Below are 115,343 nucleotides of genomic sequence, written 5' to 3' on the forward strand. Positions count from 1 at the left end.
CGCGCTGGTGTTGGCTAAGAGCGACGATCCGGCCTTCCGCCGCGCTTGGCGGAAGCGCATTGTCGATCACGATGGTGACGAGAGCGGATACGGCGGTGTAGAGAAGTGGATTCAGTTGGCGGAGGCTGCCGGCGTTCCGCGTGAAGACACGATTGCCTACAAGGGCGTGCTGCCGGCGGTGATCTTCTCGGTGGATGCTTATCTCTCACTGGTGCGTGACAGTTCACTGCTGGTCGCTGTAGCGTCAAGTCTGACGGAGCTGTTCTCGCGGCAGTTGATCAGCCTGCGGATGGACCGGATGAAGCTTCACTATCCCTACCTGGAGCCGGGGCTGGCTTACTTTGTGGGCCGGTTGACGCAGGCCCCGGAAGACGCGGCGTTTGCTCTGGACTACGTGACGAAGCACGCCCGCAACCGCGAAGAGCAGGAGCAGGTGATCCGCGCGTTGGAGCGCAAGTGCGAGATCCTGTGGGCGCAGCTCGATGCGATCGAGCACGCATATGTTGTTCCCGGGCTACCGCCTCCGGGATGTTTTCTGCCGAAGGGGGAAGCATGAGCTCTGACTCCATGAGCCCCGACTCCATGAGCCCCGACTCCATGACACCCGATTCGATTCCGCAGATGACACCGGGATACCGGCTGCATCCGACGCAGGACGTGGTACTGATCCCCGAGGGCGTGCTGGAGCTGAGCGGTCCGTCGCGCGACATTTTGCTGGAGGTGGATGGCAGACGTACCGTGCGTGAGATCGTCCATAATCTGGCGGCGAAATATGAAGGAGCCGATGAGAACGAGATGCTCGACGATGTAGTAGCGCTGCTCGGCCGCCTGGCCGAACGCGGCGTGCTGCAGGGGTGATGATGTAATGCCTGCAACGACACGGCCACAATCGCTTATCTGTGAGGTGACTCACCGGTGCCCGCTGCACTGTCTCTACTGCTCGAACCCGATTGAGATGCAGCAGGCAGCGGCGGAGCTTCCGGCCGAGGTGTGGCGGCGTGTCTTTCAGGAGGCAGCGGCACTGGGTATCCTGCATCTGCATCTGACGGGCGGGGAGCCGCTCGCGCGCAAGGATTTGGCTGAGCTGATCCAGGCAGGCCACGATGCGGGGCTCTACGTGAATATGGTGACCTCGGGTGTGGGGTTGACCGAGGAACGGCTCGCAGGGCTGGTGCAGGCCGGGCTGGAACATCTGCAACTGAGCTTTCAGGACGCAGATGAGGCACGGGCCAACTACATCGCCGGAACGCGGGCTCACGCCTGGAAGCTGGGGCTGGTTCCGCTGATCAAGCAGCAGCGGCTTGCCTTCACGGTGAACCTGGTGGTGCACCGGCAGAACCTTGATCGGTTGGAAGAGATGATTGCTCTGGCAGAGTCGCTGGAGCCAAACCGCATCGAGATCGCACACGTGCAGTACTACGGCTGGGCGCTGAAGAACCGCAGTCTGCTGATGCCGACAGAGGAGCAGGTGCAGTACGCGCTGCCTGTGGTGGAAGCAGCGAAGACGCGTCTGCGGGGAAAGATCCATCTGGACGCTGTGCTGCCCGACTACTACGCCAATTTCCCCAAGGCATGTGTCGGCGGATGGGGACGGCAGATGATCCTCATCGATCCCGCAGGGCGGGCGCTTCCATGCCACTCGGCGGGTATTCTGCCGGGGTTCGCATTCGACAACGTGCGGGAGAAAAGCCTGTCGTGGATCTGGGGGCAGTCGCCTGCGTTTGAGCGGTTTCGTGGTGACGCGTGGATGTCGGAGACCTGCCGAAGCTGCGAGCGGAAAGAACGCGACTTCGGCGGATGCCGGTGCCAGGCGTTTCTGTTGACGGGCGATATGGAAGCGATCGATCCGGTGTGTACGTATAGCCCGCAGCATGGGTTGATGGAAGAGCTGCGGAAGCCGGCGGGGGATGATCTACTGCCGATTTACCGGAATAGTTGAATAGTTGAATAGTTGAATAGTTGAATGGTGAGCAGTTCCGGGCGCCAATACACTGGGTGCCCCACATACGCGTAGCTTATGTGGGCATTCGCGCTATGCGCGAACCGCTTTCTGGTTGTCATCCTGAGCGAAGCGAAGGACCTGCTTTACCCTCCACAATCGCCTAACCAGCCCCGCAAACCACCATTCAACGGCTCAACCGCGCTTAAAAATAAAACTCGGCGATCCGTTGGACGACCAACTCCTGTTCGTCCATCCGCAGTCCGGGGAAGATGGGTAGAGCCAGAACCTCATGCGCCGCCTGTTCGGAGTGTGGGAACGTACCTGCCATATAGCCAAGATGGGAGAGTGACGGCTGCAGGTGAATCGGCAGCGGGTAGTAGATCTCGGTGCCGATCTGATGGGCGGTGAGGTGTGTCCGCAGGTCGTTGCGGCGTGGGGCGCGAATGACGTACTGGTGCCAGGCGGAGTGGGCGTTGGTCAGCATCTCCGGCAGCGTGATGGCGCCGATCAGACCGGCCTGCTGGAAGAGGTGCAGGTAGTTCTCCGCGATTTGAGCGCGTTCTTCATTGCCGGCGGTGACGTACTTCAGCCGGACGTTCAGCACCGCTGCCTGGAAGCTGTCGAGGCGGGCGTTCCATCCGATCTCATCGTGGAAGTAGCGCTGGCGCATGCCGTGAGTGCGCAGGGCGCGTGCGTGGTCGGCGACGGTGTCGTCGTTCGTGGTGACCATGCCGGCATCGCCCATGGCGGCGAGGTTTTTGGTGGGGTAGAAGCTGAAGGCCGCGGAGGCGCCGAGCGACCCGGCCGGGATCTGCTTCCAGCGTGCTCCCCAGGCCTGGGCGGCGTCTTCGATGAGCAGCAGTTTGTGGCGGTCTGCGATCTGCTGGAAGTGGTCCCAGTCGACGGGCTGGCCGTAGAGGTGGACCGGGAGAATGGCTTTGGTGCGCGGGGTAATTACGGCTTCGGCAGCGGCGGGAGACAGGTTGAAGGTGACCGGGTCGATATCGGCGAAGACCGGGATAGCGCCCGCGCGCAGGATGGCCGAGGTAGAGGCGAAGAAGCTGAACGGGGTGGTGATGACCTCGTCACCCGGACCTACGCCGGCGGCTGCCAGGGCGAGCCAGAGGGCGTCTGTGCCGGAAGCGCAGCCGATGGCGTGCTTGACCTGCAGAGCGGCAGCGGCTGCTGCTTCAAATTGTTCGACTTCGGGCCCAAGGATGAACTTCTGGGAGTCGGCGACCAGTTCCAGGGCGGCGAGAATCTCTTCGCGGCGGAGCTGGTATTCACGAGAAAAATCGAGCAAAGGAACGGCGTTCGGCACGAGGTTGATCTTAAGCTCCCTGAAGAATGAAAGAAAGTGAGGCGCAGATGAAAGAAAGTCAGGGGGAGTGCGAAGAAACAGCAAATTTTGAGCAGCCTAAGGGCATCCCTGTGCGTCTATTAGGGCAGCAAGTGTTGAAAATTCGGCACAATGCTCGTATTGTGAACTCGCTCAGGACTTTTGAGTCTGGACGCCGCTGCAGTTTCCCTCACATAACCCGGGGGAAGCGGTGCAGCTTCACTGTTTCCAGCAACGCATTTTGAACCAGAAAATCTAAAAGGAGATCGGCCTTTATGGATTCGAAGCCGGCGCAGAACATTCAGGACACTTTTCTCAACACTGTCCGCAAAGACAAGAGCCCCATCACGATCTACCTCGTAAGTGGCGTGAAGCTGACGGGCCGTATCCGCTCCTTCGACAAGTATTCCGTGTTGCTCGAGAACAACAGCCAGGAGCAGTTGATCTTCAAGCACGCTATCTCCACCGTGGTCAGTGGGCGGTCCGCTACGGGTCACGGCGAACGGCCGCATGGATCCGCCATGTCGCATGGCGCTCCTTCGTCGGCCGCTGTCGCCGCGCATGAGCCCGCAGGTGCCTAGCATTGGCAGGCATACAGAAGCCGCGGCTTCTCATAGAGAGGCTGCGGCAGGCTGACGAACTTCGCGAACGCAGTCTGAGCACACACGCGGAGCGAGCTGTTCTGGTCGCGGTGGAGTTTACCGGCGAGCGGCGGCAGGTTCCGTACGTGGCTGCGCGGGCGCGCGCCTCTGCAGCTATTGATGCTGCAGCGACCGGCGTTCCCGTAGAACCTGCCGTGCCTGTGGCTGACCTCGACTTTGAGGCCGCGCTCGAGGAGTTCCGTGAGCTGGCGCGTTCGGCCGGAGCGGAGATCGCCTCGGTCATGATCCAGCGGCGGCAGAAGCCCGACCCTGCGTTGCTGGTGGGTCAGGGCAAGGCGGAAGAGATTGTCGCCATGGCCGAGAGCACGGGCGCCGAGCTGGTGCTGTTTGACCACGACCTCTCTCCCTCGCAGCTTCGCAATCTTGAAAAGCTGTTGCCGTGCCGCGTGATCGACCGCACGCAGCTTATCCTCGACATCTTTGCGCGTCATGCGCGGACCCGTGAGGGCCAGTTGCAGGTAGAGCTGGCGCAGCTTGAGTATCAGCTGCCACGGTTGGCCGGACGAGGCAAGGCGATGAGCCAGCTTGGCGGCGGCATCGGAACCCGTGGCCCCGGTGAAACCAAACTCGAAACCGACCGTCGGCGCATCCGTGTCCGCATCGACCATGTAAAAGGACAACTCGAACAGGTGCGGCGCATCCGCCGCCAGCAGCGGCAGCGGCGTGAAGGTGTTCCCGTGCCGGTGGTGGCGCTGGTGGGCTATACGAATGCGGGGAAGAGCACGTTGTTCAATGCGCTGACAGAGGCGGGCGTGCTGGAGTCGAGCCGCATGTTCGCAACGCTCGACCCGAAGCTGCGTCAGCTTGCGCTGCCTTCACGGCGCAAGGTGTTGCTCAGCGATACGGTCGGTTTTATCCGCAATCTGCCGCACACGCTGGTCACCAGCTTCCGCGCCACGCTGGAAGAAGTGGAGCGCGCAGAGATTCTGCTGCACGTGCGCGATGCTTCGTCGCCGATGCTGGATGAGCAGAAGACGCAGGTGGAGAAGGTGCTGGGGGAGCTCGATGCCGGGCGCAAGCCGGTGATTGAGGTGATGAACAAGGCCGATCTGTTAGATGAGGCGCAGCGGAATGACCTCTGGCATCACGCGGGTAAAGGCGATCTGGTCACGGTGAGCGCGAAGACGGGCGAGGGCCTGGAGCGGTTGATCACGCTGATCGATGAACGCATCGGCGGCGAAGGCGCGGCTGATCCTACGGAGACGGCCGAGTTCCGCATCCCCCAGAAGCAGGGCGCGGCGCTGGCGGCGATTGAGGCTGGGGCGTTTATTGAGAAGAAGCGGTTCGAGGGGAATCTGGTTTATCTGAGGGCACGGGGCCCGGCGAGTCTGCTGGGGCGGTATCGGCGGTTTCAGTTGGAGCCGGCGTCGTAGGACGGCAGAAAATGTAGTTTTGTTTGTCATCCTGAGCGAATGCGAAGGACCCGCTTTACGCGACGCCGCCCTCAACCGATGGGTTGAGAAGCAGATTTCTCCGCTTCGCTACGAAATGACAAAGAAGATGTGGCGCGGGATGGAGTGCTTCGGCATGGATAAGATTGCCCTCATAGAAGCCGCTGATGCATTTGTACGGGAAGCACTACGGCTCGAACTTCGCTCAGATACCCATCTTCTCCCAAAAATAGGTGCCATGTTGAGCGTTTAAATGACCAGGCCGCCTCAAAGAGGGGGAGCGGAGAGTGTCCCCGGCGAGGCGGCCTGATTGACCCTGAATTGGGTCCAGGTGGTGACTTAAAGGGTACTCCGGTTCTCTATTGCGTCAAGTACTTTTCGGGGATATTTCAGGGATGTCAAATTGTGCGAATAGCGACTTGCTAGTTCTTTTATCGCACGAATGCACATTGACATGCCCCAAAATGCCTTGTTACAAATAAGATGTCGAAGGGAAGAAAAGAAAGCCTCTTTCGCTGCCCTGAAGATCCGTTCCCGCGGTTACGGCAGCTTTCCAGACAAGCCATTTCATGAATGAGATCCTAGCTACACTTAGCGAACTTGTGCTCGGCTCCGTGCCGACGATTGTGTTGTTTACGCTCGTGGTGATCGCCTATAGCGTACTGGTGCGCCGTCCTCTGGAGAAGACGCTGTCCGAGCGCCGCGCGCGTACTTCCGGCGCCATGGAGCAGGCTAAGTCGGCTGTAGCCTCCGCTGAAAGCAAGACGTCGGAGTATGAAGAGCGGTTGCGCATTGCGCGTGCCGAGATCTTCGAAGCCCGTCAGAAGCGTGTGCAGCAGTTCAACGCCGAGCGTGAGGCCATTCTGGCCGAAGCGCGCGAGCAGGCGCAGACGCGTGTCACCGCAGCCCGCCAACAGGTAGAGCAGAGCCTCACTGAGGCGAAGAAGCAGATTGAGGTGGCCAGCGAGCAGCTTTCGGCTCAGGTCCTGAAGGCCATTTTGCCAGCGGAAGTTCTGGCTGGAGGCGCGCAGTGAAGTTGAAGAAGATTTTGTTTGCGGCGATGCTCGCCGGTGTTCTTGCTGCGCCCTCGCCGCTGACCTTTGCGCAGGAAGCTGCCCCCGCCCCCGCCGCCAAGCAGGATAAGCCGGAGCTGACGGCTCCCGAAGAGCTGAAGTCTGAGAAGAAGGAAGAAGATTCTAACGAAGCCTTCCTGAAGAGCCCGATGGTCGTGAAGATCGGTCATGCCTTGGGCATGCAGCCGGACACCGCCGCCACCGCCTTCCAGGTGCTTAACTTTGCGATCCTCGCGATTGCCGTTCTCTACGGCCTGATGAAGTCGCTACCCAAGGCCTTCCGTAATCGCTCCGCCATTATCGGCAAGCAGATCAACGACGCCCGTTCGGCGACTGAGGCTGCCAACGCCCGTATGTCCGCCGTCGAGGCTCGCCTGGCGAAGCTGGATGGTGAGATCTCCGCGCTGAAGTCACAGGCCGCTGCCGATGCCGCCGCCGAAGAGGCACGTATGAAGGCGCAGCTCGAGGACGAGAAGAACAAGATTGTTACTGCTGCCGAGCAGGAGGTTGCCGCAGCCAGCGCCCATGCGCAGCGCGCCATCAAAGAGTACGCAGCCGAGCTGGCGATCTCGCAGGCAGCACAGAAGCTGCAAGTTTCGGCTGAGACTGACCGCCTGTTGATCCGCAGCTTTGCGGAGCGTCTGGGCGGGAACGGAGGCCAGAACTAATGGCGGATGTCACTCTTCGTTACGCGCAGGCTTTTGCGGATGTGGTGGCTGCAGCGCAGCTCGACCGCGAGCAGGTCCGCCAACAGCTCGATGACTTTGCCGGCACGCTGGCCGGCAGCCGTGAGCTTCGTGAGCTCCTGGAGAATCCGTCGATCGATCAGGCCACCAAGGTGAAGGTGCTGGACGCGGTGGGTGGGAAGATCGGCTTCAGTAAGCAGGTACGGAACTTCCTGGCGGTGTTGACCGCGCACGACCGCATGGAGATGCTGGGCGACGTGTTGGATCAGTACAATGCCATCGCTGACAGACAAGCTGGAATTTCGGAAGCTGAGATCATCAGCGCCCATCCTTTGACCGGCGAGGATAAGGCGTTGCTGGAGCAGAAGGCCGGAGCCCTGGCCGGTGGCAAGGTGCGCGCCAGCTATAAGCAGGACGCCTCGCTGCTGGGTGGAGCGATTATCAGGATTGGATCGACGCTGTATGACGGCTCGGTCAAGGCGCAGTTGGCCCAGTTGAAACAAAAGCTGGTCAACGCGTAAGCCGCGGCGGAAACGCACAAGACACACCGCGACAAACATCAGTATCAAGGGATTGAAGAGGAAACGACGGAATGGCTCAGATCAAAGCAGATGAGATAACCGAACTTCTGCGGCAGCAGATTGAGAACTACGAGCAGCGTGTACAGGTCGACGAGGTCGGCACGGTGATCTCGCTCGGCGACGGTATCGCCCGTATCCATGGCCTGGACAAGGTAATGGCCGGCGAGCTGCTCGAGTTCCCCAAGGGTATTGCGGGTCTGGCCATGAACCTGGACGAGGGCCAGGTCGGCGCCGTGGTTCTGGGCGATTACACCCAGATCAGCGAAGGCGACCAGGTCAAGCGCACGGGCACGATTATGTCGGTGCCGGTAGGTGAGGCGATGGTGGGCCGCGTGGTCAACGCGCTCGGCCAGCCGATCGACGACAAGGGACCGATCAACACGCCGCACTCGCTGCCTATCGAGCGTATCGCTCCGGGTGTCATCGACCGTCAGTCGGTGACCGAGCCGATGGCGACCGGTATCAAGGCCATCGACTCGATGATTCCGATCGGCCGTGGACAGCGTGAGTTGCTCATCGGCGACCGCCAGACCGGTAAGACAGCCGTTGCTCTGGACACCATCATCAACTCGGCGAAGAACGACCTGATCTGCATCTACTGCGCGATCGGTCAGAAGCGTTCGTCGGTAGCCCAGGTCGTACAGACTCTGGAAGAGAAGGGCGCGATGGCCTATACCGTCGTCGTCGCCGCGACGGCCTCCGAGCCGGCGCCTATGTCGTACCTGGCGCCGTACACCGCGACCGCAATCGGTGAGTACTTCCGCGACAACGGCAAGCACGCGCTGGTGATCTATGACGATCTGTCGAAGCACGCCGTGGCCTACCGCGAGATCTCGCTACTGCTGCGCCGTCCTCCGGGCCGTGAAGCTTACCCCGGCGACGTCTTCTATCTGCACTCGCGTCTGCTGGAGCGTTCGGCCAAGATGAGCAAGGAGAAGGGCGGCGGTTCGCTGACGGCTCTTCCGATCATCGAGACCCAGGCCGGCGACGTTGCGGCGTACATTCCGACCAACGTTATCTCGATCACCGACGGCCAGATCTTTCTCGAGACCGATCTGTTCAACTCGGGTATCCGCCCGGCCGTGAACGTAGGTCTGTCGGTAAGCCGTGTAGGATTCGCTGCCGCCATCAAGGCGACCAAGCAGGTGGGTTCGACGCTGAAGCTTGATCTGGCACAGTATCGTGAGCTCGCGGCCTTCGCGCAGTTCGGTTCGGATCTCGATCCGGCCACGCAGCGCCAGCTCGCCCGCGGCCAGCGCCTGACCGAGCTGCTGAAGCAGCCGCAGTTCCAGCCGCTGCCGGTGGAGAACCAGGTTGCGATTCTGTTCGCCGGTACCCAGGGTCTGCTGGACGATGTCGAAGTGAAGCAACTCCGCGCGTTTGAGGACGGTCTGTTCCCCTTCCTCGAGGCCAACGGCAATGGCGTGCTGAACGATATCGCCACCAAGAAGCAGCTCGATGACGAGGTCAAGAAGAAGCTGACCGAAGCCATCACCGAGTACAAGAAGAACTTCCTCGCGGAGCGTAAGCCGAAGGAGGTTGCGGCCGCCAAGGCCTAACCGACTATGCCAAGCGTTCTCGATCTACGACGCCGTATCCGCAGCGTGAAAAACACGCGGCAGATCACCAAGGCGATGAAGATGGTTTCGGCGGCCAAGCTGCGCCGTGCGCAGGAGGCTGCGCTGCAGGCGCGTCCTTACGCGCAGATGATTACGGCTGTGCTGGAGTCGCTGCAGCGCCGCGCCGATATCTTCGATCACACAACCGGCGAAGCGCTTCATCCGCTGCTGGTGCAGCGCGAGGAGAAGAATGTCCTCGTCGTGGTGGTTGCGGGTGACAAAGGCTTTGCCGGAGCGTTCAACTCCAACATAGTGCGCGCCGCGTCGACCTTCGTACGCGAGCGCGAGAGCCGTGGCCAGAATGTGGATGTGGAGCCGGTGGGCCGCAAGGCGAAAGATGCCTTCCGTCGCCTGTTCTCCCAGGCCGTGTATGAGCGCAAGACGGAGAAGTACGACAACGATCTCTCTGAGCACCACGAGATCATTCGGCACCGTGCGCAGCGGGTGGAATTGACCGGTGAGCATGAGCTGATGCTGGCTCGCCTGGACTTCAACAAGGTGCATGCCATGGTGCGCGATATCGTCGCCCGTTTCGAACGGGCCGAGATCGACTCCGTGTATGTGGTCTTCAATGAGTTCAAGAGCGTGATCGCGCAGCGTGTGGTGGTTGAGAAGCTGTTGCCGATCGCCAAGCTGGGAGCTCCGGAGATTACTGCGTCGGAAGAGATGACGACGGAGCAGAAGGAAGCCGCGGGACATGCTGCACGCTCGGCCGGTGTCAGCACGCTGGAGCCCGAGGAGACCGTGATCGAGCGCGAGGCCAAGAAGTTCGGCACCGCCGATGTGGACTACATCTTCGATCAGAGCCCGGCACGCATCTTCAAGCACCTGATGCCGAAGTACATTGAGACCCAGATCCTGCACGCGATGCTGGAGTCGGCGGCTGCCGAGCATGCCGCGCGTATGACAGCGATGGATAACGCCACGAGCAATGCGGGCGACATGATTGACGCGTTGAGCTTGACGATGAACCGCGCACGCCAGGCGGCCATCACGAAGGAACTGATCGAGATTGTGAGCGGCGCGGCCGCTCTGTAAAAGAGAAGGATTTATGGCAGAGAACATTGGACACGTAGTTTCCATCAGCGGCCCGGCCGTTGACGTGCAGTTCGAAGAGTCGAATATGCCGCCTATCTATCAGGCGCTGCGTATCACCAGCGAGGGCTTCACGACGCCCCATCCCATCGACGTTATCGTCGAGGTGCAGCAGCACCTGGGCGAGGGCCGTGTGCGTACCGTCGCCATGACGGCGACCGAAGGTATGGTTCGCGGCATGAAGGCGCAGGACACCGGCGGCCCCATCACCGTTCCCGTGGGACGCGAGACCCTGGGCCGCGTGCTCAACGTTTTGGGTCAGCCCGTGGACGAACTTGGACCGGTTCAGGCGAAGACCTTCAGGTCGATTCACCGCCTGGCCCCGAGCTTCGAGGAGCAGTCGACCTCGGAAGAGATGTTCGAGACCGGCATCAAGGTCGTCGACCTGATCCAGCCCTTCTTGAAGGGCGGTAAGATCGGTCTGTTCGGCGGCGCCGGTGTAGGCAAGACGGTTCTGATTCAGGAGTTGATCAACAACGTCGCCATGAAGCACGGCGGCTTCTCGGTCTTCGCCGGCGTCGGCGAGCGTACCCGTGAAGGCAACGACCTCTGGCACGAGTTCCAGGAGTCGGGCGTTATCGATCCCCACGACTGGACCAAGTCCAAAGCCTCACTCATCTATGGCCAGATGACCGAGCCGCCGGGCGCGCGTCTGCGCGTGGCGCTGACCGGTCTGACCATCGCGGAACACTTCCGTGATGAGGAAGGCGCGGACACGCTGCTATTCATCGACAACATCTTCCGCTTCACGCAGGCTGGTTCCGAGGTATCCACGCTGCTGGGCCGTATGCCTTCGGCCGTAGGCTACCAGCCGAACCTGGCGACCGAGATGGGTCAGCTGCAGGAGCGTATTACCTCGACCAAGAAGGGTTCGGTTACGTCGGTACAGGCTGTGTACGTTCCGGCGGACGATCTTACCGATCCGGCTCCGGCGACGACCTTTGCTCACCTTGACGCCACCACCGTGCTCTCGCGTGCACTGACGGAAATCGGTATCTATCCGGCCGTCGATCCGCTGGCTTCGAACTCGCGCATCCTGATTCCGCGCGTGGTCGGCGACGAGCACTACCGTGTGGCCCAGGCCGTGAAGGGAATTCTGCAGCGCTATAAGGATCTGCAGGACATCATCGCGATTCTCGGCATCGACGAGCTTTCGGAAGAGGACAAGATTACCGTCGCCCGTGCACGTAAGGTGCAGCGCTTCCTGTCGCAGCCCTTCCACGTGGCCGAGATCTTCACCGGCAACCCGGGCAAGTACGTCAAGGTTGCCGACACGGTCCGCTCCTTCAAGGAGATCATTGAAGGCAAGCACGACAGCATTCCGGAGCAGGCCTTCTACATGAAGGGCTCGATCGAGGAAGTGCTCGAAGCCGCGGAGAAGATGAAGAAGTAAGCCATGGCCGAGACAACACACAATACGGGACTTCTCTCGGTGCGGCTGGTCACGCCGCAGCGCGTGGTGGTCGACACCACGGCTGAGGCGGTGGAGCTGCCGTCGATGTCCGGCTACCTGGAGACGCTGTACGGCGCCTCTCCGCTGCTGGCCGAGCTGGGCGCCGGCGAGGTTCGCCTGCACGGCGGCGCTTCGGGCAACGAGAAGTTCTTCGTAGCCTGGGGCTTTGCCGAGGTGCTGCCGGAGCGTGTGACCATCCTGGCCGAACAGGCAATGCGCCCAAGCGAGATCAACGTCGAGCAGGCAAAGGCAGAGCTTCTGCAAGGCGAGAAGGACTGGGCCAATGCCGGCGACGAAGCGCAGGCGTATGACGATGCCAATGCGGAGATCCGCGTAGCCGAGGAGAAGATTGCTTCGGCTGAGGGCAAGGCCGCTCACTAACTTTTATGTAGATACAAAGCAAAGGCGCGGACTTCGGTCCGCGCCTTTAGCTTCGAATCGGTGAGTTTATTGTGTCGCAGATGTGAGCATCGGATTTGGACTTAGAATTCCAGTCAGTGACTATCAAACGATTGATCGGCCTGCTTTGCTTAGTCTGCCTTTTGGTTCTGTTTGTCGCTGTCCACTCTTTCTTTGCTGATCGTGAATCAGTTGTCAAAGAGATCGTTTCTCCGGATGGGAAAAGCATTGCGGTGATTCGTAGGATTCAGCGATCTCAATGGGGGAGTGAGCCGGATGTCGTTGAAGTTGCGATAGGTCGTCGTCACTGGCTCAAGACAGTGGTTGCCCGGCTCCCTTACGAGAGTCACTTAGAAGATTTCAATGTGAGTTGGCTTGATCCGGCGAAGATCGCGGTTCTGTATCCGACGGATGCCACGAGCAGGCGATATAAGACGGTATCGCCTGCCACAGGAGAGGCGGCGGGTATTGCGCCGATCGGCTTTGTACATACCGCTACCTGGATCGATGATGCGGAAAGCGGAGTTTCTGAAGTGCTCTCTTCTCTCGATTCTGTTCACCAAGTCACAGTGAAGGTGGAGCCGGAATCGGGCTCCGGTGACAAGAAAAGGTTGAAGGTGTGGCTGCAAGATAGTCAAAGTCAGGCTCTCAGAGCCGACACGGCTATTGCTGTGTACGACGAAGCGATGTGCAGCGCTTCCTTCCTCTATGGCGTAAGGTGGAGGTCGGCGGTCTTACTCGATCTCTACATTCCTGGTTGCGATTGGGCAGAGTCAGGGAAGAAGGTAGAGTCGACTATGGTCGGAAATATCCTGGTTCGGCGTCGTATGAGTGATGGTTCCTCGGATGAATGATGGGGGATCTCGGCCTCAGCTAGTTTTCTGAAGGAAGCTCGATGTGGTCGATGACGAATGTGTCGATCACCGCCTCGGTGGGCCGCAGTTTCAGTCCGAGCTGATCTCGCAATGCTTCTTCCATAGAGACCTCTCGCGGGTCTCTTTGTGCTTCCGGAGTTGTCTCCGTGGCCTGATCTGCGGAGGGATGCCAGTTCCATACTAGTGCGAAGTCGATCTTCTCCTTCACGCCGGTTTCATCCACGATGGGGCGATCGAAGGGCGTCGGTGGCAGCCCCGGTAAGTCGGCGGCAAGGTATGCCATGGTAGAGTCGCGAATACCCCACTCGGCCAATCTGGGGGAGAGCACTATTGCTGTTTCTCCGCCGCACCAGAACGGGTATTCAGGCGTTCCGTTGATAGGTTTTTCGGATGTAGCATGCGCCGGCGATCCGTCGGGCGCGGCAGGAACGTTGCATGAAGGGCCGGCGGTGTGCAAGCGGAGATAGGGGCCAAACCTGCCTTCTTTAACGAAGCCAAGGGCAAATACGGGAAGGCGCTTCGGTTCGAAATGGACTGCCAGTTTGAATCTTTCAGCCAGCAGCGACTGCATCATCAGGCGATATTGATCCTTTGTAGGATCGCCCTGTGCTCGCGCCTTGATCACGAAGCGTTGATTGGTCACCCATTTCGGCAGGGTGGCCATGAGCGCGTCTTTTTGCGAGGGAGTAAGAAATAGTTTGTAAGCAAAATAGATATATCGCTCAACTGTGGCGTCAGCGGTAAACAGGCCTCCCGTAGGGGTGAAGTTGACTTGAGGGCCGATCGGTACGTTGGAAGGTGATGGTGCATCAGGACTGCTGGGTTTGATCGACGCGACCTCGAAGCTGGCTTTGCCGCCCGCTTCGATCTGCCATGCGGGAGGCCTAGGCGCTGATTGTGCGGACAAGGGAAGGGTGAGTGCTCCACTGAGCAACAGGCAGGCATATCGTAATTGCTTCGCGTAAGACCAGATCAAGTCTGCGTGCCCTTTTGTTACCGAAGATCGAAGCTGGTGCCGTCGTGCGGGTGCACTATGAAGACGGCATGACTGCCGGATGTGTTCGTTTTTTTTATGACGTTCCTGGCTGGGTGATGTCACCAGCGCAGTCCGATGGGGATTCAGACATGGGCCACCTGGGCAGAGAAGCAGATTTCTCGCTCCCTTCGGTCCCTACGAAATGACAAACAAAAAAGAAGTTCGAGCTTTGCTCGAATGCCCATGTCCCAGAATCGGGAAACCACCCCAACGAAGCAAAGTTCGTTCGGGACCCGGGGCACCGGGTGTCTGGGCTGGAATCAGTTCACTCGAATTGGTTGAGATCGGTGTCGGGAGCGGGATAGCCCAGGGTGCGGCACATGGAGACGATCTGGCCTTTGTGATGGAAGGCGTGGGTCAAGACGTGATGAAGGATCAGCGCCGGGGTGCGGATGGCCGTGTCTCCGTCCGGGAAATGCAGCGTTGTATCTGTGTTGAGTTGCTCGTCCGTCAGGCCTGACAGGTAGGCAAGCGTGTTTGCGCCGACGCGGCTCTGCAGGAGTCTGGCATCGGAGATGGTAGGCCAGTTGGCAGCATCCTCATCCTTGAAGCGGGCTGCCTGAAGGGTGTGGATCCAGAAAGCTTCACAGTTAAAGATATGAATGACCTGCGCGCGAAGTGTTGGGAGACCGAAGCCCGGAAGTGCTCTCACGTACTCTTCTTCGGGGATCGTCGAGAGATGATCGAGTACAAGACTGAGGCTGGAATACGTCCAGGTATGTAGCTTGCGGGTTCCTGTGAGCGTGAACAGAAGGAGCCTCCTTGCGGTTCGGATTTATTGTAAGTGGGGTCTTGGGGGACCCGCGACGTAATGGTTGATCATGCAACACGGTTCGTGGAAGCCCGCCGTTTCAAGTCGTTAGTGCAACGAAGGTAGAGACGACGGCAGTAGGTTCGTTTTTGTATGCCCCTCAGGGCGCGACAGTCGAGCATTTAATTCGTGTTGCGCGAGGAGCATCCCGCGTGGCTTTCTGCCATGCCGAACTGCGAGGGCCAAACCACCGCGAGGGTGCAACCAAGACCGGCGGAGGTAATCGTCATCGATCACATTGAGAAACCTTCGGAGAACTAGCGCGCGGAGAGGCTCGGTATCAATCCAGATCTCCTCCGAGACTGGGAAGCTAGTCCCGTATCGTTTGTCCTCCTACGGCAATGACACACTTCCGGGTACTCTTACGGATTCTGGAGGGAATTTCCCTTTTGCTTTTGCACATCTGCACTGCTCAGAAGATTTCTGGCCTTCCTCCGCTGCTTCTCCACAAACGTATTCACCACTTGTGCAGCGAGTTTTGCTGAATTCCACCCCCCATTGCCATTCTCCCAGAGAACCGCAACTACGATATCGGGATTACGACGAGGAGTCATTCCGACAAACCATGAATTGGGGACAGTCCTTTTCCCCCCGCCGGATCTCGCCAACGCCAAGTGGCTCATCACTTGAGCGGTACCGGTTTTACCAATAAAGTCAATCCCCTCTAGATGCGCTGTCGCGGCGGTACCTGTATTGAGTGTTTCGGCCATGGCATCAGTAATGATCTGCCAGTTCTCGGGTTGGAGCGGGACTTGTTTGTCCCCACTTCCCGGGTAGATGTCATAAATCGCTTTTTGATATTGAGCGGGGAGTTGACCGTCGAGAAGCACATGAGGACGTCTCAAACTACCACCAGAAGCTATACCGCTTAGTGCGCGAGCTAATTGGACCGGTGACGCCTGGACGGCTCCTTGCCCAATGCCGACTGATATCACCTCACCGGCGTACCATTTGTCATGAAAGTTCTTGAGCTTCCAGGCTGTCGACGGCATTGTGCCACTCACCTCGTCCGGCAAGTCGATTCCAGTCTTCTGCCCTATTCCAAGGGAAGCCGCATACTTAGCGATTGTGTCAATTTGCAGACGTTCCGCCAGAGTGTAGTAGAAAGTGTCGCAACTTAGAGGAATGGCATTGTGAATGTTCACTGCCCCATGATGCAGGTCACATCCAAAAAAGTGCCCGAAAAACGTTCCGCCGCCAGAACAATTAACGTGCATATCCTGGGCTACCCCTTCTTCGAGACCGGCGTATGACATGATGATTTTGAAAGTCGAACCTGGAGCCAATTGAGCTTGAATGGCCTTGTTCATCATCGGATGATCAGGATCCTTCAGGATTTGGTTCCAATATTCTTTCGACAAGCGAACGGCGAATTGATTTGGATCATAGGTTGGCCGCGAAACCATCGCTAAAACTTCACCTGTGTGCGGATCAATCGCGACCATTGCGCCGCTCTTACCTTCCATCGCTTTCTCTGCAGCGACTTGCAAATCCAGATCAACAGCCAAGCGCAAATCTTGTCCGGGAACTGGATCCTGCTGTCCCAATTGGCCTACCTCATGACCGCGACTGTCTACAATCACATCTCGTGCTCCGTCTGTACCGCGGAGGACCGCATCATAAGTCGCTTCTACTCCGGACTTCCCGACAACGTCGCCAGCCTGATAAAACGCATACTTTTCTCTATTGAGATCGTTTTCACTGATCTCGCCGACATAGCCAATCAGATGGGCTGCAAAGCCTCCTTTGGGATACAAACGACGCTGTTCATCCAGCGTTTCCAATTCTGGCAGCTCGTTACGATGAGCTTCGATGAAGGCAATTTCATCCGGAGAGATGTCTTGCTTGAGTGGAATCGGCTGGTATTTGGGAGCAAATTGATACTTGCGCACGACACTTTCAATCTGCTCGACCGTCATATGCAATCCCTGAGCAATCATTGGGAGTTCTATGCTCCAATCCCTTGCTGGTTCGCGCAGTAGATAGCACGAGACGGAGGCATAATTGTCGACCAATAAGCGCCCTTCGCGATCGAATATTTTGCCACGCGGGGCCATAATCGGGACCTTACGAACACGATTCTGCTCGGCCTGGGTGCGGTACCCTTCGGCGTTAACTACCTGTAGACGCCAGAGTCCCCCCGCCAGAATCACCAATAGCGCCACAACAAAATACTGCGCCATGTTCAATTTCAGCGGAGAAACCTTCTCTTCCTTTGTCGCAACCTTTTCCTCGATCATTCCTTCCCGCCCACGTCGCCCTAAAGTCACTGCTCTTGTTGAGGTAATTGACATCGCTACGCGCGTAGTCGATGGCCGATGGGGTAATCAGTCGGATCGTTCCAGTCGACACACCTATATTGCGAGCGTTCTGGCCTCATGCTTGCTGCAGAGCAAATCGACACCAATCGCTTGGTGCGTGGAAACTGCTCCCTCGCCAGATCGCGATACCGCACGAAAATGCCGATGAATACTATAAGTTCTACCATCGGGTACCACCTGAAGATGATCTAGGGACAGTCATTTTTTGTTCTAGTAATGCTGGAAGCAACAGTTCTCTCTTTGAGTGACTACCCTAGTGGAGTTCTCCCCAGGTCTAACGCCTCATCATCCAGCAAAGCTGGCCGGAGACGCCGAACGCTTCGAAATGACAAACCAAAAGGGGATGCCGTGACAGCGGTCCGTGGTGAACGCGTGAGCCGTCTTTGACAACGCGGGTTTTGCAGTCTGGCTTCAATTTCTCTGCTTGCGGGGCGAACGGGGCTATAGGAAGATGACTGTACTCTGGTTCACTTGCTTTGCTGAGGTTCCGCGCCATGAGACTGCCTTCGCGTTCTGTTCTGCTTGCTTCGGTTCTCTTTGCTTCCGTTCCACTGGTTGCTCAGACAGCGGCTACTTCGCATCGCAAGCCGACACTTCCGTTGCAGTTCGGTCCTGTCGTTAAGGACGCTCCGGTCTCCGCGATCCGGGTATTGGATTTCGAGCCGGCGGATGGGGTCGATGCGCCGAAGGTCCACGGGGAAGAGAAGCTCTTCCGGGACAGCGCGGGAAACACTCCATCGGAGATCAGTTACGACGGCGGCCCGGCAACGATTTACATCCTCGATCATGTAGCCAATCTTGAACTGACCTGGCAGGAAGGCGAGAAGGTTGCTCATCAGTATCCGTTGAAAGAGGCCCGGGTCGCGGAGAAGAAGACAGCCTCCTATGACGCCGACGCTCCGAAGATTGACGGCGTGCCGACGCACTATTCGCGTGGCCTGGACCGGAATAGTGAGATGGTGGATAGCTGGTATTCCGCTGAGCTGCAATTCGCGCTGGCTACGGTGATCAATACACCGGGCTGGGGCAAAACCAGCTTCCGCTTTACCCACATCAACCAGACAGAACCGGATGCGAAGCTGTTCCGTGCTCCGGAGGGGATGACGGTAGAAAAGGCCGGCACGCCGCCTCCTCAGCCGACTCTGCTTGCGGACAAGAAAGCAGAGGATGTATCGCCTGCGTCTGTTGCAGCGGCCGCTCAGCCTGCTTATCGCAGCGATCCTAAGTTTCAGAAGGCGTATACCGAGGCGCGTAAGCCAGGCACCGCTGAAGATCTGGTCGGGCGCTGGAAGAAGACTGTGAAGCTGTCAAACGGTGAGTGCATTGAGTGCCTCGACCATGTGATCGACATGCAGCGCGTCACGGGCGCTTACAAAGATATGCAGAACACCGCCGAGCAACTCGACAAGGTTGCTACGTCGCCTTCGGATAAGTTCCACGCCAAACTCACGATCGGCCAGGCGCTGCTGCAGAGCAACTACGGTGAACCGAAGAGGCGCGAGGCCGAGCAGGCAGAGGCCCAGATTCGCGCCGCCCTCGAGATTGTGCCGAATAACAAGGTCGGCATCTTTGAGCATGGGCGGGTGCTGGCTATGCTGGGCCGTGATGACGAAGCGAAATCTGCCTTCCAGAAATATGTTGACCTGACGAAGGATAGCGATCGTTTTCACCTGCGTGCTGTGCGCTTCGCCGAGACGCCGCACCTGGCTACGTTGCCCTCTGCTCCTCCGTTCAAGCTGGTAACCGCGCAGGGCGAGGAGATTGAGCTTGATGATATGCACGGTAAGGTCGTGTTACTCGACTTCTGGGCAACGTGGTGCGGACCGTGCAAGGCGACTCTGCCCACGCTTCAGCGGATTGCGAAGGATTTCAAAGATGAACCGCTGGTGGTGTTGAGTATCAGCTCCGACAGGGACGCTGCTGTCTGGAAGAAGTTTGTGCAGGAGCACAATATGGACTGGCCGCAGTATCGCGATGCCGACGGCACACTTGGCAACGCTTACAACGTCAAGGCCATTCCACACTACTTCACCATTGATTCGAATGGTGTCCTGCAGACGGAGATGATCGGTTCGGACGCCGATGTTCGCGGTAAGCTGAAGAAGCTGCTCAAGCAGGCGCACGAATCGCAGGAGCATACGCAGTCGGGGCAGGCTGGTGCGGAGTATTGAGATTATTCTCGGAAACCACATCCTGCGAGAAAGCTTTCAGGTACGGGTACTATTTTTCGTGTCCAGGAAATTCAGCAAAATAAAATTTGTTCCAAGAAAACATCCAACTTGAAGCGAAACCTGTCTATGAAGCAGGTCCTGGTGGAGATTCCTGTTTTCAGGGAAAGAGGCGTATGTCGAAAGTCTTCCGGCTTGTATTTTTCGTTCTCGTCGGTTTGTCCGGCCGTATTTCGGCGCAGCCTGTCAATCATGTCTATTACGCGAATCAGTACTGTACATCGCCAAATGTCTATGACCAATCCTGCATTGCCAATGCCATCTCAGCAGCAGGGAACAATTCGCATATTATCCTGGGGCCGTTCACCTATAACCTCTCGTCAGAGATTACGGTATCCAATCTGTCGAATGTGATACTGGAGGGTGCCGGTGCGATTTTGAAGAAGGATGGGGAGGCTTTTCGGTGTAATTCGTGCACTGGCGTGAAGATGTCGGGAATAAATTTTCAGACCGTCACCGTACCTACAGTTGTCACTCCATCGGCGCTTCCTACGGCCTCTCCCAATACGGTCGTTGTGATTGATCGATGGAATACCGGAAATGGCTATATTCCCAATGATGCGAATGACGGGGACCTTATACCTATACCTAGACCGGACCACCCAGATGATATTCCGGGCGGGACATGTGTATCGCACTGTTTATCAAAATTTCAGGCTCAGGTGAGATTTGATACTGGCGTTTTCTTTAATGGCGGTTCAGGGCTGGACATCTCGGGACTATCCGGTAGATGGTTTTATATCGGCCTATATGACATCAGCAACTCCATTGTTCATGACAATCAGGTGATGGGTGGAAAGAACTTTGAGGGTGGAATCTTTTGCTGGAAGTCTGTCAGTAGCGCGGATAAAGGGTGTCGCTACAATCTATTCACAGAAAATATTGTTTCGTACACATCGTTCTCCGGGATAGCTGTCGGAGGTGGCGATCACAATATCATCAGCAACAACAGCGTGCGTCATGGCGGCGAGTCGGGGATAAAGGTTGGCCAAAACGGAAACCAGATAACGACATACTCGACAATCGTCGGAAATTCAGTAAGGCAGATGCACTTCGACTGCTACGATATCAGTGGAACTTATCCACATACTGCTACCATTCAAATGAATACAGCCCTGGTTGGGAACGTCGCCGATGGTTGCGACTCAACTGCCTACTCTCTGGACGGAAAGAATATTTCGGTTAGCGGGAATATAGCTGTCAATGCAGGAGGAACTGGATTCAGTAGCGACTTGGTCGATAGCTCGCTCGTCGGAAACATTGCGTTTAACAATAATTCTCTCCAGAATCCCACCGGTAGTCATCAGATAGCTATTGGGGTCAGTGTGCCTTCCAATAATATGGCGATATCCGGAAACTATGCGGATACAAACGGGAATTCTGGATACCCGGCGTATTTCGCTAGCGGGCCAAACATCATATCGGGAAACTGGGCTAACAACGGGCAATTTTTCGATGCTTACAAACCAACAGCCAGTGCATTGGGGAATGCATTCAAGGGGAATTTTAGTAATGGCAATTTTCTGCGGGACTCATCTCCCGAGACTGGTGCAACTGCCAGTGGAACGCCTGCTTTACGGCCAAGCTTCTCAGGTACAAAAACTGTGGGAGCCTGCGTCTTTACCATCGTTTCCGGAATAATAACAAACATTACGGGCTGCTAAAGCCTGCAACATAAAGACCTTCATACCAGTGATCCAGAAAGTTTCAGGATTCATGAGGCCCACTTCGGGCGTGGAATCATGGAAGGTGTGGAGAAACGCATTTCCGTTCCTTCAGCAATGAGCGCTGTCTGGAGTTTGACAGCGTTCTAGAGCATTTTCCCTGTTGCTGGGTATCCCGGGAGGAGCGTGCAGCGGCGTTTTCATTGAGGAAAACGCCCATAGATGCACGAGCCTGCACTACGCCTACAGGAAAAATACTCTAGTCCCCGCTTGGGTAAGAGGTCCAGACGATGCGGTTTCTGCCTGTTTCTTTTGCGAGATACAGGGCGGTGTCTGCCTGATGCAATAATTCTTTGCTATCGAATGAGTGAAAGGGCCGTAGTGCGGCGGCGCCGAAGCTCATGGTCACATGTACGGCCTTGTCGTCCACCAGAACGACCGAGCTGGTGATCTGGCGATGAAGGTCGTCGAGTCTGCCTTGTGCCATGTCGATGGGGATGCCTGGCATTACTAGCAGGAACTCTTCTCCTCCATAGCGCCCCAGGTGGTCAGAGCTGCGGACGAGGCCGTCGAGTGTCTGCGCAACGGAGCGGAGAACTTCGTCGCCGGCAAGGTGACCGTAGGTGTCGTTGATCTGCTTGAAGTGATCGATGTCGATCAGCACAACAACCAGGTCCTGTTGTTTACTCCTCGCCTGCGAGATCTCAAGATCCAGAATCTCCAGAATGGCGTGGCGGTTGCGGAGTTTCGTCAGGCTGTCAGTGGTCGCCATCTGTTGCAGTGAGAGCTTTGCCTGCGTGAGCAGGCGTTTTTCTTCTTCGAGGGCATATGTTCTTTCGGCCACCATATTTTCCAGCTTTCTGCGCTGTATGAGCAGGCGATGAAGCCACAGGCGGATGATGCCTGCGATGAGGAGAAGGAGGGCAATGATCTCCGCGATCTGGACATCGAGACGTCGCCACCAGGGAGGGCGAACGGTGAAGCTGACGGTGGTAACCGGTGAGGACTTGTTCGTAAATGGGTCCTCTGCTTTGAGCTCAAAACTGTACGACCCGCCGGGAAGAGCGGTGAACTGTACCTTCTCTCCTTCCGCGGTCTGCCAGGTTTCGTCAAAGCCGATCAGGCGATAGAGAAGACGCTGGTGTGCGTGATCTTTGTAGGAGAGTGCGGCGAGATAGAAGGTAAGCGGACTCTTAGACCACGGGAGTGCGATGAGATCGTTGGCGGAGAGAGTCTTTTCACCGCGTTCGATGGCGACCACTTCGGCGGAGAGCATCGCCGGCTGGAAGAGCGATGCGGGGGCTACGACATGCGAGACGCCCTTGCTTGTACCGATCCATACGCTTCCGTCTCTATCTTCATAGAGACCCGCCTGCGATACATCCGGCCATACCAGACCATTGTCCTGACGGAGAAGGCTCCAGTGGCCATGGTCCAGAACGGCTACTCCCATATCGGTTCCCACCCATAACCAGCCGCGACGATCCATGAGGAGAGCAATGATATGCGCGTCGCGGAGATCGTCTGGCATGGAGATGCGGTTGGCCGTCAGGATCGAGTTCGCGGGAGATGCCTGCCACAGCCCTGGTGTCTCGCCGCCCAGCCACAGCGTTCCATCCGGTGAACATGCGATCTGGCTGAAGCGGGGAGGGTTTGAAGCGTTCTTCACCTCAGGTTTATCCCACGCACCATCGTGCATGCGAAGCGGGCCCAGGTCACTGAGGACCCAGATGGTGTGCGAGGGGCCTTCACACGCATTCGGTGTGGGTACATCCCGATCGCCGAGCAGATGGCGGGTCTCGATGACCGGTTCAGGCATGCCGGTAGTGTTGGAGGAGCGCAGAGCGTAAAGGCCCTGCATGGTGGTAAACCAGGTCTGCCCGGTTGTGTCATGCAGGATGTGAAAGACCAGCGCTGTTTTGGTGGCTTGCGTGATTTTGCCTCGAGCCTCGTCAAGACGAAGGATGCCCGTGCCACCCATGGTGCCGACCCAGAGATTGCCGGCATCTCCATCTGCAAGGCCGGCGATCTCTGCTTTGCCGAGCTCGTGTGGATCGACATCGGAGATCGTGTTGTCGTGTAGCCTCTGCAGGCCACTGTCGGTGCCGAGGTACATGCCTGCGTGACGGTCTGACAGGAAGGACCAGACTATTTCATTCTTGAGGCCTTGCGCGAAGGTCCAGTTTTCGAGGTATGGATATCCGAGCCACTGTCCAAGGCCAAGACCTCCGGTACCCATCCATACGTTCCCTTCGCGATCGACGAAGAGCGACGAGAGCGCTTCACCGGGGATGCCGTTGTTTCGGTTGAAGATCTGCCACTGCTGTCCATCCCAGCGGAGCAGGCTGGTGTCGCTCGATTGAAGGATGCGTCCGTTGGCGTCCTCTGCCAGTGAGAGGAAGAGATGCTCGCGCTCTTCGCTTGGAGTGCTGGGGCTTCGATCAACGGCGCCGCCGCCAGCGGCAGAGATCTCGACGGTGCGGTAGGCGGACCTGATCCAGATGCTTCCATGTCTGTCCTGCAGCATGGATTTCCAGGTGTCTTCAGGGACTCCGCGGGAGGCACTCCAGACAGTGATGTTGCCGGCAGACCACTGGCAGACAGCTTTGCCGCAGCCCATCCAGATGTTGCCCTTGCGGTCCGCGAAGAGAGAGTGAAGTCCACCGATGGACGATCGTTCCGCGGCAGCGATGGTTGCGAGCAGCGGCTTGCCGGTCCACTGATCCTTTCCGCTTTTTTGGAAGAGATACGGTTCCCGTTTGACCATGGCGAGTATGCGGCCGCCGGGAAGCTTTCCGAGGTTCTGCCCCTGCCATATGGAAAGGGGCTGGTTCGCATCCTTCAGCTCAACCAGGTACTGGCCCGAGAGGCGGAAGAGGTGCCCTGTTGTTCCTACCCAGATGTTGCCATCGTCATCCGCTTGCAGCGAGCTGACGTAGAACTGGCGGAGACCGTCTTCTGTTCCGAACCGTTGAAAATGAGAGCCGTCGAAGCGATAGACGCCATTTTCTGTGCCGATCCAGAGATAGCCTTTTGGGTCCTGCGTGACCGCGGTGATCGCAAGATTGGCGAGTCCGGTTTCGTTTGCGTAGAAGCGGACAGGGAATTGCTGCGATTGGATGTGGGGGACCAAAAGGAGGAGCCACGTGTATGCGATGAGAACGAGACCCAGAGCATTTCTCCTGTTGCTGGGTATCCCGGGAGATGCGTGCAGCGGCGTTTTCATTGAGGAAAACGCCCATAGATGCACAACCCCCGCACTACACCTACAGGAGAAATGCTCCATCACCCTACGCCGGATGTGCAACTCCGTGGTCATCCTCGATGGCATGAGGCAAGTAGCGTATCAAGAGGTTGGATACGAGCCAACATTAATACCTCTTCGGCTTCTGCAGGATGAGGTTTAGAGATAGAGCTGTCCCGTTTCGGGAGACAGGGGACTCGGTCGGCAGTGTGGTTCAGGCCGCAACGGAGGCGGTTGAGGTTTCGGCCTGTTCAGCCGGAATCAGGATCGAAAAGACAGTTCCGCGATGGTTTGGGGCTGTGGAGCTGCGAACCCGAATCTCCCACCCATTCTTCCTGATCAGTTCCTGCGTGACCCACAGTCCGAGGCCCGTGCCTGTCTCTCCTTTGGTCGTGACAAAGGGTTCGAATACGGATGGCAGCAACTGCGGATCGATGCCTGACCCTGTATCTGCAATGGTCATACTCAGGTATCGGCGGTTCGACAAATTTGGGCTGTGCCACAAACCGATTCGCAGCCTCAGCTTGCCTCCGGTGCGCATGGCATCCAGTGAATTGCCGATAAGATTAGCGATCACCTGGCGCAGCTCGCCTGGATTGGCGCAAATAGAAACTACCGGGGAGCGGGTTTCTTTGCTCACGTCGACACGCGCCGCGATCAAACGCGAATGATACAGCGTCAACATGGAGTCCAGCACGGCGCTGACATCGACCAGTACCGGCTTATTGGGTTCCCGATAATAGCGCAACGTGTGTTTGGCGATTTCGGTTACGCGTGCGAGCTCCTGCTCGGCTTGACCGAGGTAACGCTGCCCCGTCTCCGATGGGGTTTCCGAACGCAAGAGATAGAGCAAGTTGGTCACGGACTCCAACGGATTGTTGATCTCGTGAGCGATACTTGCGGCCAGGCGCCCGGTTACCGCCAGTTTCTCCGCGCGGCGAAGGGCGTCCTGGGCATGCACCATCTGCTCCATCTGGTCTCGCACCTGATACTGACGCTGCCGTCCACGCAGCGCGGCTTCAAGTGTGCTGAGCAGGGTTTCCGGCCGCAGGGGCCGCTCCAGTAGAAGTACATTGCCGAGCGGGGTCCGCAGTTTGCGTAGGCGCTCACTCTCGGTTGTAACGCGGCCTCCGGTCACCAGAAGAATGACCGGAAAGTCCGACCATGCCGGCTGATCCTTCAGCACAGATTCCAGATCATGGATGGAGTTTCCCTTCAGTGCTTCTTCGGCGACGATGGCGGCGCCGGCGCCTTTGCCGATGTTCTCGCGCAATTCGAAGACAGAGTTCACGACATGGCAGAGTCTGCCCAGTCTCTGCAGAAGAGTAGAGATCAACGACGCATCGCGTCCTGTAGGAGCCAGGACGAGGGTGCGTGTTTCGTAGGACGTTGTTTCATTCTCGGGGATCAGAAGAATCCTCCTGTAACTTCGAACCGGTGAACGTTGGGTTCCCGCCAAGAACTCCTTCGAACTCATGCAGCGGCGGGCCGACCCTGATTTCACCGTTGCCGAAGATCAGCTCACGAATGGTGCGTTCATGCGGCCCGCTCCGTTTCTTTACGACCGAGAGCGCCTGACGGATGGATCCGGCGCGCTCGAAATAACGAAACAGCAGAACCGTGTCGGCCAGATAACTTATGTCAATAGGAGTATTGGTGACGCCGATGAAGCCGTGTTGTGCGAGCGTGAGAAGCGTTGCGATACCCTGCTGTCCCAGATAGGCCAATAATTCGTGCAGTTGCATGGCGAGGAACTGTTCATGCGGCATGGCGTTCAGAAATCCGTTCATGCTGTCGATGACCACCATGCGAAGGTTTTGTTCATCCACCAGATTTCTGATTCGGGAGACAAGCTCTCCGGGGGAGAGCTCCACGGGATCGATCTGTTGAATCCCAAGCATGCCGCTCTCCAGCAGATCGGTGGGATCCATACCCAGGCCGTGTGCCCGCTCGATCAATGTCGCGAGCGTCTCATCGAAGGTAAATATAAGTGCTTTCTCGCCTCGCTGGGCGGCGGAGACTGCATATCGAAGCGCGATGGTCGATTTACCGCAGCCAGCCGGGCCGATGAGAAGCGTGCTGGTTCCCGTATCGATGCCTCCGCGAAAGAGGTCATCCAGCTCCTTCAGGCCGCTTGGAACATGCGTCCTCTTAAAGCCGGGTTTGTGTTCCGCGGCAACCAGGCGAGGGTAAATCTCGATCCCGCCGGTCTTGATGGTGTAGTCATGGTAGCCTTCGCGGAAATGGGAGCCGCGAAGCTTGTGGACCTCCATACGGCGTCTTTTGACGCCAAAATCCCGTTCCAGGCTTTGCATCTTGATGACGCCGTGCGCGATGCTCTGGAGCTGCAGATCGTCGACATTTCCTTCGGCGGTTCGATCGTCCAGCAGAAGGACAGTGCAGTTGCGGCCCGCAAAATATCGCTTCAGTGCGAGGATCTGGCGGCGGTATTTCAGTGGGTCGCGGGCGATCATGCGGAACTCTGAAAGCGAGTCAAAGACGACGCGTTGCGGCCTGATCTCCTCCACCTGCTTGAGGATGGCCGTCATGGTATCCGCTAGCTCGACATCCGATGGATAAAAGACGGTGTACTCCGCTTCCGGTCCAAGGTCTTCGTCGGAAGAGATCATCTCGTAGATGGTGATCGACCGCAGGGACCAACCATGGGAGGCCCCGACTTGTTCCAGCTCGCTCCTGGATTCCGACAAAGTGATGTACATCCCTCCTTCACCTCGTTCCACTCCTTCGAGCAGAAACTGTAATGCGAGTGTAGTTTTGCCGGTTCCTGGATCCCCCTCGACAAGATAAAGATGTCCTTTGGGCAGGCCACCGTTCAGAATGTCATCTAAGCCGTCGACACCCGTAGTGAGCCTGATTTCCTTGTTTGCAGAGTCGTTGCTTGAGGAAAGGAACTGCGGCTTCCCTGGCTTGGCGTTCACTGGAAGCGTTGCACTCATACCATCCCTCCTGGGGCGCTTAGATGTCATTTTTGCGGGAAAGTCTGCCAAAGGCATTTTGACTATTCAATTTGCGACTCACCCGGCTGACCATGATTCCGCTGTTCCGCAGGTGGCCGGGACGGGCTGGAGGGGCAGAAACGGAAGGGAGACCGCGCCAGCCGCTGGGTTTCCCACTGCCGCATGGACTCCAGAGACGCGAGCAGGACATCTCCAGCGCGGCGGAGCCGAGATGTGGCTCATGGTTGCGGCAACTGAAGCTGATGCAACGAACGTCTTACTCATGCTGATATTGTTGAGATTCCCGCGGCATTTCTACTGGATGCTCTCGCTGTGCTTGTCTGAGCTGGATGGCGCTCTTGAACTCCAGATGAAGCTGCCAGGTATGGCCAGCCCGGATGCCACTGCGTGACGAGATAGGTATCCGGCAACTGTTCTTGTCTTTTGAAGAGAGAAGAATCCGATGATCTTAAAACGCCTGAGGGGCGCAGTCGTTTTGGTGTTCTTCCTGTTTCCCCTTCTCGAAACGTATGGACAGCCCGGTATAGGAAAGCCAGGCGCGCTCGATACGGATCGGGACGGTTTAAGCGATCGAGAAGAAGGTGACTTACTGGAGAGGTATTCTCCGCTCTTTATGATCAGCCGTGACGACTGCTCCGATCGGCCTGCAAAGTTTCTCGAGGGCGCCCGAAGTCCTACTGTCGTGGAAGACGATGGAACGATCTATGGTCAGGTATTTCCTCGGAAGGGACAGCCTGACGAGGTGGAGCTGCACTACTACCATCTATGGCGTCGAGATTGCGGCGAGATGGGACATCGTCTCGATGCAGAACATGTATCGGTCCTGGTGAGAACTGGAGCGAGCATTGCAGATGCAAAGGCTCTGTACTGGTATGCCGCCGCGCACGAGGACACAATCTGCGACGCAAGCCACCTCGCTCGTGCGGCCACGCTACATGCGGAAGAGCATGGAGGCACGATCTGGATTTCGGAGGGAAAGCACGCTTCCTTTTTGTCGGAGGCCATGTGCACCCATGGGTGTGGCGGCGACCGATGTGCACGGATGAAACCGCTGAAGGCCAAACAGATTATCAACGTGGGCGAGGCGGATACCCCCATGAACGGTATGGTCTGGCTTAACTCCATCGAATGGCCGCTGAGCGGCAAACTAAGTCGAAGCGACTTTCCGGAGATGCGCGTGGCGAGAGTCGAGCGATTGCCGGAGACAGATATCGTCTGGGCGAATCCTGCGAAACGTCCCGCGCAGGCCACCATCCTTGGTGCGAATGCGGGGATTAGCGGAGCGGCGACGGGCATAAGGGCTACAGATACAGCTCTGGATGTTGCGAACAGCAGCACGTCTTCCGCGCTGGATACAACCACTGGCAAGACCGGGAAGGCCCTGAAGGGTTCTTCCAGGAATGTCTGGAAAGCTGTGAAGAAGAGTGTTCAGAAGACGGGCGAAGTTCTCAATGGGAAGCGGGAATGAAGAGCAAGTCGTCAGAGATACAACGCTGACAAACAAAAGTCGCTTTGTCACTCGCGGCGCAGAGCGTCGACGGGGTCAAGGCGGGCGGCGCGGAAGGCAGGCAGGAGGCTGGCGGAGAATGCCACTGCTGCCAGAACTGTGATGGCGAAGGCGGTGGTCGCCGGGCTTGAGAGCGTGGATGGGATCGGCCTTGGCCGGGTGCCCCAGGTACGCGGAGCTTACCTGGGAGTATCGCGCGTGAGCTCGATCCGTATCGCTGTGAGTAACCCGAAATTGAAGAAAAGCGTCTCGTTTGGTTCGCATCCATCCGCTGGGATGGATGGGGCACCCAGTGTGGGTTAGTTGAGTGGCAGGTGCACCCCGGGAACTACTTGTTTCACGGTCGAGATATTTAAGCCGACGAGAGAATCCTTCGCAGCGATTGCGTCTACGTTGACCAGAGGGATAGCCAGCGACAGTTTTGCATTGAGTGCAGCGAGGAACTGGTTGGCGAGAAGGGCATATCCGGTGTTGGTGGGGTGGATGCCGTCCAGACCGAAGAGGCCGCCGAGAAATGCCGTGGTTGCGGTTTTGCCATTGACCGTCACGCCTGCCTGCATGGACGCGAAGTAGGCATGCATGTCGACGACAGTTGCTCCTACGGCCTGCGCCTGCTGTTGAATGACCTGGTTGTAGCTGTTGACGATGGCTTGCACTGCTGTAACTTCAGATGCGGTGAGAACGTAGTTGTCGGCCAGCTTGGTCAGTTTCCCGCCGGTAGCCGAGGCCTGCAGCGCCTGCACTCCGTCGAGGCTCACCAGGTCTCCATTCTGGATACCGAGGATCGCAGCCACAGTGGAGGCAGGGAGGCTGGTGAGCGCAGAGACCTGCGCGATGACAGTATTGGCTGGCACCATGTAGGGAACGGCGGTGACATCGGGAATGTTGGCGACGATCAGGTTGGCGGACGTCTTCGACTTCAAAGTAGTCATCAATTGGGTGAAGTCGGTGGTGAAGCTCGCGAGCGATGTCATGACGGAAGGCGTTCCCTCTTCATCGGCGACGAGAGCGTCGTTATTGCCCGCCCATACAATCACGGTGCTTGGCTTGAGCGTGATAGCTTCATCGAGCTGCGACTTCGTGTTGCCCGCGGGGAAAGCTAGAACGAGATTGGTCATCAACTGCTGGCCTGTTGTGGCGACGGCCGATGGCGTGGTGTTGAGGATGTCATGGAGCAGATGGCCGGGAACGGCGAGATCATTTGGCTGCTCAGTGGGATTATCGCGGCCGGTGGTGGTTCCCGGAGCCGTGACGATGACAGGTGGCGAGCCGGCCTTGACGAGCTGCAGCACCGCAGGCGCTCCAGGAGGCGCGATCAGCGGCAGCGTGAGCGAGAAGTTTGCCTGAGTAGCGAGGAGTGCGGCGTAGCCATTCTTCTGCTGGCTGTCGAGGAGTGAGCCGTTCTGATAGCCGGCGGTGAGGGAGTCACCAAGGAAGACGACACTTGCAAAGGGCTTGCTGGTGGAAGAATCGCTCCCATCCGAACCACAACCATTGATTAGAACCGTCGACAGAAAGAGCAGCGAGGCAGAGATGCCGCGCCAAGAGGTCCTGAGCGGGGACACAGGCGTTCTCCAGAGTTGATGTGTTGTATCTGTTTCAGTGCAAGTATAGCGAAGACACGGTCTTTGACCGTACGCATGGAAGCGGCGTCAGAGGCTTGTTCGAGGAAGTAGTGCTATCGATGGAACAGCCCGCTGAGAGCCTTCCCTAAAGGATTGGACTGCAGGTTCTGTTGCTGTTGCTGTGTGCTTCCGCGAACCAGCTTGCTCATGTCGGGTGTGAAGGTCGGGCTGGCGGTTGTGCCACTGATGGTTACTGGAATTCCGTTTGCCGTGGCCTGACTGACTGTCGATCCGAAGACACCGGGCAGCAGACTGGCGGCTTGCGTTGCAAGTCCGCCGATGCCGGTGGAGTCGAGCTTGATCAGCAGGCGGTAGTTGAGCGCATTATTGGCGCTGATGGAGCCGCTGCCGGAGGCTGAGCCTAATCCAGCGACGATCGCTGCGAGGTTATTCGTCTGGACACCTTCGGTGCTGTAGCGCAGGTTGGTGCTCAGAGCCTGGATGGTGGTGTTCGAGCCGGTCTTTGCTCCGGTGAGGGCCTGAATGCTGGCGAGCTTCTGTCCGAGATCGAAACCCGCGAGCTGCGTATTCGCAATACGAATGGGCCCGCTGATGACGGGAGCCGTTGTCGGTCCGGCGACATCGAGCGAGAGAGTGAGAGTGCCGCCTTGCAGCCGTGAACCGGAGGGTAATTGCACGCCAAGCGAGGGCAGGAAGGCAACCAGATCATCGATAGGCATATTCTTCCCATCGACATTGATCTGTGTCGTAGTGGTGTTGCCGCGGGTTGTATAGGTTCCTGCGAGGGCAAGCGCGGCTTTGCTCACCTGCATGGTAGCGCTGTTGATCTTGCCGGAAAGTGATTGAAGATCCTGATTGACGTTGAACTGCAGATCGACTGGCTGTGAGGAAGGCGTGCCGTTCTTCGCCAGCTTCAGTTGAGCGAGATGAAGCTTGCCATCTGCCTGTGCTGTCTGGCCATTCGAGGTGACCTTGGTATCGAGATCGGCGATGCCGGAGATTCCCTGGCTGGGTTGGACGAGTCCGGCTGAGACCAGGTCGGCATGTTTTAGTCCGACCTGTGCGGTGAGCGGCGTCAGTGAAGCGTCATGCTGATTGATCGGGCCGGCGTTGCCGGTGATCGCGATGCTTCCACCTTCGGGCAGTTTGCCGCTTACGGTGAAGGGGAATGCATTGGTGAACGAGAAGTTCTGCACGCTGACGTTGAGGTCGCTGTAGATGTGCGGCTGGCCCTGTTGCGGCAGCGTTCCCATGGTGACGCTGCCGTCCTTGATATCGATCTTGCCTACGGTCAGGTTAGGAATGAGGTCGTTGGTCTCCGCCGTGGGGGCTTTACGCTTGCCTTCACTGCCGATGCTGGAGTAGTTCCAGGTACCGTTCTCGGCGCGTATCAGGGCAATCTTCGGTTGATCGATGGTGAAGCCGTTGATGTGGATCTGGCGATGCAGTAGCAGCGGAAGTACCTCAACACCGATGTGAACGCTCTTCGCGGTAAGAAAGGGCTGATTGCTGAACGCGGGGTCGTCGGCGATGGCAGGCGACTCAGCATTCAGGCTTCCGGAGAAGAGTGAGAAGTCGAGGTGTCCTAACTGCACGGGACGTCCGAGGGAATCCGAGAGCGCTTTTTCGATGCGTCCGCGGTAAGTGTCTGCATCGAGAAGGTGGCCGACGGCGAAGAATCCGATGAGCACCAGAAGTACGATGCCCGCGATGATGGCCCAACTCCGTTTGATCTGTACCATGCTCTCCCCCGGCGCCTGAAGTTCCTCTTTAGTAGATGCTTGTTTAGGGATTTCTACCAGTGTGGGAGAGTGAATAAAAGAAGCAGATTTCTCCGCTCCCTTCGGTCACTGCGAAATGACAAGAAGCAGGTCCTTCACTCCGTGAAGGATGACAACATAAAAAGCCCCTCCGATGTGGAGGGGCTTTGGTTTGAGGTGTGCTTCACGTGTTTAGTCGTCGTCATCGTCCTTCTTCTGGCCGTGCGGATGCAACACCATCTGCGGGACCGGTTTGTCTCCCATGGAGTCACGCCAGAGGATGATATTCAGCAGACGGGCGTCGGCGCGGTCTTCATGAGTGAAGTCCATTTTGGAGGACTGCTTCGCTCCCGGAGCCTTTGGCGTATTGGCCTGGTAGATAAGTTTGTTGTCGCGATTGGTGTAGTCGGCGGTGAAGGCCGGCTGATCGCCCTTGCCTGCGAAGATGGGCGAGATGAGCGGAGCGAAGGCGTCGTTGTTGTTCATCGGCGGAACGCCGAGAAGGTCTTCCATGGTGTGCAGGACAGAGACCGTGGTGTAGAAGCTGTGGTCGATGAAGGCCTCTGCGTTACGCGGAGAGTACTTGCTGACAACCAGTGAGATCGACCGGTGACCGTCAACGTGGTCGGCGCCGTCCTGCGCGTCGTCTTCAAGGATGAAGAAGGCGGTGTCGTCCCAGTAGGGCGAGTGTGACAAAGCTTCCACGGCACGGCCGACAGCGAGATCGTTATCGGCGACGGAGGAGCGAGGTGTGGGCGAGCCGATGGTAGTGCCGGCGGTGTGATCATTGCCCAGGCGCAGCATCACGAACTGCGGCATGTTGTCCTTCCCTGCCTTGCGCTCGGTGACCCATTTGTCGAAATGGGTAATGAACTCGCTGACGCGGAGCTGGTCTGGGAACTTGAGATTGAAGTCCGGGTAGGCGGTATCGAAGTGGCCTTCGAGCTCAGGCTTGGTGGCAGTGTTCTTGTAGGTGAGCGGGATGTGCCACTGGTACTCGCTCGCGCCGCCGCCGTAGTTGGCAGGAATCTCCTGGCCGGGGAGGATGGAAGCTTTTCCGGCGCAGCGCTGAGGCGCGGGTTCGGGTGTGCCGTTCAGCGGAGAACGGTCTTTCGGCGCCTCGCCGGAGTCGTCACAGAACTTGGTAGCGACGAATTCACCGAAGTGGTAGAGAGACTTGCCGTGTTTGGCGAGGTTCGTCCATAGGTAGCCGCTCTGCGGCTCGTCGATATCGGAGATGCCTTCGAGCAAGGGATAGCCTTCCGCGACGACGCCTTCGTAATCATACGTGCGCTCTTTGCCGCGATAGCTCTGCTGCCAGTTCTTCTCGTTGTAGTCGGAGGTGATGGCGGCGGTGGACCATACGTGTCCATCGCCGGAGACCTCTCCGGAGTCGTAGAAGTTATCCAGGAGACCGAACTGCAGTGCGAGTTTGTGCAGGTTTGGCGTGATGTCTTTGCCATACATCGTCAGAGAGGGATCGCCGTCACCGACGCCGAGATCGCCGAGAATCTGATCGTAGGTGCGGTTCTCTTTGATGATGTAGATCACATGCTTGATCGGATTGTGTCCATCGGCGAATACGTGTTGCTGCTCGGCGTTCATGCGGTTAGAAAGAACGACAGCGCGTGAGAGCTCGTCCAGTTTGGGAAGAGCAGAGGTCAGATCGATGGAGGCTAGTGAGCCATGTAGCAGCGTGGCGATGTAAGCGTGCGCCCGCGTCTTGAACTTTGCGGGCATCTGGCTGGGATCAGCTGCCATGAGCGGCTTGGGAGCATTGGGTCCGGTGCCTTTGCCTTTACCGGTGGCGGCGTAGAGTTTGTTGCCCTGCACGGCGACTGCAGTGGGGAACCATTCCGTGGGGAGAAAGCCTGCAGCGTGGATAGGCGTAGCGGCAGCGAGTTTCTGCGCCGTATCGAAGACCGCTACCGCGTTGGAGCCAGAGTTGGCAACGAAGAGCCGGCTGCCGTCGGTGCTGAGAGCAAGGGCTGTAGGGATAGCGCCAAAATAGCTCTGTCCTGGCAGGCGTGTGTCGAGGGTGCCGTTCAGCTTCGGCTTCCCGCTTGTGAGTGAGACAGCAGCTATCGCATCGCGATTCGCGAGGGCGACGTAGAGAGTCTGTCCATCTTTCGAGAAGACCAGAGCACAGGGATGCGAGCTGGGGCCGGTGGCCGGGTCGGGCGGAAGCAGCGGAAGTGTGGAGACGACCTTGCCGGACTTCAGATCGAGCTGGGCCAGTGCGGAGCCGTTCCAGAGAGCAACATAGGCGAAGCGCTGGGCTGCGTCGACAGCAATCGCAATCGGGTAGTTCGCTGGGACGATCGGCTTGGTGGCGAGGTCGAAGCGGCGAAGGATCTTGCCGCTGGCGGCATCGAGCTGCAGCACGTCGTCGGAGAAGTTATTGGCGACCAGAAGTTGTTCTGCGCCATTGGTTGCTTTCAACAGGGCCAGTCCGGTGGGAACTGGGATGGCTTTGCCCATGGGGATGGGGTTGCCGATCTCGTTCTGCGAGCGGCCTGGAGCAAGCTGTTGCAGCGGGATAGGGATCAAACGATCCGCGGCGATGGAGCCGTCGTGGAAGCTGTAGACGGCGATGGCGTTGCCGGTCTTAACGAGGCCGTCTTTGCCAGGCTCGCCGCCTTCGGGGGCAGAGAGAGAGTCGAGCGAAGCGTAAAGGTGCTGTCCGTCAGCAGAGAAGAGCAGGCCGGAGAAGAGTGTCTGTGCGGACGAGAGTGTCGTGCGCGACTCAGGAAAGTCTTTGACTGTGCCGGTCTGTGTGTCGAGCACGGCGATGGACTGCTGGTAGTTCGACTCGGCAGTTCCGTAGCCGGCGTTCACCACGGCGAGATAGCGATGATCGGGTGACCAGGCCATCGCCAGTGGAAGGCTGTTGATGCGCTGCGGGTCGCCGGGAATGCCGGGGAGCAGCTGTTTGCTGCTGGGCAGATTAATCGGCGACTGGGCAAAGACCGGGGCAGCAGCCAATAGCGCAACGAGGGAGAGACGCGTTACAGAGGTCATAGGGATCGTTAGAAGAGTAACAATCCTGTATTGCAGCGGTCGTGCGATTTATCTGATTTTTATTGATTGGTCAGGGATGATTCGTGAGGACGGTTTTGCCGCCTTCGGATTTGAGCTCGTACACGCCGCCGAAGGGCCGCAGGTCAGTGAGGCGGCGTTGCGGCTCGTAGGTCATCAGAAAGACGCGGTCGTGACTTGCCCAGGCCTGGTGCAGGGAGTCTTCGGTTTCAAAGACTCTGGCGGCGTCAGGCCAGAAGCTGCCGTACCAGGGGCCATTGACGCGTCCGTTGACCAGGTGCAGGGGCTGGCGGGTGTAGAAGGCGATTGAGGACCCGGAGGTCAACTCGCCGTCGAGCATGATCTGATCGCCGGGTTGGAAGACGGAGTTGATCGCGTCGGCCAGGCCCTTCGAGCCGAGGATGGGATAGAAGCGCGCCAGGCCTTCATGCATGCCCCAGAGATTGCCCATCATGGCGATGGCGAGAGTGACGTTGGCCGCATAGCACTTGCCTTTGCGCCGTAGCAGCCATGCTGTCAGGCCGGCGGCGTACATGGATACGGCGACAAGGATCAGCGGAAAGCGGAAGAAGCCCATCGCCTTGCCGGTGAGGTCGTAGAGATGGCCGAGCGCGAGGGTATAGCGCTCGGGATTGGTCGTCAGCAGATCTGAGATATCGACGCCCGCCGGCGGCGTAGGTGCGGTGATCGCAAACCAGGTGCAGACCACTGCCGCGAGTGTGGTGATAGGCAGAAGCAGCCAGCGCGTCCAGAAGTAGCCTGCATGGCGTGACCCCGGGTGCAGTGGATCTTCGGCGCGCTCCAGTTGTCCGCCTGCGAGAATCGCGAGAGCGGGCAATGCGGGAAGGGCGTAGTACTCCTGCCGGCTGCCGAGCGAGAAGAAGCCGATGACGGTGAAAGCCCACAGGAAGAGGGTCAGCGGGGCCTCGGAGGCGCGTGCCTTCATGCCCTGGGTGCGCAACGTGGCGACGCCCCATCGGATCGCGCGCGGAAGAAAGACGGCCCAGGGTAGAAGCCATGCCAGGATCATGCCCCAGAAGAGTAGGAGGGGCACCTGGCCGTAGTCATGCGGGATGCGCTTGCCGAGGAAGCGCATGAAGTGCTCATTGATGACGTAGAACCAGAACCAGCCGCGGGCATTGGCGTCAATCGCTGGGTTCCGTATGGCCGCAAGCACATGCCAGGGAAGCGCGATGAGCAGGAAGAGCGCCGTCGATGCGACGAGATGCAAGCGGAGCATGGCGCGGATCTGGCGGGTCAACAGAAGGAAGATGAGAGCGAAGCCGACCGGAAAGACGAGACCGATAAAGCCCTTGGTAAGGACATTGAGCGCGGTCACGGCGGCGAAGCCAAGCATCGGTTTCAGCGCGGACTCGTGTGTTCGTACGCGATCGAGGGCGATGAGCAGAAGGTGGATGGAGACGGTCATCCACAGCGCCAGCGGCACATCGGGAATGTAAAAGCGGGTGAAGAGATAGGGGCCGATGGAGGTGGCGATGGCCAGGCCGGAGTAGAAGCCTCCACGTTCGCCAAAGAACCGTCTACCGAGCGAGTAAACGGAGAAGATAAGCCCAAGGACGAGCAGAGTAAGCGGAAGCCGGCCTGCCCAGTCGTGCGGCCCGAAGATCTTCATGCTGCCGGCGGCGAGCCAGTACATCAACGGAGGCTTGTCGAAGAAGCGGATGCCGTCGACATAGGGCGTGACGTAGTCGTGGCGGACAAGCATCTCGCGCGCCACCTCGAGATAGACCGAGTCGACATCGTCGAGCAGACCGGGGGTAAAGATGCCACCAAGCTGCAGCACTCCCCAGATGATCAGGAGAATGACGATGGATCTGCGGCGTGCTGGTGCGGGCGAGGCGGTGGGGTCCGTCACGGCGGATGAGGTCGGCAGGCTCACGAGGTTCTTCTATCCATCGTGCTGGTTTTTCTATGGTTACGTCAATTGAGCGGCCGGTCGGTTAGCAGCGTATTGCCGGCGGTCTCTTTCAACAGGACGTAGCGTCCCTTGAGAAGTTGCTCTACGTCGTTGTGGTGTTCTTCAGGAACGAAGAGGAGATGGCGCACCCCCTGTCCCCACGTCTGCAGCAGATCCTGTGAGGAGAGGAAGATATGCGGTGCATCGGGGAAAGTGCTGCCGAAGATCAGCGAGCTGGAGCGGCCTTCGACCAGCAGTGCCTGGCGGTTGGTATAGAAGATGACCGAAGAGCCATAGGACTGGTCGCCGTACAGCATCAACTGATAGTTGCCTTCGATGCGTCGGGAAGCGACGAGATCATTGGCCGTGTCTGCCAGTTGTTTGCAGCTCAGCATGGAGCCGAAGCGCATGAGGGCGATGTGCGCGGCTACCAGGAAGAGCGCCGTGGTGAATCCCATGGTGGAGAAGGCGGCCGTGTTCCGCTTGTGCAGGCGGAGATTCCAGGCCACAGCCGGACCGAAGGCGAAGGCCAGCATGGCCAGGGCGGCGGGTAGCCGCAGGGCGGCAAAGGAGGCCCCGGTCAGGTCGAAGAAGTGCGACATGGAGAGCGTGTAGTCTCCGACGGCGCGATGGGCCAGAAGGTCTCCGATGCTGGGCTCGAAGGGGAGGTTACGTGAGCTCCACAGGCCGTAGAAGAGAGCTCCTGCGATCAGGAAGCCGAGCATGGCAAAGACAACATGTGCTGCGGTGACCAGGTGCCCGCGCAGGGCGTTATCTTCGCGCCGGGCAAGCGAGAAGGCGATAAGCAGAAGGATTGGCAGATAGGCCGGGAAAGTGTAGTACTCCTGGTTGGTGGAGATGGAGAAGAAGACCAGGATGATGGCGGCGTAGATGCCGAGTAGAAGCACTGACCGCTGATGGAAGCTGTACGGACGCAGATATCTGGAACGGTTGGTCCACAGATCGCGCAGGGTGACGGGAAGGAAGAGCGACCAGGGGAAGAGCCAGACCAGGTGCAGCAGCCAGAAGAGGTAGCCGGGCAGCTTGTTGTAGTCCTTCGGGTAGCGCTCGCCGAGGAAACGGAGCACGTGCTCGTTGATGAAGTAGAACCAGAAGAAGCCGTGTCCGTTCATGCCGCCGGTGTTTCGAAGACCGGCGAGGATGTGCCAGGGGGCGGCGATGGCGAGGAAAAGAACGCCGCCGGTAACAAAGCGGAGCTCGCGCCAGCGGCGCCACTCGCCGGTGATCGCCAGATAGATCATCACCGCGCTCATGGGGAAGACCAGGCCGATGAGCCCCTTGGTCATAACGGCGAGTGCGAGACCAATCCACATGCCGTAGAAGTAGCCGACGCGTGCTTTCTCAAGGCCACGTAATAGGCAGTAGAGAGAGGCGCAAAGGAAGAATGAGAGCAGCACCTCTGGGATGAAGATGCGCGTGAAGAGAAAGATGCCGGCCGTAGTGAGCGTCGCCAGAGAGGCGTAAAAGCCCGCTGTCTGCGAGATCGCGTGCTTCCCCCAGCGATAGGCGAGAGCAGCCAGCATCGCTACGCCAAGGGCCAGCGGAAGGTGCGTGGCAAATGCGTTCAGGCCGAAGATGCGATAATCGACCGCGACCAGCCAATAGGGCAGAGCAGCCTTTTCCAGATAGCGGATGCCGTTGACGTATAGGGTGACGTAGTCGCCGGTGCGAGCCATAGCGGCGGCGGCCTGAGCGTGAGTAGCGTCAGCGTCGTCAAGCAACGGTGGAGAGAACAGGCTTGCAAAATATACTGCCACCCAAACGAGCGACAGGATCCAGATCCGGCGCTTGCGGGTGCTGGTAAGGCGCGAGGGTGCCGCGACAGGCTTGGGAGCGTACGTAGTTACCATCCGGCTACAACTCTACTTATTGATTAAAGATGTGTGTTCCTTCTTTTAGACACGAAAAACACCCATAAGATTCGATGCGCGAACCGTGTATTCTGACGCGAGGAAAGATGCCGACCTTTGCAGCTATCGATATCGGGTCCAACTCCTGCCGGCTGAAGATCGCCGCCGTACAGATGCATAAGCTCAAGACGCTGTATGAGGACCGAGAGGTGACGCGTCTGGGCGAAAGTGTCTTCGAGACGGGAGTGATTTCGCCGGAGGCGATGGCCACTACTATCCGGGCCCTGAAGCGTTTTCATAAGGCGGTGCAGGCCCATGTTGTGGATAAAGTGCGGGTCGTGGCCACCTCCGCCACGCGTGATGCCCGCAATGCAGCCGCCTTTTCGGCCTGGGTCAAATCGGCCACAGGATGGAGCCTGGAGGTAATTTCAGGCCTGGAAGAAGGCCGTCTGATCCATCTTGGAGTAGCTACGCTGGAACCAGGGGCGCGGGGCAGGTGCCTGATGATCGATCTTGGCGGCGGAAGCTGCGAGATTACCAACAGCGAGCACGGCCGCATCAAGTCGATGGTGAGCACTCCGCTGGGAGCGGTGCGGTTGCAGCAGGAGTTTCTGCACAGCGATCCGACCAGCAAGGAAGACCTGGCGCAACTGGAACGCTTTATCCATCGTGAGCTGCTCCGCGCTGAAAAGAAGCTCGGCCCAGTGCGTGTGCCTCTCGTGATTGCGACCAGCGGCACGGCAGCGGCACTGGCTGAGGCTTCCGCGGCACTGTTCAAGAAGCGAGCTTCACGCGCGAAGACAAAGGCTCTGGAAGCCGATACGGTAAGCGTCCGTAAGGTGGCGCACATGCTGGCGAAGATGACCAATGCAGAACGGGTGCAGGTGCCCGGCATCGGACCGAAGCGCAGTGAGATCATCATCGGCGGAGCCTATGTGTATGCCCAGTTGCTGGAGCGATTGGGCCTGAAGGGCTTCCGTTACTCGCCGCTGGGGCTTCGTGACGGTGTTCTGGCTCAGATGCTGGCCGAAACGGACATTCGTGCCGACGTGCACCAGCAGATGGAGGTTGAGCGCTGGAACGGCATCCGCGAGCTCTGCCGCCGCTATGGCGTCGATCCAAGGAGAAACGAGCCCGTCCGGGCGCATGTGGCGCAGCTCTTCGACGCGCTGCATGTGGTGCATGAGCTTCCGCCTGAGTACCGGTTATGGCTGGAGGCAGCGGCCATGATGCAGGACGTCGGCAAGTACATGAACCACCAGGGACATCACCGGCACACGCAATATATCCTGGCGAACTCGGAAATCTACGGTTTCTCGCCGGAACAGCGGGCGATTGTCAGTGCCATTGCGCGGTACCTGGGGAAGAGCCGTCCGGACGCGATCGACCGGGTGTTGCGTGCAGTTCCTGTGGAAGAACACAGCGCGGTGGCGCGTGCGGTAAGCCTGCTGCGGCTTGCGGTCGGCCTGAACCAGGACCGCGTTTCGGCCGCCGTAAGGCTCCGTATCAAGGTCTACCCGAAGCGTGTCCTGCTCGACCTGTCGGCAGCGCGCGGAAGTGCGGAGCTGGAGGTATGGTCGCTGCGTAAAGAAGCTGACTACTTCCGCGAGGTCTTTCGCCGCGAGCTGGCTGTCGAGGCCGTATAGAGGGTGCGTACGGTGCGCGGATCGAGCAGCCACTGCAGGGTGCCGGCGCCCCGGTCGTAGCTCACACGAGCGATCGAGCCTTTGCGCAGCCTGATCCGTGCCGGCTTCGGCAGCGCAATAAGAGAGCCGAGAAAGGTTGTGAGATTGGGATTGTGCCCCACGACCAGGAGATTCTCGGCCTCTCCGCACTCGCTGAGCAGCTTCTGAAAGTCGGCAAAGGTGGCTCCGGGAGCCAGAGCATTCGAGAGCAGAACCGAGGCCTCATAACCGGTCTCCATGCCAACGAGCGAAGCAGTCTGCAGGCTGCGCTTCAGCGGGCTGGAGACGATGAGGTCAAAGTGCAGCCGCATGCTGTTGAGCACGTGGCCGAGTTGCAGACACTGCTTCTTGCCCTCTTTGTCGAGAGGGCGGCGAGTATCGAGCAGCGGGTTGACGCGGCGGGTGCCGGCGCTGGCGTGACGGAGGACGTAAAGATTCATCTCTTGTTAAAGATGCCAGAGAGCGGGGTGTTGATGGTATGGGATGTGGGTTATCGGTCGACGCCGGCATGGAGGAAATGTGGGTTCCTAACGAAGAGGGGTCAATGTTGTCGTGGTTTACAGGGTGTCTCCAGAGATCCTTTACAGGTTCATCCCGCTTCGCACCGCAGGTGTGAATGCTTTGCTTAAGGGCACGGCTTCAGCTGTTCAGTTCCATGACATCCTTTACACCTTGTCTCCAGACATCCTTTACAGGTTTATGCCTGTTTAGGGGTGTTTTTGGATGGCATGGAGGAAGGTGGAAGTGGAAGCGCAGCGATTGCGGTTTGTGGAGGCGGCGATGATTGGAGAGCGATCGTTTTCGTCTCTGTGTGTGGAGTACGAGATTAGCCGTCCGACGGGTTATCTGTGGCTGAAGCGATACCGTGAGCATGGAGCGGCCGGCATGCAGGAAGCCAGCCGCAGGCCTCTGCTGAGTCCCCGTCAGAGCCCTGCCGAGTTGGAAGAGCAGATCGTGTCTTTACGGCGCCAGCATCCTGACTGGGGTGCACGTAAGCTTCGCGTTCTGCTCGGCCGATCTGGGGTGAAGGTGCCATCGTCGACCGTACATCGAGTGTTGCGTCGGCACGGTCTGATCCACCGGCTGGACAGCCATCCACAGGCCACTGGCAGCTTCTGTCGCGAGGCGCCTAATCAGCTCTGGCAGATGGATTTCAAAAGCCCTAAGGGATGGAACGCGCATCTTGGCCCCTTATCCGTGTTGGATGACCACAGCCGCTATGCCTTGGTGTTGGAGCAACTGTCCTCGGGTGAAGGTCTCGTCGTCCAACAGAGGCTGGATAAGGCGTTCTCTGACTGTGGGTTGCCCGAGGCCATGCTGATGGATCACGGCCAGCCCTGGTGGAACGCGCAGTCACCAGGAGGATGGACGCAGCTATCCGTGTGGCTGATGCGGCTGGGCATCCGGCTGTACTTCTCCGGAGTCCGCCACCCGCAGACCCAGGGTAAGGTGGAACGCTTCCACGGTGCCCTGGAGCGGGCACGGAGAAGGTGCGGGCCGATGGATACGCCGCCTGGCCAGTCATGGCTGGACCGCTTCCGGGAAGAGTACAACCATGTTCGTCCCCATGAAGCGCTGGACATGGAAACGCCAGCAGACCACTGGCACCCCAGCCAGCGAGAGTACACCGAACCACGTAACCCCGCGTATGCCCCGGATGCCGAAGTGCGCGAGCTCAACAGCAACGGAGCGCTCTGGCTGGACGGACGCAGCTGGCAGGTAGCCGGAGCCCTGGCTCATCAGCCTGTCCGTCTCGCTCGCATCGATCAACGCATCCTGATCTTCTACGGTGACACGCCCATCCGGGAACTCGACCTCACGGGGCAGGGTTCCACGATCGTGGAACCCTGCCCCGCAAACTCACTCAATCTGTAAAGGATGTGTGGAGACAAACTGTAAACCATCTCTGGAGACTAGACAGCTTCAGCCGTGCCGAATTGACGTGAGAGTACGTGCGGCTTTATTGATTCCTGTATAACTAAAGTCCTATTTGAGGCGTAGAAGAAGAGGGCTGTGTTGCACGAAGGATCGTAGCAGGGATTGTTTGTGTTGCAAGGATCGGGCGGCATGTCTTGCTTCAACCGCCAAGTCGTCTATGTCGAAGAAGGCGCGGTTGGCGAGGGGATTGATCTTGGTCCATGACCAGAGATACTCGACCGGGTTTAGCTCAGGAGCATAGGGAGGGAAGAAGGAGGTCCGCAGGCGTTGTGCACCGGCAAGCCACCGGCTGGTTTGCTTGGAGCGGTGGGCATTGAGCCTGTCCCAGATCAAGCACCAGTTGACGGCCAACTCGTGGTTGAGTGCGCGCAGGAAGTCGATCACGCGTGTGGAATCGACATCGCCTCCCGGATAGAGACGGAAGTAGAGTCGAACCTCGTCACGCTCCGGAGAAACACATAGTGCAGCGATAGCAGAGACTTTCTTGTGATGCCGTCCGCGCTGATAGATCACCGGTGTTTGGCCGGAAGGAGCCCAACTGCGCCGCACCAAGGGAGCCAGCAAAAAGCCGCTCTCATCGAGAAAAACCAGCCAGGCTTTCAGCCGGTGCGCTTTTTTTTGAGAGCGGGCCAGTCCTGTTTGACCCATTGCTGGATCGCCTCTTCATCGCGTTCAACAGCTTTGCGGACTGGCTTTTGTGGACTCCAGTGCATCCCATGCAACAGGCGGCAAACATGATCGACATGGTATTGAACCCCGAAGGTTCGCTCGATGTAGTCGGCTACCCGGGGACAAGTCCATAGATCAGTCGGAAAACCAGCAGAGACAGCCCCCTTGAGAAGTTGCTTCTCCAGCTTTTGCCGGTCCCTCGCGCTCAGACGCGGTGGCCTGCCGGTCGCCCGAGTCGCCCCTAACGCCTCACGGCCTCCTTCGGTCCACGCATGCTTCCAACGCCGCACGCTGCGCGGCTCTACTCCCAGAACACGCGCGATCTCAGCTTGGGTAATGCCTTGTTCGATGAGTGTGATCGCGCGTTGACGCTTGCGCTCCAACTCCTCCGGACTGCCGACTGGACGCATCATGCCTCCTCGACTGCTCGGATAATAGAATAGGACATTATTTGTGCAGGAAGCAATAGCCGCAGAGGTCGAATTCATTCTGGTCGAAGTACAACATTTCGCCCCGCATTTTCTGTTTGTCGTTTCGTCGCGAAGCGGAGAAATTTGCTTTTCCACCACATTGCCCTCAGCGGCTGAAGCCGCCATCGTGCGGCATACGAGTACGGCACGGCTGAAAGCCGTGCCCTTAAGCAAGACATCCGCGCCTTCGGCGCGAAATAGTTGCGCAACGCGCAACGGCTGTTACGTAGCACGTCCTAGCTCTCCGGAATCTCAGGCTCTGGATGTGGGGGAAAGGGATTCGGCCTGGGCCATGGGGAGATGGGAACCGGAGCCGGTGGATCTTCGTTGAGTTCTGGGTTGTTCGCAGGCATATCTTCTACCAGGCGAACTTCGACGGCGCGTTGCCAGAAGCGGGTGACAAGATCGAGCAGGATGCCGCTCTGCAGCAGGAGAAAGATGCCGAGTGAGCCGGGAGCGGCGAGACGGTGAATGGCGAGCCAGGCCGCGGCTGCGATACAGGCGATGCCTGCGAAGGTCAGAAAGGTAAATGCAAGGTACGGCCCGGTGAAGCGGAAACGCAGAGCGTCCCACGCCGGCGCATAGGCTTTGTATACGCGGTACTCGTTATTGAGACCAAGCTGAATGGCATAGACCTCTACCAGGTCGAAGTAGAGGCGAATCAGGCAGGCGACCAGCAGGAGAAGCAGTGTCATCGGCAGCACGGCCAGGAAGTGCGGTTTGCCAAGGACGCCGGCGGCGTCAAGACGATCACTGACAAAAGAACGCAGCGATGCGAGCGGGCTGAGCACGGCAGTGAAGAGGATGACCGCTACGAGAGCGATACGCACAAACCGCCAGAAATAGCGGAAGCCCTGATATTGCAGGCGGTGCAAGCAGGCGCGTTCTCCTGTCACATAGGCATAGAGCACACCGGGGGTAAGGATGAGGTTGACGATGGCAAAGACAAAGCTGGAGAGGTACCACTGTTGCCGGCCTGCGTAAGGAGGCTGCCTGATGCCCCGGAAGACCTCCGCAAGGAGCGTCACATCGAAGCCCGAAGTAAGCCGCGTTGATACGAGGGAGTGGGATAGTAGAGCCGCAAGCTGGTGGTGGACTCCTAGTGTGAAGAGCACTGTAAGCAGCAGCTGCAGCGCATAGGTCCAGGCAATGGCCCTCCAGTGGTGTAGCGCCATGTGGAGACCGGGCAGAAGCAGAGGGCGGCGATTGGTTTCCATGCTCACACGATCCATGTCGCAACCTGGCTGAGGCATTGTTCGAGGAAGAGGATGATGGCTGTCAGCTTGCGTGCTGCTGTGCCATGCGGCGTGACCTGGTAGCTGTTGTTGAACCGGTCTTTATCGAGTAGAACGGTGTGGTTCGGATCAATCTCCACGGAGACCACCTTGGCGCCCCGTTGTTTGAAGGTGAACTTCTGCCAGCGGTCAGATCCATCCCACCAGAGTTGTGAATGCAGGCCGTTGTCGAAGATCACTTCCGCGCTGACAGGAAGAATAAAGTCACCTTTGCGATGAAGAACAACAGTGCTGAGATAGTCGGTCTGTTTGGGATCTGCAGGTTCTGGCTTCCACCATTCGAATGGTTGTGTGGTGACTGAATCGACAGCGTAGTCGAGAACCGCGGTACCGTAGATGGCCTGCTGGAAGTAAGCGTGCAGAGCCGGAGCGACCTCGATGGCAGCCGCGTGAGCACAGGTACCGCAGAACGAACCGGAGGGTTGCGCAATGTGGTACACACGGTTCTTTGCAATGGCTGTGTTTTCTATCTCCTGCAGGAAGTCCTTGGCGGTGGGATGCTTGAAGCGATACTTGGTGAAGTACTGATGCACGGCTTCGCGCATGGTGTCTTCGCCAATGATGCCCTCAAGCGTGAGCAGGGCTGTAGCGGTCTTACCGTAAGTAACGCCGCCGTACGAGCGCTCATCGTAGAACTGATAGGCGAAGCGCGTCATTGGGTCGTAGTCAGGGACAAAGGTGTATTCGTAGCGTTGCAGATCGCGTTCCCCGGCACTGGCATAGGTTCCGCCGAGAATGCCTTTGTCTTTCCCGAAGAGCGATTCGATGACCTTGACCTCGGTGTAGGAGTTGATGCCTTCATCAAGCCAGGCTTCTTCGAACTCATTGGTAGCGACCATGCCGTACCAGTACTGATGGCCGAACTCGTGTTCTGCCGTGACCTCAAGCAAGTGAAGCCATGAAGGCTCCCACCAGTCGGTTCCTCCAGTGATAAGCGTGGGGTACTCCATGCCTTCCATTGCGGAGCCCGGTTCGGGGTCGATCACTGTTATCTGCTTGTATGGATAAGGGCCGTACCACTGTTCAAACTTCGCCATGGTCTGGCGGAGAATGGCGGCATATCGTGGTCCGGCCTGGGGATGCGATTTGAGGGCAAGGACACGGATGCGGACAGGGCCCATGGCTGAGAGATACGTCTCTGTGGTCTCAGTAAAGTGCGGTGAGGCAGCCCATGCGAAGTCGTGGACATCTTCCGCGTAGAACGACATCGTCTTTCTTCCGCCGCTGTGGGTGATACCGGTGGAGACGCCTGTAGTGCCGACGGTGTAGTTCTCAGGTACGGTGAGCTTTACGTTGTAGGAGCCGAAGTCAGAGAAGAATTCGGTGGTCGCGTGGTACTGATGGCAGTTCCACGCGCCATGCCAGAAGACACCGACTTTTGGGAACCACTGGCCGCCCATCATGAAGTCGCGCTTGTAGCCGTTGCGTGCGATGGACTCCGGAAACTTGTCGTGAAACGCGATGTGGAAGGTGATGGTCTCGCCAGGCTCGAGAGGATGAGGCAGCGGAATCTCCATCACAGTGTGATCGGCGGTGTTGCCATCGTCGGGCGCGGTGAAGCGTTGTGCCGAGGTCAGGTCACCGAAGCCATCGGCAGTAACGGAGACGATACGGATCTCGCCGCGGCGATGTTCGGGATACTCACGCTCTACTTCGCGGAAGCCGCCACTCTCCGCAGTCTCTCGTGCGAAGGTGGACTGCTGCTGAAACGCATTGAGGTAGAGATGGAAGGGGAAGTTCGTCAGCCGCTGGCCAGTAAGGTTGCGATACGTGAGGGTTTCGCTGGCGTCAACGGTGTGTTTTACCGGGTCGATCTGTGCGTCGATGGTGTACTGCACCACGCGTTCGGATAAGGGCGTAGGCGAGTTGGTCGCAATGGATGTCTGTGCACCGAGCGCAGTGGCAAGAGAAAGCAGAGCAAGGAAGAGGGTCTTTCTCATGCCAAGAATTCTATGCGCTTCAGAGCCGTTGCCATAGCTCCGAGATCAGGATGCCGCCAAGGAACACACGTCTTCGGATGCAGACCATCCCCGCACGCTGTAACAAAGAGGCATAGTCGGGAAGGCGGTTGGCGCGGAGACCGGTCAGGAGACGAAAGGCCGCGTAGAGAGTGCGGGTTACCAGCGCCGCGATGGGACGGATGGCGCCTTGTTGCGGGATTTGGAAGTCGCTGACCAGCCATCGGGCATTGTCTGTCAGGGAAAGTAGTAGGGTCTGCACGAGCTGCTCTACCTCTGTCGTAGAGAGGCAGTCGAGGAAGAAGTGTGTGGCAACAAGATCGTATGCGGCATCGGGAACGAAGTTCAGTGCATTGGCCTGGGTGGTCACGAGGCGATTTGCATACGGTGTGCAACGGAGGCGCAGCTCCTGCAGCATGGCCGCGCTGAGGTCTACGGCATGAACGTGCATCTGTGGGTTCGCGCTGAGTAGATCACGTGTGAAGCGGCCATCGCCATCGCCCAGAACAAGAGCGCTACGGCTTTCGAGAAGTTCACGCAGCCATGCGCTGCGCGTGCGATGCAGCAGCGGGCCGAAGCTGAACCATTCCATCCAGCGGTAGAGCCGCGCGATGCGATCGAAGTTGGGGGTGGCGTTCACCGCAGAAAGAAGAGGATGAGCGGGGTAAGTAGCGCGGCGTCGGCCGCAGCGCGCAGCGTGACCGAGGAGATCGGCCGGCGGGTGCAGTCCAGCGCCAGCAGCAGAAGCGCGGAGCTTGCGGTGCACAGATTCAGAATAGCGAAGGGATGCGGTGCGGGAGAGAACGGGGTGAGAGCACAGATGGTGGCCAGGACGACGACGAGGAGACGGAAGTTACGTGCGCTCCAGTTGGACGATTGCGGATTCTCCCAGCGATGGATGGCGACACAGTTCAGCCAGCAAAGCAGCGCAAAGAAGGTGGTGGCAATAGCCACGCGCGGCGTGAAGAACTCAGGTAGAAAGACCGCTGCTGCAAAGAAGATGCCGACGACGGCCTCCTTAGGAGCTTTCTGGCGAAGGCGGGTCTTATGGATGGCGGCAAAGTAGAGGACGAGTGGAGCGCACAGCAGGATGTAGGCGAACAACGCGCGCGCGGGCATCTTCCACATCAGAGCCAGAAGCGCAGGCAGGGCAATCATGGCGGCGATCACGAAACGGCGGTGAAAGCGGCCATGGAAGCGGTGCCGGGCTTCGAGCTCTTCGCCCTGTCTGTAATCAAGCAGGCGATCGGCGACATAGACCAGCCATACCGCGACGAACATGGCTCCAGGCACATACCAGGAAAGCGTGTGGTGGGTGATGCGAGCCGCCGCAAGAGTCCACACGACAGCGACCGTCGGAGCATCAAGCGAAAGCAGATGCCAGCGGTGGAGGACGCTGTAACGGTGCGTCGGGAGTGTGGGAAGTGCGACAGCCATAGAGAGAAGAGTTGCCAGTTACCAGTTGTCAGTTGAAGACGCGCCTCAGAGGCGCATTCGTGCGTGTTTACCCTCTTTTAAGGGTAAAGCAAAGAAGGATGGCAGTAACTGCCATCCTCCTCAACTGGCAACCGGTAACCGGCAACTGTTAACTGGCTTTAGCGCCTGCGGCCCAGAAGCTGGGATCGATGTCGGGAAAGACGGAGTCCCTGATTTCGAGTTCGGAGAGGCGGCGGTCCTGGACTTCGTTAAGGGCGTTGTTCTGTTCGAAGGCCTGCCAGATGCCTTTCATCTCCAGGAACTGATCTTTGTGCACGTTGAAGCGCTTTTCGGCGTAGTCGCGTGCGGCTCCAGTGGTGATGAGGAACTGCCAGTCAGAAGACTCAAGCAGCAGCAACTCGCGGCAGAGCTGTTTCATGATGCGTTCGCCGAGACCACCGTCTTTCCACTTGCCGGCGGTTGCGAGGTCGCGGGTGTACAGTTCGGCGGGATAGATGTGGTTGTAGGTCCAGGAGGTCTCCGGGTTCATCCACACGTCGTTGGTGCCTTCGGCGCCCCATGAACCTTCGTGCATCGAGATGAAGCCGGCACGCGGGTACTTGTCGAGATACTCGGAGCAGGTGATGAGCTCGATCCCGGTGGGGTAATCGGCCAGCGTGCGGGCGATGGCTTCGAGCCAGAGCGGACCTTCGAACCACCAGTGCCCGAAGAGTTCGGCGTCAAACGGCGCGCAGAGAATCGGCGGGATGGAATCGTTGAAGCCGTCTTTCAGCGCTTCAAAGACGAGGTGCACAAAGTGGCTGGCATGTTCCTTGACCTTTTCGGCGGCTTCCTGCGGCCAATATGGCATCTTGAAAGCCATATCGAGCTTGGGACCGGTGACCTGCCAGTAGCGATGGCCACCCGGCCAGCGCTTCTTATGGAAGTCGAGATAGTTGGCATCGCCCGGATAGCCGGTTTCGCCCGACCAGACCTGCAGGCCGGTGCGCGGATCGCGCGGGAAGATGGTGGCGGCGTAACGCTTGTCGTAGGGACCATCGACGTAATACGGCTGATAGAGTCCGCGGTGGTTATTGAAAGTCATCTGGATGGTGGCTTCGTCACGCGGCACCTGTCCGTTGAGCAACTCGTAGGGCGAAGGAATGCGTTCCGACTCTTCGACCAGATGAGTATCGACGTAGAAGTACTCGATCTGCGATTCGCTGAGAGCTTGTTCGACACCGATACGATCGTAGCCGGGATGCGTAGTTCCATCGGCATCGGGCACAGGGTAGTTCCAGAAACCGGCTGGGCGATAGCCGCACTCAGGCACCCAGATACCGCGAGGATGTTTGCCGATGTGGCGCTTGTGGGTGGCAACAGCGGTGCGGACCTGTGCACGTACGCTTTCATCGGTACCCAGCAGAGGCATGTACCCATGCGTTGCGCCGCAGGTGATGATCTCAATGAGACCTTTGTCATTGAAGTGACGGAAGCCTTTGATGATGTCGCCGTCGAGAGCGTTGAAGTCATCCAGCGCTTCCAGGAAGAACGCGCGCCAGAAGCGGGCGGTCTCCGCGAAGTGTGTCTCGCCGCCCTGAATGAAGAAAGCTTCGTCTTCCGTTGCGGCGGTAATCTTGCGATCGAGATACTTTGGGAACTCAGCTCGGAAGACAGGGTGCGCGAGCTGCTCAAGGAGGATCGGCGAAAGATTAATGTTCGCCTTCAGGGCTAACCCGTCTTTTTCAAGACGTCCAAGGACGCGCAGCAACGGAAGGTAGGTTTCGGCCGCTGCTTCATGTAACCACTCCATACCATGTGGCCACGTACCGTGGTTGACCACATACGGTAGATGAGAGTGCAACGTAAATGTCAGAAATCCTGCAGGCTTCTTCGGCGATGCCAAGGCGGTAGACCTCGTACAAGTCTTGGTTGCAGGTGGTTCGTTTTGTATCTCTAGAGAAGGGAGCTTCCCTCCGGGACAGCATTGCTCCGAGTCTACTACACGAAAATCTCACCTTCGTGGCCGATTGGATAGACGCAGATTGATGGAGCGGCGTTGTAACCTGCGCGGTTGCCGACAGACGTCAGTGACAAGAAAAAACTCCGGATCCACGAAGGGATCCGGAGCCTTTAATGAAACGTCTTAGAACGAGTTATTGCATCGGGTGACGCGTGGAGTCATCGTTGCTCGATGCTCCCGCGGGTGTTGCCTGGACCGTGAACGCGTTGGTCAGCTGGAAGCGGATGAGCGACTCAGTGGGGATCTGTACCTGCTGACCTTTGGTGATGGCGTTGACACCTGCGCCACCTGCGCCGCCGGCGGCTGCACCAATGGCAGCGCCCTTACCCCCGCCGAAGATACCGCCGAGGATGGCTCCAGCTGCTGCGCCGACACCGGCCTTGGTGGCGGTGTTCTTACCGCGTCCGGCGCCTTCTTTGCTGAAGGCTTCGGTGGAGACCGCGATACGCTCGCCACGGCGGGAGACGCTGGTCAGCTCAATGGAGAGCAGTGAGCTTCCCTTGAAGTGAGCCGCATCTTTCGCTTCCACAACGCGTCCGCTGACCGGAGTTCCCTGACGCAGCGCAACCCATCCATCGACGATGATGTCGTTGGAGATGACGCCCGTGAAGGAGTCACCCGTTTGAGTGGTCGCGGAGTCCAGACCCTGCGTGATGCGTACCGGAAGGAAAGTTCCGGCAGCAACCGTCACAGTCTTTGTCGTAGGCGCCGGCGGCGGCGGTGGTGGAGCCTGAACAACAGGTGCCGCAGCTTGTCTTACAGGGGCCGGTGCTGGTGCTGGGGCCGGAGCAGGCTGACGCTCGACGATGACGGGCTTCGGCTTCTTCTCGCGCTCGGGCCGTACCGGAGCGGGTTCAGGAGCGGCGGCAACCGGCGCCGGCGCTGGGGCCGGAGCCTGAACGTTCAGGTTGTTGATGACGGTCTTGACGCCGGGAATAGCAGCCGCGTCATTGGAGGCCAACGTTTTGGCAGCCGCATTGCTGACATTACCGCTCAGCGTGGCGACGCCGCCCGAGACGCCTACCTGAATCTGTTCCGCGCTCAGTGCGGAGTCGGAGGTGATCCTGCTCTGGATGGAGGAGGCCAGGCTGTTGTCATCCGGAGGAGCCGGAGCATCGGCCTTCTTGCATCCAGTTACAGCGATGGCCAGAACAAGCGCCAGGCCGGTGGTGCGAAGAGTGTGGTGGATATGTTCAAAATTCATGGAAATCCCTCTCCTTACGCGGGATGTGCGTCCTGATCTGCGATTTCCCGGCGAGCTCCGGGGAGTATGTGTCGTCACTCATCTTAGACGCCAAGTTTATCCCTGATGTTTCTGTCATAAGAAAGGGAATGTTATGGGTAAACCTCGCCGATGCGAGTAGCATCCTCATTAAGCAGGAGCTTTGTGCGCGATACAGGCGAGGTTTGCCGCCCGGAGGGGGATTTGCTACCATCCGATTCTCCGCAACTTGAAGGTTCCACACACGAATCTCGCTCAGGAAAGAGGGAAGCAAATGGCAGAGAATGATAACGGCTCGAACGGAATTGGCTGGTTTCTTGCAGGACTTGGCATCGGCGCGCTGATTGGTGTGCTGTACGCTCCAAAGTCCGGGAAAGAGACGCGTGAAGAGCTCGCGCTTTCCGCCAAGGAAGCCCGCGACAAGGCCAATCAATATGTGGAGCGCGGTAAGGAACAGTTGGATGAGTACATTGACCGCAGCCGCCAGTACTATGAGCGCGGCCGCAGTCAGTGGACCGAGTATGTGGAGAAGGGGAAAGACTTTCTGCACGAGCAGCAGGACAAGGTAGCTGCGGCTGTAGACGCGGGGAAGCAGGCGTATAGCCGGGCGGCCGTCGAAGAACCTTCCAACGACCACTCAGCGTAAACTCAGCTTGCATGGGGCTCCGCATCGAGGCGCGGAGCCCTGTCACTATTTCCGGAAAGAAAGCGCGGCCTACCCATGCTTACAGCAGCCATTCTTTGGCAGAGCCAACTGGCAACGGACCATTCCAACCTGCTTATCACTTTCATCGCGGTGGTTGCCGCGGCCGTCGTGCTGCAGGCTTTTGTGCTGATTGGGATGGCTGTAGGCGCCTATAAGACGCAGAAGCAGTTGCTCAGCATCGCCCAGGAGCTGCAGGCCAAGGCCTTCCCCATCATGGACAACATCACGCGCGTGGTAGATAAGGCTGCGCCGAAGGTGGACCGCATTACCGACAACCTCGTCGAGACGACCGACGTTCTACGCGACAAGGCACATGAGCTTGACATTGTTGTCTCTGAGGTTGCTGCACGTACACGTGCCCAGGTAGCCCGGGTTGATAACGCGGTAACCGACAGCCTCAATACCGTCGGCCGCGTGACCGCCGAGGTGCATCACGCCGTCATGGTGCCGGTGCGTCATATCTCCGGCGTGATCCATGGGATCAAGGCGGGATTGGAGACGTTGGTCGGACGCGCCAAGACGTGGAGAGATGCTGCCGCGTCGGTTGCGACGGGCGTGGGCGATACCGAAGATTAGGGCCGTATTGCACGGGAGCCCCACGGCTCCCACCCAGATTCGCGCAACGCGCGAATCTCCCACGCATGCTTCGCATGCACGGGGGACCCAATTCCGTGGCAGGCGTTTCAGCTTAGCGGATCCAGCCGCCGCCCACGACTTCGTCGTCCTGATAAAAAACTGCGGCCTGGCCGGGGGTGACGGCGCGTTGTGGTTCGTCGAAGATGACTTCCACTTCATCATCACTAACCCTCTGCAGAGTCGCCCATGCGGGTTCGTGGCGGTGGCGGATCTTTGCCTGCACACGCATCGGTTCGCCGAGTGAAGCGATGGAGATCCAGTTCAGATCGCCGACACGCATGGTGTGTGTCAGCAGCTCATCTTCCGTGCCGACGGTGACGCGGTGCGAATCTGGATCAATCTGCAGCACATAGAACGGATTCGGTTGATGTCCCTTCAGCCGCTGTTGTATGCCCTTGCGCTGACCAACGGTGAAGTGATGCACGCCCTCATGCGCTCCGACGACCTCTCCAGTGCTGGTGACCAGTTCGCCGGATGTGTCTGGAAGGGGCTGCTCCTGCTCTTCCAGATAGGCTTCCATGAACAGCTTGTAATCGCCTCCGGGGATGAAGCAGATCTCCTGCGAGTCCGGCTTCTTCGCGAGAGCGAGGGAATAGCCTTCGGCGAGCTGACGCACCTCGGGCTTGGTCATATGGCCCAGGGGGAAGAGTGTGCGCGAGAGCTGTTCCTGGGTAAGACCGAAGAGGAAGTAGGTCTGGTCCTTGGCCTTGTCCGCCGGCCGCTTGAGAATCCAGCGATCTCGCACCGGATCGTACTCGTTACGGGCGTAGTGACCGGTGGCAATGCGCTCGGCTCCGATGGAGCGGGCGGTCAGGAGCAACTGGTCGAACTTCAGGTGGTTGTTACACAGGGTGCAGGGAATGGGCGTGCGTCCATGCAGATACTCGCGGACAAAGGGCTGCACGACATCGCGCTCGAAGCGCGCCTCCTGGTTGACGACGTAGTACGGAATACCGATCTGCTCGGCCACGCGGCGAGCGTCGTAGACGTCATCGATCGAACAGCAGCGGCCTTGAACAGCCTCGGGCATGCCCTCGTGTCCTGAGAGACGGCGCTGATTCCATAACTGCAGGGTAAGGCCGATGACGGTGTGTCCATCGGCGCATAGCATCGCTGCGACGGTGGAGGAATCAACTCCTCCAGACATGGCGACGGCAATGGTCTCCTGCTGACTCATACTTCTCTATTTTCGCCGATTTTCGAGGGAAAATGTGAGCTTCTGTGGTTTCCTAACCCACCCTAACTCCGTGAGGGTGGGGGCACCCGGTACGATAAGTACCATCAGCCTTGGGCAGCGCCCCAAGGCTCCTAAGTTCCCAACCTGGGTGCCCCACCCTCGCAACGCCAGGGTGGGTTAGGAATACCTCAAATTCCTAATAACGAATTGGTCGATACGCTATACCGCGACTGCCGACTTCCATGCTGGAGAAAGCGCTCGGAGGCGGGAGACGACTTCCGGGATGATTGCCAGGACGGCGTCGATCTCGTCTTCGGTAGTCGTCCGCGAGAGCGAGAAGCGGATGCTGGCGCGGGAGCGTTCGGGCGAAAGTCCCATCGCCAGAAGAACATGCGAGGGATCGGTGGCGCCCGATTGGCAGGCTGAACCGCCACTGACAGCAATACCCTTCAGATCGAGGGCGATGACCAGGGCTTCGGCTTCAAGGTGCGCGAAGTACAGGTTGGTCGTATTGACGACACGGTCCGCACCTTCGCCATTGATCTCAGTCTGCGGAACTTCGGAGAGGATGCCAGCTTCAAGACGGTCGCGCAGGCGGGCAAGCTGTTGCGGGCCACCTGTCTGGAGATATTCCTGTGCAAGTTCGGCGGCCCTTCCCAGACCAACGATGCCCGGCAGGTTTTCGGTGCCGGCACGGCGCTGGCGCTCATGGCTTCCGCCGTAGAGCAACGGGCGTAGATGGAGGCCTCGGCGCACATACAGCGCGCCTGTTCCCTGGGGAGCGTACATCTTATGCCCAGAGATGGAGAGCAGATCGACGCCGAGATCCTTAGCGTTGATCTCAAGCTTGCCGGCGGCCTGGACAGCATCGGTGTGGAAGAGTGCTCCGCCTTCGTGAGCGATGGCCGCGAGCTCTTTGATCGGTTGTATGACACCCGTCTCGTTGTTCGCCAGCATGATGGAGACCAGGCGCGTATTCTGCCGCATGGCAGAGCGCAGGCTCTCAGGGGAGATGATGCCGGCGCGGTCAGGGCGCAGGACCGTGAGCTCGACGCCGCGTCGTTCCAGCTCTTCGGCGGCATTCAGAATGGCATGGTGTTCGACGGCGCTGGTGATCAGATGGTCGCCGCGCGCGATCTCACTGGCGGGCTGCAGTGCGCCAAAGAGAGCAAGGTTGTCGCTTTCCGTGCCTCCGCTGGTGAAGACCACCTCCGCCGGGCGGCAGTGCAGCAGTGCCGCCACAGATGCGCGCGCATGTTCCACCGCAGCTCGGGCCTGCTGTCCCGGCTGATGGATCGACGAGGCATTGCCAAAGCGCTGCGTGTAGAAGGGGAGCATTGCCTCCAGCACTTCGGGCAGCACCTGCGTGGTCGCGTTGGCATCCAGATAAATCCGGCGCATCACTCCATTCTAAGAGATGACGCCCTTCGATACGGATGCTAGCCTGATTGCGCGCAATACCCAAAGGAGAGGCAATGAAAAGTAAGATCTTGGCGATCGCGATGGCGGCGCTGTGCTCCACAACCATGTTCGGACAGGCGCCCCCGGCGGCACCTCAGGGCCCTGTAGAACCGGCAAAGGCGGCAGACTTCATGCTCTCCAACACGGAGAAGGATTTCATCGCGCTGATTGAGGCCATGCCGGCGGACAAGTACAGCTTTGCTCCCTCAGCAAGCCTCTTCAAGGCGCCCGAGTCAGTTGATTTCAAAGGAGTACGGACGTTCGCTCAGTTGGTAACCCATACCATCCAGGCAAATTACTTCTACTGGGCTCCGGTGCTGGGTGAAAAGCCCGATCAGGAAAAGCTCGCCACGATCGGCAAGCTGACCGAGAAGGATGCCATCGTAAAGGCAGCGAAGGAGTCGATGGAATACGGCCATAAGGCTGCTGCTTCGATTACGGCTGCGAATGCCTTTGAGGGAGCGGGCCGCGGTGCGGCGTCGACGAAGTTGATCAGCCTTGCAGGTGGCGTGATCCACATTCGCGATGAGTACGGACAGATGGTCGTGTGGGGTCGTATGGTCGGTGTAGCCCCTCCGGCAAGCAGCGGACGCCCTCCGGCGAATCCGGCGAATAAGTAGATTGTTTTGAGCATATGAGAGGGCACGGCGACCGCTGTGCCCTCTTTGCATTGCGGCGTATGTAGTCTGTCCAGGATGCTTTGGTGTTCCCCGCCCACCCTACCGTTGCGAGGGGCACCCCGGCTTGGCGAGCCATAGAGCGCACTGCTGGTGCTTATATTGTCCGGGTGCCCACTCTCACGGAGTTCGGGTGGGCAAGGAACGCCCAAAAATCCCAATTAACTTGCGACAAATATGTCGATACATCAGTAGGAGCGGTGCTTGAACGGATTGCGCAGGGAACAGGTCACAGATATGCCGGTGGTGTCGTACTTCAGTCTCAGGCTGCGGCTGTAGAAGCCGGAGATGATGACATTGCGATTCACGGGAATCTCGAGGATGGTATCGACGCCATTATCTTCTGCGAGACTGACACCAACTGCACGCTCTACCCATGCATGATTCACCCGCACGGGACGGTAGATCTTCTGGTCGCCGATCGGGAGATTTTCGTAGGCCGAGGCCGTGAAGGCACTGCGGAACGGTAAAAGAAACTGAGAGCCGGCCTGGAAGTGTGCAATGTGGCCGATGGTCGTGTAGGTCCGTTGAATCTCGCGATCGATCAGACTGGAAGTGTCGCCAATGCCGGTCTCGACAAAGGGAGCGACCCAATGGGTACTGTAGTCCACCCGGTGGTTGAAGTTGTACGTGACTTGACCGTTGCCGAGGCCGTAGCTGTCAGCTCCCGTAGGAAGGGACATGGTTGCCGAACCTGTATAGGTGAAGGCGCGGCCGAAGTCAGTGGTGTAACGCGCTGCGAGCGAGGTGTCTCCAACGAGGTGACGCAGCGTCTCGAGTTTGTAGGTCGTCGTGGAAATGATGGAAGGTTCGCTGGCGCTGCCTGGCGGCGGAGGAGCTGCGGTCGTGGTTGTGTTGGCGACGTAGCTGTGGATGCTGAAGAACGCCGGAACCGAAAGGTCTACGGACCAGTGACGATTGAAGCGATACGCCACGACCGGGGTCGTCATCTGGGTCCATCCAAGGACAGAGTTATGGATCGAGGAGGAGATGAGACTAAAACTCAGAACGTTGCGATCCTGGGGTTGGAACTGCTCCGGATCATAGCCTTCCCGTGCGACAGCCATTGCCAGTTCAGCAGCTACTGCATCATCAAGAGCATCATCTGCCGTCGAGCTGGAATTAGTGAGGGAGGAACTGACAGCCGTTGAGGCAGGAACCTGCGCCGATAGGCTCTGTGCGCGTGCGACAGAGACAAGGCCGATGGGCAACAGGCAAAGACCCGCAATCGTTCGAACGACGTGCAAATAGGTACTCCAGGGGGACCTAGAGGAAGGCTACCCCGGGGCTGCGGGGAATGGCAACGAAAATCGCGGAGGAGATTTCCTCCGGCTGGTTAGAGCATTTTCCCTGTTACTGGGTATCCCGGAAGCGGAGTGGAGATGCGTTTTCATCGCGGAAAACGCCCATAGATGCGGAAGCCCCACACTACACCTACAGGGAAAATGCTTTAGCGCTGTTCGATCGGTGTATACGGCGCCGGATACTCCGGCCCGATGACGGTTACCGCTGGTCAATCGGTATGTACGTTGCAGGATACTCCGGCCCGATGTAGTCGGCGCGCGGCCGGATCAGACGGTTATCGTCATGCTGCTCAATGACATGCGCTGCCCATCCGGAGATGCGGGAGATGGCAAAGATCGGCGTGAACAGGTCGATGTCGATGCCCAGCATGGTGTAGGTCGAGGCGGAGTAGAAGTCGACGTTGGCGTTGAGCTTCTTCTCGTTCTTGATGAAGAGCTCGATCTCGCGAGACATGCCGTACCACTTGCTGCCGGTGGACTTGGAGAGCTCCTCGCTCATCTTGCGAAGGTGGGTGGCGCGGGGATCTTCCGTCTTATAGACGCGGTGGCCAAAGCCGGAGATCTTCTCCTTACGCGCGAGCATGTCTTTGACGTACTGAACGGGATCGGCGCCGGCCTTGTCGATGGCGTAGAGCAAGCGCATGGTGGCCTCGTTAGCTCCGCCATGCAGAGGGCCCTTCAGGGCGCCGATGGCGCCAGTGATGGCAGAGTGCATGTCAGCGAGGGTAGCGGCGATGACGCGGGCGGCGAAGGTGGAGGCGTTGAGCTCGTGGTCGGCGTGGAGGATCAGGGCTACGTCGAAGGTGCGGATTGCGGTCTCGGTCGGTTTCTCGCCATTCAGCATCCACAGGAAGTTTGCGGCATGCGAGAGCGATTTATCGGCCTCGACCACAGGTTTTCCTTTTCGAATGCGATCGAACGCCGCAACAATCATCGCGATCTGCGCGGTGAGACGGAAGGCCTTGATGACGTTGGCGTCGTGCATCACGCTCTTCTCATCGGGGTCATTGCCTTCGGGATACATGGAAAGCAGACTGACGGCGGTGCGCAGCACCTCCATCGGAGTTGCATCCTTCGGGACGGTCTTCAGGAACTCGATGACAGCCGGAGGCAGGCTGCGTGCCTCGGCGAGACTCTTCGCAAAGTCAGCCAGCTCACTCTTCGAGGGCAGCTTGCCAAACCAGAGAAGATAAGTGACCTCTTCGAAGGTGGACTTCGGAGCCAGCTCATGAATATCGATTCCCCGGTAGGACAGAACGCCCGCGTCGCCGTCGATCCAGCAGATGCCAGAGTTCGCGGCAATAATGCCTTCCAGGCCTTTGGGTGCGGCGGTCATCGTGGTCATGCTGAACTCTACTCCCGTGAGGAAACGTAAATTTAGTACTAACGGTTATAGCGCAGCGCCGCGAGGATTGTCATGACGGTTGTGCGAATACCGGCCCAAATGTGCGATTTACGGCGTAGGCTTGCATGTCGACCGGAAGGGGCTCTCCGGACAGTTGCAGACCGATGGCGCGGGCGGTTGCGGCAGCGAGCTGGATCCCATTGCGATAGTGGCCTGTGGCGGCGTAGAGGCCTTCTTCGATAGCGCCGATCAGCGGCATGCCGTCGTGGGTCGCCGGCCGAAGACCGGCCCATGTTTCGACGATGGGCGCCTGCGCTGCCGGTGGAAACAGTTTCACGGCGCGGGCTTTCAGGGCAGCGATGTCGGCGCTGTGTACGGTCTTGTCGTAGCCCGCATCTTCGATGGTGGCGCCGATGACCACACGTCCGTCGCCTCGTGGAATCAGGTAGATCTCCGGTGTGCGCACGACGGTATCGAGCGGTGCATCCATCTCGACGGCCATCATCTGGCCTTTGCGGGGGAAGACGGGAAGATTGCCCGGCCCGGCCCAGCTCCCGGTGCAGAGGACGACGCGGTAGGCGAGGATGTCGCCGCTGCCGCTCTGCAGCCGCCATCCGGCGCCGTCGCGCGCGAGCGTGTCGATCGCGCAGTGGGATCGTATTGAGACGTCTGTATTGGCGCATGCAGCTTGGAGAGCTGCGCCGAGGTCGCGCGGATCGAGTGAACCTTCCACTTGGAGTGCCCAGGCGTGTCCCTCGGGAGAGAGGCCGATCTCTTTCAGCGTATTAAGGGCCTCCAGGGAGGAGCTGCCTTCGTGGGAGCCCTGCAGGGCACGATGGGTGCGGATGGGAACGCTCAGAGCACTTTGTTGTTCGATGCGCGCAAGGAACTCGGGATAGAGCTCGCGCGACCAGGCGGAGAGCGGCCACAGAGGAGCGGGGTTTTCCGGGTCGTCAACGGCGAGCATACCGCCGGCAGCCCAGCTCGCCTCCCTGACCGGATCGCTTTTGTCGGCGACAGCGACTGAAAGCCCGCGGCTGCGAAGCTCCAGCGCGACGGCCAGCCCAATGACTCCTGCTCCTACGACGGCTACATCTACCTGCTGCATACGGTCATTGTAGAAACTCGTCTATCTCAGCGGGCGGGGCAAGGCTATACTTTGCCCCAAGGCTAAGGAGAACTTAGGACGCATATGAGTGAAGAAATTGAACAGAGGCAGATGTCCGGAGCTTTTATTGCGGTGGTCTTCATCGCCTTGGCGCTGGGGATCGCCTCGCTGATCTGGTGCTACGGGCTGCAGAACCACCTCGGCGAGGCGGAGAAGAATCTGGCCGCGGCCAAAGCAGCGAACGCTGATCTGAACGACAAGCTCACGGCGACGAATGCACGCCTGAAAGCCGCCACGGAGACTCTGGGAGCCAGCGTCGGTTTGACGCAGCGACAGCTTGAGCAGCGCGCGCAGAGCATTCTGGCGGCGCAGAAGGCTGCCGACGCGAAGCTGATCGCCGCACAGGAGGCGACGGACAAGCAGGTAAGCGCGGTATCGAGCGAAGTAAGCGGTGTGAAGACGGATGTGGGCGGCGTGAAGACAGATGTCGCCAGCACCAAAGCCGATCTGGACACCACCAAAAGCCAGCTGCAGCGCGTTGTCGGCGACGCCGGCGTGATGAGCGGACTGATTGCGAAGAACCACGACGAGCTGGAGATTCTGAAGCACAAGGGTGACCGCAGCTATTTCGAGTTCACGCTGCAGAAGGGCGGCCAGCCGACACTGCTGTCGACCATCAAGGTGCAGCTGAAGAAGGTCGACCAGAAGAAGGGCAAGTACACGATGGTGATCTCGTCCGATGACCGCAATATCGAAAAGAAGGACAAGACGATCATGGAGCCGGTGCAGTTCTACTCCGGCAAGAGTCCGGCATTGTTTGAGATTGTGGTGAACAGTGTGGCGAAGAACCAGATCAGCGGGTATCTGTCGACGCCGAAGAGCTAGATGGATGTAGTTTGAGTCGGCGGAGTTTCGAAGGCAACCGTCTGGTATCAGCGGGCTTCAGCCCGCTGATACCGACCTTGCAAAAGAAGGGCTTTTAGCCCTGGGCTGTTTCTGTTCAGCAGAACAAAAGCCCAGGGCTAAAGCCCATTTCTTTATGGATCGTTATACCTTGGGCTGAAGCCCAAGGCTCCCACCGTATTCGAGTTGTATGGCTACTTCAGCTCGGCCACGATGGGGTCGTAGTGGTAGGGCGCGATCTTGACTGCGGCGTGCTTGCTCTGATCCCAGGTCTGCTGGGTGGCATCGCGGAAGCCGAGGAGGACCAGGCCCTCCTTGTCGCTCATGCCGGGGACTTCGGTCTCGCGCAGCAGTAGAGGCTTGCCGTCAGCGGCTTCTTTCACCTTCGGGAAGGCCGTGAAGGTGGCCGGGACATCGTCCTTTTCGACGGCGCTTGTCAGTAGCTCTGACCCATCGGGCATGGTGAGTGCTCCGGTGAGGTCTTTCACAAAGACCGGAGTGTTGAGGTTGTTGTGCACCTTCACCATCGCCAGGACGTAGAGGGTGTTTTCGTTGGTGTCGGTCTTGCCGAGCAGCTTCAGTGTCCCCACGTCGTTGGAGTAGGTAACGGTCGTCGGCACTGCGGCGACGTGGGTCACGCTCACTTTTGCCGGTGCATGCGGGCTGCGGACATAGATCCCGATGCCGACCGCGGCAAGAACCACGAAGGCAATGGCGATGGGCCACAGAAAGTGACGGAAAGGTCGGTGGGTCTGGTGAAACTTAATTTCGTGCATCGTTCCTCACGGCCTGGGTCGTAACGCCGCAAGAAACTCCTCCGGCGAGTAGGTATTGATTACGTCGGCCGGTGTAAGCCAGGCGCGGCGCAGTTGGGTGATGCCAAAGGGCATCTGTTCGAAATCGGAGACAGCGTGCGCATCTGTATTGACGGAGATGCGGCAGCCAAGTTCCTTCGCAAGGCGCAGATTGCGGTCACTGAGATCGAGGCGAGGCATGCCGGCGTTGTGCTCCACCATGACGCCGAGCTCGGCGCAGCGCCGCAGCACGCGCTCCAGATCGAAGGTATAGGCTTCGCGCGCCATCACCTTGCGTCCGGTCGGATGTCCGAGAATGCGCAGATACGGATTTTCGACGGCACGCAGGATGCGGGCCGTCATCTCCTCATACGGCTGATTGAAGAGCGTGTGGACAGAGCCGATGACGACATCCATCTGTGCCAGCGTGCTGTCTTCCAGATCGAGCGCGCCGTCGCCGAGAATATCGACCTCGATGCCGGCGAAGACACGGATGCGGCCTTCCAACTCGCGGTCAACCTCGCGGATGGCGGCGATATGTTCCAGTGCCCGCGCATCGTCAAGGCCGTTGGTCATGGCGAGGTTCTTGGTGTGGTCGGTGATGGCGAGGAACTTGTAGCCCTTGGCGAGGGCGCCTTCGGCCATCTCGCGGATGGTCTGCCGGCCGTCGCTGGCGATGGTATGGGAGTGCACATCGCCGCGAATATCGGCGAGTTCGATCAGACGGGGAAGGGTGTGAGCCTGGGCGGCTTCGATCTCGCCGTTGTTCTCGCGCAGTTCGGGTGGAATGTAGTCGAGGCCGAGGGCGTTGTAGATCTCCTGCTCGGTGGCCGAGGCAACGATCGAGCTGTCGTCCATGCGGGCAAGTGCGTATTCGCTGAGGGTGTAACCCATCTTGATGGCCCGCTGGCGAAGTGCGACGTTGTGCATCTTGGAGCCGGTAAAGTATTGCAGTGCGGCGCCGTAACTGCTTTTGGGGAGCATCCGCACATCCACCTGCAGGCCGTTGCGCATGTTGAAGCTCACCTTGTTCTGGCCTTTTGCAATGAGGTTCGCAATCAGCGGGAGAGCGGCGACGTGATCGACGACCGCGGCGACGCAGTCGGGTTCACAGGCAGGCCCCGTGACAAGGAGATCGAGGTCGCCGACGGTCTCGCGGCCGCGGCGCAGCGAGCCGGCCGGGGTGACGGTGTCGATGCCGGGAAACTCGCGGATGAGCGCGGCGATGCGCTCCGCGGTGGCAGTGGCATCGTCGATGCGGTAGCGACCGGTGTTCTTGCGGAAGTCCTCAATGCCCTTGAGGATCTTGTCGACCTGCTTCTGCCCAAAGCGCGGCAGATCATTTAGCTTGCCTTCTTTGGCGGCGGTCTCCAGGCTGTCGATATCGGCGACGCCAAGGGCGCTCCAGATGAGGGCGACGGTCTTCGGACCCATGCCGGGGAGCTTCAGCAGCTCAAGCATGGTGGACCGGTACTTGGCCAGCAGCTCCTCCCGCAGGGGCATGGAGCCGGACTTAACCAGGTCGACAATGTTCGACGCCATACTTTTGCCGATGCCGGCAATGGCAAGCAGTTGTTTCGGTTCGTCGACGAGCGTGGCGAGCTGCGTGGTCTGCTGCTCGACGGCTTCAGCGGCGCGGCGATAGCTGCGAATGCGGAATGGGTCGGCAGCGTCGATCTCTAGTAGATCGGCGGTCTCATCCAACAGGCGGGCGATTGTGACGTTTTCCATGAATCAAAAGCGGACAAGGCTTGGACAAAGCCCTGTCCGCTAGTATGCACCGTGCGGTACAGCTATGAGAAAACTCTGCTCGTCGGCTAGGACGCTTCTTTTAGCCGTGTGACCTGGTCGGCCTGGGGGCCTTTCTGGCCTTCAATAATGTCGAACTCGACCTCGTCGCCCTCTTTGAGGCTCTTATAACCTTCAAGCTGAATCGAGCTGTAGTGGACAAACACGTCCGGGCCATCGTCCCGGCCCAGGAACCCGTAGCCCTTCGCGTTATTGAACCACTTCACTTTGCCCTTGTAATGTGCCACGTTCGTCGAACCTCGCGGGAGGGAAGTCTGCTCGGGAACGAATGAACCCGCGCGTGATCGGTATGACGCGGATGAGGGGCAGGAAGGTTTTCTGAGGGAATACAACGGGCGGGAAGTGGCCTTCCCGCCTGAGAGTGGATTGATGTCTAGGCTTTGCCGGTGCGCCGCAGCGCTTCGTAGATGGAGATGCCGATGATGGTCTTTCCGTCGTGAATCTGGCCTTCATTGCGCATCTTCAACAATTCAGACAGACGGATGCGAAGGATTTCGATCTTCTCATCGTCTTCGGGCTGGGCCTCACCGTCGGTCAGATTGGTGGCGAGGTAGATCTCCATCCACTCACCCAGGAAACCTGGGCTGGCGTAGTAGCGGACCAGCTTCTTCCAGGTACGGGCACGGTAGCCGGTCTCCTCGATCATCTCGCGTTTCGCGGCGGCCAAGGGCTTCTCGTCAGCTTCACGCCGGCCGGCGGGGAGCTCCAGCAGGAACTGTTGCGCCGCCTGACGATACTGCCGCTCCATGATGATGTAGGGATCACGCTTTGATTGGCGGTCGTCGACGGCGAGAATGACGACCGATCCGTTGTGACGGATGATCTCCCGGTTGGAGACGATGCCGCCCGGCTCCTCTACGGTTTCAGACCATACCTTGAAGAGCGGACCATCGTACGCCAGCTTCTGTTCGAGGAGTTTTGCCTTGCCGGAACGTCGCGCCGGAGCCTTTTTCGCGGGTGTTCGTTTCGCGGATGTTTTGGTCGCCATAAAACTAAACCTAACACTCTGCATCGCCGGGGCGGGCTGATGAATCTAACCGTGCAACGCGAATTTATGACGCACCAGCTGACAAAACTCGTACGGCGAACGTCTCTTCTTTACTGTGAAAGTTTGGAAAACGGATCGTGTCGGTATGCGAGACTCATCTGTGTGCCTCTGCACGAGTAATCTCCATGCGGTCTGAGTGTTACCCCATCACGGTGCTGCCCGGCGTCTCGCGTCTGTTTCGCGAGTATCTTGCCCATTGGGACAATCCCATTCTTGCTGAGAGCTTCGGCGGCCATCCGGCCGATACGGCCTGGCGCGATAAGGCGCCCGAGCTGACACCGGAGCATCGCGCCCGCCTGGTCTCGCTGCTGGAGTCCCAGAACCCCGATCCTTCACCGGCAGCCCGCAGGCACCTGGAGATGCTGCGTGACGGCGCTGGTGTGGTTGTGAGCGGGCAGCAGGTCGGCATCCTCGGTGGACCGCTGTACACGCTCTTCAAGGCGGCGACCGCGGTTCGCAGGGCAAAGGAAGCGACTGAGGCCGGAGTCCCGCATGTGCCGATCTTCTGGCCGGCGACCGAGGATCACGACCTCGACGAAGTTAATCAAGTTCTGTTGCTGACCAAGAATTCGGCTGAAACACTGCGGCTGAAGAGCCTGGTCCATCGCAATACCGCTGTCGGCGGTGTAGTGCTGCCGGAAGAGATTACGGAACTGGTAGAGCAGGCAACGGAGCTGCTTGCCTGGGCTCCGATTACAGAGACCTTGAAGCGTCACTACGCTCCTGGCAAGACACTGGCCGAGGCGTTCACTGGGCTGTTACGCGAGATCTTTGCGGCCGAGGGGCTGCTGACGATCGATGCCGCCGAGCGCGGCTACCATGAGTTGGGCTCTCCCGTGCTGCTGGCGGCGATCGAACAGGCCGAGGAGTTGGAGGCTGCAGTCCGCGCACGTTCTCAGGCACTGGTCGATGCTGGCTACCACGCACAAGTCCTGTTGCCGGAACAAGGCAGCCTGCTCTTCCTCTTTGATGAGCAGACGGGCGAACGCCATGCGCTGCGTCATAAGGATGGCGCATGGAAGGCCGGTCATGTCTCCTACACGACCGAAGAGCTGAAGGCGTTGCTGTTGGCATCTCCGGAGCGGTTCAGCCCCAACGCATTGTTGCGTCCAGTCTTTCAGGATCAGATTCTGCCGACGTCAGCCTATATTGGCGGGCCGGCGGAGATCGCCTACTTTGCACAGTCAGGCGTGTTGTATGACACCATCCTGGGGCGTCGCACGACGGTCCTTCCGCGTATGTCCGCCACGCTGGTGGAGCCGGCGATTGCCAAGGTGATGGATCAGCATGAGCTCGGGCTGAAGGAAGCATTCTCGTCGGCAGACGATCTGGCGCTTCGCCTGGGTGCGCGAGCTATGCCGGTCGAAGGCAAGAAAAGGCTGCAGGCCGCAGGCAATGCGTTGGACCGCGAGCTGGATGCGCTGCTGGGATGGATGCAGTCGGTCGATGGTGAATTGGCCAGGTCTGGTGAGGTCTCCGCTTCGAAGATGCGCTACCAGATGAATCGGCTGCGCCGTATGTCTGCACGCTTTGAACAGGAAAAGAACGCTTCGCTGCGCAAGCATGCGGATGCCGTGACGCTGAACCTCTTCCCGGAAGGTCACGTGCAGGAGCGCGCTGTCGCCGGTACCTGGTTCCTCGCCCGCACAGGCGACGACTTCCCGGCCGAAATCGTCAGCCATGCCGGGCAGGAGTGTAGCGGCCACAAGGCGATCTTTCTTTAGTTGCTGGTTGGCCCCAGCACGAAATGGAAGATCCGGCTCGGTCCGTCTTCAGGCACGAGATAGAGATCGTTCCCCTTCAGTGCCATGCCCTCGCCGGAGTATGGTTTCCCCCGGTCTGTTGTGCCTGTCGCCACACTGCGTAGTAGTTGCATCGAGGGCCACGCGTACCAGTCGACGGCTCCGGTCGTCTTCGTCAGGTTTCCTCCGCCAACCAGCTTTCCATCCACAAACTTGATGTCCTGATATTGGTTATTCGAGGCAACATCGATCACGCGAAGCTGCCGTCCGTCCATAGCGAGAACATACAACTGACGGCTTCCCCAGTTGCCCGCGATCAGGCTGTCGCCGGTTACGGCGACGCAACCGATGTGATCGGCGACAGAGAGCTTTCGCTTCACCGCAAGCGTGCGCTTGTCGAGCTCTACCAGTATCGCCGTGCTGTGCGGCTTGTACTCCGCAACCGGCACCCAGATGGAGTCGCCCGCGATGGAAAATCCTCCCGGGTGAAACCGGGGGCCGTCGGTCACCTCGACCTGCCGTTCAAAGCGGCCAGTCTTGCGGCTGAACTGATGCAGATATCCCTTCTTCTGCGTAATGTCGACCGAGGTCACCCAGATGTGCTCCGCATCGAGATCGACGCCCTGCACATGGAAGAGCGTGCCGTCGAGAGGCAACGTCTCCATCAGCCGGGCGTTCTCCACGCCCTGGACAGAAGGTGTGGACTGCGCAAAGACAGGCACAGCAAAAACCAAACTCAAAATCAGACAACCAGTTGCTCGCAACATGTCTCTCCTATCACACGAGCTATCCGCTTCTTCCACGCCGATAGCCTGCGACAGAATAACCCGCGGATCATCTTCGGAAGATTGCACGGTGATCACCAGCACACCAAGTGGGCCTTTGGCCCTCTACAATCAGCCTGAGTGAAGAAGATTGCCATCATCGGCGGAGGCATCTCCGGCCTCACCGCTGCTTACCGCCTGCATCGTCTCGGCGTGGACTGTACTCTCTTCGAGGCAGGGACGCGTCTCGGCGGTATCGTCGAGACTCATCGCGAAGACGGCTTTGTGATCGAGTGCGGTCCCGACTCATGGGTTGCTGAGAAACCCTGGGCGCGCGAGCTCGCCATCGAACTCGGTCTCGGCGACGAGATTATTCCTTCCAACGACCACAACCGGCGCACTTATGTCTTGCAGCAGGGAACGCTCGTTCCCATGCCCGAACACATGCGCATGATTGTGCCGCAGGGGCAGGCGGGCATAGACTCGCTGCTAAGTTCTTCTCTCTTTTCCGAAGAGGCCAAACGTGCCTATCTGCAGGAGCCCACGCGGGCCGCGGAGCTGAAGGAGTATGCGATAGCCCACGCGGGCGAAGACGAGTCTGTTGCCGCTTTCGTCGCTCGGCACTTCGGCCAGGAGGTCGCCGAAAAACTTGCCGCGCCTCTGCTCTCCGGAGTCTTCGGAGGCAGCATTCATAAGCTCTCCGTCCATGCTGTCATGGCTCCCTTCGTCGCCCTCGAACGCGAGTACGGTTCTTTGATCGCCGGGCTGGCAGCGCGCCAACGTAGCGGCGCCTCACTCTTCGCATCGCTGCGCGGCGGACTTGGTGGGCTTATAGAACGCATGAGTGCTGCTCTGCCGCCGGCATCTCTCCGCTTACACGAAGCAGTGACAGCTCTGACACACACTGGGAATGGGTGGAAGGTGCAGGCCGGGCATGGCCAGGCATCTTTTGACACGGTGCTGCTCGCAACTCCGCCGCAGCAGACCTCCGCTCTGCTGACATCGCTATTGCCCGGCGCCGCGGAGCTTCTTCCTCGTGACTCCAGTTCGGCCATCATCATCGCGCTCGCCTTCCGCGAACACTTCCCGTTGCCTTCGGGTTTCGGCTTCCTGGTGCCAGAGGGTTCCAGCGAGAGCCGCTTGCTTGCAGCCACCTTTGTCGACCAGAAGTTTGCCCATCGTGCGCCGGATCAGGGTCGCGTATTGCGCGCCTTCTTCGCCGACGAAGACCTGATGGATCTGCCCGACTCTGTCCTTGTCCGTCTGGGGATGAATGAGCTCACCAATATCCTTGGTCATCCGTTGCCGGAGCCGGCCATCAGCCTCGTCCGGCGCTGGCCCGCATCGCTGCCGCAGTATGAGGTCGGGCATCGCGAACGCGTCGCTGCTCTGGAAGAGCAAGTCGCCTCGCTGAGCGGGTTACGGCTGCTGGGTAACGCGTATCACGGTGTGGGCCTGCCTGATCTAGTGCGCCAAGCAAATGAGGCTGCCCAATGGGCAGCCTCGATGTAAGGAGAGAAGCTCCGGTTTAGCGGAGGTCGAACTTCAGAACCATCGGGAACTCGTAGCTCTGGCCGTTCAGCTTACCGGCCTGGTAGCGCAGCTTGGAGACGGCGTCCGAAACCTTCGCGGCAGCGGCCTCGTTCGTGCCCTCGACCACGATGTTCTGCGGTACACCCTGGGCGTCGACGTTGAACTTAGCAACCACAGGCTGGGCGGAGGTCAGGCCGACGAAGACCGCGCGGTCGATGTCAGTGATGCGCTTGGGGGCGATGATTCCGGTGAAGGTCGATACCTTCGGAGCCACAGCCGCGGCAGCGGCCATCATCTTCGGCGCCTCGGCACGAACCGGGCTCTGCTGGGCGTGCATCAGGGTGGGAAGAACGAACAGGCTTGCTGCGATCAGTTTGCGCATCTTGTCTCCTTTGACAGGGTTATGAGTTCAGAGAGTGAGTGGGTGGCAGAAACTCGCGTTACTTGAGGTTCAGCGAGAGAGCAACGGGGTAAGCAATCTTTTCGCCGTGCAGCGAGCCCGGCGTGTAGCGCAGAGCAGAGACGGCCTTGATGATGCGGGCATCGACCGAGGGGCTGATCGAGCGGTCCAACATGATGTCCTGCGGAACTCCGTTGGTGTCGACCGTGAAGTGCGCGGTCACCAGACCGGCAGCGCCTGCTGCGATATTGGAAGCATCAAGCTGGCTCTGACGAACTGGAGGAACCAGGGCGATGGCGGCGTTGACCGGCTTGGCCACGCCCGTCGCACTGGCAATTGCGGCAGGAGCGATAGCACGGGCCAGGAAACCGTCCGTGATCGGCATCAACTGAGCGTTGGCGGCTACGGATACGAGGGCGATGCTGGCTGCGAGAAACTTCTTCATGGCTATCTCCTGGCAAAAGGTTGTTAGTTGCCAAAACCACTATGAGATATATCGATCATGATTGTCAACTTATTTCTCGAAAATAATTTGAGACGCTTCATGCCAACGAAAAATCAATGACTTACGGCATGCGTTCGAAGAGAGTGAAAGTCAGGCTTGCGAAGAAATTTCTGAGAGCGCGCGATCTTTCGATGGAAGGTCCGACCACGCACTTCCCGTAAGCCGCTACAAGCCGCGGGAGACGTCGTCCGCAAAAAAACAAGGGCCTCGCTTACGCGAGACCCTCATCCAGCAACCAGGAACCAGCAACTGCCCTTTAGGACTTCGGCTTCGCCGCGTGGGCGGCATCCAGATCCTTCTTCAACTCTTCGGTGAGCTGTTCCAGCTTCGGCTGAATCTCTTTCATGTGCGTCTGGCTGATGGCCATCGACTGCTGCACCAACTGCGGCGTTTTGGCGAGCATGGATTGACCCACGGGAGATTTATAGAAGGTCAGAATGCCGTCGACCTCCTCCTCGGTGTAGGCCTTGGCATAAAGATCAATGAACTCTGACTTCAGCTTTTGCCATCCCATTGTCTCCTGCATCGCGGCCATCAGCTTGGTCATGAAGTTGTCCAGAATCTTCTTGTCGGCCTCGGTCAACTGTGACGGGTTGGTCATCGACATCCCCATCTGCCGTCCCTGCTGCTCGACCTGCTTCATCAGGAGATTGAAGTTGTCTTCCATCTTCAGCACGGTCAGCATCTGTTCGATCTTGGCCCGTTTGCTGGCTTCATCGGCTCGCGCGGAAAGGGGAAATGCGAGCAGCATGGCTGTGGCGGCGATAAGAATCTTGCGCATGGGGTTACTGCTCCTTTTTCTGTTCCAGTGGTTTACGGGCGAAGTAGTAGAGAGAGAAGGCCAGGAGTGCGAATCCAATCACCGAAACCCAGTCATTGTGAAGCGGGTTCGACTCTGGGAAGCGCCAGATCGTCGTCTCCTTCAGATTCTCGTACAGTTTGACGCATACGCCCAGCAGACCGACGATTCCGCCAGCGGCAATTAATCCCGATGCATACAACGAACCCGAAGAAATCTCCTCCGAAGCCAGTTCATCGCCTGCGATTGGATTCGCAGCGCGGTGTTTCTCCAGCGCACGTTCCACCATCCAACGCACCAGACCCCCGACAAAGATCGCCAGTGTCGTTCCAATCGACAGATACGCACCCACAGCAAAGGTCAGCGAGCGGACGCCGAGCAGCTCCACCACGATCACCAGCGCCACGCCCAGCATCACCAGTCCCCAGGCCAGCTTGCGCGACAGAATGCCGTTGATGACCGTCGCCATCAGACGTCCCTGTGGCGCTGCCGCCTTCTCGCTGCCGATGCCCTGTACCCACTGGATCTCCGCCTGCCCTGTCGCAGGGTTATAGAGATACTTGCCATCCTCCAGCACCGACGATCCGATGGAGTTCAGCAGAATGTAGCTGCGGGTCCCTTCCAGCGGCTGCTTCGACTGGTGACCTGCGGCATCGTGGCTCATCACCTCGATATGCGTGCGGGTGAAGTTGCCGTTGCTGGAAACTCCCTGCGGTAACGCACCAAGATCCAGCACGCGCGGCGTCGGCATCTTCTGAAAGGTCTCCAGGCCGGTGTTCATCGCATTCAGCGTGGCTCCGATGGAGAAGACTGAGACGATCACGCCAACCATGATCGCCACCTGCTGCTTCCACGGAGTCGCTCCGATCAAGAAGCCGGTCTTCAGGTCCTGTGAGGTATCGCCCGCATTCGACGCCGCAATACAGACAATGCCGCCAACCGTGATCGCCAGCGCTCCGAAGGCGGGCGCCGTCCATCCTTTTACCAGGAAGATTGCCGCTGTTGCCATCAGTGTTGCAATGGTCATGCCGCTTACCGGGCTCGCCGACGAGCCGACGATACCCACGATGCGCGAACTCACCGTCACAAACAGAAATCCGAAGATCACCACCAGGATCGCCGCCGCGATATTCGCCAGCAGACCCACCTGCGCTCCCGGCACCGGCTTCAACTGCAGGAACAACACCATCAGCACGACCAGCCCCACCGATCCCAGCCCGACCCACTTCATCGGAATGTCGTGTTCGACGCGGCTTGCCTTCTCCTCGTCCGAAACCGCAGCCGTATTTCCTTTCTTCCGGAAGCCCGCGGTCAACGCATTGACAATCGTAGGAGCCGTTCGCAACAGCGTGATCAGGCCACTGCAGGCTACCGCTCCGGCGCCCATCGGACGAACATAGGTTCGCCACAGGTCCGAAGGCGACATCTGCATGATCGGCACCGTGCCGGGATAGAGCGGCCCCTGCAGATGTCCGCCGAAGAAGACGATCGCCGGCATCAGCACGAGCCACGAAAAAACGCCGCCGGCCAGCATGATCGCCGCCACGCGGATTCCGATGATGTAGCCGACTCCGAGGTATTCCGGTGTAACATCGGCGCGAATCGCCGATCCACGCAGCAGATGCTGAGGCCCATAATCGGGTTGATAGTTCGGCGTTCCCGGAAACAAACCAAAGAGGTTCTCATTCTGGAAGAGCGTGTAAATGCCACCCAGGCCAAGGCCAAGGAAGATCCGCGATGCGAAGCTTCCGCCTTTCTCGCCTGCGATCAGCACATCGGCGCACGCCGTTCCTTCGGGATAGGTCAGTGTGCCGTGCTCCTCCACGATCAACTGCCGCCGCAGAGGAATCATGAACAATACACCAATCCATCCGCCGAAGAGCGCCAGCGCAAAGATGCGCGCAGCCTCCAGATCGAAGCCAAGAAAGATCAGTGCCGGCAAGGTAAAGATCACACCCGAGGCAATCGACTGCCCCGCGTTTCCCGTCGCCTGCACGATATTGTTCTCGAGGATCGATGACCGTCCGAAGGCGCGCAGAATCGAGATCGAGAGCACCGAGATGGGAATCGAAGCCGCGACTGTGAGTCCTGCTTTTAAGCCGACATAGACTGTGACCGCGCCGAAGAGCACACCAAAAAGCGCGCCGATCAACAGGGCGCGCAGAGTGAGTTCAGGACGGGTTTCGTTTGCAGGAACAAAGGGACGGAAGTTGTCGAGAGCCATCGATGAGCAATCCTTATGTTGAGCAGGAGTGTATCAGCGAAGTCGATGGATCAATTCGGTTTGCTCGATGGACAGATGGTGTACGAAACAAATCTGTCGGTATGAGGGCAAGTGATGCCGGCCTCGAACAGGTTGATTAAATAGCTGGTGGCTCGCTCGTCGCTTTTGACAATAGCCATCTCTCCTGTATCCGAAGACGGAGATGAACCGTAACCGTATATGCAATGGTCAGCAGCATCGGCCCGGTTATTGCGAGGCGGTTAACTATCCAGACGAGTGTTAGCGGATCCGTCGGACTCTGCCATTCCAGCATGTAGTTCGAGAAGAAGTACTGCCAGCGAGTTATTCCCACGTTGCCGCCAAATACTGATTCTTCGTGCCCATGAAAGGAGAGGAAGCGCAGCAGAAAAATAGCCGTGGTTGGAGCCCATGCCCACAGGATGGGTCTGTGCCAGTTCCATTCATCAACTTCAGGTGCGGGCGCTCGGCGGAACCGCCCAAACATCACCCAGAAGACATCCACAACTCGATGTAGAGGGAAGAGACCCAGAAAGCAACCCCAGACAATCTGAAAGAGGAGATAGGTACGGGTATTGAAGAGCCCCAGGGGCTCGTGTATACGGCCTCCGCTTCGCAGCATCCACCACAATACGTAGCGGACCGGCGCTTCGACCTGGATCGCGACATAGGCAAGCAGCCAATATCCCAACAACTTGAGACACCATAGGAACTGAGAACGGGTCATGTGTGGCCTCATTCTAAGTGCCTGCATCCTTGGTGGTTCCTATCTTTCTCAAGATATTGACTGGCGTTACCGCACAACCTATGGGTATACTGCGACCAACTGGCGCAAGATGTAACCTCTTTCAACCTGCGCCGGCCAATCGAGGTGCGTCTTCAGTCAGGCTGCGGACATGAAACTCGGTGTGGAACGGTGGCGCGCACGCGTCCGCTACCTGCGAAGTCACGTGCTTGGGCGAAGTGATGCGCCGCCCGGTCGAAACCTGGCCGACAGCCTTTCCACCGTTCTTTTCCCCTCTGATTGCCGCGTGTGCCGCGAACCCCTGCTGCGCGCCTCCCGCGTGCCGGTCTGCGATGCCTGCCGCGGACTCCTGGTTCCCCAGACAATTTCCATGTGCGCCCTGTGCGGAGAAGCTCTTGGCTTTGAGTCGATCCGTCTTGAAGACGCTCCTTTGTGCAGAGTCTGCCGCTTCTCTCCGCCGCCCTTTGCCCAGGCCGTGGCCTTTGGTGAGTACACCGGAGCGCTGCGTGAAATGGTTGGGCTCTTCAAGTTCGAACGTGTGGCGGTGTTGTCGCGCCTGCTGGGCGAAAAGCTTGCCGAAGAGGTTCGGCAGATGCCTGGCCTCTCCCGCAACGCTATCGTCGTGCCGGTGCCGCTCTTCCGCAACCGCCTGACTGAGCGCGGTTTCAATCAGTCGTTACTTCTCGCCGAACAGGTCGTCCGTGTGCTGAATCGCCGCTACAACTTCCGCCTGCGCATCGCCGACGCGCTGCACCGCGTGAAATCGACGGAGAACCAGTACCTGCTCACGCCGCGCCAACGCCGGCAGAACCTTCGCGGGGCCTTCGCGGTCAGGGACAAAGCGGCTATCGCGGAAAAGGACGTTCTGCTGATCGACGACATTTACACCACCGGCGCTACCGCGCGCGAGTGCGCACGCATTCTGCGGCAGGAAGGTGCGGCCAGCGTATGCGTCGCCACGCTGGCTCGTACACAACGTGATGTGGCGGTGCCATGGACAGGATTAGTAAGACCCATGCAATCGATCGCGGGGACAGGGAGTTTGCAACAGAATCAGGGTTTGATCTAACGCAGCGGAGGAAACACACAAATGCACGGCAAGGCGCGCAAGCAGAAATCACTGGCGAAGTGTCACACCATGCAACACGGTCTGGGGCCGGCACATGCCCCGGAACGCACACGGGGATCCTCACCGCTGCAGACCCCTGTGCTGGTGCTCAACGCTTCGTATGAGCCGATCAACATCTGCGGTGCCCGCCGGGCCCTGGTGCTGGTGCTCAAGGGAGTCGCCCGCACCGAAGAGGCACAGGGAACTGAGCTGCACTCCGCCCGTGTAAAGGTGGAGATGCCCTCGGTCATCCGCCTTCTGGAGTACCGCCGCATCCCGCACCAGACCCGCGCCCTCTCGCGTAAGAACATCCTTCTGCGCGATCGCAATACCTGCCAGTACTGTGGCATCGTGCTTACGGCGGGCGAACTCACGCTCGACCACGTCGTTCCGCGTTCTCGCGGCGGCGCCTCCACCTGGGAGAATCTGGTCGCCTGCTGCCACACCTGCAACCGCAGGAAGGGAAACTCGTTGCTGCACGAGCTCACGGACATGAAGTTGGCGCGTGAGCCCCGCCCCTTCAGCCTGCACACCAGCCGGCACATCATGCGCATGATCGGCTCCAGTGATGCCAACTGGCGCAAGTATCTCTATTACTAGTCAGCTCACGCTGGCACCCACAGGCACCGGCCGCCGTCCTTTGCTACAATTGCAGAGGTACGGCGGCTATAGTTCAGGGGTTAGAACGCGGGTCTGTGGCACCCGATGTCGAGGGTTCAAATCCCTCTAGCCGCCCCAAACACACCTTTTCGTTGCGCGCCTTGAGCGAATTGCCCATTTTCCCGCATACGCTTTACACAGGCAGCTCGGGCTGGGCCTATCCCACCTGGAAACCAGGCTTCTATCCCGCCAAGACTCCCGCGAAACAGTTCCTCCCGTACTACGGGACCCGCTGTAACTCCGTGGAAGTGAACTATACCTTTCGCGCGCTGCCCACCAACGCCATGGTCTCCGGCTGGGTTGCTGCCGTGCCGGAGAATTTCCGTTTCAGCTTCAAAGCTCCTCAGACCATTACACACATCAAGCGCCTGCGCGACTGCAGCTCGATGGTCGATGCCTTCACCGGCTCCCTTGCACATGCCTACGCTGCGAAAAAGCTCGGCGTGCTGCTCTTTCAGCTTCCTCCGAACTTCAAGGCAGATCTCGACCGCCTCAACGCCTTTCTCGATCTGCCCACCCTGCGGGACTATCGCGTTGCCTTTGAGTTCCGCCACGAGAGCTGGTTTGCCGATGCCACCTACGACGCCTTGCGCAGCCACAACGCGGCGCTCTGCGTCGCCGAAAGCGAAGACCTGGTCACGCCCGAGGTTCACACCGCGGCGGATTTCACCTTCTTCCGCCTACGCAATCCGGCACACTTCACTGCCGACGATCTGCCGCGTTACAAGACTCACTTCGCTGAGTTAACGCAGACGCGCGATGTCTTTGCTTACTTCAAGCACGAGGATGAACCGGCAGGTGTGCTGGCGGCCGCCTCATTGCTGGAACAGGCGGCATCCCAGTGAGTCACAGCAGGCACTTCAAACCGCGTCGCTGGGTGTGGCACGGCGATCTGCAGACGCTGGTCGGCAACTTCCTGAAGCGTGATCCGCACCTTCCCGCCTCGGAAGCCGCCTATATTCAGACCGAACCCGAGACACAGATCCTGTGCCACTGCAACTGGCAGCCATCTCCCGATGCTCCTCTGGCTATTCTGCTGCATGGTCTTGAAGGCTCTTCCGATTCGCAGTACATGCGTGGCAATGCGTCCAAGTTGTGGGCCGCTGGCTGGTCTGTTATCCGCATGAACATGCGCAACTGCGGCGGTACGGAGCACCTGACATCGACGCTCTATCACTCCGGCCTTTCCATCGATATGCTGGAGGTTATGCGCTGGGCTGTCCGCACGCATGGCGCGCAGCGCATCAGCCTGATCGGCTACTCGATGGGCGGCAACATTGTGCTCAAGCTTGCTGGAGAACTCGCCGGCTCGATGCCCGAATTGCAGTCGATCGTCGGTGTCTCTCCCGCGATCGATCTCGGTCCCTCAGCCGATCGTCTTCACCAGGGCCGCAACCGTGTCTATGAGTGGAAGTTCCTGCGCGGTCTGCTGGCGCGCTATCAGCGGAAGTGTGAGCTCTTTCCGCGGATCTACGACCCGTCACGAGCAAACAACGTTCGCTCAATCCGCGACTTCGATGAGCACGTGATGACGCCGTACTGCGGCTTCACCGGCGCGGACGATTACTATCATCGCGCCGCGGCAGCCCGGGTTCTTGATCGCATCGTCGTACCGGCGCTGATCCTGCACGCCGCTGACGATCCCTTCATCCGCATTACACCGGAGACTCGCGCCGTCATTGCTGCAAACCCGAACATCACCTTCATCGAGACTGCTCACGGCGGCCACTGCGCCTTCCTTGCCGAGCCTGGTGAAAGTTACGATGGCTACTGGGCCGAGCACACAGCACTTGCCTTTCTGCAACAGCACGTGCACATCCCGCAGGAGGCACATGCTCGCTGAGTGGTCGACCGAGACCGGGCAGCACGATCCGGTACTCGTCCTTCCCTGGCAGGCCGAAGGTTCGGCTCACGCCTTTGTAGATCTGCGGGATGATCCGGATGCGCTGGACTCGATTCCAGAGGCCGACGACCACGCTGCCCTGCTGCATGCGCTGCGCTCGCTGAACGTCTCCCGCTCACCCGTCTACACTGCCAAGTGCGATGCCTGGGAGCTGGACGAAGCCGAACTCGATGCTCTGCGCATGGAGCTGCTGATCGACTCCGAAGACGCACCGCAGGGCTTCGCCAGCTACATCGATCTCCTCTGGCGTGACCGTAACGCCTTCCTCTCGCCGCACAAGCTGACACCGCTGCTCGACCGCCTGACTCGGCTTGCCGGCAAGCTGGAGCACCCGACGGCTAAGCTCGAGTTCATCCTTCGCCCCGCCGTCACCGACTTTGGCATGGTCCAGGAAGGCTACGCCGTCTCGCTCTATGTAAAGGCTGTTGGACAGGACGCAAACGACGCGTACCTTCACTGGGCAGACGCTCTGAGTGACGTCGTCGTTCTCATGCGCAGCAAAGACGCAATACCGTAGAGTCCTTCTCTGTATTCGGGCGCAGCTCGATTCGATTCATAAACTGTCCATCTCCGAACGCCGCTGCTCATGTTTGGTCACTCCTCCAGAGCCTTCTCCGATAAATATTGCTGAATTCGCGAGACTTAGCGCGTTTTGGATTGGTGATGGAATTGCCTACAATTCCTCCGTCGATGTGTACGCCAAGGTTCGAGGACGGGACTTATGTTCACGCTGTTTCACGATATTTCCTTCGCTCGCAGGCAGATCACCAAGCACCGCATCTACGCGCTCACGGCAATTGTTTCGATGGCGCTTGGGATCGGAGCGACCACTGCCGTTTATAGCGTGCTCTATGGAGTTCTGATCGACCCGTATCCCTACCGGGACGCTGGTCGAATTGCATTCGTTACCATCCAGAACAAGCAGGGCTTTGGCAGGGACATTCCGTTAACACTTTCTGAACTCGACCAATTGCGTCAGGCTAAATCTGTCGAAGACGCATTTGCGCAAAACGATACCAGTATGGTGGCGACGGATACCGATATACCGCAGTCGGTCAAGGTTCTGGAGATGACGGGGAACGGGCTCCAATTTCTGGGTGCACCTCCGGTGATGGGCCGCGTCTTTACTGCGTCTGAAGCTCCGGCGGGTGTAGCGCCTCCCCACGTGGCGGTCATCAGCTATTTGTTTTGGAAGAGCCACTTCTCATCCGATCCCGACGTCCTCGGCAAGGCCCTCGACCTCAATCACCAGAAGTACACCGTTATTGGAGTGGTTGGACCGCGCTTTACCTGGCACGATTCGAACATATATGTACCCATGCCGGCTGGTATGGATCCGAAGAGCCGGTTTCAGACGCTCATACGAATTCGGCCGGGGGTCTCGACCGCTGCGGCAGGCGGTGAGTTGGCCAGCTTCGTGGAGCAGGTGAGGCGCACTGAACCAACGCTGCTGCCACGTGACGGCTATCGCATCAAGGTGGACACCTTGAACGATTGGCTGCTCGGGCAATTCAAAGGCACGCTCGTTGTGCTGTTTGTGGCGGTCGCGTTGCTGCTTCTCATCGGCTGTGGCAACGTATCGATCCTGATGCTGGCCCGCGGAACCGCTCGATCGCAGGAAATCGCGACCCGCGTTGCCCTTGGAGCATCTCGCCACCGCATCGTGCAGCAACTGCTCACAGAGGCTGTCATCCTGTCAGTTGCGGGCGGTGTACTTGGCGTGGCTTTCGCACATCTTGCGATTCGCTTGATCACTGGTTTGATTCCGGAGTACTCCATCCCGCATGAAGTCGTGATAACCCTAAATACGCCGGTTCTTCTCTTCAGCGTCGCAGTCTCGGTCACGATTGGAATCCTGGCTGGACTCTCTCCGGCGTTGCAGTTTTCGAATCCTCGCATCAGCCAGATTATCGAGTCAGCGGGCTCGCGTAGCACGACGTCCCATGGTGCTCGGACCCGATCCGCGCTGATCGTCGGACAGACAGCGCTCACCGTTCTGATGCTCGCCGGAGCGGGCGCCGCTATGCACAACTTTCTCCAGGCATACGCTGCCAAGCTTGGCTTCGACCCGCATCAGATTCTCACGCTACGGATCAATCTGCCAGACAGGTCGTTCCCCGCGTGGCAGGAACGGGTGAACTACTACGACGCTGTGATTGAGAAGATCAAAGCCACTCCGGGAGTGACGGCAGCTTCCATATCTGCAGTAGGCATTCCGCCCGATAGCAACTGGGTCCAGCCCGTGCAGATCGTGGGAACCGCTCCTGATCGAAGCCGCACAAGTGGGGTGAATCTGATTGACTCCGATTACTTCTCGGTGCTTCACATCCCACTTCTCGAGGGCCGATTCCTGACGCGTGAGGAAGTTCTTCATGGTGCGAATCTGGCAGTGATCAGCAAGACCTTTGCCCAGCACTACTTCCCAGGCTCCGATCCAATCGGAAAACAAATAATCCCTGAGGAACTCTCGCGTGTTCCGCGCAATCTGCTGCAGGCGCCCAACTTGAACCAGCCCTTCCAGGTGATTGGCGTAGTTGGCGACGTACGCAATGCGGGGCTGCACCGGCCCATACTGCCGCAGGCATATATACCGTCCTCTATCCTCGTCGGTCAGGGTATAAGCCTTCTCATTCGCACCACTAGCGACAATCCCTCGACGCTGCTTCACGCCATTAGCGCTAATATCCGTGATCTCAATCAGAATCAGGCGGTCAGCTTTGTCTATTCGCTCGATGAATATCTTTCCATGTTTGTCTGGTCACATGAGCGGTTTATTGCAGCTCTGTTCTCGGCCTTCTCTGTCATCGGGCTGGGTCTGGCCGTGATCGGCCTGGCCAGCGTGGTTGCATACTCTGTCGAGCAGCGAACTCGCGAATTTGGAATTCGTTCGGCCCTCGGTGCGTCGCGGCTCAATGTTCTGCTGCTCACGCTGACCTCAACAGCGCGCACCACAGGGCTCGGGGTCATTCTTGGTGTTCTCCTGAGCATCGGACTAAGTGATGCCGTACATCGCTGGACCGAGAGCAGTCTGCGTGATCCTTCTGTGCTCGCTGTTGTCGCTGGAGTTTTCCTGTTTGCTTCGGCAGTTGCATGTATATTCCCGGCGCGGCGAGCAACCCGTATCGACCCGGTGCTCGCATTGCGGGACAACTAATTGGCGTAAGGAAGCCCCTCCAGGTAATTCATCGATTCTGGATCTCTAAATTCTCAATGAGTACATTGCCTTGGCCGACCTACGATACGAATCAGCTTTCGGGACGACAGACAAATGGGTCTTAGCTTGCCGAGGTATCAGTCACTATTCCGGTAGACTAAGCTACCTCCGCCCAATCGGATGTGGCACGGGGTGTGGTCCTGGAATTGGCCTTGGATGTCCGGTCATCACGCCCGTATGCTGTCGCGTCACCTGAATCCTGCAGGCGATATCGACACTACACGTCCGCGTTCGCAGATCCAGCCATGCCACCTGCTCCGGACCATTGATCATCCACGCCGTTGCATTGGTCGCGTGATGCACCTGCTCCAGGTAATAGGCTGCATTCATGTCCAGTTCGGCGGAGTCGGCGTCCATCTGCTGGCATCCGCGATCCGGCGGAGCCATGGTGCCGTCGAGCTGCAGGCAGTACTCCTCGTCGTGTTCCAGCAGCAGACGCTTCTTTGGCTCTCCGATGAAGTACCGGGTGGTAATTACAGGCACATGCTCGCGCCGCGACCAGTCCTCCATGTCGCGTGCAAACTCCGGTGGCAACTGTCCCATACTGATCGCAGGATCCTTCACCTGCCGCGAGAACACAGTCACGGTTGGCGTCGGTTCGCCATTGGTCGGATGAAAGGAGAAGCTGGCCAGGCCAATGCCCTCTTGCAGATCGATCCAGAAAAAAGCGCGCCCGGCCAGATAGGGCCCGCCATCGCCAGAGACCAGAAGATAGCGCCCATCCCGTAGCTGTACCGGCGTCTTCGATCCGTCCATCACCAGCTCAATCGCATCGCGGGCTGACATATCACGGCCATAGTGGAACATGCAGTCAGGCACAATCGCCTTCGCCACCGCTTTGAATTGTTTGTCTTTTAGTAGCGCCTTAGCGGGTTGGCCGTCATATTGCCGTACGAAATCGAGCTGCGCCGTCGCCAACCGGTTGAGGAAGATCGCCGGGTCATATGGAGAAGTGATGGCGTCTATCCCTGCCTGCTCCTGAGCATCCGGAGGCGTGGGAGGAGCAGTGCTCTGTGCCACGGCTGCTTCACATCCAACGACCGTGAGGACTCCCGCGAAAAGCCACAGGCAACTGGTAACTGTTAACTGGGTACAGATACAGCGAGGCAGCAAACGCATGTAAGGCACCATGTGCGCAACAGAGATGGAAGGCTATACCGGCTCGAACCCATGGACCCTGCAATAGTCGCGCGATTCTCTGTGAAAGATGCCCCACCATCCCGCCGAATCTCGCCTCCTGAGATATCTTCACTACGTTCCTGCAGCGCTAGAGCATTTTTCCTGTTGCTGGGTATCCCGGGAGGAGCGTGCGGTGCGTTTTCATAGCAGAAAACGCCCATAGATGCACAAGCTCTGCACTACACCTACAGGAAAAATGCTCCACCCCGATATACTTCTCTGGCAAACCCAGCTACGCCTTTCGCTGCGCTGAAACCTCTGGAGACCACAGACTCATGATGAATCGTCGTCACTTCCACAAGCTTTCCCTGAGTGCGGCCGCAATGCCGTTTCTCGGTGGCCTTGAAGCTGCCGTCGCCGCCCCGGCCCCGTCCAACACCTTCTCCGTCATGCTGTGGACGCTGGACAATAAACTGAGCTTCGAACAGAAGCTCGAACTGGTGGCCTCCGCCGGCTATAGCTCTGTCGAGGTCGGCAACGAGTATGAGAAGTGGACCCCGGAGGAGTGGAAGACCAATCTCGCCGCGTTGAAGAAGTACAAGCTCGGCGTCGACTCAGCCGTCCCTGGCCGCAACTCTCTGGCCGATCAGAGCAAGCGCACCTTCCTGCACGATGACCTGGTCAAAGCCATCCCCGGCGCAAAAGAGCTGGGGTGCAAGCAGTTCATCTACACCGCGTTCAAGCGTGTCCCTGACCAGACGCCGGAGCAGCAGCGCGCCGCTATCGTCGATACGCTGAAGTACGCCGCTGATGTTCTCGAAAAGGACCAGATCGAGATCGTGCTCGAACCCATCGACCTGCTGGAGCACAAGGAAGAAGCGGTGGTCAGCGTGAGCGAAGCCTTCGCCATCTGCCGCGAGGTCAACAGCCCGCGCATCAAGGTGTTGTACGACTTCTACCATGAGCAGCGGCAGGCCGGGAACCTGATCGAAAAGCTCGACGGCAACATCGACCTGGTCGGCCTGGTGCACATCGCCGATGTCCCCGGACGCCACGAGCCTGGCACCGGCGAGATGAACTACACCAACATCTACCGCAAGCTGGCGGAACTGAAGTACAACCGCGTCATCTGCATGGAGTTCCGCGCCACCGGCGACTGGGTCAAAACCCTGAAGACCGCCCGCGAAGAAGCCATCGCAGCCCTCAAGTCGTAGCGTAAAACCCATCCACGCATCGCATCACGCGCTGCATGGATGGGTTTTCTCTGTATTCCGATGTATGGAAGCGCACTCTGCTCGCATACAATCAAAGCAGGCGGGCGAGTAGCTCAATTGGATAGAGCACGAGCCTTCTAAGCTCGGGGTTGCAGGTTCGATCCCTGCCTCGCCTACCAAACGCCTTCCCACTGATTCAAGTAAGTCCCAACGCAATCCACTATTTTAGAGAGCGGCCAGATTTTTTCCTGATCGGCGCTACAGGCTTACTGATGCCGGCACTTCGCTGCTTACCTGCCGCGGCATTTTTGTCCGCGGCGATCCGCAGTTGATGAATAACGCTAGTCTGATCGAGGAAGTTCCAACCTTCTAAGAGCTTGCCATTTTTGCAGAGGATAAAGGACGAGCCGGGGAGGGTAACGGGTTTGTTCGTGCCTGCGAACCCAAGGCCGTCACCGGTGTGCTTCGAGGTGCAGGTCCAGCGGACGGCACCATGGCCACCTTCGGCGATGATCTCGTGGATGGTTATTTTGATCTCAGAGAATGCTGACCGGAACTGGTGGAAGACTTTGGCAAACTCCTTAGGCCCTCGGAGGACCGATGTGGGTTCCGGCCAGCCGTGAGCCTTGCCATTCTTGTCGAAGAGTTCGTGGATGGTCGACTCTTTGCCTTGGTTCCAGACTTCATCGAACCAGCGTTGGAGGAGGGCCCCGGTCTCTGCTGACGTCATAACAACCTCCATGGATGTTCCTTGTGGGTGGAGATGAGCGTAGCACGGATCACGATGAGCAAGATGTCGGACGCTGGTCTACCTGTCGGCGTTCTTCAGCCACTCTTCCAATTGCCCCGTCAGGCGCAACGCGCTGATCTGTGCTTCGCGAAGCTGCCGATCGGCATCGAGAAGATCAAGATACTTCTGCCGTTCCTGAATGAGCGCATTTTGTTCGTCTTTTGGAGATGGTGGAGCGCCGCTATTGCCAGATCCCTCATTCAACTGAATCCGTAGTGCCTGAAGCTGTTGTTCCGCAATCTCACGCTCCAGCGCAGCGATCTCACTCCTTGCGGTGAGCTCTGCGAGTGAGTTGATTGTTTTTACCCGGCCTTCCAGGAAATCAAGCTTCAAACGATCCGCGTCAGACTGCGCGTGCAATGCGTCGGCCAGTGATTCCTTTGCCTTGGCACGTAGCTGAAGTTGAAAGATAGGGAGGTCCACCACCGTCCCTACAGTGAAGTTATCTGTCCGGAACGAACCGGGTTTGTAATAGTCCTGATAGTTATTGAACGTCGCGTAGCGGTCGTATTGAAAATTGAAACCGACACGTGGACGATACAGCTTTCTTGCATCGCCAAAAGCAACCTGGAATTTTGACCGCGCGTTGACGTACGCCGCGTGAATAGCCGGTACGTACTCGCTATCGCTCACAGTCTTCGGAGATGGAGGCAGCGGAATGCTGCCGGGAACGATGGAAAGGCCTTCAGAGGGCAGTCCTGTCAGATTCGCTAGGTGAGTACGTTGAAAAGCGATATCCGTGTCCTCATGCAGCCTGGCGAGGGTGATTTGAGCCAGGGCCAGGCGGGACTTTGTCAGTTCCATCCGATTGTCCTGACCGGCATCCATGCGCAAACGCACAATCTCCACGAGATGCGCTGCAAATCCCTGTTCCTGTTTCAATGCCTCAAGCCGCTGCACGTCGTGGTCCAGCACAACGCACGTACGGGCAGCATCTTCCGCTACGGCCTGGCGCGCGTCCGCCAATGCAAGATTGGCCGCTTCGAGTCCCATCCGCGCTGCGTCGATGTACTTTTTCTGGGCGAGATCAAAGACAAGTGACTGCGAGGTGACGTTATAGAGAGTCGGTTGACCGACAGGGAACCCGTAGGAGTAGCCCAGCCCTGAACCGGCATTCAATACCGGAATGAACACGACACGCGATTCCGAAAGAACAGCCGTCGCTTTGGCTGCATCTGCTTCGGCCATCTTTACCCGCGGGCTATTGCGAAGCGCCAGGTCGATCGCAGAGGCGAACGAGAGCTGCGCTTCAAGCTTCGCTGATGCAAGCAGCATGCATGCGAATAGCAGAGGCAGGGGATAAAGAGGAAAACGCGCGGTTTTCATGGACACTCTTCTGGAATCCTGTCGATACTTACCACTCATGGTACAGATTCGTCATCGCGAAAGGTTGACTCTAAAAGAGTTCACCTTCCTACTTTCCGCGTGAAAGAATACCCACAGGCGAAGCAGATCTGAGTCCTTTCTCAGAGCCTGCCATTTTCCCCCAAGGAGATTCTCTGTGGCTCAGCATGCCTGCAAACACTTCGCGCACCTGCATCCGGTAACCCCTTCCGCCAACGGCTGTGAAGAGTGCCTGAAGATGGGCAGCTCCTGGGTGCACCTGAGGATGTGCCTGGTCTGCGGACATGTAGGCTGCTGCGATTCTTCACCGAACAAGCACGCCACCAAGCACTTTCATGACACCAAGCACCCCATCATGCGCTCGGTCGAACCCGGCGAGAGCTGGGCTTGGTGCTTTGTGGATGAAGTCGTCGAAGAACTGCTTCAGTAGCTAGGGCGTATCGACAAATTTGATTTGTGTTTGTTCGGGATTTTGGGGCGTTCCTAGCCCACCCTAACTCCGTGAGGGTGGGGCACCCAGACGATCAGTCCAGATCGAAGTCCCGCAGCGGCTTTTCTGTCAGTGGACTCTCTTTGGCCTTCTTCACGGCCTCGGCGAACTTCTTGGCAAGCAGATCTTCCTTGTTCTTCTCTGCTTCCACTGACTGACGGAAGAGCGAATCCCGGCGGTCGTCCTGCTCTTTCAACGCAGCCGAGGCCTGGGAAAGGCTCTCAAAGGTGCGTTTCTTCGGTGCCGAGGTATGGCTGATGATCTGCTGCGTGACGGGATCGATCTTCAGGATCGCACCACAGTCCGGACACAACACTTCAAACCCCTGCTCGACCTTCGACTTCGCCATGGAGAGGATTGTAGTACGGGACGGCTTCGACCGTCCCGTAATTGCCCACGTTCGAAGCTAGCGGCGTGAACCAGCCAAATCGGCGAGTGCTTCGATCAGCAGCGGATGATCGTTCAACGACTCCGGCCGTGACAGCCTGATGCCGATCTCTTTTGCGAACTGCTGGAAGTTGATGTCGATGTCGTAGAGCACTTCGACGTGGTCGCAGACGAAGCCGATAGGGTGCAGCACGACCTCATCATAGCCGCGATCTTTCAGCGAGCGGAGGGAATCTTCAACCGTGGGTCCGAGCCATGGGCCTCCGCTGGCGCCTTGTGATTGAAAGGCGAAGTACCAGTCGTTAATGCCGGCCTTCTGTGCGACCAGGGCGGCTGTATCCTTGGCCTCGTCGGCATAGGGATCGGGGTTATCCCCCTGCACCGTGCGGGAGGGAACGGAGTGGGCTGTAAACAGGACTGCCCGCTTGTTATTGACGTCGATCGATATCTGAGGAACGCGTGTATGCAGCAGACGATCGGCGAAGGCTTCGATCAGCTTCGGATGATTATGCCAGCCTTCGACGAAGTCGATCTGGATGGCGGGAGTTTCGCCCAGGGCTTTCACCAGATCGCGTTTGTAGAGACCGATGGAGGTACGCGAGTTCTGTGGGGCCAGGCAGAGCACGCGTGCCGAAGTGACGCCGTCTGCCTTCATCTGCTCGATCACGGGAGCGATCAGCGGCTTCCAGTTGCGCATGGCAACATAAACCGGCTCGCTGATCTTTGTGCGTAGCAGCTCTGCCTGTCTCATTGTCCAACGCGTGAGGTGTGGCGGTTCAGGACCGGGCTCTTCGCGCAGGCCGATCTCGGCGTAGCGGTGCTGCAGCTCTTCGACGACGTGATCAGGAACCCCGCGGCCGGAGGTTACGAGGTCGAGGTAGGCCTTCATCTCGCCGAGAGTATCCGGCGTGCCGTGAGCGAGCAGAAGAATCGCGTGCATCGCTTTTATTTTAGTGCGCCTCGAGCGGAGGTAGCTTCAGACCTGAAACTGCTTGACCCACTCGGCGACGGCGATGACGTTTTCGACCGGTGTACCGGGGACGATGCCGTGTCCGAGGTTGAAGATGTGGCCGGGTTGGCCCGCGTTGCGGCGAAGAATCTCTTCGGTGCGATGCTTGAGCACATCCTGCGGCGCGAAGAGCGTAATGGGGTCGAGGTTTCCCTGCACGGCAACGTTGTCGCCTAAGAGCGTACGGGCTTCGTCAACGGGAATGCGCCAGTCGAGACCGAGGACGTCGGCACCGGTCTGTTTCATATGTGGCAGCAGGGAGGCCGAGTCGACGCCAAAGTAGATAACGGGAACGCCCATGGCCTGGACTGCCTGCACGAGACGCGTGGTGGCGGGAAGGACGTACTCCCGGTAGTCGGAGACGGAGAGCGCTCCTGCCCAGGAGTCGAAGATCTGGATGACGTCGGCGCCTGCCTCTACCTGTTGTTTTGCATAGGGGATGAGGATGGTGACAAGCTTGTCCATCAGCAAGTCCCACGCGCCACGATCGCTGTACATCAGCTTCTTGGCCTCGATGTAGTTGCGGGAGCCGCCACCCTCGATCATGTAGCTGGCCAGCGTGAAGGGAGCGCCAATAAAGCCGATGATGCCGAGCTCATCGCCGTCCGCGCGCGGAGCAGCAAAGTGAGCGCAGACCTTTTCGATGGCGCGGGCGACATATTGGAGCTCTTCGGCGCGGTCGGTGCGCAGGGCTGCGATCTGTTCGGCGGAGCGAATCGGCGTGTGTACGACCGGGCCCTCTCCATTGACGAACTCGAAGTCCAGGCCCATCGGTGTGAGCGGCAGCAACAGATCCGCGAAGATGATGGCGGCATCGACACCCAGGCGCTCGGCCGCGGTGATAGTGACCTCGGCGGCGATCTCGGGGGTGCGGCAGATCTCAAGCAGCGAGTGGTGCTTGCGTACGGCCATGTACTCCGGCATATAGCGGCCGGCCTGGCGAAGGAACCAGACGGGTGTGCGATCAACGGACTGACGGAGGCAGGCTCTTACAAAACGGCTGGACATGCAATTTTGATTCTACGTGGAAGGGGGAGCTTGAGGTTGAATGGTGGAATAGTTGAATAGGTCGGAAACACCATAGACCAAGGCTACTGAAGAGCATTTCCCCTGTTACAGGGATACCCGGCAACAGGAAAATGCTCTAGCGAAGCAGATTCACCGCTTCCGCTGATCGCTACGAAATGACAAACAAAAGGTAGTTCGATCTTTTGTCGTGTCGATCTTTAGTGAGCTGGGACGAGGATGAGGACACCGTTGCGTTGCAAGAGGGGTGTGTAGTTCTTGCGGATGATTTCGAGCATCTCCGGTGTGAACCGATTGGCATCGGTATCAGCTTTGGTGAGATCGATCGATTTGTCCAGTTGAATGGCGGCGATTTGGCGGTTTGCGAGCCGGCTGTAGAGCGGTGACGGATCGAGTTTGCCCAACTGGATGAAGCGTGTCGCGTTGAAAGGGTCGTAGAGATAGGGCTTGCCCGCCTCCGCGCAGAGCAGCAGCGACTCGCAGATTGTGGGACCGGGAGTTTGCCGCAAGACAGCGAGTGACTCACGATATGTCTGTTGTTGTTGACGCAGATGGCGGAGATCGCGAATGGGAAGACTTGTCTCGTTGTTGATGAAGAGCGGGAGCAGCGGCCAGAGAGCGATGGCCATCGGGAGATAAGTCAATGGCGACGCGGCTTCGCGCACTTCATCGAGGAAGATGCCAATCAACAACACCATGGCCAGCAGCGTGTCGAAGAGGGAGTTGGTGGCGACTCCAACTCCACCGGCAAAGAAGAGATTCAACACAAACGCGCATGCGAGCCAGATTCCGGTGATGCGAAGCGCAGGGTATCGGCGCGAGCGCCATGCCGTGATGCCGGAGAGCATGAGGAGAGGGATCAGCGGGCCAAGGGTGCCAATGCCGTTATCGAAGGCGTGATGCAGGGAGTATCCGCGGCCTGCGAGCAGGTTGGTGAGAAATGCCGAGCCCGCGAAGTGTTGGTTGATCCACAGCGAAAGCACGGTGGCCGGCATCGCTGTACCCAGGAAAAGAGTTAATCCACGCCAGCGGCGCGCCACCAGAAGATCCAGCGTGACAGCGAGCGGAATGTCGATAAGGTTGTGCTTGATATTTCCAGCGAAGACGAAGAGTAGTGCCATCAAGACAATCGCCGCTGGACGTTCGCGAAAGCGCAGATAGAGATAGAACGCTGCGAGAAAGAAAGGCGTTGCAAAAAGCTGGGGATCGTATTGCCCGATGTAACTGGGGGCGGAGGCCCCGACGACGCTGATGGTGAGTAGCGCGGTGAAGACGGCGGCATAGCGCGATCCTGCGAGATGCCGAACCATCGCACCCAGAAGCAGCGCGGAACAGACCAGGCCAACGATAGACAAGGCGCGCCCGGTATAGAGCAGATCGCCGGTCAGGTGCGAGAGCCACGCGGAGATATAAAACGACAGCGCGGGATAATTAACGGTATGCCATCCGAAACGCTCGGCATAGAGCGGCTGGTGCAGCAGGACGGTACGGGCGTTATAGAGATTCCAACCCTCGTTGTAGCCGACTTCAAGCTGCATACCGGAACGCATCACCGGAACAAACGCGGTGTAAGCGGCAACCAGAACTGCTGCGAGAAGCTGCTTGTGAGAGCGCTGCATCCTTACGGAGTTTAGCTGGAGAGGCTCACCGCGCGCCGTGTTTGTGGCGCTTCCCAGGTAAATATCTGGGTTATGGCGTAGTTCCACACAGAACCGATAGCGATGCCCGCGAGTGCAGCCAGCGCCCATGGCGTGTGCGAGAGTTGGAGGCGGTTGGCATAGGAGACAGAAAAGATGGCGCCAAGAGCACAAAGCATGAGGAAACGGAGGTAGCCGGTCCAGGCACGGGGGCCGCGCAGGCGGCTTTGCTGCAACGCATTATTGACCGCGAAGTTGGTGCTCATCGCGGCGATGGCGGCAACCGCCTGTGAGGTGAGAAAACTCGAATGCAGACCGAGATACATGGCCGCCAGAACAGCGAAATGAACCAGAAGGCCGCTGGCGCCGGTGAGCGCGAAGAGCGTGAGGCGCGGGCAGAGATGTCCACCGGTGAGTTTGTTCACGATGAGGAATAGATACTCGACGGCGACATAGAACGAGAGCTTGGACTGGCCATGCATGCGCGTACGGAAGCGATAACCAATTTCGCCGATGCGCGGCTTGCGATCGCTGGAGGCCAGCAGATCGAGCAGGATCTTGAAGCCGCCGGTCTGCAAGCGAGGAGCGGCGGAGCGGAAGAAGTCGTCCCGCACCAGGAAGAAGCCGCTCATCGGATCGGAGACCTCGCATTGACAGACAGAGCGCGAGAGCTGCGCGCTGAGCTGGCTGATGCGGACACGGATCCGTGCAAAGTTTCCCATGCTGCCGCCATGGGCGTTACGTGTTCCGATCACCAGGTCAAGATGCTCGCGGTGCATCTTCTCGATCATGCGGGGGAGGGCAGACTCATCGTGTTGCATGTCCGCATCCATCACCGCAAGCATTGGTGCGGTGGATGCCATCATGCCTTCGATCACGGCCGAGGAAAGACCGCGGCGGCCGATGCGATGGATAAGGCGGATGCGGCTATCCTGACGGGCAAGTTGGCGGACCACATCCGCAGTACCGTCCGGGGAGTTGTCATCCACAACGATGATCTCGTGCGGCATGTTTCCCAGGACTGTCTGCGTGCGGCGGATCGCTTCGACGATATTGGCGCGCTCGTTGTAAGTCGGCAGAATCACCGCAAGTTCAACGGCGTTTGATGCTTGTTGCAAATCGAGTTGGACAGCAAAATCGCTCATGCTTCAGGTCCTGGCAGGATTCGCGCTTTAGAGTGCGTGACCCGCTGTACCTGTTTTTGTTGCGGAGCAAACGGAATTGATTACACCCCGCGCCGGATTTGTCTCTATTGAAGCGGGCCTTCAGCACTTTTACATTTTTGGGGTCGGATACCTGGGGCATTGCCCAGGTCCAATCATTCAATTCTTCAATCCCTAGTGCATCTGGAACCGGATGGCTGTGCCGATCTCTGTAGCCTGTGGCTTGCCGTTGACCATGCCAGGGCGGAAGCGGTACTGGAGCACTGCGGCGACAGCGGCTTCATCCAGGCCGAGACCGGCAGGCTGGGCGATCTGTGGTTTGCTGACCGAGCCATCGGCATTGACGGTGAAGCGGACGATGACGACGGCAGCATACTTCAGCCTCCGGGCGGCGGGCGTGAAGTCGGGGTTGGCGCCGGAGAGCAGCGTCGGTTGAGTGCTGCTGCCGGAGGTTGTCTGGTTCTGGTCTTGTCCGGAGAAGGTCCCCAGAGAGGCATAGTGCTTCAGGTCAGGACCGCGCAGGCGGGAGGCTTCAGGCAGAGGAGGCTCGTTGTGGCCAAAGAACTGCGTGGCCGCTGTCTGCCAGTAGATAGGCAGGCGGGGAGCGAGGTCGTTGACGCTGTCTGCGAAGATGGCGTCGAGGGCGGCGGCGTAGTCGCCGGATGATGGCGGACTGATGTGGAACTGAAGGGGCTCAGCACCGCTGCGGTCTGCGGGGGCCTCGGCCAAGGTAAGGATGGGCACCCAGCGGATAGCTCCGCGGGCTTTGGCGTCGATCTCCAGGCCCATGCGGTGCCCTTCGAGCTGGAGCCCGTTCTTGAGTAGCTTGATGTGGTCGATTTTGACTCCGGCGAGGGTAAAAGGGAGCTCCGGATAGTCGTTCAGCGGGCGACCGTCGGCGGTGAACCAGAGGTTCGCGCCCTGCCAGCAGCCACGCAGCAGGAACTGCCGGCCGGAGAGACGTTTTGTGAGGGCCGCCTCGGTGGACTGGGCTACGGCGGAGGAACCCGTCAGGGAGAACAAGGCAAGCAGTGCAACGGAGAGGGAGAAAAAGCGCCGCATGGGGGCAGGGTACCGGATGTGGGCGGGATGGAACAATCCGGTTGGGACTCGATCAGAACGGGGCGAGGTGGAAGCTCTGGGTCATTTTGACGGCGACCGGGGTTCCATCGGCTCGGTGAGCTGGCCGAAAGACGGACTGACGAATCGCGTTCAGCGCGTCAGTGTCGATGCCGTATCCGGAGGGGTGAGTCACGCGTAGGCAGCGCGGTATTCCATGGGAATCCACCAAAAATTCGACAACGACCTCATGGACGTAGAGGGAACCCTTTGGCGGGGAAGGAAGGCTAAGTGCACTACGAAGCTCGGGTGACGTGATTCCGTTTCCGGGAGAGAGAATCGGTTCGTCGAGCTTGCAGGCAGGTTCGGTGGCCCACAGGCTCATCGTGCATGCCGCCAGAACCGCTCCGCCGATCCAATAGCGCGTCATTGCGGAAAAGTGTAGCCTGATTTTGGCCCGGGACGTATCAAGATTGACTCCTCCAGCAAAGTGGGCTACTGTTAAAGCTCGCGCAGTTCTGCGTCTTTTTGAGGCGAGAACTCCGCCGTGGATCCACCTGGGGCAGCCTGGGGTGAATGGGCAGAAAAGCCGTTCGATCGGCGATGAGGCCCGACTCCTGGTAGCGTCCGCTTGACGGACAAGGGACCCCGAAAGCACCCACTGCATTGAGCGCAAGTCCACCTGGCAGGTCCGGGCGCATCTTTCTTGCCCCGTTTTGGCCGTGTGGAAGCGAGATTTTAGTCGTTTTTCGTAGGATTTTGGTTTCAGGAGAAGCAGCAATGTCGACGTTTGTGCCCGGCGCAAAGGACATCAATCGCAAGTGGTTCGTGGTGGACGCGACCGACAAGACCCTTGGACGTCTTGCCAGCAGCGCGGCGAACATTCTTACCGGCAAGAACAGCCCGAAGTACACCCCGTACATCGATACGGGCGATCACGTCATCGTGATCAACGCGGAGAAGATCAAGCTGACCGGTCTGAAGAGCCAGCAGAAGATCTATCGCCGCTACACCGGGTTCCCCGGCGGTCTGCGCGAGGAAGCGTTCGACAAGCTGTTGGCGCGCAAGCCCGAAGCGATCGTTGAAGAGGCGATCAAGGGCATGCTGCCCAAGTCGAAGCTGGGCCGCCAGATGGCGACCAAGCTGAAGGTTTACCGCGGAGACAAGCATCCGCATCTGGCCCAGCAGCCTGAGGCTGTTGAGCTGACTGCATAACGGTAGAGGATTCGAGAGGATTATGGCGGATTTGGTTCAGTACTATGGCACGGGTCGCCGCAAGTCGGCGATCGCGCGTGTTTTTCTGCGTCCGGGATCGGGCGAGTTCACGGTCAACGGCAAGCCCCGTGACGTATACTTCGTGACCGAGCAGCAGCGTGCTTCAGCGAAGCGCACCCTGCAGACTGCTCAGCTCGAGGGGCAGTTCGACGTGGTGACGACGGTTGCCGGCGGCGGCGTTGCCGCTCAGGCAGATGCCGTGAAGATGGGCATCGCCCGCGCTCTGCTCGAGGTGAACCCCGAGCTGCGTAAGACCCTGAAGGCCGATGGCCTGCTGACCCGTGACGCCCGCGCCAAGGAGCGTAAGAAGTACGGTCAGAAGGGCGCCCGCAAGCGCTTCCAGTTCAGCAAGCGCTAGTCGCTGGCTTCTGGTTTTGGTTTGACCCGGCGGCAGCTTCGGTTGCCGCCGGCAAGTAGTTCAATTTCCCACGAACGGGATCAATCGGCCGCTCTGTTGTACCGGCTCGATGACCTGATGAAGGAGCCTCAATGGCAACGATTACGATGAAGGAGCTGCTCGAAGCAGGCGTACACTTCGGGCACCAGACCAAGCGCTGGAATCCGAAGATGAAGGAGTACATCTTCGGCGAGCGTAACGGTATTTACATCATTGACCTGCAGAAGACCTTGAAGATGTTCAAGGAAGCTGCGAAGTTCGTCACCGACATGACGTCTTCGGGCAAGACCGTTCTGTTCGTCGGCACCAAGCGCCAGGCTCAGGACGCCATCGCTGAGGAAGCCGAGCGCGCCGGTATGCCGTTCATCAACAACCGCTGGCTTGGCGGTCTGCTGACGAACTGGGTTACGGTGCAGAAGTCGGTCAAGCGTCTGCAGGAGCTGGACGAGATGTCGACCGACGGCCGTTATGAGCTGATGACGAAGAAGGAAGTCATCCGCCTGGAGCGCGAACGCAAGCACCTGAATGCCAACCTCCGTGGCATCAAGAACATGCGCCGCCTGCCGGATGCGATCTTCATCGTCGACTCGAACAACGAAGCTATCGCCGTTTCTGAAGCCCGCAAGCTGGGTATCCCGGTGGTTGCCGTTGTCGACACGAACTGCGACCCCACCGTGGTTGACTATGTCATCCCCGGCAACGACGACGCGCTCCGCGCCATCCGTCTGTTTACGACCAAGATCGCCGATGCCGCCTATGAGGGCGTGCAGATGGTTGGCGACAAGGCGTTTGCCGACGAGTACCAGGATGTGACCCCGGTTGAGACCGCGTCGCACTTCCTCGGTGAGGACGGCGAAGAAGGCGATGTCGTAGCTGCTGCTCCGGAAGCTGCGGTTGAAGAAGAAGAGACCGTCGATCTGGAAGCTGCCCTGGGTGGCGGCATCCGCAAGACGGAGAGCGAGACTGAGGTTACCGCCGAAGCCGGCGCCTAAGCAGATCACGAACTTTCACAAGGGAGCGTGGCTGCCGGTTCAATGGCAACCACGCTCTTTTTGTATGCCTGCCGCGTAACCGGGTATTGATGTGCGCGGGATGGCAGATCAACGAAGATTTGAACGGAAAAGAAGGGAAATGGAACATGGCGACTGAGACTGCAAAGATCGACGCAAAGCTGGTAAAGGAACTCCGCGAGAAGAGCGGCGCTCCCATGGGCGACTGCCTGAAGGCGCTGCAGGAAGCCAAGGGCGATATGGAAGAGGCATTTGTCGTGCTGCGTAAGCGCGGCATGGCTTCCGCGGCCAAGAAGGCTTCGCGCTCGACCAACGAGGGTCTGGTGGGCAGCTACATCCACGCCGGCGGCAAGATCGGCGTTCTGCTGGAGCTGAACTGCGAGTCCGACTTCGTTGCCCGCACGGATGACTTTCAGGAGCTGCTGAAGGACATCGCGATGCATATCGCCGCTACCGATCCTCGCTATGTCGGCAAGGAAGAGGTTACGGCCGAGGACATCGAGCGCGAGAAGGAGATCTTCCGCGCCCAGGCTGCCGCCAGCGGCAAGCCGGCCAACATCATCGAGAAGATGCTCGAGGGCAAGATGGGCAAATTCTACGAGGAGGTCTGCCTGCTGGAGCAGCCCTTCATCAAGGAGCAGTCGGTCACCATCGCGCAGCTTATCGCGCAGAAGATCGGCAAGCTTGGCGAGAATATCTCGGTTCGCCGCTTTGCCCGCTTCAAGATCGGCGAGTCCAACTGGACCGTCGCGACCACCAAGCTCGCCGCTTCGACGGAGGAAGCACAGGCATAAGTCTGCGCTTCAACTCTGCACCAGACGAGGCCCGGCGACAGCCGGGCCTTTTTACTTTGCCGCCAAGGCGATTCGCGCCACAGCGGCACTCAGCCTCGGTTCCCGCGCTTGCTCAGCGCGGAGATCAGACAGAAAGGAGAGCAGCAATGCAGTTGGTAGATAACATCCCGGTATGGGGAAAGCATGAAGAGAACACGCTGGAGCAGGCAAAGGTCTGTGCCCGCCACGCAGACTATATGGCCCTGATGGCCGATGGCCATCTCGGTTACGGCGTGCCGATCGGCGGAGTGATCGCAAGCGAGGGCCGTATCAGCCCTACGGCTGTTGGATTCGATATCGCGTGCGGAAACAAAGCCGTGCGTCTGGATATTCCGGGCAGTGAAGTGCGGCAGAACATCGCGCGCATCATGGATGACGTGTGGAATACGCTCTCCTTCGGTGTTGGCCGCAGGAACAACGAGGATGTGGATCATGCGATCTTCGCGAAGGACGGCCATCCGGGCTGGGATACCGACGCCGCGAAGCCTCTGAAGCGTAAGGCGCAGGCACAGTTGGGCACCATCGGCAGCGGCAACCACTACGTCGATCTGTTTGTCGACGAGCAGGATCGCGCGTGGGTTGGTGTGCACTTCGGCTCGCGTGGCCTGGGTCACGGCATTGCGACCTGGTTCCTGAAGGCTGCGGGCGCGAAGGACGGCATGATGGTTGATCCTGTCTTTCTGGACGTGACCAGTGATCTAGGAGCGCAGTATGTCGCCGCGATGCAGTTGGGCGGAGCCTATGCGTACGCAGGGCGTGACTGGGTGTGCGGCCGTGTGGCTCGCATGCTGGGTGCGAACGTGGTGGAAGAGGTCCATAACCACCACAACTTCGCCTGGCTGGAAGAGCACGGCGGCAAGCAGATGTGGGTCTGCCGCAAGGGCGCCACGCCTGCGTTTCCGGGACAGAAGGGCTTCGTCGGCGGCACGATGGGAGAGCAGTCAGTGATTCTGGAGGGTGTGGACTCTCCGGACTCGAAGACGGCGCTGTACTCCACCGTGCACGGCGCGGGCCGCGTGATGGGCCGTAAGCAGGCTGCCGGTGTGTACGACCGCAAGACCGGGGTGTGTAAGCGTCCCGGGCTGGTGACGCCGCAGATGATGCAGGAGTGGCTGCAGGCATCCGGTGTGGTGCTGCGTGGCGGAGGGCTGGATGAAAGTCCGCACTGCTACAAGCGTCTGCACGAGGTGATCGCGGAACATGGCGACACGGTGCGTGTGCTGCATACGCTGACTCCGCTGGGCGTGGCCATGGCGGGAGCAAACGAGTTTGATCCGTACAAGGATTGAACGACAAGAAGCCCGGCGAAAGCCGGGCCTTCTTGTAGTACTACCCATACTCTGGGTACCCTGTTGGGGTGGTCACGCGTAGCGTGAGTGGGAGATTCGAGGCGAAGCTCGAATAGTCTTTTCGTTTGTTATCCCGTAGGGATCTGCTTTTCTCTTACCTAATTGAGAAGCATCGGTTGAGAAGCAGATTTCTCCGCTCCCGTTGGTCGATCCACCCCGACCAGCAAGCTGGTCGGGGACCCCGGTCGCTACGAAATGACAGACAAAGGCGTTTCGAGCTGAGTTCGAACAACCCACCCATTGCTACGCAATGGATGCGGCACCCAATGTGTCGCCCCAAGTTAGCCATTCCGTTTCCCTCATGTAGTTTTTGCTGGACCACAGGTGGAAGTAGGGCATCCCATAGGGTATGCGGACACGTTCGACCCTGGCGGCTCTCCTCGCCGCTGTACTCTGCACTACATCCCTGTCCTCACAGACAGCAGCATCCACGCCTCGGACAGAGCGGAAGAAGATAGGTCTGGCTCTCGGCGGCGGTGGTGCGCTTGGCCTTACAGAGATCGGTGTACTGCGCTGGCTGGAGGAGCATCACATTCCGGTCGACGGTATCGCAGGCGCCAGCATGGGCGCCCTTGTCGGCGGGCTTTATGCCACCGGCCATACGCCGGATGAGATTCAAAAATTGACCAGCGATGAGGTGCTGGCCAAGGTCTTCCGCATTTCCAATGATTTCAGCGCCTTGAATTATCGCCGGCGCGAAGACCGCCGCAGCGCACCCAACTACATGACCATCGGCCTGAAGCACGGCATCAGTATCCGCAATGGTCTGCTGGTCGATGCCGGGCTGAATGCCTTTCTTTCGGCGCAGTTCCTCTCGTATGGCGACAAGACCAGCTTCGATCAGTTGTCGATTCCATTCCGCTGCACGGCGACGGATATCACCGAGGGCAAGCCGGTATTGTTTGCGCGCGGATCGCTGCCGGAGTCGATCCGTGCTTCCATCTCGCTGCCGGGAATCTTTCCGCCGGTGGAGAGAGACGGACACACCTATGTGGACGGCGGTGTGCTCGAGAACCTGCCGACACAAACTCTGAAGTCTGACCTTCATGATGATGTGATCCTCGCGGTCTCGATGCCTCTGGTAAAACTGGCGCCAAACAACACCAGCCTGCTGGGAACGCTACAGCGGTCATTCTCAGTGGCGATCTGGGGCAATGAATTGCAGTCGCGGCGGCTGGCGGATGTCGTCATCGAGCCGCAGACCGGCAACATGACGACGATGGACTATGCCAGGGCTGAAGACCTGGCCAAGCTGGGGTACGACGCTACCGAGGCGCAGAAAGCCAAGCTGATGGCCTACGCCGTCTCCGACGCGGAGTGGGCGGCGTATCTTGCGAACCGGACTTCGAGGACGGCGGACAAGCCGCGCAACATCGCCTCCATCAAGGTGGAGACCGAAAACCACGAGGTGAAGGAGGCGGTGGAGCACAAGCTGCAGAAGCTGGTAGGCCAGCCCGCCGAAGCTATTGTGATCGACAAGCGGCTGGATGAGCTACGGGCAGACGAACGCTACGAGGCGACCTACCAGGTTAGCTATCCGAAGGGGCCCATTCGCGGTGTGCGTGACGCGGAGATCACTGTGAAGCTGGCTGATAAGGAGAACGGGCCTCCGTTCATTCTTATCGGCATCAACGGCCAGGCGCAGTCGGGCCAGACGCCGCGCTTCACGCTCGACCTTACGTACCTGCACCAGGACTTCGGACGGTACGGCTCGGAACTTCGCGGCTCCGCGCATCTTGGCTGGTTGCAGCAGTTCGACCTGGAATACTACCGCCTGCTGAATGCACGCGGTATCTTTATCGCTCCGCATGGAGAGTTCACCAGGCGACCTTATTTCATTTACCACGATCAGAATCGCCTGTCGGAACGGCTATGGCAGCAGGGCGGAGGCGGCGTCGATGTGGGATATACCTACAACCACAACACTGAGGTGCGTGCCGGCTGGCAGGCATGGAGCCAGCGCTGGGTTACCAAGACGGGCAACGACGGCCAGGGCGATTCATCGCAGGTGGCACATCTCTTCGATGTGCGCTATGCCCACGACGCGCAGGATCGTGCCGAGGTGGCCCAGCGTGGATTCCACTACAACTTCGGGGCCGGCTATCTGAAGGCAGGCGAGCAGGCGGCCGCGGCTCCACGAATCGTCGGCAAGTTTCAGTTCGCTCATACCATCGGAGGCAATAGCTTCCTCGCTGCGGCAGAAGGTGGCACGTTGTTCAATCGCGATGTGGCCCAGCCTTACCGATTCACTCTGGGCGGGCCTGGGAGGCTTTCCGCCTCAGCCTTTGAGGAGTATCGCGGAACAGATTACTTCTACCTTCGCGAAGCGTATCTACGCAGGATTGCAAAGCTGCCTGATCCTCTAGGACAGAACATCTATCTGGCGATCGCATATGAGGCAGGACAAATGCGTGCTCCACGATCGATCGGTGTCACAGGCACAGACTACGCTCAGCCGGCCTCAAGCTTCCTGCGGCAGGATGTCATGTTCGGTGTGCTGGCAGAGACGCCGTTCGGTGTGATCAGCTTCGGTCCAGCGCTTGGCGATGCAGGCAGGAGGAAGTTGAGCTTCACGATTGGACGCTCGTTTTAGAGCGGGTTGGATGGTTGAATAGTTGAATGGTTGAATAGTGCACAAAACGCATCGCACGGTTTGGTAATTTTGGCTCACCAGACTGCGGTTCAATAGCTGGTTGGTTTGCTCTCACCATTCAACTATTCAACCCGCTTCATTTACCGTCTCTCAGCCGTATCGCGAGCCGATCGGGCAGTCCTGCCATCAGGATCTTGCCCTGGGCTTTGATGATGTCGTAGGGCAGGCGGTGGAAGGTGACGGTGGCCTCGTCGGTGTCGTAGATGGCGCAGGCGACGCGCCAGTCGCCGTCGCGGGGCTGGCCGGCAGAGCCTGGGTTGATGAGGTAGCGGCACTCGGGGTCGAGCTTCAGGACCCAGGTCTCGGCAACTTCGCGGGAGCGATACTCGGGAATCAGTTCGCGCCAGGCAGTCCCTTGCTGGATGAAGCCTCCCTGCACATGCGTATGCCCGAAGAACGTCAGCGGCTGCTGCATCTGCTGTAGCGGCGCCCAGGCATCGCGCACGTTGAGGATGTAGTCGTCTTCGTCGAGTGGAGAGCCATGCACGCAAGCCACAGCAACTCCCTCGGGGTAAATGGGGCCTTGAGGCATGGCGCGTACCCAGTCGATGTTGCTGGGCGAGAGCGCCTCCTGTGTCCACAAGGCCGCTGCGCGGGCGATGGGATTGAAGTTCAGGGAAGAGGTCAGGCCAGCGGCGACGCGGTCATGATTGCCGCGGACATGCAGTGAGCCAACGGCGCGAATCTTTTCGACAACATCGTTGGGACTGGCGCCGTAACCGACAACGTCACCGAGGTCCCACACCCGGTCGACGGCGCCGGCGGCTTCGAGGACAGCCTCCAAGCCTTCCAGACTTCCGTGAATATCCGAGAGAACAAGTGCGCGCATAACAGATAAATTCGGTGTTCGGCGCGCAACGGGTATGGGTTGGGCCTGCACACCAATGTAACAAGATTGCGCGGAAAGCTAAAAGCTTGAAAATGCGGGATAAGCGGAATCCTGCAACGAGAAGCGAGGGCTCTTACACCTGCGCGAGCGGTTTCGAGCGGTCTGTTTGCATGGTAGGGGCAGAGGCCAGCAGGCGCTGCGTATAGGGATGCTGCGGCTGGTGGAAGATCTCGTGGACTGTCGCCTGTTCGACGATGTGGCCATGCTGCATGACAGCGACTCTGTCCGACGTCTGGGCGACGACCGCCAAGTCGTGCGAGATGAAGAGCATGGAAAGACCGTGGCGTTCGCGCAGGTCCGCCAGCAGACGCAGAATCTGTGCCTGGACGGTGACGTCGAGCGCGGTTGTCGGTTCGTCCGCGATGAGCAGCCGGGGCTGGTTCACGATCGCCATAGCGATCAGGATGCGCTGCCGCTGGCCGCCGGAGAACTGGTGTGGACAGTCGTCGTAGCGGCGGGTGGGGTCGGGCATGGAGACCTGCGCGAGCGCCTCCAGAACGCGCTCCTTCACCTCCGCGCGGGAGAGGCGGGGATGATGCGCGCGTACCGCCTCGGCGATCTGAGCGCCGATGGTGGAGACCGGGTTAAGCGCGGTCATCGGCTCCTGGAAGATCATCGCGATCTCGCGGCCGCGTACCTGCCGCATAGCTTCTGTCGAGAGAGTCTGCAGATCGCGCCCGTCGAAGCGGATCTGGCCGCGTACCTGCGCCGAGGGAGGCAACAGCCGCAAGACGGCCAGTGATGTGGCGGATTTACCACTACCTGACTCTCCCACAAGCCCCAGCGATTCCCCGGCGGCTACCTCGAGGTCGATGCCATCGACCGCGGCGCGCTCTCCGCCGAAGGAGACCTGCAGGTTGCGGACTTCGAGCAGTGGGCTGGTCACTATTCCGCTACTTCCGCCAGTGCGGCGAGTGTCTTTTCCAGCGATGCGGTGTCTTCGACGTTGAGGGCCTTCTGGTTGCGGTCGATCTGGCGCATCAGGCCGGTGAGCACGCGTCCGGGGCCAACCTCGATAAAGTGGGTCGCACCCTGGGCAACGAGCGTCTGCACGCACTCAACCCAGCGAACAGCGCCGGTGACTTGGCGGATGAGGGCATCGCGGGATTCGGCACGGCGATGTTCCACACGGGCGTCGACGTTGCAGACGATAGGGATGTGCGGGTCATGGAAGTTGACCTGTTCCAGGTAGCTGGCAAGCTGATGCTGGGCCGGAGCCATCATGGCCGAATGGAAGGGGGCACTTACCGGCAGCATGACGACGCGCTTTGCGCCGGCCTCTTTGCAGAGTTCTGCAGCGAGTTCCACACCCTTGATAGCGCCAGAGATCACGGTCTGTTCCGGGGCGTTGAGGTTAGCGGCGGAGACGACCGAATCGGTCTCATCCCAGGCGCGGGTGCAGAGCTCTCCAATGGTGGCGGCGGGCAGGCCCAGAACCGCGGCCATGGTGCCCTGGCCGGCGGGGACAGCTTCCTGCATGAACTTGCCGCGGTTCTTTACGGTGCGGACGGCGTCGGCAAAGCTGATCGTGCCGGCGGCAACATGGGCAGAGTATTCGCCAAGTGAGTGTCCGGCGGCGATGGCCGGCCGAATGCCCTTCTCTTCGAGCACGCGAAGGACGGCCACGGAGACCGTCAGGATCGCAGGCTGCGTATTTTCCGTGAGCTTCAGCTCCTCTTCCGGGCCTTCGAAGCAGAGCTTCGAGAGCGGAAACCCAAGCGCAGCATCGGCTTCGTCAAAGACCGCTTTTGCGACTGGAAAATTGTCATAGAGATCGCGGCCCATGCCGACCGCCTGGGAACCCTGCCCAGGAAAGAGAAAAGCCAGTTTTTGCATGCTCATAGGGGCATGGTAAATGAAGCAACAGTTGCCAGTTAACGGTTGCCAGTTGCCAGTTGGAGGCTTAGTGGCGGTTTCTGTAGGTCGGTTAAATACTTAAGGCATGGGAGAGATCGAATTCTCGACTCTACCCATGCCTTAACGCGTGAACTGGAAACTGTTAACTGGCAACCTGCCTTTAGATTCCTACGCCGAACTCCACATCCTGCATCTCGTCGCCTGCGTGCGAGTAGGCGTCGTAAGGGGTGCGGCGATTGAACTTGTAGCGTTGGCGCAACTCGCGGCCTACGAAGAGGCCCAGAGCAACGGCGCCGAGGCCGGCGGAGACCCAGCCGACGGTCTTCAGCACGCGCGAGCGCGAGGGCTCGCTGCTGGGTAGAGATTCAATCACTACGGCAGGAATCTTATCGAGCCTTGTGCCAAAAATGCGGCGCTTTCCAAACGGCTTCATGCCATGCATCATAACGCACCATCGGCATGGCTTGCAGAAAGCCTTAGTTTCCGGGGAAATTTTCTGTCCATGAGTAACCAACTCGTCAACTTCGGGTTCTTAAGAAGGTGATGAAGATGCGTTCCTGGCTTCGTTTTCTGGCATTACCGCTGCTGGCTCTGTCATTTAGCGCCGGCTCCGGTGCGCAGCAACCCTTGATGAACCGTATCCCCGAGGGGGTGGAGATGATGGGCTCCGCCGGATCGCGCTCCAGCTTCAGCTTTGACAAGGCAATGTTGGACTCCGCGGATTCGCTGATAGCGGATGAAGACGCTCGCCGAGCTGCCGCGGCGATCCACGGAATTACCGTAACCAACTATCACTTCCGCGACGAGATCGGCTATGACCCGCAGCAGATGGCGTCGGTAGCCGCTGAGTACAAAGCCGCGGGGTGGAAGCACCTGGTAAATGCAAACCAGCGCGATCCCGGAACAGGGACCGATCTATGGATGCACTTCAGCGGAGCACAGATTGACGATGTCTCGGTACTGATCCGCCAGTCTCGCCAGATGAGTTTCATCTCGATCTCATGCCAGCTTCGTCCGCTGGATCTATTGCATCTGAGCGGTCACTTCGGGATTCCGAAGGTGGATCCGAATGCAGTGATGGTACCTGCTCCCTGAGAAATTGAATGATGGAATTATTGAATAATTGAATGATGTCCGTGTCAGGCGCAGCGGCGTTATTCAATCATTCCATCCTTCAATTATTCAATCGCTTTTCTAGAACTGTTCCACCCGCCGCAGCAACGCCAGCTTGCGTTCCGGGCCTAGGAAGCTGGCTTCTACGGAGTTGGCGGCGAGCTCGCGCATCTGTTCCAGGGTGAACTCGAGTTGCTCGTGGGCGAGGATGTATTCGTCCAGCAGGTTGGCGCCGAACATGGGTGGGTCGTCGGAGTTGAGCGTGACCATCAGGCCGGAGTGGAAGTAGTCGCGTGCCGGATGGGAGTCGAGCGAAGGGCAACAGCCTGTCTTCAGGTTGCTGGTGATGTTCAGCTCCAGAGGAATCTGCTTTTCGGCGAGCACCTCCAGAAGCTCCGTATCCTGGGTGGCGGTGAGAGCGTGGCCGATGCGTTCCGCGCCGATGTTGATGGCAGACCAGATGCTGTGCGGGCCGACTGATTCACCGGCGTGTGCTGTCAGCCGCAGGCCGGCCTTTCTGGCTTCGAGATAGAGATCGCGGAACTGATCGGCAGGGCCGCGTGCTTCGTCGCCGCCGATGCCGATGCCTACGATGCTGGGGTACTGCTCGCGCAGTTCGGCGGCTTTGCGAAAGACGCGGGCGGCTTCCTCCACGCCGAAGTGGCGTACGGCATCGATGATCCAAAGCAGCGTGACGCCGAAGTCTTTTTCGGCGCGCAGGCGGCCACGCTCCATGCCTTCGACGAACGGCTCGACTTCGAGCTGCTTGATGAAATAGATGATGCCGAAAGAGACGTAGGCCTCGGCATGCACGACGCCTTGGGCGGCCAGCGCGCTCACCATGTTGTAGGTGATCAGCTCGTAGTCTTCTGGTGTCTGCAGGCGTTCGGTCACGGCCTTGAAGGCCATCAGAAACTCAAGGAAGTTGTCGTACCGGTAGAGTGCGCGGGCCTGTTCCAGCGTAAGGGGAGTGGCATCATGCCGGCGGGAGAGCTCGACCAGAGTCTCCGGCTCGATCGTGCCCTCGAGGTGCAGGTGCAGCTCACACTTCGGCAGTCGGCGGAGCCAGTCGCGCGGTTCGAGGTCGAGAGGATACGCAGGCCGTTGCGGCATAAATGTTAGTGTACCGGGCAATAGAGCATTTTTCCCTGTAGGTGCCGTGTAGGGCTTCCGCATCTATGGGCGTTTTCCGCAATGAAAACGCCGCTGCACTCCTCTAGCGGGATACCCAGCAACAGGGAAAATGCTCTAGCAGGCAACGTTGATGGACATGCCGCTGGCCGGTATCGCGCTCTCAGTGGAGAGCATGCGAAGGTCGTGGTAATCACCTTTCCTGCAATCTAGCGACGCTCTCTGCCTTGGGCGCGAACTCACTGCGTTTGCGGCTGTAGGAGAAGTAGACTACAAGGCCGATCGTCAGCCAAACGAAGAAGCGTACCCAGGTGATCGCCGGCAGGCCTGCCATCAGAAGCAGGCAGCAGACGGTGCTGAGGATGGGAATGACCGGGCCGAAGGGAACGCGGAAGCCGCGATGACGTTCCGGCTGACGGCGCCGTAATACGATGACGCCGATGGAAACCAGAACGAATGCGAAGAGGGTTCCGATGTTCGACATCTCGGCGAACGAGCCCACATCGAAGAGGCCCGACGGAATGGCTACGAGGATGCCTGCGAACCAGGTCGCGAAGGCCGGGGTGCGGTACTTCGGGTTCAGGCTGCTGAAGACATCGGGCAGCAGGCGATCGCGTGACATCGCGAACCAGACGCGGGCCTGACCAAGCTGGAAGACCAGAATGGAGGAGATCATGCCGACGATGGCTCCGAGAAGTACCGCCAGACGCACCCAATGCAGGCGATGACCTTCGGGCGTGAGGCTGATGCGTTTGAGCGCGGTGACCACGGGAGCGGCATCTCCCGCGATGGACTGCCAGGGCACCATGCCGGTCAGGATAGCGGCGACTCCGACGTAGAGCAGAGTGCAGATCACCAGCGTAGCGATGATGCCGATGGGAACATCGCGCCTGGGATCGCGGCACTCCTCACTCGCGGTAGAGACGGAATCGAAGCCGATATAGGTGAAGAAGATGATCGAGCCGCCGGCGAGCACGCCCGGGAAGCCGTTCGGGATGAACGGGTGGTAGTTGCCGGGATGGATGAAGCTCAGGCCGAAGAAGATGAAGAGCAGGATGGCGAAGATCTTCACCAGCACCATGACGTTGTTGGTCCGGGCGGATTCACGGATACCGCGGACGAGGATCACGGTGAGGATCAGCACGATGAGGAAGGCCGGAATATTGAAGCCAAAGTGCCAGCCCGGTTGGTAAATATCGTGCCCGGCAAGATCCTGCAGGCCAAGCGGCAGATAGGCCGGAGAGAGCCACTTGGGATCCATCTTGATGCCGAGCCAGTCGATCAGGTCGACGACGTGTGCAGCGAAGCCGACCGAGACGCTCATGTTCGAGAAGGCGTATTCGAGGATGAGATCCCAGCCGATGATCCAGGCGATGAGCTCGCCCAGGGTGGCGTAGGTGTAGGTGTAGGCCGAGCCGGCGATCGGAATCATGCTGGCGAGCTCGGCGTAACAGAGGCCGGTCAGGCCACAGACGATGGCGACCAGAATCAGTGAGAGCGCCAGGGCTGGGCCGGCGCCTGGGCGGCCGGCGACCGAACCGTGATGCAGGATCAGATCGATGATGGGCGAAGCCTTCCAGTCCGCGAACTTGGAGGGATTGCCGCCGATGGCCGTTCCAATGACAGTGAAGATGCCGGAGCCGATGACGGCGCCGATGCCCAGCGCGGTGAGTGAGACCGGGCCGAGTGTCTTTTTCAGGCTTCGTTCCGGTTGCTCTGACTCAGCGATGAGCTTGTCAATGGATTTAGTGGCGAAGATTTGCCGGGCCAGCGAAGTGCTCCTGCGGATGTGGTGTCGGTTCAGGTTCGATTACAGCAAGATTAGAGCAATTCTCCTAATACTGTAGCTTTGGATAAATCTGCGAATGCCGTTTTCTTCGCAGGAAAACGGCGCAAACAGCCAAAACTCCGCTTTCACACCCTTAGGAGAAATGCTCCATCGGTCTGGAGGCAATGAGATTCCAGACGGCAAAAAGCAGGGCCCGCTGCGTAGGCGGGCCCTGCTTTGACTGCTTGTTGGAAGAGCGTGCGGCTTATTAACGCTTGGACTGACCGCGTGACAACTTCCGGACCTTCTGCTTGTTGGAGCCGCGCGGGGTGGTGCGCTTGGCCTTGGGAGCCGCCTTCTTACGGGCAGCGCGCTTCAGTTTCTTGCGCTCGGTTGTGTCGGTAACGCTCTTGGTATTTGCCAATGTCTTCTCTCTGTTCTCTGAAAACGTTGCACGCCCAGGTCGCCTGGATGCGGAATCCCTTGGATGCGGCCTAGATGCGTTCGAGCTGGGCAAACTTCTCCACCAGCTTCTTAACGCCGTGCTTCTGAAATTCTACCGTAATTTTGGCGTCATCCCCCTCGCCTTCACGCCGAACCAGGATTCCTTCCCCGTATTTGGGGTGCCGGACCCGGGTTCCGCGGGCCATGCCGGTCTTGCCGGTAGGCTCAGGGAGGTCCATCTTCGGGCGGGAGACCTTCTGGCCGCGCTGGGAGAAGAAGCTGGCGATGTTGTCCATCGAGGAGCCGGAACGGCCGCCCCCGCTGCCGCTGCCATAGCGTTGCTGTGGACGTCCGCGGCTGCCGGACTGGTCTTCGTCCTCGTAGGAGTAGTGGCGTTCGCCCTCCTCATAGGGATCGCGCCGCTGCTGGCCATAGCGTCCGCCACCGTAGCGGCTCTCGCCGCTCGACCAGGACGGGGTGGGACGCGGGCTGCCGAGGTCCTCCATCAGCCGGGAGGGGATCTCCTCCAGGAAGCGCGAGGGCATGCTCGCCTCTGGCATGTCATTGCCGTAGCGGCGGCGGTAGCGTGCCCGGGTGATGATCAGCGTGTCCATGGCGCGGGTGATGCCCACGTAGCAGAGGCGGCGCTCTTCTTCGAGCCCAGTGGGATCCTGCAGGACACGCGAGTGCGGAAAGAGTCCCTCTTCCATGCCGCAGAGAAAGACCAGCGGAAATTCGAGGCCTTTGGCCGCATGCAGGGTCATCAGCGTGACTTTGGCATCGGCCTGGTACTGGTCGACGTCGGAGACCAGGGCGGCGTGGTCGAGGAAGTCGGCCAGGGTCTCGCCGCGTTCCTGGGCGTCCTGGGCGGCATTGGCCAGTTCCTTCAGGTTTTCAATGCGGGAGAAGGCTTCGGGCGTGCCTTCGTCTTCAAGGGCACGGATGTAGCCGGAGCGGTCGTTGAGGAACTTGATCAGCTCGGGAAGTGTCGCCGGATCTCCGGGCGCGCGGAAGCCGTCGACGCGGATGCTGGTCTCAAGCTTTTCCGTCGAGGCATCTTCCTTGGAAGCATCGGCTTTGGACGCAGGAGTGGGCTTCTCCAATACCGGAGCGAAGGGATTGAAGGAGACATCCTCGGTACCGTGTGCGTTTTCCGGGGCGATGGAAGATTGTTCCTCCGTCGGGCCGAAGTCGAAGTTGAAGTTGAAATTGAAGCTGGTGTCGAAGGAGGTGTCGGCCTCTTCGTTTTCAACCTCTGCTTCTGCTTCGGCGAACGAAAACGATACATCTTCGTCTGTTGCGGCGGCCGTATCTTCGGCGAGCTTCTCTGCAAAGTCAGGACCAAGCATGGCGCGCGCATCTTCGATCAGCCGTTTGAAGCCTTCGAGCGCGGTTAGGGCGCGTTGCGGCAGCAGGCGTTGTTTGATGGCCTGGCCAATGGCATCCCATGTGGACATGCCGGTCTCGAGTGCCAGGCGCTCGAGCGTCTCCATCGTAGTCTTGCCGATGCCCCGTGCAGGCGCGTTGATGACGCGTGCCAGGCCGACGGAATCATGCGGATTCTGGACCAGCTTCAGGTAGCTGATCATGTCTTTGATCTCGGAGCGTTCGTAGAACGAGAAGCCGCCGACCATCGTGTACTTAATCTGGTAACGGCGCAGCGCTTCTTCCACCAGACGTGACTGCGAATTGGTGCGGTAGAGGATAGCGCAGCGCGCCTCGCCGTCAGCTTCTGAAGCCTTCCTTAGATAGCTTTTGAGACGATCGGCGATGAAGAGAGCTTCGTTTTCCCCGTCAGGAGCTTCGTAGTAGCCGATCAGTGATCCGCCATCGCGCGTGGTGAAGAGGTTCTTGCCCTTGCGCTGCGTGTTGTTCGAGACGACGGCGCCTGCGGCTTCAAGAATGACCTGGGTGGAACGGTAGTTCTGTTCCAGACGGATGGTCTGTACCTCGGGAAAGTCTTTTTCGAACTCGAGGATGTTGCGAATATCGGCACCGCGCCAGCTATAGATGGACTGATCTTCATCGCCGACGACGCAGACGTTGTGATGATCGCCGGCGAGCATCTTCATCAGCTCGTACTGCGGACGGTTGGTGTCCTGGTACTCGTCGATGAGGATGTAGCGATAGCGGCGGTTGTAGCGCTCGCGTGTTTCTGAGGAGGACTTGAACAGGCGCACGGTCTCGAGCAGAAGATCGTCGAAGTCCAGCGCGTTCGCTTTGGCCAGCTCCTGTTTATAGATCTTGAAGATGTGTGCGATCCGCTCTTCCAGGGGATTGGCGGAGTTGAGGAAGTACTCCTGCGGATCGATCATGTGATTCTTCGCCCATGAGATTCGTCCAAGGGCAACACGCGGCTTCAACTGCTTGTCATCGATGCCCAGCCGCTTCAGCGCCTGCTTCACGACGGCCTGCTGATCGGTCTCGTCATAGATGGCGAATGTTTTGGTGAGACCGACGTTGTTCACACGCAGCGCTTCGATATCGCGGCGCAGTGTGCGCACACAGAACGAGTGAAAGGTCGAGATCGAAGGTTTGGAGAGCGAGCCGTGGCCCAGAAGTGCGAGGACGCGTTCTTCCATCTCCTTCGCGGCCTTGTTGGTAAAGGTCACGGCGAGGATGGAATCAGGAGAGACACCCCGTTGATCAATCAGGTACGCGATGCGGTGCGTGATGACGCGGGTCTTACCGGAACCGGCGCCGGCAAGCAGCAACACAGGGCCATCGACGGTCTCTACACCGGCTCTTTGCTGCGGATTCAACTTGTCGAGAAGATGCTGCAAGACGAGAAAACTACTCCTGCATCAAGTTTACCGCCGCAGCGCACAAGAGCATATAAGACAGCCGTGACGAGCGGACGTTAGCAGGCAAAGTGCAGAAAATTACTCGAAATTAATTTCGAAAAAAGGTGGAACAAAGTGGGAACAGGCCGCGTAATGCCTCCTGCGTGACGAAATCACCTGAACCTAGGCCAGATGAGATTCGATCAGCCACCGTAAAGGAGAGAACTCACATGAACCGTCAGACTGTTACGCGCGCCGCTTTCGCAATCGCCTTCACCGCCATGACTTTGGCCCCTACCGCGCACGCCGCATCGTTCTTCAAGAAGGGCACCCCGGATACACAGACCTCCATGAAGAAAGCCGGCAAGACCATCAAGTTCACCGTTCGTAACGATTCCAATGAGGCACGCGAGCTTCGTATCGGCGATGACGTTGTGACGATCGCCGCAAAGAGCAGCAAGCAGCTCGAAGCCGCTGACGGTACCCGTGTTTACAGCAACACTGCCACCGACAAGGTCGCCGCTGGCACCCTGATGGTGCAGCTCTCCAAGGACATGAACAACGCTACCCTGGCGTTGAACTAAGGTTCACATTTCTCAATCCGCTCCCCTACCGGATGGCTGGCGGTGAAGGCGTACTCTAATGGAGTATGTCTTCGCCGGCAGCCATCTCGCCTTCCCGCAATATCTGTGTCTTTTGCGCCTCTGCCAATGGAATCAGGCCTGAGTATCGGGCTGTCGCCGAGGACCTTGGAAGACAGCTCGCCCTGCAGAATATCGGTCTAATTTATGGTGGCGCCCGTGTCGGCCTGATGGGCGCGGTGGCCGATGCGACGCTTGGCGCAGGTGGGCGTGTGACTGGTGTGATTCCGCATGTGCTGGTCGACATGGAAGTAGCGCATCACGAGATCACTGAACTTCATATCGTGAAGACCATGCATGATCGCAAGGCACTGATGGGAGAGAAGGCAGACGCATTTCTGATTCTGCCCGGAGGCTTCGGCACGCTTGAGGAGCTGTTCGAGGTGCTGGCCTGGTCGACGCTGAAGCTTCACTCCAAGCCGATCGTGCTGTTGAATACGGCGAAGTTCTGGGATGGCATGCTCGCCTTTCTGGACCACTGTATTGCGGAGGGTGTGCTGACACAGCCGAGGCGAGAGCTGTTGCTGGTAGCCGATACAGTGGATGAGGCGATCCGGCTCTGCCTGGGATAGCGGCTTGTTGAATCTTTCATGTTCATCGAACCATCCAAGCGTAGGTATGCCTACTCTGTTTGATCCCATCCGCGTCGGTGACCTCGATCTTCCTAACCGTATCTTTATGTCACCGCTGACGCGGCTGCGCGGCACGCCGGACCATGTGCCCACGCCGATTCAGGCGGAGTATTACCGCCAGCGGGCAAGCGCCGGGCTGATCATCAGCGAGGGGACCCCGGTGGCTCCTCTGGGTGTTGGCTATCCGCAGGTGCCGGGAATTTGGAGTGACGAACAGGTTGAAGCGTGGAAGCCGATTACGCAGGCAGTGCATGAGGCCGGCGGGCGCATCTTTGCGCAGATCTGGCACGTTGGCCGCATCTCGCATTCGAAGCTGCTCAATGGTCAGTTGCCGGTAGCGCCGAGTGCCATTGCCGTGCAGGGAACTGTGAATGTCCTGCGGCCGCAGGTCTCGTTTGAGACGCCGCGAGCGTTGACGATTCCTGAGATCAAAGAGGTTGTCGAGCAGTTCCGCCGCGGAGCGCAGAACGCGCAGCGCGCCGGCTTCGATGGTGTGGAGCTGCATGGAGCGAACGGATATCTGCTCGACCAGTTCCTGCAGGACGGCGCTAATCATCGCGATGATGAGTACGGCGGCAGCCTGGAGAATCGCGCACGGCTGATGCTGGAGTGTGCAGATGCCGCGATCAGTGTGTGGGGGCCTGATCGGGTCGGTATGCATCTGGCTCCTCGTCCGGGAGCTCACGGCATTCAGGATTCAAATCCGGCGGCGACCTTTGGGCATGTGGTGACGGAGCTTGGTAAGCGGAAGATCGCCTTCATCTGCGCCCGCGAGCGCGTAGCGGAAGACAGCCTGGGGCCGGAGTTGAAGAAGAAGTTTGGCGGCATCTATGTGGCGAATGAAGCATTCACCTTCGAGCAGGCCGGCGATGCGTTGAACAATGGCTGGGCTGATGCGGTGGCGTTTGGCAAGTTGTTTATCGCCAATCCTGATCTGCCACGGCGGTTTACCGAGGGGCTGGCGTTGAATCAGCCAAATCCGGAGACGTTCTATACGCATAATCCGGAAGGCTATGTGGATTACCCCACGCTGCCGGAGGATTGAGGTTACGGGTGGGAGCAGCGGGCTTCAGCCCGCTGACAGAATTGGATAGAGATGTTTGGGCTTTAGCCCTGGGCTTTTGTTGTGTTGAACAGAAAGGCCCAGGGCTAAAGCCCATTTGCTTTTATGCCTTTATCAGCGGGCTGAAGCCCGCTGCTCCCGCCTATTCGAGCTTTGCTCGAATATCCCCCCATCGCGTTATCACCCCAACGAACAAGTTCGTCGGGGTGATAACGCGATGGATGGGGCACCCAGCGTAGGGGCTTCCGATAAGTTCTAAATCTTTTCCACGACGACGGCGGTGCCGTAGGCCAGCACTTCAGTGACGCCCTGCATGATTTCGGTAGCGTCGTATCTGGCCGCAATGACGGCATTGGCTCCGCTCTGGTCGGCGTGCAGCAGCATCATCTGGAAGGCATCGTTGCGGGTCTTCTCGCAGAGATCACTGAGGATGGTGATGTTGCCACCGATCAATGTCTGCAGACCGGCGCCGATGGAGCCGAAGATCGAGCGCGAGCGTACCAGAATGCCGCGGACGACACCTACATTGCGAACGATGCGATAACCAGGCAACTCAAACGCGGTGGTGACCATAGACGGATCGATAGGCATGAAGTTCTCCTTGCGGGGAATTGTACGAGGAGAAGGTTTACTGAGTTCCAGATTTCGGTGGAATATAGCCGGCGTTTAGCTGCGGAGCTTCTCCAGCAGAGCGGTGACTGCGCCACAGTCGATGGTTGATTGTGCCAGCGCGACGCCCTCTTTTAGCGTGGTTGCCTTGCCGGCAACGACCAGCACGGCGGCAGCATTCAGCACGACGATATCCCGGCGTGGGCCTTGTTCGCCGGCGAAGATGCCGGTGAGGATGGCTGCGTTCTCCGCTGCATCGCCGCCACGGATCTCTGAGATGGGGGCACTCTTCAGACCGAGGTCTTCTGGCTTCAAGGTCATCAGCGAGACGACGCGTCCCTTCACTTCAGCGATCTGCGTTGCGCCATCGAGTGTGATCTCGTCCAGGCCATTTCCATGCACGATAAACGCATGCCGCGTGTTGAGCATGGCCATGGCTTCGGCGACGACCGGCACCAGGTGCGGAGCATAGACGCCCATCACCTGGGATGGGGCTCCGGCGGGGTTCGCCATCGGGCCAAGGATATTGAAGACGGTACGTACGCCAAGAGCGCGGCGTACAGGCATAACAGCTTTCATCCCGGGATGGAGCTCCGGTGCATGCAGAAAGAGGAAGCTATTGCGGCGCAGGGTCTCGGCGCCGGCCTCGGGGGTCTGCGAGATGGGAATGCCCAGGGCCTCCAATACGTCAGCCGAGCCGCACATGGAAGTGACCGAGCGGTTGCCGTGCTTGGCGACGCGGGCACCGGCGGCGGTGGCGACGAGGGCTGCGGCGGTAGAGATATTGAAGGTGCCGCTCAGGTCCCCGCCGCTCCCGCAGGTGTCGACCAGCATTTCGCGTTCGGCTGCATTCAGAGGGAGTTGCAGGGCGGCCAAACGCATGGCTTCGGCAAAGCCTGCGATCTCGGCGGCGGTTTCGCCGCGGGTAGCCAGTGCGGTGAGCAGGCCGGCGAGTGTGATCTCGGTGAAATCGCCGGCGAGAATCTCGGCCATCAGGGCACGGGACTCCTCACGCGTGAGCACGGCTTTCTGTTCGACGATGCGCTTGAGAGTGAGTGAGAGACCCATATCCGTTTTTTGAGGGTAGCATTTAGATGCGAAACGACCGGGAATGTCATCTAATAGCCGTATGCGCTGGATGGCACTCATCGCATTGTTCGTGACGCTCTCCGCGGCTGCGCAGGATCCGCAGCGGACGGCGAAGGCTGGCGATGACAACAGTCGAATCCGCAGCGTCCCGACGAACGACAATTATTCGGTTCCAATCGACTCTATCGATTACGACAACCCTATGGCGCATCCGGAGAATCGCCCGGCGGCGCCGATCTGTGACCCGGAACAGATCGAGGTAAAGATCGGCACGGACAACGCTTCCAACGGCCAGCACGGCATTCCCATCAGCTTCCATAACGGCAGCAATCTGACCTGTTCCTTTTCATCCGTAATGGTGATGCAGCTCGAGAACAGCTCCGTCGTCCAGGAGCGGGTCCGACAGGGAACTACATGGGTAATGAAGACGGTCACGCGGTATCGGCCGGTGCCGATCACTACCTGTCAGAACTGCGGTGGATTCCACTTCACTTCCAGCATCGGACAGGAGATTGTCGTCGAGCCTGATGCCGTGGTCTATGCGATTATCGGCTTCAGTTCGCTTACCTCCGCGCCCTGTGCCGATCCGGACACGTTCAGTTGGTTGACGCGTCCAGGCAGCCAGATGCAGCATGTTCCCATCTCGCTCCACGTCTGTGCGCCGCTGCGATTCTCCGGAATTGTTAAAACTCTGCCCGATGGCTTTTTGACACCGTAACGTCGTGCGAACATCGCACGAAAGTGCGATCTCCGGTTGCGCCTCGTTCTGCGGCTCGACTACGATCATTTGCGGATAGCTCCGGAACCATGAAAATTCACGAGTATCAGGCAAAAGAGATCCTGCGGAAGTATGGCGTCACCGTCCCTGCCGGTGAGATGGCCACCACGCTGGAAGAGGCCGACAAGGCCGCCAAGCAGCTCTTCTCCAACGGCGCTCCCGCCGTGGTCGTCAAGGCGCAGATTCACGCCGGCGGCCGTGGCAAGGGCGGCGGCGTGAAGGTTGCCAAAACGATCGACGATGCCAATGCCGCGTCGAAGGCGATCCTCGGCATGCAGCTGGTCACGCATCAGACCGGACCGCAGGGCCAGAAGGTGCAGCGCCTGCTGGTCGAGGAGGCTTCGGCTATCGATCGCGAGCTGTATCTCGGCATCGTGCTCGACCGTGCTTCGGCCAAGCTGGTGTTTATGGCCTCACAGGCCGGCGGCATGGAGATCGAAGAGGTTGCCGCCAAGGATCCTGACGCGATCTACAAGGAGTACATCGATCCGGGTATCGGCCTGCAGCCGTACCAGGCGCGTAAGCTCGCCTTCAAGTTGGGACTGAAGCCAACGCAGGTTGGCCAGGCGGTGCAGTTCATGATGGGTCTGTACAAGGCTTTCGTGGAGACGGACTGCTCGCTGCTGGAGATCAATCCCTTCATTACGACGAAGGACGACAAGCTCGCCGCGCTCGATTGCAAGATCAACTTCGATGACAACGGCATGTTCCGTCACAAGGACCTGAAGGAGCTGCGCGACATCACCGAAGAGGATCCGCTCGAGGTTGAAGCCAGCAAGTTCAACCTGAACTACATCCGCCTGGAAGGCAATATCGCCTGCATGGTGAATGGCGCCGGCCTCGCCATGGCGACGATGGACATCATTAAGTACGCCGGCGGAGCTCCTGCGAACTTTCTGGATGTGGGCGGCGGCGCCAGCCAGGAGCAGATTGAGCAGGCCTTCGGCATTCTGTTAAAGGACCCGAATGTGAAGGCGATCTTCATCAACATCTTCGGCGGCATTCTGCGCGTGGATGTGCTGGCGACCGCTGTTGTGGCCGCTGCAAGGAACCTGGGCGTTAACATTCCGATCATTCTTCGTTTGGAAGGTACGAACGTGGAAGAGGGCCGCAAGATCCTGAAGGAGAGCGGCCTGAAGTTCGAAGTGGGCGCAACGATGAAGGAAGCCGCCGACCTGGCTGTCGCGGCAGCCAAGGGGGTGGCGTAATGGCAGTACTGGTCGATAAGAACACGCGACTGATCGTTCAGGGCATCACCGGCCGCGAGGGTACCTTCCACGCCAAGGCCTGCGCCGAGTACGGCACCAAGGTCGTCGGCGGTGTTACGCCGGGCAAGGGTGGCACCATTCATGAAGGTTGGCCCGTCTTCAACACGGTGGAAGAGGCCGTGCGCGAGACCGGCGCTAACGCCAGCGTGATCTTCGTTCCTCCGCCGGCCGCGGCTGACGGCATCC

Annotated in this window: 101 protein-coding genes and 2 tRNA genes (2 of these 103 cut by a window edge); 47 read left to right on the forward strand and 56 right to left on the reverse strand. The window is 58.9% G+C overall.

The window, feature by feature from the left end:
• The 3 genes in view from pqqC to pqqE are tightly spaced (at most 7 nt apart) and all read left to right on the forward strand, a layout consistent with a single transcriptional unit that may run on beyond the window.
• Positions 1-556 carry the 3' portion of a pyrroloquinoline-quinone synthase PqqC gene (pqqC, locus tag FTW19_RS06440; protein WP_147646856.1) on the forward strand. 185 nt of this gene lie to the left of the window's left edge, so the window shows 556 of its 741 coding nt (coding positions 186-741); its start codon lies off the left edge, out of view; the stop codon is at positions 554-556.
• Positions 553-858, forward strand: a complete 306-nt coding sequence (locus FTW19_RS06445; protein WP_187143331.1) for a PqqD family peptide modification chaperone — start codon at positions 553-555, stop codon at positions 856-858. Before pqqC ends, FTW19_RS06445 begins: the two co-directional genes overlap by 4 nt.
• A 7-nt stretch (positions 859-865) precedes the next feature.
• A complete protein-coding gene (pqqE, locus tag FTW19_RS06450) occupies positions 866-1,939 on the forward strand; it encodes a pyrroloquinoline quinone biosynthesis protein PqqE (protein ID WP_147646858.1) in 1,074 nt (357 codons plus the stop codon).
• Positions 1,940-2,144: 205 nt separating this feature from the next.
• On the opposite strand, the gene FTW19_RS06455 is transcribed toward pqqE, so the two are convergent.
• Positions 2,145-3,263 (reverse strand): DegT/DnrJ/EryC1/StrS family aminotransferase, encoded by a 1,119-nt coding sequence (locus tag FTW19_RS06455; RefSeq protein ID WP_246153608.1) that lies wholly within the window; start codon positions 3,261-3,263, stop codon positions 2,145-2,147.
• A gap of 293 nt (positions 3,264-3,556) precedes the next feature.
• Here FTW19_RS06455 and hfq point away from each other — a divergent pair, with 293 nt between their 5' ends.
• The 10 genes from hfq to FTW19_RS06505 all read left to right on the forward strand — a co-directional run bounded on the left by hfq (position 3,557) and on the right by FTW19_RS06505 (position 13,094).
• On the forward strand, positions 3,557-3,862 hold the full coding sequence (hfq, locus tag FTW19_RS06460; RefSeq protein WP_246153609.1) for an RNA chaperone Hfq: 306 nt from the start codon (positions 3,557-3,559) through the stop codon (positions 3,860-3,862).
• A 41-nt stretch (positions 3,863-3,903) separates the two neighbouring features.
• Positions 3,904-5,316 carry a GTPase HflX gene (hflX, locus tag FTW19_RS06465; protein ID WP_147650509.1) on the forward strand — a complete coding sequence of 471 codons (1,413 nt, stop codon included), beginning with the start codon at positions 3,904-3,906 and terminating at the stop codon, positions 5,314-5,316.
• A gap of 587 nt (positions 5,317-5,903) precedes the next feature.
• On the forward strand, positions 5,904-6,368 hold the full coding sequence (locus FTW19_RS06470) for an ATP synthase F0 subunit B (protein ID WP_147646859.1): 465 nt from the start codon (positions 5,904-5,906) through the stop codon (positions 6,366-6,368).
• The gene (locus tag FTW19_RS06475; RefSeq protein ID WP_246153610.1) at positions 6,365-7,075 is read left to right on the forward strand and encodes an ATP synthase F0 subunit B; all 711 of its coding nucleotides are present in this window, start codon (positions 6,365-6,367) and stop codon (positions 7,073-7,075) included. Before FTW19_RS06470 ends, FTW19_RS06475 begins: the two co-directional genes overlap by 4 nt.
• Positions 7,075-7,614 (forward strand): ATP synthase F1 subunit delta, encoded by a 540-nt coding sequence (gene atpH, locus FTW19_RS06480; RefSeq protein WP_147646860.1) that lies wholly within the window; start codon positions 7,075-7,077, stop codon positions 7,612-7,614. The genes FTW19_RS06475 and atpH overlap by 1 nt, the downstream gene beginning before the upstream one ends.
• Before the next feature lie 71 nt (positions 7,615-7,685).
• On the forward strand, positions 7,686-9,233 hold the full coding sequence (gene atpA / locus FTW19_RS06485) for a F0F1 ATP synthase subunit alpha (RefSeq protein ID WP_147646861.1): 1,548 nt from the start codon (positions 7,686-7,688) through the stop codon (positions 9,231-9,233).
• A 6-nt stretch (positions 9,234-9,239) separates the two neighbouring features.
• Positions 9,240-10,331: a F0F1 ATP synthase subunit gamma gene (locus FTW19_RS06490; RefSeq protein ID WP_147646862.1), complete on the forward strand. Its 1,092-nt coding sequence runs from the start codon at positions 9,240-9,242 to the stop codon at positions 10,329-10,331.
• Between the two features lie 13 nt (positions 10,332-10,344).
• Positions 10,345-11,781 carry a F0F1 ATP synthase subunit beta gene (gene atpD, locus FTW19_RS06495; protein WP_147646863.1) on the forward strand — a complete coding sequence of 479 codons (1,437 nt, stop codon included), beginning with the start codon at positions 10,345-10,347 and terminating at the stop codon, positions 11,779-11,781.
• A gap of 3 nt (positions 11,782-11,784) precedes the next feature.
• The gene (gene atpC / locus FTW19_RS06500) at positions 11,785-12,222 is read left to right on the forward strand and encodes an ATP synthase F1 subunit epsilon (RefSeq protein WP_147646864.1); all 438 of its coding nucleotides are present in this window, start codon (positions 11,785-11,787) and stop codon (positions 12,220-12,222) included.
• A 116-nt stretch (positions 12,223-12,338) separates the two neighbouring features.
• On the forward strand, positions 12,339-13,094 hold the full coding sequence (locus tag FTW19_RS06505) for a hypothetical protein (RefSeq protein ID WP_147646865.1): 756 nt from the start codon (positions 12,339-12,341) through the stop codon (positions 13,092-13,094).
• A gap of 19 nt (positions 13,095-13,113) precedes the next feature.
• Here FTW19_RS06505 and FTW19_RS06510 read toward each other — a convergent pair whose 3' ends face one another.
• The 3 genes from FTW19_RS06510 to mrdA all read right to left on the reverse strand — a co-directional run bounded on the left by FTW19_RS06510 (position 13,114) and on the right by mrdA (position 17,202).
• Positions 13,114-14,214, reverse strand: coding sequence for a TIGR03435 family protein (locus FTW19_RS06510; RefSeq protein WP_246153611.1), 1,101 nt, complete (start codon positions 14,212-14,214; stop codon positions 13,114-13,116).
• Between the two features lie 202 nt (positions 14,215-14,416).
• Positions 14,417-14,926 carry a DinB family protein gene (locus tag FTW19_RS06515; protein ID WP_147646867.1) on the reverse strand — a complete coding sequence of 170 codons (510 nt, stop codon included), beginning with the start codon at positions 14,924-14,926 and terminating at the stop codon, positions 14,417-14,419.
• A 398-nt stretch (positions 14,927-15,324) separates the two neighbouring features.
• Positions 15,325-17,202 (reverse strand): penicillin-binding protein 2, encoded by a 1,878-nt coding sequence (mrdA, locus tag FTW19_RS06520; RefSeq protein WP_147646868.1) that lies wholly within the window; start codon positions 17,200-17,202, stop codon positions 15,325-15,327.
• 575 nt (positions 17,203-17,777) lie between these two features.
• On the opposite strand from mrdA, the gene FTW19_RS06525 reads away from it, so the two are divergent.
• The gene (locus tag FTW19_RS06525) at positions 17,778-19,454 is read left to right on the forward strand and encodes a TlpA disulfide reductase family protein (protein WP_147646869.1); all 1,677 of its coding nucleotides are present in this window, start codon (positions 17,778-17,780) and stop codon (positions 19,452-19,454) included.
• A gap of 173 nt (positions 19,455-19,627) precedes the next feature.
• A complete protein-coding gene (locus FTW19_RS06530; RefSeq protein WP_147646870.1) occupies positions 19,628-21,175 on the forward strand; it encodes a right-handed parallel beta-helix repeat-containing protein in 1,548 nt (515 codons plus the stop codon).
• Positions 21,176-21,434: 259 nt separating this feature from the next.
• Here the strand turns inward: FTW19_RS06530 and FTW19_RS06535 are convergent, their stop codons facing one another.
• The 3 genes from FTW19_RS06535 to FTW19_RS06545 form a co-directional block, all read right to left on the reverse strand.
• On the reverse strand, positions 21,435-24,308 hold the full coding sequence (locus tag FTW19_RS06535) for a ligand-binding sensor domain-containing diguanylate cyclase (RefSeq protein ID WP_187143335.1): 2,874 nt from the start codon (positions 24,306-24,308) through the stop codon (positions 21,435-21,437).
• A gap of 325 nt (positions 24,309-24,633) precedes the next feature.
• A complete protein-coding gene (locus tag FTW19_RS06540) occupies positions 24,634-25,755 on the reverse strand; it encodes a sensor histidine kinase (protein WP_246153613.1) in 1,122 nt (373 codons plus the stop codon).
• A 58-nt stretch (positions 25,756-25,813) separates the two neighbouring features.
• Positions 25,814-27,376, reverse strand: a complete 1,563-nt coding sequence (locus FTW19_RS06545) for an ATPase domain-containing protein (protein WP_147646873.1) — start codon at positions 27,374-27,376, stop codon at positions 25,814-25,816.
• A 634-nt stretch (positions 27,377-28,010) separates the two neighbouring features.
• On the opposite strand from FTW19_RS06545, the gene FTW19_RS06550 reads away from it, so the two are divergent.
• Positions 28,011-28,865, forward strand: a complete 855-nt coding sequence (locus FTW19_RS06550; RefSeq protein WP_147646874.1) for a hypothetical protein — start codon at positions 28,011-28,013, stop codon at positions 28,863-28,865.
• Positions 28,866-29,203: 338 nt separating this feature from the next.
• On the opposite strand, the gene FTW19_RS06555 is transcribed toward FTW19_RS06550, so the two are convergent.
• The 5 genes from FTW19_RS06555 to FTW19_RS06575 all read right to left on the reverse strand — a co-directional run bounded on the left by FTW19_RS06555 (position 29,204) and on the right by FTW19_RS06575 (position 38,985).
• Positions 29,204-30,469: an SGNH/GDSL hydrolase family protein gene (locus FTW19_RS06555; RefSeq protein WP_147646875.1), complete on the reverse strand. Its 1,266-nt coding sequence runs from the start codon at positions 30,467-30,469 to the stop codon at positions 29,204-29,206.
• A gap of 113 nt (positions 30,470-30,582) precedes the next feature.
• The gene (locus FTW19_RS06560; protein WP_147646876.1) at positions 30,583-32,232 is read right to left on the reverse strand and encodes an AsmA family protein; all 1,650 of its coding nucleotides are present in this window, start codon (positions 32,230-32,232) and stop codon (positions 30,583-30,585) included.
• A gap of 210 nt (positions 32,233-32,442) precedes the next feature.
• A complete protein-coding gene (locus FTW19_RS06565; protein WP_147646877.1) occupies positions 32,443-35,271 on the reverse strand; it encodes a bifunctional YncE family protein/alkaline phosphatase family protein in 2,829 nt (942 codons plus the stop codon).
• A 70-nt stretch (positions 35,272-35,341) separates the two neighbouring features.
• A complete protein-coding gene (locus tag FTW19_RS06570) occupies positions 35,342-37,189 on the reverse strand; it encodes an ArnT family glycosyltransferase (RefSeq protein WP_246153614.1) in 1,848 nt (615 codons plus the stop codon).
• 41 nt (positions 37,190-37,230) lie between these two features.
• Positions 37,231-38,985, reverse strand: coding sequence for an ArnT family glycosyltransferase (locus FTW19_RS06575; RefSeq protein ID WP_246153615.1), 1,755 nt, complete (start codon positions 38,983-38,985; stop codon positions 37,231-37,233).
• Positions 38,986-39,185: 200 nt separating this feature from the next.
• On the opposite strand from FTW19_RS06575, the gene FTW19_RS06580 reads away from it, so the two are divergent.
• Entirely contained in the window at positions 39,186-40,724 is a 1,539-nt protein-coding gene (locus FTW19_RS06580; RefSeq protein WP_147646879.1) for a Ppx/GppA phosphatase family protein, read from the forward strand.
• Here the strand turns inward: FTW19_RS06580 and FTW19_RS06585 are convergent.
• Entirely contained in the window at positions 40,676-41,203 is a 528-nt protein-coding gene (locus FTW19_RS06585) for a SixA phosphatase family protein (protein ID WP_147646880.1), read from the reverse strand. The genes FTW19_RS06580 and FTW19_RS06585 overlap by 49 nt on opposite strands.
• 283 nt (positions 41,204-41,486) lie before the next feature.
• On the opposite strand from FTW19_RS06585, the gene FTW19_RS06590 reads away from it, so the two are divergent.
• A complete protein-coding gene (locus FTW19_RS06590; protein WP_147645759.1) occupies positions 41,487-42,638 on the forward strand; it encodes an IS481 family transposase in 1,152 nt (383 codons plus the stop codon).
• Between the two features lie 111 nt (positions 42,639-42,749).
• Here the strand turns inward: FTW19_RS06590 and FTW19_RS06595 are convergent, their stop codons facing one another.
• From FTW19_RS06595 to FTW19_RS06630, 8 genes are all read right to left on the reverse strand, one after another.
• Complete coding sequence (locus FTW19_RS06595) at positions 42,750-43,349, reverse strand: IS630 family transposase (RefSeq protein WP_147646881.1); 600 nt, start codon at positions 43,347-43,349, stop codon at positions 42,750-42,752.
• Positions 43,301-43,783, reverse strand: coding sequence for an IS630 family transposase (locus FTW19_RS25720; RefSeq protein WP_147650109.1), 483 nt, complete (start codon positions 43,781-43,783; stop codon positions 43,301-43,303). The genes FTW19_RS06595 and FTW19_RS25720 overlap by 49 nt, the downstream gene beginning before the upstream one ends.
• A 293-nt stretch (positions 43,784-44,076) precedes the next feature.
• Positions 44,077-45,057 carry a hypothetical protein gene (locus FTW19_RS06605; RefSeq protein ID WP_147646883.1) on the reverse strand — a complete coding sequence of 327 codons (981 nt, stop codon included), beginning with the start codon at positions 45,055-45,057 and terminating at the stop codon, positions 44,077-44,079.
• A 2-nt stretch (positions 45,058-45,059) separates the two neighbouring features.
• Positions 45,060-47,075, reverse strand: a complete 2,016-nt coding sequence (locus FTW19_RS06610) for a M1 family metallopeptidase (protein ID WP_147646884.1) — start codon at positions 47,073-47,075, stop codon at positions 45,060-45,062.
• Between the two features lie 19 nt (positions 47,076-47,094).
• Positions 47,095-47,733, reverse strand: a complete 639-nt coding sequence (locus FTW19_RS06615; protein WP_246153616.1) for a class I SAM-dependent methyltransferase — start codon at positions 47,731-47,733, stop codon at positions 47,095-47,097.
• On the reverse strand, positions 47,730-48,530 hold the full coding sequence (locus FTW19_RS06620; RefSeq protein WP_147646885.1) for a hypothetical protein: 801 nt from the start codon (positions 48,528-48,530) through the stop codon (positions 47,730-47,732). The genes FTW19_RS06615 and FTW19_RS06620 overlap by 4 nt, the downstream gene beginning before the upstream one ends.
• Positions 48,531-48,678: 148 nt before the next feature.
• Positions 48,679-50,415: a glycoside hydrolase family 57 protein gene (locus tag FTW19_RS06625; RefSeq protein ID WP_246153617.1), complete on the reverse strand. Its 1,737-nt coding sequence runs from the start codon at positions 50,413-50,415 to the stop codon at positions 48,679-48,681.
• Positions 50,416-50,665: 250 nt separating this feature from the next.
• The gene (locus tag FTW19_RS06630) at positions 50,666-51,736 is read right to left on the reverse strand and encodes a BON domain-containing protein (RefSeq protein ID WP_147646886.1); all 1,071 of its coding nucleotides are present in this window, start codon (positions 51,734-51,736) and stop codon (positions 50,666-50,668) included.
• 292 nt (positions 51,737-52,028) lie between these two features.
• Here FTW19_RS06630 and FTW19_RS06635 point away from each other — a divergent pair, with 292 nt between their 5' ends.
• Positions 52,029-52,400 carry a YtxH domain-containing protein gene (locus FTW19_RS06635; RefSeq protein ID WP_147646887.1) on the forward strand — a complete coding sequence of 124 codons (372 nt, stop codon included), beginning with the start codon at positions 52,029-52,031 and terminating at the stop codon, positions 52,398-52,400.
• 75 nt (positions 52,401-52,475) lie between these two features.
• Positions 52,476-53,036 carry a hypothetical protein gene (locus FTW19_RS06640; protein ID WP_147646888.1) on the forward strand — a complete coding sequence of 187 codons (561 nt, stop codon included), beginning with the start codon at positions 52,476-52,478 and terminating at the stop codon, positions 53,034-53,036.
• Between the two features lie 112 nt (positions 53,037-53,148).
• Here FTW19_RS06640 and mnmA read toward each other — a convergent pair whose 3' ends face one another.
• Both mnmA and FTW19_RS06650 read right to left on the reverse strand, forming a co-directional pair.
• A complete protein-coding gene (gene mnmA / locus FTW19_RS06645; protein WP_147646889.1) occupies positions 53,149-54,273 on the reverse strand; it encodes a tRNA 2-thiouridine(34) synthase MnmA in 1,125 nt (374 codons plus the stop codon).
• 219 nt (positions 54,274-54,492) lie between these two features.
• Positions 54,493-55,674 carry a cysteine desulfurase family protein gene (locus tag FTW19_RS06650; RefSeq protein WP_147646890.1) on the reverse strand — a complete coding sequence of 394 codons (1,182 nt, stop codon included), beginning with the start codon at positions 55,672-55,674 and terminating at the stop codon, positions 54,493-54,495.
• A 74-nt stretch (positions 55,675-55,748) separates the two neighbouring features.
• Here FTW19_RS06650 and FTW19_RS06655 point away from each other — a divergent pair, with 74 nt between their 5' ends.
• Positions 55,749-56,354, forward strand: coding sequence for a DinB family protein (locus FTW19_RS06655; protein ID WP_147646891.1), 606 nt, complete (start codon positions 55,749-55,751; stop codon positions 56,352-56,354).
• Positions 56,355-56,599: 245 nt separating this feature from the next.
• On the opposite strand, the gene FTW19_RS06660 is transcribed toward FTW19_RS06655, so the two are convergent.
• The 3 genes from FTW19_RS06660 to FTW19_RS06670 form a co-directional block, all read right to left on the reverse strand.
• Positions 56,600-57,658, reverse strand: coding sequence for a hypothetical protein (locus FTW19_RS06660; protein WP_147646892.1), 1,059 nt, complete (start codon positions 57,656-57,658; stop codon positions 56,600-56,602).
• 256 nt (positions 57,659-57,914) lie between these two features.
• A complete protein-coding gene (locus tag FTW19_RS06665; protein WP_147646893.1) occupies positions 57,915-59,060 on the reverse strand; it encodes a citrate synthase in 1,146 nt (381 codons plus the stop codon).
• Positions 59,061-59,130: 70 nt separating this feature from the next.
• Positions 59,131-60,168 (reverse strand): FAD-dependent oxidoreductase, encoded by a 1,038-nt coding sequence (locus tag FTW19_RS06670; RefSeq protein WP_147646894.1) that lies wholly within the window; start codon positions 60,166-60,168, stop codon positions 59,131-59,133.
• A gap of 84 nt (positions 60,169-60,252) precedes the next feature.
• Here FTW19_RS06670 and FTW19_RS06675 point away from each other — a divergent pair, with 84 nt between their 5' ends.
• Positions 60,253-61,053, forward strand: coding sequence for a hypothetical protein (locus tag FTW19_RS06675; RefSeq protein WP_147646895.1), 801 nt, complete (start codon positions 60,253-60,255; stop codon positions 61,051-61,053).
• Positions 61,054-61,265: 212 nt separating this feature from the next.
• Here the strand turns inward: FTW19_RS06675 and FTW19_RS06680 are convergent, their stop codons facing one another.
• The 4 genes from FTW19_RS06680 to FTW19_RS06695 all read right to left on the reverse strand — a co-directional run bounded on the left by FTW19_RS06680 (position 61,266) and on the right by FTW19_RS06695 (position 64,662).
• Positions 61,266-61,847: a hypothetical protein gene (locus FTW19_RS06680; RefSeq protein WP_147646896.1), complete on the reverse strand. Its 582-nt coding sequence runs from the start codon at positions 61,845-61,847 to the stop codon at positions 61,266-61,268.
• A 6-nt stretch (positions 61,848-61,853) separates the two neighbouring features.
• Positions 61,854-63,596, reverse strand: coding sequence for a DNA polymerase/3'-5' exonuclease PolX (polX, locus tag FTW19_RS06685; protein WP_147646897.1), 1,743 nt, complete (start codon positions 63,594-63,596; stop codon positions 61,854-61,856).
• Between the two features lie 86 nt (positions 63,597-63,682).
• A complete protein-coding gene (locus tag FTW19_RS06690) occupies positions 63,683-63,901 on the reverse strand; it encodes a cold shock domain-containing protein (RefSeq protein ID WP_147646898.1) in 219 nt (72 codons plus the stop codon).
• A 146-nt stretch (positions 63,902-64,047) separates the two neighbouring features.
• Positions 64,048-64,662, reverse strand: a complete 615-nt coding sequence (locus FTW19_RS06695) for an NUDIX hydrolase (RefSeq protein WP_147646899.1) — start codon at positions 64,660-64,662, stop codon at positions 64,048-64,050.
• 185 nt (positions 64,663-64,847) lie between these two features.
• Here FTW19_RS06695 and bshC point away from each other — a divergent pair, with 185 nt between their 5' ends.
• Positions 64,848-66,446: a bacillithiol biosynthesis cysteine-adding enzyme BshC gene (gene bshC, locus FTW19_RS06700; RefSeq protein WP_147646900.1), complete on the forward strand. Its 1,599-nt coding sequence runs from the start codon at positions 64,848-64,850 to the stop codon at positions 66,444-66,446.
• Here the strand turns inward: bshC and FTW19_RS06705 are convergent.
• Complete coding sequence (locus FTW19_RS06705; RefSeq protein ID WP_147646901.1) at positions 66,443-67,231, reverse strand: DUF6454 family protein; 789 nt, start codon at positions 67,229-67,231, stop codon at positions 66,443-66,445. The two genes, bshC and FTW19_RS06705, sit on opposite strands and share 4 nt — an antisense overlap.
• A gap of 138 nt (positions 67,232-67,369) precedes the next feature.
• Here FTW19_RS06705 and hemG point away from each other — a divergent pair, with 138 nt between their 5' ends.
• On the forward strand, positions 67,370-68,740 hold the full coding sequence (hemG, locus tag FTW19_RS06710) for a protoporphyrinogen oxidase (protein ID WP_147646902.1): 1,371 nt from the start codon (positions 67,370-67,372) through the stop codon (positions 68,738-68,740).
• A 16-nt stretch (positions 68,741-68,756) separates the two neighbouring features.
• On the opposite strand, the gene FTW19_RS06715 is transcribed toward hemG, so the two are convergent.
• From FTW19_RS06715 to FTW19_RS06735, 5 genes are all read right to left on the reverse strand, one after another.
• Positions 68,757-69,143 (reverse strand): hypothetical protein, encoded by a 387-nt coding sequence (locus tag FTW19_RS06715; RefSeq protein WP_147646903.1) that lies wholly within the window; start codon positions 69,141-69,143, stop codon positions 68,757-68,759.
• 58 nt (positions 69,144-69,201) lie between these two features.
• Positions 69,202-69,606: an energy transducer TonB gene (locus tag FTW19_RS06720; RefSeq protein ID WP_147646904.1), complete on the reverse strand. Its 405-nt coding sequence runs from the start codon at positions 69,604-69,606 to the stop codon at positions 69,202-69,204.
• A 316-nt stretch (positions 69,607-69,922) separates the two neighbouring features.
• Positions 69,923-70,447, reverse strand: a complete 525-nt coding sequence (locus tag FTW19_RS06725; RefSeq protein WP_147646905.1) for a DUF2059 domain-containing protein — start codon at positions 70,445-70,447, stop codon at positions 69,923-69,925.
• A gap of 4 nt (positions 70,448-70,451) precedes the next feature.
• Positions 70,452-72,689, reverse strand: a complete 2,238-nt coding sequence (locus FTW19_RS06730) for an OPT family oligopeptide transporter (protein WP_147646906.1) — start codon at positions 72,687-72,689, stop codon at positions 70,452-70,454.
• 136 nt (positions 72,690-72,825) lie between these two features.
• Positions 72,826-73,434, reverse strand: a complete 609-nt coding sequence (locus FTW19_RS06735; RefSeq protein WP_147646907.1) for a hypothetical protein — start codon at positions 73,432-73,434, stop codon at positions 72,826-72,828.
• A 169-nt stretch (positions 73,435-73,603) separates the two neighbouring features.
• On the opposite strand from FTW19_RS06735, the gene FTW19_RS06740 reads away from it, so the two are divergent.
• The 7 genes from FTW19_RS06740 to FTW19_RS06770 all read left to right on the forward strand — a co-directional run bounded on the left by FTW19_RS06740 (position 73,604) and on the right by FTW19_RS06770 (position 80,277).
• Positions 73,604-74,521 (forward strand): ComF family protein, encoded by a 918-nt coding sequence (locus FTW19_RS06740; protein ID WP_147646908.1) that lies wholly within the window; start codon positions 73,604-73,606, stop codon positions 74,519-74,521.
• Positions 74,522-74,590: 69 nt separating this feature from the next.
• Positions 74,591-75,160 carry an HNH endonuclease gene (locus FTW19_RS06745; RefSeq protein ID WP_246153736.1) on the forward strand — a complete coding sequence of 190 codons (570 nt, stop codon included), beginning with the start codon at positions 74,591-74,593 and terminating at the stop codon, positions 75,158-75,160.
• 62 nt (positions 75,161-75,222) lie between these two features.
• Positions 75,223-75,298 (forward strand) — tRNA-His (locus FTW19_RS06750).
• 32 nt (positions 75,299-75,330) lie between these two features.
• Entirely contained in the window at positions 75,331-76,065 is a 735-nt protein-coding gene (locus tag FTW19_RS06755; RefSeq protein WP_246153618.1) for a DUF72 domain-containing protein, read from the forward strand.
• Positions 76,062-77,063 carry a YheT family hydrolase gene (locus tag FTW19_RS06760; protein WP_246153619.1) on the forward strand — a complete coding sequence of 334 codons (1,002 nt, stop codon included), beginning with the start codon at positions 76,062-76,064 and terminating at the stop codon, positions 77,061-77,063. The genes FTW19_RS06755 and FTW19_RS06760 overlap by 4 nt, the downstream gene beginning before the upstream one ends.
• The gene (locus tag FTW19_RS06765) at positions 77,053-77,640 is read left to right on the forward strand and encodes a hypothetical protein (protein ID WP_147646912.1); all 588 of its coding nucleotides are present in this window, start codon (positions 77,053-77,055) and stop codon (positions 77,638-77,640) included. The genes FTW19_RS06760 and FTW19_RS06765 overlap by 11 nt, the downstream gene beginning before the upstream one ends.
• A 204-nt stretch (positions 77,641-77,844) precedes the next feature.
• The gene (locus tag FTW19_RS06770) at positions 77,845-80,277 is read left to right on the forward strand and encodes an ABC transporter permease (RefSeq protein ID WP_147646913.1); all 2,433 of its coding nucleotides are present in this window, start codon (positions 77,845-77,847) and stop codon (positions 80,275-80,277) included.
• Between the two features lie 162 nt (positions 80,278-80,439).
• Here FTW19_RS06770 and FTW19_RS06775 read toward each other — a convergent pair whose 3' ends face one another.
• Positions 80,440-81,357 carry a hypothetical protein gene (locus FTW19_RS06775; RefSeq protein WP_147646914.1) on the reverse strand — a complete coding sequence of 306 codons (918 nt, stop codon included), beginning with the start codon at positions 81,355-81,357 and terminating at the stop codon, positions 80,440-80,442.
• A gap of 434 nt (positions 81,358-81,791) precedes the next feature.
• Between FTW19_RS06775 and FTW19_RS06780 the strand changes: the two genes are divergently transcribed.
• Positions 81,792-82,670: a TIM barrel protein gene (locus FTW19_RS06780; RefSeq protein ID WP_147646915.1), complete on the forward strand. Its 879-nt coding sequence runs from the start codon at positions 81,792-81,794 to the stop codon at positions 82,668-82,670.
• A gap of 102 nt (positions 82,671-82,772) precedes the next feature.
• Positions 82,773-82,849 (forward strand) — tRNA-Arg (locus tag FTW19_RS06785).
• Between the two features lie 41 nt (positions 82,850-82,890).
• Here FTW19_RS06785 and FTW19_RS06790 read toward each other — a convergent pair.
• Positions 82,891-83,400: an ester cyclase gene (locus FTW19_RS06790; RefSeq protein ID WP_187143337.1), complete on the reverse strand. Its 510-nt coding sequence runs from the start codon at positions 83,398-83,400 to the stop codon at positions 82,891-82,893.
• Positions 83,401-83,478: 78 nt separating this feature from the next.
• Positions 83,479-84,786, reverse strand: coding sequence for a TolC family protein (locus tag FTW19_RS06795; RefSeq protein ID WP_187143338.1), 1,308 nt, complete (start codon positions 84,784-84,786; stop codon positions 83,479-83,481).
• A gap of 175 nt (positions 84,787-84,961) precedes the next feature.
• Here FTW19_RS06795 and FTW19_RS06800 point away from each other — a divergent pair, with 175 nt between their 5' ends.
• Positions 84,962-85,234, forward strand: a complete 273-nt coding sequence (locus FTW19_RS06800; RefSeq protein WP_246153620.1) for a ubiquitin carboxyl-terminal hydrolase 14 — start codon at positions 84,962-84,964, stop codon at positions 85,232-85,234.
• 94 nt (positions 85,235-85,328) lie between these two features.
• On the opposite strand, the gene FTW19_RS06805 is transcribed toward FTW19_RS06800, so the two are convergent.
• The 7 genes from FTW19_RS06805 to FTW19_RS25725 form a co-directional block, all read right to left on the reverse strand.
• On the reverse strand, positions 85,329-85,643 hold the full coding sequence (locus FTW19_RS06805) for a hypothetical protein (RefSeq protein ID WP_147646918.1): 315 nt from the start codon (positions 85,641-85,643) through the stop codon (positions 85,329-85,331).
• Positions 85,644-85,700: 57 nt separating this feature from the next.
• Entirely contained in the window at positions 85,701-86,621 is a 921-nt protein-coding gene (gene hemH / locus FTW19_RS06810; RefSeq protein WP_147646919.1) for a ferrochelatase, read from the reverse strand.
• A 36-nt stretch (positions 86,622-86,657) separates the two neighbouring features.
• Positions 86,658-87,698 (reverse strand): uroporphyrinogen decarboxylase, encoded by a 1,041-nt coding sequence (hemE, locus tag FTW19_RS06815; protein ID WP_147646920.1) that lies wholly within the window; start codon positions 87,696-87,698, stop codon positions 86,658-86,660.
• A 218-nt stretch (positions 87,699-87,916) separates the two neighbouring features.
• Positions 87,917-89,335, reverse strand: a complete 1,419-nt coding sequence (locus FTW19_RS06820; RefSeq protein ID WP_147646921.1) for an ArnT family glycosyltransferase — start codon at positions 89,333-89,335, stop codon at positions 87,917-87,919.
• Between the two features lie 11 nt (positions 89,336-89,346).
• The gene (locus FTW19_RS06825) at positions 89,347-90,498 is read right to left on the reverse strand and encodes a glycosyltransferase family 2 protein (protein WP_147646922.1); all 1,152 of its coding nucleotides are present in this window, start codon (positions 90,496-90,498) and stop codon (positions 89,347-89,349) included.
• A 192-nt stretch (positions 90,499-90,690) separates the two neighbouring features.
• Positions 90,691-91,578, reverse strand: coding sequence for an energy transducer TonB (locus tag FTW19_RS06830; protein WP_147646923.1), 888 nt, complete (start codon positions 91,576-91,578; stop codon positions 90,691-90,693).
• 52 nt (positions 91,579-91,630) lie between these two features.
• Complete coding sequence (locus tag FTW19_RS25725) at positions 91,631-92,005, reverse strand: energy transducer TonB (RefSeq protein ID WP_187143341.1); 375 nt, start codon at positions 92,003-92,005, stop codon at positions 91,631-91,633.
• Positions 92,006-92,355: 350 nt separating this feature from the next.
• On the opposite strand from FTW19_RS25725, the gene rplM reads away from it, so the two are divergent.
• The 6 genes from rplM to FTW19_RS06865 all read left to right on the forward strand — a co-directional run bounded on the left by rplM (position 92,356) and on the right by FTW19_RS06865 (position 99,032).
• Entirely contained in the window at positions 92,356-92,790 is a 435-nt protein-coding gene (gene rplM / locus FTW19_RS06840) for a 50S ribosomal protein L13 (protein WP_147646925.1), read from the forward strand.
• A 22-nt stretch (positions 92,791-92,812) separates the two neighbouring features.
• Positions 92,813-93,208, forward strand: a complete 396-nt coding sequence (rpsI, locus tag FTW19_RS06845; protein WP_147646926.1) for a 30S ribosomal protein S9 — start codon at positions 92,813-92,815, stop codon at positions 93,206-93,208.
• A 131-nt stretch (positions 93,209-93,339) separates the two neighbouring features.
• Positions 93,340-94,239, forward strand: a complete 900-nt coding sequence (gene rpsB / locus FTW19_RS06850; protein WP_147646927.1) for a 30S ribosomal protein S2 — start codon at positions 93,340-93,342, stop codon at positions 94,237-94,239.
• Between the two features lie 146 nt (positions 94,240-94,385).
• Positions 94,386-95,051 (forward strand): translation elongation factor Ts, encoded by a 666-nt coding sequence (gene tsf, locus FTW19_RS06855; protein WP_147646928.1) that lies wholly within the window; start codon positions 94,386-94,388, stop codon positions 95,049-95,051.
• 146 nt (positions 95,052-95,197) lie between these two features.
• The gene (locus tag FTW19_RS06860) at positions 95,198-96,379 is read left to right on the forward strand and encodes an RtcB family protein (protein WP_147646929.1); all 1,182 of its coding nucleotides are present in this window, start codon (positions 95,198-95,200) and stop codon (positions 96,377-96,379) included.
• Positions 96,380-96,788: 409 nt separating this feature from the next.
• Positions 96,789-99,032: a patatin-like phospholipase family protein gene (locus tag FTW19_RS06865; protein ID WP_147646930.1), complete on the forward strand. Its 2,244-nt coding sequence runs from the start codon at positions 96,789-96,791 to the stop codon at positions 99,030-99,032.
• Positions 99,033-99,168: 136 nt separating this feature from the next.
• Here FTW19_RS06865 and FTW19_RS06870 read toward each other — a convergent pair whose 3' ends face one another.
• From FTW19_RS06870 to FTW19_RS06885, 4 genes are all read right to left on the reverse strand, one after another.
• Complete coding sequence (locus tag FTW19_RS06870) at positions 99,169-99,921, reverse strand: metallophosphoesterase family protein (protein ID WP_147646931.1); 753 nt, start codon at positions 99,919-99,921, stop codon at positions 99,169-99,171.
• 133 nt (positions 99,922-100,054) lie between these two features.
• Positions 100,055-100,870 carry an ABC transporter ATP-binding protein gene (locus tag FTW19_RS06875; protein ID WP_147650514.1) on the reverse strand — a complete coding sequence of 272 codons (816 nt, stop codon included), beginning with the start codon at positions 100,868-100,870 and terminating at the stop codon, positions 100,055-100,057.
• Positions 100,867-101,817 (reverse strand): ACP S-malonyltransferase, encoded by a 951-nt coding sequence (fabD, locus tag FTW19_RS06880; RefSeq protein WP_147646932.1) that lies wholly within the window; start codon positions 101,815-101,817, stop codon positions 100,867-100,869. Before fabD ends, FTW19_RS06875 begins: the two co-directional genes overlap by 4 nt.
• Positions 101,818-101,998: 181 nt before the next feature.
• Positions 101,999-102,271, reverse strand: a complete 273-nt coding sequence (locus tag FTW19_RS06885; RefSeq protein WP_147646933.1) for a hypothetical protein — start codon at positions 102,269-102,271, stop codon at positions 101,999-102,001.
• Between the two features lie 110 nt (positions 102,272-102,381).
• On the opposite strand from FTW19_RS06885, the gene FTW19_RS06890 reads away from it, so the two are divergent.
• Positions 102,382-102,933: a hypothetical protein gene (locus tag FTW19_RS06890; protein ID WP_147646934.1), complete on the forward strand. Its 552-nt coding sequence runs from the start codon at positions 102,382-102,384 to the stop codon at positions 102,931-102,933.
• 99 nt (positions 102,934-103,032) lie between these two features.
• Here the strand turns inward: FTW19_RS06890 and add are convergent, their stop codons facing one another.
• From add to FTW19_RS06905, 4 genes are all read right to left on the reverse strand, one after another.
• Positions 103,033-104,064, reverse strand: coding sequence for an adenosine deaminase (gene add, locus FTW19_RS06895; RefSeq protein ID WP_147650515.1), 1,032 nt, complete (start codon positions 104,062-104,064; stop codon positions 103,033-103,035).
• 211 nt (positions 104,065-104,275) lie between these two features.
• On the reverse strand, positions 104,276-105,841 hold the full coding sequence (locus FTW19_RS06900) for an amino acid permease (RefSeq protein ID WP_246153737.1): 1,566 nt from the start codon (positions 105,839-105,841) through the stop codon (positions 104,276-104,278).
• A 277-nt stretch (positions 105,842-106,118) separates the two neighbouring features.
• Entirely contained in the window at positions 106,119-106,274 is a 156-nt protein-coding gene (locus FTW19_RS25730; protein WP_187143343.1) for a hypothetical protein, read from the reverse strand.
• Between the two features lie 70 nt (positions 106,275-106,344).
• Positions 106,345-109,077: an ATP-dependent helicase gene (locus FTW19_RS06905; protein ID WP_147646936.1), complete on the reverse strand. Its 2,733-nt coding sequence runs from the start codon at positions 109,075-109,077 to the stop codon at positions 106,345-106,347.
• Positions 109,078-109,307: 230 nt separating this feature from the next.
• Here FTW19_RS06905 and FTW19_RS06910 point away from each other — a divergent pair, with 230 nt between their 5' ends.
• From FTW19_RS06910 to FTW19_RS06920, 3 genes are all read left to right on the forward strand, one after another.
• Positions 109,308-109,661 (forward strand): hypothetical protein, encoded by a 354-nt coding sequence (locus FTW19_RS06910; protein ID WP_147646937.1) that lies wholly within the window; start codon positions 109,308-109,310, stop codon positions 109,659-109,661.
• 65 nt (positions 109,662-109,726) lie between these two features.
• The gene (locus FTW19_RS06915; protein WP_147646938.1) at positions 109,727-110,290 is read left to right on the forward strand and encodes a TIGR00730 family Rossman fold protein; all 564 of its coding nucleotides are present in this window, start codon (positions 109,727-109,729) and stop codon (positions 110,288-110,290) included.
• 46 nt (positions 110,291-110,336) lie between these two features.
• Positions 110,337-111,395 (forward strand): alkene reductase, encoded by a 1,059-nt coding sequence (locus FTW19_RS06920; RefSeq protein ID WP_147646939.1) that lies wholly within the window; start codon positions 110,337-110,339, stop codon positions 111,393-111,395.
• A gap of 273 nt (positions 111,396-111,668) precedes the next feature.
• Here FTW19_RS06920 and FTW19_RS06925 read toward each other — a convergent pair whose 3' ends face one another.
• Positions 111,669-112,004, reverse strand: coding sequence for a YbjQ family protein (locus tag FTW19_RS06925; RefSeq protein ID WP_246153621.1), 336 nt, complete (start codon positions 112,002-112,004; stop codon positions 111,669-111,671).
• A 75-nt stretch (positions 112,005-112,079) separates the two neighbouring features.
• Positions 112,080-113,090 carry an anthranilate phosphoribosyltransferase gene (gene trpD / locus FTW19_RS06930; RefSeq protein ID WP_147646940.1) on the reverse strand — a complete coding sequence of 337 codons (1,011 nt, stop codon included), beginning with the start codon at positions 113,088-113,090 and terminating at the stop codon, positions 112,080-112,082.
• 43 nt (positions 113,091-113,133) lie between these two features.
• Here trpD and FTW19_RS06935 point away from each other — a divergent pair, with 43 nt between their 5' ends.
• The 3 genes from FTW19_RS06935 to sucD all read left to right on the forward strand — a co-directional run.
• The gene (locus FTW19_RS06935; protein WP_147646941.1) at positions 113,134-113,829 is read left to right on the forward strand and encodes a hypothetical protein; all 696 of its coding nucleotides are present in this window, start codon (positions 113,134-113,136) and stop codon (positions 113,827-113,829) included.
• Between the two features lie 89 nt (positions 113,830-113,918).
• Complete coding sequence (gene sucC / locus FTW19_RS06940; RefSeq protein WP_147646942.1) at positions 113,919-115,097, forward strand: ADP-forming succinate--CoA ligase subunit beta; 1,179 nt, start codon at positions 113,919-113,921, stop codon at positions 115,095-115,097.
• Positions 115,097-115,343 carry the 5' portion of a succinate--CoA ligase subunit alpha gene (sucD, locus tag FTW19_RS06945; RefSeq protein WP_147646943.1) on the forward strand. 629 nt of this gene lie beyond the right edge of the window, so 247 of the gene's 876 nt are visible here — the first part of the coding sequence; it begins with the start codon at positions 115,097-115,099; the stop codon falls past the right edge of the window. The genes sucC and sucD overlap by 1 nt, the downstream gene beginning before the upstream one ends.

Source organism: Terriglobus albidus, from assembly GCF_008000815.1.
GTDB lineage: Bacteria > Acidobacteriota > Terriglobia > Terriglobales > Acidobacteriaceae > Terriglobus > Terriglobus albidus_A.

Coding starts and splice junctions, on each gene's coding strand:
- mnmA (WP_147646889.1), bottom strand. CDS start 54,273: ATGAGTCAGCAGGAGACCATTGCCGTCGCCATGTCTGGAGGAGTTGAT.
- FTW19_RS06870 (WP_147646931.1), bottom strand. CDS start 99,921: ATGCGCGCACTTGTTCTCTCGGATATTCACGGAAGTCTGGAAGGCTTG.
- FTW19_RS06790 (WP_187143337.1), bottom strand. CDS start 83,400: ATGACGTCAGCAGAGACCGGGGCCCTCCTCCAACGCTGGTTCGATGAA.
- FTW19_RS06925 (WP_246153621.1), bottom strand. CDS start 112,004: ATGCCTATCGATCCGTCTATGGTCACCACCGCGTTTGAGTTGCCTGGT.
- FTW19_RS25720 (WP_147650109.1), bottom strand. CDS start 43,783: ATGATGCGTCCAGTCGGCAGTCCGGAGGAGTTGGAGCGCAAGCGTCAA.
- rpsB (WP_147646927.1), top strand. CDS start 93,340: ATGGCAACGATTACGATGAAGGAGCTGCTCGAAGCAGGCGTACACTTC.
- FTW19_RS06730 (WP_147646906.1), bottom strand. CDS start 72,689: ATGGCTCTCGACAACTTCCGTCCCTTTGTTCCTGCAAACGAAACCCGT.
- FTW19_RS06890 (WP_147646934.1), top strand. CDS start 102,382: ATGAAGATGCGTTCCTGGCTTCGTTTTCTGGCATTACCGCTGCTGGCT.
- FTW19_RS06820 (WP_147646921.1), bottom strand. CDS start 89,335: ATGCAGCGCTCTCACAAGCAGCTTCTCGCAGCAGTTCTGGTTGCCGCT.
- FTW19_RS06655 (WP_147646891.1), top strand. CDS start 55,749: ATGAAAAGTAAGATCTTGGCGATCGCGATGGCGGCGCTGTGCTCCACA.
- atpD (WP_147646863.1), top strand. CDS start 10,345: ATGGCAGAGAACATTGGACACGTAGTTTCCATCAGCGGCCCGGCCGTT.
- FTW19_RS06635 (WP_147646887.1), top strand. CDS start 52,029: ATGGCAGAGAATGATAACGGCTCGAACGGAATTGGCTGGTTTCTTGCA.
- mrdA (WP_147646868.1), bottom strand. CDS start 17,202: ATGATCGAGGAAAAGGTTGCGACAAAGGAAGAGAAGGTTTCTCCGCTG.
- atpC (WP_147646864.1), top strand. CDS start 11,785: ATGGCCGAGACAACACACAATACGGGACTTCTCTCGGTGCGGCTGGTC.
- FTW19_RS06545 (WP_147646873.1), bottom strand. CDS start 27,376: ATGAGTGCAACGCTTCCAGTGAACGCCAAGCCAGGGAAGCCGCAGTTC.
- FTW19_RS06885 (WP_147646933.1), bottom strand. CDS start 102,271: ATGAAGCCGTTTGGAAAGCGCCGCATTTTTGGCACAAGGCTCGATAAG.
- FTW19_RS06865 (WP_147646930.1), top strand. CDS start 96,789: ATGCGGACACGTTCGACCCTGGCGGCTCTCCTCGCCGCTGTACTCTGC.
- FTW19_RS06825 (WP_147646922.1), bottom strand. CDS start 90,498: ATGAGCGATTTTGCTGTCCAACTCGATTTGCAACAAGCATCAAACGCC.
- FTW19_RS25725 (WP_187143341.1), bottom strand. CDS start 92,005: ATGACGCGCTATTGGATCGGCGGAGCGGTTCTGGCGGCATGCACGATG.
- FTW19_RS06695 (WP_147646899.1), bottom strand. CDS start 64,662: ATGGCGACCAAAACATCCGCGAAACGAACACCCGCGAAAAAGGCTCCG.
- FTW19_RS06915 (WP_147646938.1), top strand. CDS start 109,727: ATGTCTTCGCCGGCAGCCATCTCGCCTTCCCGCAATATCTGTGTCTTT.
- FTW19_RS06550 (WP_147646874.1), top strand. CDS start 28,011: ATGATCAGCCGTGACGACTGCTCCGATCGGCCTGCAAAGTTTCTCGAG.
- FTW19_RS06670 (WP_147646894.1), bottom strand. CDS start 60,168: ATGCAGCAGGTAGATGTAGCCGTCGTAGGAGCAGGAGTCATTGGGCTG.
- FTW19_RS06605 (WP_147646883.1), bottom strand. CDS start 45,057: ATGGAAACCAATCGCCGCCCTCTGCTTCTGCCCGGTCTCCACATGGCG.
- FTW19_RS06665 (WP_147646893.1), bottom strand. CDS start 59,060: ATGACCACGATGACCGCCGCACCCAAAGGCCTGGAAGGCATTATTGCC.
- FTW19_RS06565 (WP_147646877.1), bottom strand. CDS start 35,271: ATGACCTCTGTAACGCGTCTCTCCCTCGTTGCGCTATTGGCTGCTGCC.
- add (WP_147650515.1), bottom strand. CDS start 104,064: ATGCCGCAACGGCCTGCGTATCCTCTCGACCTCGAACCGCGCGACTGG.
- FTW19_RS06935 (WP_147646941.1), top strand. CDS start 113,134: ATGTCATCTAATAGCCGTATGCGCTGGATGGCACTCATCGCATTGTTC.
- bshC (WP_147646900.1), top strand. CDS start 64,848: ATGCGGTCTGAGTGTTACCCCATCACGGTGCTGCCCGGCGTCTCGCGT.
- FTW19_RS06610 (WP_147646884.1), bottom strand. CDS start 47,075: ATGAGAAAGACCCTCTTCCTTGCTCTGCTTTCTCTTGCCACTGCGCTC.
- FTW19_RS06740 (WP_147646908.1), top strand. CDS start 73,604: ATGAAACTCGGTGTGGAACGGTGGCGCGCACGCGTCCGCTACCTGCGA.
- hemE (WP_147646920.1), bottom strand. CDS start 87,698: ATGTCCAGCCGTTTTGTAAGAGCCTGCCTCCGTCAGTCCGTTGATCGC.
- FTW19_RS06595 (WP_147646881.1), bottom strand. CDS start 43,349: ATGGGTCAAACAGGACTGGCCCGCTCTCAAAAAAAAGCGCACCGGCTG.
- FTW19_RS06715 (WP_147646903.1), bottom strand. CDS start 69,143: ATGCGCAAACTGATCGCAGCAAGCCTGTTCGTTCTTCCCACCCTGATG.
- FTW19_RS06590 (WP_147645759.1), top strand. CDS start 41,487: ATGGCATGGAGGAAGGTGGAAGTGGAAGCGCAGCGATTGCGGTTTGTG.
- FTW19_RS06720 (WP_147646904.1), bottom strand. CDS start 69,606: ATGAAGAAGTTTCTCGCAGCCAGCATCGCCCTCGTATCCGTAGCCGCC.
- pqqE (WP_147646858.1), top strand. CDS start 866: ATGCCTGCAACGACACGGCCACAATCGCTTATCTGTGAGGTGACTCAC.
- tsf (WP_147646928.1), top strand. CDS start 94,386: ATGGCGACTGAGACTGCAAAGATCGACGCAAAGCTGGTAAAGGAACTC.
- FTW19_RS06830 (WP_147646923.1), bottom strand. CDS start 91,578: ATGCGGCGCTTTTTCTCCCTCTCCGTTGCACTGCTTGCCTTGTTCTCC.
- rplM (WP_147646925.1), top strand. CDS start 92,356: ATGTCGACGTTTGTGCCCGGCGCAAAGGACATCAATCGCAAGTGGTTC.
- FTW19_RS06585 (WP_147646880.1), bottom strand. CDS start 41,203: ATGAATCTTTACGTCCTCCGTCACGCCAGCGCCGGCACCCGCCGCGTC.
- FTW19_RS06765 (WP_147646912.1), top strand. CDS start 77,053: ATGCTCGCTGAGTGGTCGACCGAGACCGGGCAGCACGATCCGGTACTC.
- FTW19_RS06525 (WP_147646869.1), top strand. CDS start 17,778: ATGAGACTGCCTTCGCGTTCTGTTCTGCTTGCTTCGGTTCTCTTTGCT.
- FTW19_RS06745 (WP_246153736.1), top strand. CDS start 74,591: ATGCAACACGGTCTGGGGCCGGCACATGCCCCGGAACGCACACGGGGA.
- trpD (WP_147646940.1), bottom strand. CDS start 113,090: ATGGGTCTCTCACTCACTCTCAAGCGCATCGTCGAACAGAAAGCCGTG.
- atpA (WP_147646861.1), top strand. CDS start 7,686: ATGGCTCAGATCAAAGCAGATGAGATAACCGAACTTCTGCGGCAGCAG.
- FTW19_RS06445 (WP_187143331.1), top strand. CDS start 553: ATGAGCTCTGACTCCATGAGCCCCGACTCCATGAGCCCCGACTCCATG.
- hemH (WP_147646919.1), bottom strand. CDS start 86,621: ATGCACGCGATTCTTCTGCTCGCTCACGGCACGCCGGATACTCTCGGC.
- FTW19_RS06795 (WP_187143338.1), bottom strand. CDS start 84,786: ATGAAAACCGCGCGTTTTCCTCTTTATCCCCTGCCTCTGCTATTCGCA.
- polX (WP_147646897.1), bottom strand. CDS start 63,596: ATGGAAAACGTCACAATCGCCCGCCTGTTGGATGAGACCGCCGATCTA.
- FTW19_RS06680 (WP_147646896.1), bottom strand. CDS start 61,847: ATGCACGAAATTAAGTTTCACCAGACCCACCGACCTTTCCGTCACTTT.
- rpsI (WP_147646926.1), top strand. CDS start 92,813: ATGGCGGATTTGGTTCAGTACTATGGCACGGGTCGCCGCAAGTCGGCG.
- FTW19_RS06770 (WP_147646913.1), top strand. CDS start 77,845: ATGTTCACGCTGTTTCACGATATTTCCTTCGCTCGCAGGCAGATCACC.
- FTW19_RS06780 (WP_147646915.1), top strand. CDS start 81,792: ATGATGAATCGTCGTCACTTCCACAAGCTTTCCCTGAGTGCGGCCGCA.
- FTW19_RS06860 (WP_147646929.1), top strand. CDS start 95,198: ATGCAGTTGGTAGATAACATCCCGGTATGGGGAAAGCATGAAGAGAAC.
- FTW19_RS06675 (WP_147646895.1), top strand. CDS start 60,253: ATGAGTGAAGAAATTGAACAGAGGCAGATGTCCGGAGCTTTTATTGCG.
- atpH (WP_147646860.1), top strand. CDS start 7,075: ATGGCGGATGTCACTCTTCGTTACGCGCAGGCTTTTGCGGATGTGGTG.
- FTW19_RS06735 (WP_147646907.1), bottom strand. CDS start 73,434: ATGACCCGTTCTCAGTTCCTATGGTGTCTCAAGTTGTTGGGATATTGG.
- fabD (WP_147646932.1), bottom strand. CDS start 101,817: ATGCAAAAACTGGCTTTTCTCTTTCCTGGGCAGGGTTCCCAGGCGGTC.
- FTW19_RS06725 (WP_147646905.1), bottom strand. CDS start 70,447: ATGCGCAAGATTCTTATCGCCGCCACAGCCATGCTGCTCGCATTTCCC.
- hfq (WP_246153609.1), top strand. CDS start 3,557: ATGGATTCGAAGCCGGCGCAGAACATTCAGGACACTTTTCTCAACACT.
- FTW19_RS06640 (WP_147646888.1), top strand. CDS start 52,476: ATGCTTACAGCAGCCATTCTTTGGCAGAGCCAACTGGCAACGGACCAT.
- FTW19_RS06630 (WP_147646886.1), bottom strand. CDS start 51,736: ATGAATTTTGAACATATCCACCACACTCTTCGCACCACCGGCCTGGCG.
- FTW19_RS06620 (WP_147646885.1), bottom strand. CDS start 48,530: ATGGCTGTCGCACTTCCCACACTCCCGACGCACCGTTACAGCGTCCTC.
- FTW19_RS06705 (WP_147646901.1), bottom strand. CDS start 67,231: ATGTTGCGAGCAACTGGTTGTCTGATTTTGAGTTTGGTTTTTGCTGTG.
- FTW19_RS06530 (WP_147646870.1), top strand. CDS start 19,628: ATGTCGAAAGTCTTCCGGCTTGTATTTTTCGTTCTCGTCGGTTTGTCC.
- FTW19_RS06470 (WP_147646859.1), top strand. CDS start 5,904: ATGAATGAGATCCTAGCTACACTTAGCGAACTTGTGCTCGGCTCCGTG.
- FTW19_RS06650 (WP_147646890.1), bottom strand. CDS start 55,674: ATGCGCCGGATTTATCTGGATGCCAACGCGACCACGCAGGTGCTGCCC.
- sucC (WP_147646942.1), top strand. CDS start 113,919: ATGAAAATTCACGAGTATCAGGCAAAAGAGATCCTGCGGAAGTATGGC.
- FTW19_RS06920 (WP_147646939.1), top strand. CDS start 110,337: ATGCCTACTCTGTTTGATCCCATCCGCGTCGGTGACCTCGATCTTCCT.
- FTW19_RS06805 (WP_147646918.1), bottom strand. CDS start 85,643: ATGGCGAAGTCGAAGGTCGAGCAGGGGTTTGAAGTGTTGTGTCCGGAC.
- FTW19_RS06910 (WP_147646937.1), top strand. CDS start 109,308: ATGAACCGTCAGACTGTTACGCGCGCCGCTTTCGCAATCGCCTTCACC.
- FTW19_RS06490 (WP_147646862.1), top strand. CDS start 9,240: ATGCCAAGCGTTCTCGATCTACGACGCCGTATCCGCAGCGTGAAAAAC.
- FTW19_RS06580 (WP_147646879.1), top strand. CDS start 39,186: ATGCCGACCTTTGCAGCTATCGATATCGGGTCCAACTCCTGCCGGCTG.
- FTW19_RS06560 (WP_147646876.1), bottom strand. CDS start 32,232: ATGGTACAGATCAAACGGAGTTGGGCCATCATCGCGGGCATCGTACTT.